The following is a 115,343-nucleotide window of genomic DNA, read 5'->3' on the forward strand; positions in this document are numbered from 1 at the left end:
AACCAACAGTAAAGTCTCTGCGGATCAACTGTTAAACCTTTCCATTCATAGTCTGCCGCTAGAAGAGCAAGCGATGTTTAAAACCATCATGCTGATTCCTATCGGTGCTCTGATTGTTGTGTTCCTACGTGTCATCATCGGCCTGAAAACGTCTGGTACGTTCATGCCTGTACTGATTGCAGTAGCCTTTGTACAAACACAATTGGTAACGGGTATTGTCGGCTTCCTACTTATCGTAGGTACAGGTCTTATTATTCGAAGTTACTTATCCAAGCTCAACTTGCTACTGGTCGCCAGGATATCCGCCGTTATCATTACGGTAATCATGATTATCTCTGTGTTTACTGTAGTGGCGTTTAAAGTCGGTCTGACTGAAGGTCTATCGATTACGTTCTTCCCAATGATTATCCTATCTTGGACTATCGAACGTATGTCTATCCTTTGGGAAGAAGAAGGGGCGAAAGAGGTAGTGCTACAAGGTGGTGGTTCTCTATTTACCGCTGTTCTTGTTTACTTAGGCATGACTAACCCGTTCATCCAGCATTTAACGTTTAACTTTATTGGTTTACAGCTTGTTATTCTAGCGACCATCTTGCTACTAGGTAACTACACAGGCTACCGTCTAACCGAGCTTCGTCGCTTTAAACCGCTAGCGGAGGACTAAGTTATGTTTGATCAATTTACTTCACCGTTTAAGTTGAAAGACAAAGGCATAATGGGAATGAACAAGCGTAACCATAGCTATATTGGTCGCTACAATGATCGTTCCAAGTATCCACTCGTTGATGACAAGCTTAAGACTAAGATTATTGCTGAACAAGCTGGTGCAACCGTACCAACACTGATTGGCGTTATTGGTCACCAAGCTGAAGTAAAAACAATCCACAAGATGGTTAAAGAGTGGCCGGGGTTTGTAATCAAGCCCGCTCAAGGTAGTGGTGGTAAAGGTATCCTTGTTGTTATTTCTCACAAGGATGGTGTTTATACCAAGCCATCGGGTTCGACTATCAATGAAGAAGACGTAGAGCGTCACATCAGTAACGCTCTCGCGGGTCTTTTCTCACTGGGTGGTAAGAACGACGTAGCCGTGGTTGAAAACCTCATCAAGTTTGACGAGTGTTTTGATGGCTTCAGTTATGAAGGTGTGCCAGATGTACGAATTATCGTATTCAAAGGCTACCCTGTGATGGCGATGATGCGTCTTTCTACTTCAGCTTCTGACGGCAAGGCAAACTTGCACCAAGGCGCTGTGGGTGTGGGTATCTGTATTGCTACGGGTAAAGCCGTTCGTGCGGTTCAATTTGACCACCCTGTGACTCACCACCCGGACACGGACAAAGAGTTGGCACAACTTCAAGTACCGCATTGGGAAAAGCTGCTTACGCTAGCATCAAGCGCGTGGGAAATGACAGGCCTTGGTTACATGGGCACTGACATGGTTTTAGACCAAGAAGAAGGCCCAATGGTACTAGAGCTAAACGCTCGTCCAGGATTAGCAATACAGATTGCAAACGGCGCAGGTTTATTGCCTCGCTTGCATCATATTGAAAACCTAGGCACGCCAGCTGAATATCCAAAACCTTCCGAGCGCGTGGCATACGCCGCAAAGCAATTTGGTGTTCACGGTAACGAACTCGCTTCCAACTAAGCGACTAACTCGGCCATTTGACACCGAGTCTAGCTCAATAAATAAAGCCGCATAACTCTGAGAGTTACGCGGCTTTTTAATGCCTATCGTTAATTAACTTAACGCTCGGAACTAAGCTTCTGTTGTTTCTGCTTCAGACTCACGAATTGGGTCAATGCGGACTGCCGCCACCTTAAACTCTGGGATCTTAGCGTGCGGATCGGTTGCAGTCGTAGTTAAGCGGTTAACTGGAGATTCGACAAAATGGAATGGAATAAATACCACACCCTTTTGCATTCGCTTAGTGACAAATGCCGCGATTTCAATTTCTCCACGACGGGTTGATACTTTGAGCATCTGGCCATTCGAGATCCCTAACGCTTCGGCATCATGAACACTCACCATCGCACGTGGTCCTGCCAAGTTATCAAGCCCTTTGGTTTTACGTGTCATGGTTCCTGTGTGGAACTGTTCTAGGATGCGACCTGTCGTTAATACTAGCGGGTATTCCGCATCAGGAAGTTCTGCTGCGTATCTAAACGGAATCGCTTCCATTTGACCACGCCCGCGAGTGAATTGAGTCTGGTGCATGATGCGTGTACCGTCAGGGTTATTCTTATTACTTGGCCATTGGACGCCGTTCACCGTAATATTCTCCCAACGTAAACCACCATACTGCGGCGTTACACGTGCTATCTCATTGGTGATATCAGCAACGGTTTTATAATCCCAACCGCCGCCCATTGCATTGGCTAGCATTTGAATAATCACCCAATCTTCTTTCGCGTCACCGGGCGGATTAACAGCAGGATTAATACGTTGTACTCGGCGCTCTGTATTGGTGAAGTGGCCAGACTTTTCAGCAAACGAACAAGACGGCAGAACCACATCGGCATACTGAGCGGTTTCGGTTAAGAAAATATCTTGAACCACTAGGAAATCTAACGCTTCAAGGCCTTCAATCACATGCGCTTGATTTGGGTCACTCAACACTGGGTTCTCACCCATGACATACAGACCGCGAACATCTCGATGGCACGCTCCATCAATAATTTCGGTGAGCGTTAACCCCGCTTCCGCTGGTAAATCAGCAACACCCCACTCCATCGCAAATTTTTGACGAACTATCGGGTTATACACTTTCTGATAACCTGGAAGGTTGTTCGGCAATGCCCCCATATCACACGCGCCCTGAACATTGGATTGACCACGTAATGGGTTGATACCACCGCCTTCGATACCAATGTTGCCACACAAGAGTTGTAGATTAGCGATTGAACGTACGTTGTCGTGACCAGTAGTGTGTTGCGTAATACCCATCGAATAATACACTGCGGTGCGTTCTGCAGTACCAATCAAGCGAGCCATCGCGAAGATATCTTCCGCTTTCACGCCAGTCACCAATTCGACTTTATCAAGTGAGTAGCTTGGTGACATGACTTCCTGCAATAAGGTATCAAAGCCGTCAACACGATCATCAATATAATCTTGATCGTACCAACCGTGTTTGATGATCTGCTGCATCACACCATTAATCAGCATCACATCGGTGCCCGGTCGGTGCGCTAAATAAAGCTCAGCGTGGTCAGCAATATCGATTCGTTTTGGATCAGCAACGATCAATCGTGCTCCACCATGCCTCACCGCTTGCTTGATGTGCGAGCCAATAATTGGGTGTGCTGAAGTAGTGTCTGAACCGATAATAAAGATCACATCTGAGTGCTTGATACTTGGAATATCATTGGTCATTGCACCGCTGCCCAGCGAAGCCTCTAAACCGGTAACAGTCGAAGCATGACAAAGACGAGCACAGTGATCGACGTTATTGGTACCTAGTTCGCGACGTATGAATTTTTGGAAGGCATAGTTGTCTTCATTGGTGGTTTTCGCCGACGAGAAGCCCGCTAAAGCATTACTACCGAAACCCTGTTTAATCGCGGTAAATTTATCAGCAATGAGTTTAATCGCTTCTTCCCAACTTGCAGGTTGCAACCAGCCATCTTTACGAATTAATGGTGTGGTTAAACGCGCATCACTGCCCACAAAATCGAAACCGAATCGCCCCTTAACACACAACATGCCTTCATTAACCGGAGAGTCACCGCCTTCGATATAACGGATTCTGTTTTTCTGTTCATCGATATGCATGGTTAGCTTACAGCCCACACCACAATAGGTGCAGATGGTATCGACTTTCTTGAGTAGGCCTGTGTCTCCCTGCTTTCTATCACGAGCATCCACCATTGCACCGGTTGGACACGCCTGAATACACGATCCACATTGAACGCAGTTTGAGTCGCCCATTAAGGTCTTGTCTGCCCCAAAATTAGGACGACATTCAGGTCTTGATGCAGGCTTGCCATCAGATTGATTCATGAAGCTTAAAACACCATGAACATTCTGTTCACGGCACGCTTGGATACACTGCCCGCAACTGATGCAGCGGTTGGCATCAAAGATAATAAATTCTGAACTGTCATCAACTGCAAATTTTTGTCTTGTTAAACCGACCTTCGCTTCTTCTACGCGTATCGCCTGCCAGTTCTCATTCGAAGCCACATCGATTTTGTACTCTGGATGTGTTTGCGTTGCTTTGTATTCGGTCGAGTAGTCTCGTAGGTCGCAATCGGTATTGGCTTGGCAACCACATTCTAGGCATCTTGCTGCTTCCGCAATTGCATCAGCATTATCAAATCCAGTTTCTACTTCGTCGAAGCTTTGTTCACGCTGCTCGGGTGTTAGCTCTGGCATGATCTTACGCGCCATACGCTGTATGGATTTGTATTGCTCAGGATCCACTGCTTTGAGCTGCTTGTGCTTTCTTGAGTTAAACGGTTTAGCCGGAATGTTATCCATGTCGCCATGGAAGAAGCGATCGATCGCCTGTGCAGCAATGCGCCCATCCCCCACCGCTTCCACTGCGGTTGCAGGGCCGCGTCGGAAATCACCAATACTAAAGATATTGCCAGTACCTGTATGCATGGTTTGCGGATCGGCATCAGCGGTATTCCAACGAGTAAGAGGAATATCAATCGCTTCATTGTCCATAAAGCTCAGATCCGGCTTTTGCGACACGGCAGCAATAACCGTATCAAACGCTTCAACAAAGAATTCGCCTGTTGGTTTAGGGCTGCGACGACCTGAAGCATCAGCCGGACCCAAAGCCATACGCTCTAATCGTATTTCTGATACATGACCATTTTCATCGGCTATGTTTTCTGCCGGGTTGGTTAAGAAATGGAACTTCACACCTTCATGCTCAGCTTCTTCGATTTCGTAATCTTCTGCTGGCATCTCATCTCGAGTACGACGATAAATCAGCGTGGTATCCGCACCATCACGAACTGCGGTTCGAGCACAGTCAATCGCGGTATTCCCGCCACCGATCACTGCAACCTTTTTACCAGTGACATACTGTTGGTCGGTCACGTAATCTTTCAGGTAATCGACGCCTAGATAACAACCGCCAAGCTCGCTGCCCGGATAATTCATTTCAACTGCTTGCGATGCACCAACCGCTAAGCAAACCGCATCAAAATCGTTACTCAAATCAGACAGTGTAAAATCAACACCGAGTTTTTTATCACACTCTACCGACATCCCATTACGACACATCAGTTCGATTTCTTTATCTAGAATCGACTTAGGTAAGCGATATTCAGGGATACCGTAACGCAGCCAACCTCCCGCTTTGGGCATCGACTCATAAACACTCACATCGTAGCCTTCGTTAGATAGGTAGTAACCCGCCGTAAGACCACCGGGACCACTACCAACAATCGCAATACTCTTGCCTTTAATTGGTTTCTTAGTTGGCATGTAGCTCTCTTGAGCGGCTAAATCTGCGTCGGCAGCGTGTCGTTTGAGTTGGCGAATCGCGATGGATTCATCGACCAAGTTGCGACGACATTCAGTTTCACAGAAAGCAGGACATACTCGACCAATCGACAGGGGCATTGGCAGTGTCTTTTTGATGACCTCTATCGCTTTGATGTGATCATTTTGAGCAATATGATGCAGGTAAGATTGGATATCGACCCCAGCAGGACACGCTGTTTGGCATGGCGCTTCACAATCGGCGTAATGATCGGTCATGATGCGGTTCAACGCTTCTTGCCGATGAGTTGTTAACTGTTTTGACTGGGTGGTAATATTCAGCCCATTAGACACTTCAAGCTCACAAGAACGAGTGACACCAACGCCATCAACTTCAACAACACACAAGTCACACGGTACTTTATCCGCTGTTTTGTTCAAACCACATAAAGATGGGATCTCTAAACCACATGTTTTTGCCGCCTCAAGAACGGTTTGTCCTTGCTCGACGATTCGATATTTCCCATCAATAACGATTTGAATCATACCTAAGTCCTACCTTTACCTTTCGCACACGCGAGTTATCAATAATTAAAATTTAAGTAATACAATATTATTAATATTATTAAATCTATGTCATTACCATACATTATTTGTGGTTTTGTGCGTGTGACCTCAAACAAGTTCCATTGATAATAACCATAAGGTATGAGTGGTCTTATCAGTATCGACGAGAGGACTAGGCGGAAGGTACTCAGTTGTAGAAATTAAATTCAAGGTACAAAAAAGCCCCTAATGATTAGGGGCTTTGAACAAATATCATTGAGTCGCTTTCGAGCTTATAGCTAAGCTATCAAGCTTATTGCTCAGCTTCTTCGATAAGCTCTTGAACTGGAGATGCTGGTTTGTTTTGAGCAAAACCACGTAGGCCAACAACGTGTACGTGTTCGTGGTCTTTGAAGACCTTACGAACCAGTTTGTAAGTCGTACCTTTCTCTGGGCTAATGTTCTCTGGCGCAGCAATCAGAAGCTGCATACCTAAGCGGTCACACAGTTCAAACAGCGTAGATATTGACTTAGAATCCAGACGTGCTGCTTCATCAAGGAACAACAAACGACATGGAACGATGTCTTTACTGCGAAGTCGACGAGATTCCTCTTCCCAGCTCTGAATAACCATCAATAGGATTGACTGACCCGTACCGATCGCCTCACCCGTAGACAATGCACCCGATTCCGCTTGTAACCAACCGTCTGAACCACGGTTAACTTCAACACTTAGCTCTAGGTAGTTACGGTAATCCAGTAGCTCTTCACCCAGAACTTGCGGAGAACGTTGACCCATATCGATATGTGGGTTCACTCGTTGGAATAACTTCGCCATCGCTTCTGAGAAGGTAAAGCGCGTTGATTCAAACAAGTCTTTGTGTTGCTCTTGTTGAGTCGCTAGCCCTGATAGCAAGATCTCGTGGCTTTCACGGATCTTAACGTTCAGACGTACGCCTTTAACCTGACCAAAGTAAATGTTAGACAAACCTTGGTTCAGCATTCGAATACGGTTCTGCTCGCGCTGAATCGTTTTCTTGATGATGCTTGCTACGGACTCAGAGCTGATTGCCAGGCGATTTTCACGCTGCGTCAATTCTTCTGTTAGTCGAGCTAGCTCAACTTCCATCTCTTCGATTGCTTCAACCGGATCATCCGTGTGAATAATGTCTTGGCGAATACGCTCACGAAGGTGTTGGTAAACCGCAATGTAGAACAGAACTTTACGCTCTGGATGTGCATTGTCTTCAGATAGACGCAGCGAATCACGCAGGTCATCATTGTCGGCTACCGCCAGACGTAGCGCACCCAGTGATTTATCCGACATAGAGCGAAGCTCGCCCGCCGTTAGATAAGCCAGTTCACGTTTGTGTAGACGACGTTCAACGTCATTCTCACGAGCTAAGCGAAGTACTGAACACCAGCCTGCTTTTGCTGCAACAACGAAGGTACGAAGCTCTGTGTAGTCTTTCTGAACTTTCTTAAGACGCTTAGCCAAGGCTTTCATCTCAAGTTCAGTTGACGTAATCGTACGCTCGTATTCGCTCTTACGGCTGCGAGATGTGTGCAAACGCTCTTGAAGCTCGTCACGACGACGTACAGCACGCTCTTCAGCGCCTTCATCAGCATTGACACCAAACTCTTGTAGCTCTTGCTTGAACTCTTGAACCGTTTCTTGCTTCGCTTGATGTGAGCTCTTCAGTGCTGCCAATACTTGGTTGTATTGGTTCATCTGTTCGCGAGCTTGCTTGAAGCCATCACGGCCTTTAGTTCGAGCTTGTTCAGCTTGAACCAATTTCGCTTTTAATTGCTCGCTCAGTTCGCTGCTCTTGTTTAGAAGATCAACAGAATCCGCATAGGCAAAGTAGTGACGACGTTCAATCAAGTCAGACAGAGCAAACACTTTACCTTTCAGGCTTTGTAGAGCTTGGTCAGCTTGTTGGTATTGTGCTTCTAGTGTCTCGAACTGTTCAGGGTCTGCGTCTAGTGCAGAAACGATCTGCTCTAACGAAGCAAGTGCTTTGCCATGGTTGTTCAAGTACGACTTAGCTTCGCTCAAGCGCTCTAGTTGCGCTTCTAATTCAGCGAGGCGTTCAGCCAATGTTTCGTCTTCTAAAATACGAACCATTGGTGCTAATTTGTCTAGCGCACCCAACGCTTGTTTACTCTGTTGTAGCTGACTACGTTGCTGTTGCTCTTTAGAATTTAATTCAGCCAAAGAAAGTACAATCTGGTTACGCTTGTCACGAATAGACACTAGTGCCTGTTCAGGGTCAGCGTTAAATGCAACGTGTAGGTACTTAGCAACAAAGCTATTGAATGCTTGGTATAGGCGATTCAGCTTTTGTGCATCAAACGCCGCTTTCGCGTGGTTTTCCACAACAACATCACGCTCTTCACGCAATTTCTCTAATCGTTGTTCACGAGCCGCACGGCCAAACAGAGGAATCTCAGGGAAACGAGAGTAACGCATTTGGCGATCGTTCAGCTGAACACACACCGCGCCCTCTAACTCATCAGCATTGAATGAGCTGTCATCAAATGCATCGACATCGCCTTCAAGGATGTAAAGGTCATCTGGACAATCATCAAGATCCACCAGCTTATCTTTAATACCATCAAGATCTGACACAACAATCGCATGACGAGCCGGGCCGTACATCGCACTGAAATACGGTGCATCACCAATGGTAATGTCATCGTAAATCTCAGAAAGCAGCACGCCACCAAGCGTATCAGCTAAACCTTTCAAACGAGGATCGTTAGAACCACCCGGAGATGCTAAGCGTTCAATCTCTTGCTCAAGTTGCGCACGACGAGTCGCTAATTGATCTTTCGCTACCGCTTGAGATTTTTCGTCTTCAAGCACTTGCTGCATTTGAGTCATTACTGCTTGGCTATCTTCTAGCTCAGCTTCTGTTTGATCTCTTAGTGCTTCAAGTGCGTCGTTCGCCGTGATCCACGCTGGAGCAATAGACTCAAGTTTTTGAATCTCTTGGTCGTGGTTTTGTTGCACACGACGTTGCTCACTCTTCGCTTCACGCAGCTCTTCTTGAGCGTACTCAAGAGACTCGATCTGCATTGCATGGCGTTCACGTTCTTCATCGAAAACCGCTTCGTCAGTCAGTGAGGTGTTGTGTTGCTTTTGGTATTCAGTCGCAAGCTCTTTTGCTTGACGCTGCTGCGCCACATCACGAGCCATGTCACGGTGCTGAGCACGCCACTGCTGTTCGTTTTCAACAACGTGTTTTGCGTTACGGCCTTTTTCTAACGCTTGCTTAGCACTGTTAGATGCTTCTTTACGTTCAACGTCACCAACGATGCTTTTAATAAGAGCGAACGCTTTGTCGAACTGCGCAGACGCAGCAGAAGACATGTCTAGTTTGTGCTTAGTCGACAGTAACGTTTGAGTGCTTGATTCTTCTTGTGCTTTTAGCTCAGAAACCAGAGTTAATGCGCTTTCTGCAGTAATAGACTCATCACCAAGTAGCTGCTTAGTTTTCTCTAATGCTTGAACCGCTTGCTGGTATTGAAGTGCACGAGTCTGCTGAACATCCAACGCTTGTTGGTAGTCAGCAAGCTGAGTTTTCAGGCTATCCACTTCTTCTTCAGTAATGGTTGCCTGCTCTTCAGCAAGAAATACTCGCTCTTGAGCTTCTTCAACTACCATCATCTGTTCTTCTAGACGCTCATTAAGATCTTCTAAATCTTCACTGTAGCGAGCAATTTTCTCTTGCTGACGAAGTGCAGTTTGAACCAATTGAAGATGATCCGAAGCCGCTTGATAATCTTGCTCTAGTGCCGATTCTTGATCGACCAGCAGCTCAAGCTCTTCTTGAACGCGGTTCAACAAGTTGTTTTGATTAAGCAAGGTTTCACGTGAACCAAACAGTTCACCACGGAATTTCATAGTTTGATCAAGCTTGTTGCGACGATCGTTGGCATGGCGCATGTAATCTGCTGCCACGTAGTTCGTAGATTCTGTGATCAAGTGTTTGAACAAGTCACGATCCGACTGAGTCGTTTTGATCGCTTCAAGTGTCATGCGGTTTTCGCGAAGTGCAGATTCCATGTCTTGGAATGCTTTCTTCACACCACCATTTTGTGGCAGAAGGTAATCACGCAGTGAACGCGTAATTGCACTAGAAATACCACCGTAAAGTGATGCTTCAATTAAGCGGTAGAACTTAGAACGGTCGCTGCTGTTACGCAATTTCTTCGGTACTACACCGTATTCAAACATCTGTGAGTGGTAATCAACAATCGAAGAAAACGCTTTAAAGTGCGCGCCTTCGTATTGTGCAACCGCCGCTTTTACGTCGTTCAGCTGGCATACGCGAGCATGGCTGTCTGAAACGTTCTGAATCAAAACATCGGTTGGTTTCACATGGCTTGGGAGGCCTTGGATAACAAACGGTTTGATGTCTACTTTCTTATCACGACCCGCTACTTGCTGCAGTTTTACTGCGAACAATAGACGCTGATTACGAGAGTTCACCACATCTAGCGCGGCATAACATGCGCCCGGCTGAAGCTTACCGTAAAGGCCTTTATCACGAGATGACTGTGAACTGCCCGCTTCCGTTGTGTTACGGAAATGCAAAAGGCTTTGGTCAGGAATTAATGCCGTGATGAATGCCGCCATTGTGGTCGACTTACCTGCACCGTTACCGCCAGAAAGCGTTGTAACCAACCCATCAATATCAAAAGTACGCGCAAAAAAGCCGTTCCAGTTGATCATGGTTAATGATTGATACTTACCTCTTTCAATCATGCTTCACCTTCTACTTTTGTTTGCTCGCCATCGTTTGACTCAAGGTCAAAGCCGGCTTGATCGTTAAAAATGTCTTGTTGACCGTTTTCATCTAAGTCTAGTTCTGATGCGGCTTCTACCTGCTCTTCATTTAGCAAGCTGCCTTGGTTTGGCTCTTGTGTATGAACCACGGCTTCACCATCACGAATAAGACGTAATTGCGCTTCTTTCATGTCGTCGCCAACACGAACGTCAGCGCCAAAGCGGAATACCGCTTCGCTGATACGGAACTTGCCGGTTTCACCAATCGCAATCAGCATGCCGATACGGCGTAAACGACGCAAAGAAGTACGTACTTTTTCAAAGAGCTTTTCTTTGTCTAAGTCAGAACCAGATGCGCGGTTCGTTGCTAGCTTCATGAGCTTTTTCTCATCCGCTAACGACATCAATTCATCAAACAATTCTTGATTGGTGAAGATACCTTCATGAGCAAGACGTTCTGGGCTTAGGTATAAGAAACACAACACCTTACCAACCAGCATGTCTAGCTCAGACAACACACTACGGCCAATCAGAGATGTAGAACGCGGACGCAGGTAGAAGAAACCCTCCGGCGCTTTTACCAGTTCCGTATTGTAGCGTTGGTAAAAATGCTGAAGTTCCACTTCGAAATCAGAAAGCAACGCGTGGTTGTCTAGATCTTCTGTTGAAACATGTTTACCTGAACGCAGCATGCTATCTAGCGCGGGGAACAACGGGTTCGCTATCGCTTTTACCAGTTTCTCTGGCATGTAATCATCAGTACTTGTTAATGACATTTGCTTGTACCTTTGCACCGAAATCGTTGATTGCCTGCCAATCTGGCTGAATAGCCTGATAGTCAGACTCTGAGTAACCTAAGCGCACGGCTTGGTCGACAACAATTCTGGCTAAATCAAAATGGTGTGTGCGAGGGTGTGCTGCGAGGTAATCTCGTAGCACAAGGCCAAGGTCAATTGGCGCGCCTTGCTGTTTGTGAGCTTTTAACATCTCTGCAATTCGTTCTGAAAGCAGATCATTCACTTGCTCAAATTCTTCGTACTCAACGTCGATTGGCGCTTGTCCCATCACTTCATCATCACGAAGCACGAGCGCTTCATCACGAAGATCGGTCAGCTTCTCAGCATCGGCGTAAGTCAATAACCAAGGCGCATCAAAGTAGTCTGTGACTGACTGACGCAAGCGTTGGCTAAAGGCACGGTTTTTATCCATATCGATCGCGGTACGGATAAATTTGTGAACGTGGCGGTCGTAGCCGATCCACAAGTCGATAGCTTGCTGACCCCAACTGATGATTCGGTCAAGCTTCATTTGCAAACCGAACAGGGTTTCGCCAACGAACTCGAGCTCATCGTCACCGTAAACAATTTCTTGAATATCGAGGATCTGTGTTTGCAGTTCATCACCCGCCGCTTGCAAGGTATCTTGCAATTCTTTTAGCGTCGCAGAAGTTTCTGATAGCAAAGCTTCACAGTTATTAATCGCTTCTCGCCAGTCCTTATTTAAAAGGTCGGCAATTTGCTGCTTAACGGTTTGTTGCTGCTCATCCATAACACGTTGGTTAAGATCAATCTGATCGAAAATTTCACCAACTGAATATTTGAGCACGCCGTAAACGTTCTTTTTCCAATGCCCCGGAGTTCCGCCCTTCTGCGCAGCTTCAATGGCTTTTGCCATCTCATCGGCAACCATAGAAAGCTGAATAGACAGTTTTAATTTAGAGAACTGACGGTGACGTAAGTAATAATCAGAGATACCAACGGCCAACGGTGATAAGCGGTATATGCTCGCACCATCGGTGATTTCACTGGTAAAGCGGCTGATCAACTTCTGTTTAACTAGCTCATTGATGGCATTGTTGGCACGAAACGCAGACGCTTCGCCAGTATCTTCAAACAGTCGAGTGACAATGGTAAATGCATCGTGCAGTTCACCTTCGCCCAACTCTTCATCGAACCTTTCATTGCTTAGTACTGCGATAGCAATCAAAAATGCTAAGCGCTCTGGCGGCAAGTTTAATGAAAAGTCATGCTGCTTGACCCAGCCTACCAACTCATCAATTGGCTGCTCTTCGGCAGTTTGAGTCATTTCACTCATTGTGGTTCCTGTTACTGTTCTTCGTCATATCGAACGTATTAGATATGACGCCTATTTCTTTATGACGCGGGCTTGTTACGATTGCATAGCGCATGTTGTGGCTTCTTTTACCACATTCACCGCTATTATTGCGCAGGTTTTTGAGCCCAAACGTGAATATAACGGCCTAGCGACAGATATGGCTCTTGGCGACATAGCTGTTTTTCTAGTTCCAACACATCTTCAAATTGGTAATCACCCATGTACTCCATATTACCTATGTAGTCACTGAAAGAGCGAATGCCTGATTTACCACAGATTTCTAGACCGGCGTCTTCTATCCATTGATAAACCTCTTCTGGCTTCAAGCCTTTTTGTGGTTGCAGCTTAAACCGTTTTCGATGTGGCATCCCATTCAATACATGAGGAATGTTGCCACAAATCACATTTTTCAGGACTAATCCATGGTGGTTGTAAAACATTATCGAGGCAACACCACCGGGTTTAACTTGTTCCAGTAATAAATCAAGCGCCTCTTTAGGATCTGCGAGCCATTCCATTACGGCATGAAACATCACAAAATCAACTTGGCCTTCAAGGTGCTCTGCTACTTTTTGGACCGGAGAATGAATAAACCGATACTGCTCTAGCAACCCCGCTTCACTGATACTTTCTTCTGCTAGCTTCAGCATTTCAGAAGAGAGGTCACAAAGAGAAACGTTATGCCCAAGCGACGCAATTTTTTGCGACATCTGCGCAAGGCCGCCTCCAGCATCAAGCACATGCAGCGGCGAAGCTGATTGCTCAAATTTGCTCAAAGCTTGTTCTAAATCTTCCCATACGATGATCTGACGGATCTCTCCTTTGTCAGAGCCGTAAATATTTTTTGCAAATTTGTGGGCAATATCGTCGAAATTACGGTCTTCAGTCACGGCTACTTGAGTTATTATGTCCTATCGTGCCTGCTATTCTGTCACAGGAATTTCAGGAATAAAGAGGCGATGTCTCTTTTTACTACTAAGTGATGTTTTTTCGGACTATTCGGATATGTTTGAGCTGAAAAAAGTAGTGTCTTCGTTACTGATGCCACTGCCAGCAATGTTAATTCTCGCTTTTCTGGGTTTAGCCCTAGTGATGTTTACTACCAAAAGGAAGACGGGTTGCCTAATCACCCTTTCAGCCCTATGTGGTATTTTCCTAATCGCTTTCCAGCCAGTTTCTAGTCAACTTTTAATGCCAATGGAAAGGCAACACACCGCTTTTTTACCTGTCGATGAAACCGTCGATTACGTGATGGTTCTCGGAAGTGGTCACGTCGTAGACGACCAAATCCCACCAACATCAGAGCTTAGTCGCACCGGTCTAATGCGTTTAAGTGAAGGGATTCGTATTCTACGCCTTTACCCTGGTGCAAAACTCATTTTGTCTGGCTATGGCGCAGGCACTGAGGTGAGCAATGCTAGAATGATGGCCAAAGTTGCGTTGGCTCTAGGTGTCGCAAAGCCCGATATCATTCTGCTTGAAACAGCGAAAGACACATGGGAAGAAGCCCGACAAGCCGCTGCGTTCGTTAAAAATAAAAGAATGGTACTGGTAACTTCCGCTAGCCATATGACTCGCGCATTGAATGAATTCCATGCAGCTGGCATGAAGCCATTACCAGCCCCAACCAATTACCTTGCACAAGAAGGGATTGTTGAACCTTGGAATAAGTACATGCCTAAAGCTCTTTACCTTGAGCAAACTGAGCGTTACTGGCACGAAACAATGGGGTTGATGTGGCAAAGCCTGCGTGATTGGCTTGATACAAGCAATGACACCGTTGAAGAACCCATTGTTGTTCCTGAAACATCTCGCTTAGTTGAAGATGACGGTGGTATTTCTGCGGCTCAGCCTCAATAAACTCAACCGAATCAGTAAACTGAATTTTATCAGTAGACATAGTCTTACCTGTAGAAATAGTCTTATCTGTAGACTCGGCCAGATAGGCAAGACTGATTAACCAAGTAATTTGCAGGTTTCCAGTTCATAAACAATAAAAGCTAAGCAATAAAAAAGCCGAGACATCAATGATGTCTCGGCTTTTTACGTTTAAATATCGTTGTTGATTGGTCATTCCCGAAGGAAATCAATCACCAGCGAACATGTAACCTTCACCGTGAACCGTTACAAAAATTTGTGGATTCTTAGGGTCAAACTCCATCTTCGCACGCATACGACGGATTAACACGTCGATAGTTCGATCGTTTGGAGCATCCACTCGGTGACTGATCATATTCAGAATGCGTTCACGACTTAATACCTGGTTAGGATAAGAAGAGAGCGCAACCAACAGTTCATATTCAGCTTTAGTCAGTTTAACCGGTTCGCCGTTTTTGCTTAGCGCACGACGAGGGATATCAAACGTCCACTCACCAAAACGAACCACAGATTCGTCTTCAGTCTCTTCAACCTTACCTGCTGCTGTTTTACGAGCGGCAGAAATGCGCCAAAGTAGGTTTTTAACTCGAACCAATAACTCGCGAAGTTCGAAGGGTTTAGTAACGTAATCATCAGCGCCCATTTCAAGGCCAACGATTTTGTCGATGCTATCCGTGCGTCCAGTAACTAAAATAATTCCAATGTCTGATTGACTGCGTAATTCGCGAGTTAGCATCAATCCATCTTCGCCTGGTAAGTTGATGTCCAGCATAATGAGGTCAACGTTGTTTTCTTCTAACACGTTTCTCATTTGAGCGCCGCTTTCTGCTTCGCTTACTGTGTAACCTTCGTTCTGGAAGTATCCGACCAGTTTACTGCGGGTTACCACATCATCTTCTACGACTAATACGTGATAGCTCATCTACACCACTTTTCTTATTTAATAGTTTCAGTGACTATTCTATTCATAACTCGTAACAATTCTAGTGGTACACAAGATAAAAGCCAGAAACATGGATCTTTTTTGATACAAGACAATCTTAAACCTTGCTATTTATCGTCCATCGCAATTCAATATAGGCATTACTACTAACGAGTAACTTTGCGTTTCGCAAATAACCTTGTTATTCAGCCTTGGTGTGCTTATGCACTAGTGACTTCAAGACGCATATAAGTAACACCACAAGACTAAATCAGGATCTAAGAAATGAAAGATACGAAAGCGTTCAACGAGCAAAGAGCAGAAATATACTGGTGGCTATCAAGCTTATTCGCTAAAGAGATCACTCAAGAAGAACTCGATCACTACCACTCTGTTGAAATTCGTTCTTTCCTAACTGGTTTAGGCGAAAATGAAACACTAAAGCCGGCGATCGATAGCCTAGTGGATGCGCTAAACCGCCTACAAACGCGTGAAGATGCTCAACTAGAATTGTCTGCAGACTTCTGTGACTTATTCTTAAAAACAGATAAGCATGGCGCACTTCCTTACGCTTCTATGTATATCGGTGAGACTGGCCTTTTGAATGATAAGCAAGCAAAAGATATGGAAGAGATCATGGCTAAGCACAACTTAGTGGTGAACCAAGATCTAAAAGAACCAGCTGACCACATCGCTATCGCACTCGACTTCCTTGGCAACTTGATCATCCGTTCTAATGAAACGGAATTTGAAGAAGAGCTAGAAAAATCGTTCATTGTTCAACAGCAATTTATCGAGCAACAACTTCTTACTTGGGTACCAAAGTTCAACGTTAAATGTCATGACGTTGACGAATTCGGTTTCTACGCTTCAGTCTCATCTCTGCTACTTGCATTCTGCAAATTGGACACCCAATACCTCGCTGGTGAATAAGCTTATTGGATGACTCGTTAGATAAATTCAGAAGAATGTGACAATTCACCCGGATTTCCGGGTGAATTTTATTGCGAGTAATTTCTAGTCAGTCTAAAATTGTGACCGCAAACGATAAAATATGAAACATTCACGAAATGCTATGCTTATTATAGTTTTGAGCATTTCGGTGTTAAGACAAGCCGCTCAATAGCGGTTTTTTGTTTTTTAGCACTTTAGTACCCAAAGAGCCCTACAAATTTAAGCTCTTAGTTAGGTAGCTTAACGGCTACTTCATTCCGTACTTTGGGAAAGTAGCTTCTAATAGGATAAAACCATGGCCACTATAAAAGATGTCGCTCGCTTAGCAGGCGTATCAACAACAACCGTTTCTCACGTAATCAACAAAACTCGCTTTGTTGCAGAAGCGACGCAAGAAAAAGTAAATAAAGCCGTAGACGAACTGAACTATGCACCAAGTGCCGTTGCTCGTAGTTTGAAGTGCAATACAACCCGCACTATCGGCATGCTAGTTACTCAATCAACTAACCTATTCTTCTCTGAAGTTATCGATGGTGTTGAAAGCTACTGCTACCGTCAAGGTTACACTTTGATCCTGTGTAATACGGGCGGTATCTATGAGAAGCAACGTGACTACATTCGAATGCTTGCAGAGAAACGTGTAGATGGCATCTTAGTTATGTGTTCTGACCTAACTGAAGAACTGAGAGGCATGTTAGACCGTCACGCTGACATCCCTAAAGTGATTATGGATTGGGGCCCTGAGAGTTCTCAAGCAGATAAGATCATCGACAACTCTGAGGAAGGTGGTTACCTAGCGACCAAATACCTCATTGATCACGGTCACTCCAAGATTGCTTGTTTAAGTGGCCACTTAGACAAAGCGGCATGTGTTGAACGCATCGCGGGTTACAAACGCGCACTCAACGAAGCTAAGATTGCTGCCGATGATAACATGATCATTGAAGGTAACTTCGAGTGTGATACGGCGGTTCTTGCGGCAGAGAAAATCATTAAGATGGTAGATCGCCCAACGGCCGTATTCTGTTTTAACGACACGATGGCACTCGGCCTAATGAGCAGACTGCAAGAGAAAGGAATTCGTATCCCTGAAGATATTTCAGTGATCGGCTATGACAACATCGAGTTGGCTGAATACTTCTCTCCGCCGTTAACAACGGTTCACCAACCCAAACGTCGTGTTGGTAAGAACGCTTTCGAAATTTTGTTAGAACGCATTAAAGATAAAGACCATGAAAAGCGTGTGTTCGAAATGCATCCTGAAATTGTTGAGCGAAGCACAGTTAAAACGTTAAATTAATTGATAAATTCAGTTTAATATAATTAAGCGCACCTTTAGGTGCGCTTTTTTTATCAACAACATGAATGAACCTGGTATCATACTGGAAAGATCATTAATTGAAGCAATATCACATTTTGAAATAACAAGTGTGAGCCTCATTCAACAAAAACTTTATTCTATTCAATCAGTCACGCACAGGGCAAATCACTTGAAAGAGTGAGACGCAAAGCTTCCGGCCTAAACCACTCGTTGGTATGGTAGCGGGGTTACCGATGGCAAAATGCAGTAACTACTAATAATTTAGTAATTTACGGCTAATTGACAATTTAATTGCAACATTTTGCTAATCTCTCGGACCTGCTTATTTGGTGGCGTAGTTCAAATACACCGAGATAAATAACATGGATAAACCGATACTAAAGGATTCAATGAAATTATTTGAATCCCTAGGAAAAATAAAATCACGCTCGATGTTTGGTGGCTTCGGTCTTTTTGCTGATGACACTATGTTTGCTCTGGTTGTAAATGACCAGTTGCACATACGAGCAGACAAATGCACAACGAAACAGTTCGAACAACAAGGGTTTCAACCGTACGTCTACAAAAAACGTGGTTTCCCTGTCGTTACTAAATATTTCGCTTTACCTGAAGGCCTGTGGCAAGACCAAGAGAAAATCTTGCAGCTTGCAACGACGTCTCTGGGTTTTGCTAAAGAAGAAAAAGCTGAGCAATCTTCAGCTAAGCCTACTCGACTCAAAGATCTGCCCAACCTTCGACTCGCCACTGAGCGTATGTTGAAAAAAGCAGGGATCGATTCCGTAGAACGTTTATATGAATCTGGCTCTGTAAACGCATTTAACGCCATCAAAGAATCACATGCGTCTTCTGTCAGTATTGAACTACTTTGGGCGTTAGAAGGCGCGATCAATGGCACACATTGGTCTGTTATACCGCAGCAGCGTCGTGAAGAGCTTATCAATCGCGTCAATTAACATTGTCAGTGCAAATTATCTATATAACTAAGCCGCATTTACTGCGGCTTTTTTTATATCTGCTGAAAGTTAATCTATGCTTTGCCTGTCTATCTATACTAATGGTATACATTGAAAATTTAGAGGAAGTATCAATGAGTAAGAAAATGATATTGGGTATTGTGTTGGTCGTAACCATCGTCTTGTTAGGCGTCAATTTCGGCCAATACCTAACGCTTGAAAATGCCAAGGCCCAACAAGCCGTTTTAAATGACTACATTGATAGCAACTTCATTGCTGCCGCTGCTATCTATTTTGTCGCGTATGTAATGATTACTGCTTTCTCCATTCCTGGTGCTGCTGTTGTGACCCTGTTAGGAGCTGCGCTATTTGGTTTCTGGAATAGTTTGCTGCTGGTCTCTTTCGCCAGTGCCATTGGTGCAACCCTCGCATTTCTAAGTAGCCGCTACCTTTTACGTGACTGGATCCAAACCAAATTTGGTGACAAATTAGCAACGATTAACAAGGGCGTTGAAAAAGACGGAGCATTTTACTTGTTTTCTCTGCGTCTGATTCCTGTATTCCCATTTTTTCTTATCAATCTGTTGATGGGTCTAACACCGATGTCCGTGAGTCGTTACTACATTACGAGTCAAATAGGAATGTTACCGGGTACTGCTGTTTTCTTGAATGCTGGTACTCAACTCGCGGAAATTGATTCACTTTCGGGTATCGTGTCCCCTTCAGTACTTTTGTCATTTGCCTTACTGGGTGTATTCCCAATCATTGCAAAATGGTTGATGAATAAATTTCGCTCAGCACCTGTGGCTGAATAACGTCTATCACTGAATAACGTATACTTATAATAGCTAAATAACGCATATAGCCAGATAAGGTTCTATCTCAATGAAAATCTTCAGTGCATCGAATCCGACAGAAGCCCACATCATCTGTGGATTGCTAGAAAGTGTGAATATTGCGTGTGAAGTTCGTGGTGAAGGGTTATTCGGTTTGAAAGGGGAAATCCCATTTACCGAAGAAACTGACCCTTACGTATGGTTATATGAGCCAGAATTGGCGAGCAAAGCCCGGACAGTTGTTAATGACTACCAGAAACAGCAAGATTCGATCATTTATGAAGAGTGGCGTTGCGGAGAATGTCATGAAGTCAACGAAGCACAATTCGGTTCTTGTTGGCAGTGCGGTGCTGCTTCACCTGAATAGCAGGTTTTGAAAGGTAAAGTGGCTCCAACGGCCTTATATAACAACTCGGTCAGATACCTCCTCCAAATAAAAACGGGAAGCTAAAATTAGCTTCCCGTTTTTGTTTCAATTCTATTCGAGCATCTGTTCTGCTAAAGAATCACTGAATTTGCTTTTGTATAAAAGCGATAGATCGTTGATTGAATTCTTCAGGGTTTTCTACGTTACACACATGCCCACAATTGGCAATTTCTACCAACTCACTCGACTTATGCGCTTCAACCATTTCTTTTACTGGCTTGATGAACATGTAGTCGCGCTCGCCCATCAAATACAAAGTTGGAATCGGCAATTCTCGGTCTTTGAAGTACTTCATCAATGGGTTCACATCAGCCGTAAGGATAAACCAGCGTTTAAACTCTTTTTGGCACAGCTTTTTGGCTTCGCGGATAAACAGGTGACGTGATTCTTTTTGGCTTTTTTGTGGCATCACAACGTAAGCAAAAAGGCTGTATAACCACATATAAGGAATGATGTGCTTACTCAAGTTACCCAACTTGATTAAGACTTGAGAGCGAGTGTTGAGTTTGGTCACGGCACCACCTAGCACCATTGAACGTACTCGGCCAGCCGCTAGCTCTGCGACATTACGGACAATAATCGTGCCCAAAGACATGCCTACAAAGTGTGCAGAACGGATTTTCAGATGGTCTAACACCTTAAGAATATCGAGCGTTACCGCTTTGAACGTATAACGATTCGAAATCAGCTCTTTGAGGATGTTGTCTGATTTACCATGCCCTCTCAAATCAATGAGAAGCAAGTTGAAGTGCTGTTTATACGCTTTGATCTGCTTAAACCAAATGGAGGAACTGCCTCCTGCGCCATGCACAAATACAACCCACTCATCGCTCGTAGGGTGAGTAAATGTTTTATGAAATAGTAAACTCTCAGACATACCTATCGCTTTAATTATTGGAATGGAGCTCTGCCTCATCACAAGGCGATGGCTAAGGATATCACGCAATCAAGAAATTTAAGTGATAATAGTGTCAAACCTAACATTAGTCATGTGAATACCTACCCCACCTTTTCTACCTGACTAAAATGAGTTTGCAAGTTTTCTCTTCCTAAACGTGATGTGATCTGACCAGAAAACAAAAAGGCACTCTACTATCAGAGCGCCTTCTACTATTAAGTTCAGTTGTTATACATCAGCTTATTTTACAGCTAATTCAGTACGTTAAAATGCATAATGGTACATCGTAAGATATTCTTTTGCCGCATCTTCCCAACTAAAATCTTGTTGCATCGCGTAAAGTTGAACACGCTTAATTTCAGCGGAATTTTGTGCATAAAGTAGTAATGAACGATGCAATACTGCCAGTAACGCTTGCGGTGTTGGCTCTTCAAAAGCAAAGCCGGTCGCTATCTCGGGATCCTGATCGTAATCATTCACACTGTCTTTTAAACCGCCCACAGAGCGAACAATCGGTAACGTACCGTAAGCCATGCTGTAGATTTGGTTTAAGCCACAAGGTTCGAACTCCGAAGGCATCAAGAAGAAATCAGAACCCGCTTCAACTAAGTGCGCAAGCTCATTATTATACGCTTCTACAAACGAGAACTTATCTGAGTGAAGTGCCGACAGCTCTTTCAGCTGACTCGCTAAAACTGGATCACCAGTACCGACAATCACGATCTGAAGATCGTTTTTCAAAAACTGTTCGATGATAGGCAGTAAGTAATGAACACCTTTCTGATTAGTCAAACGACAAACCATGCCATAAACCGCACAATCGGTGACGGGGAGGCCAACATCTTGCTGCAGTTTTTGCTTACAAGCTGACTTCCCACGAACCATGCTGTGCTTTGTCGCTTTGAATTTACGAGGGAGGAAAGCATCCGTTTCCGGGTTCCAAGCTCCGTAATCACAACCATTCAAAATGCCAAAAAGATCCGCGGATCTGTACTGGAATTCTGCTGCCATACCATGACTGCCTAATTCCGTTTTCAACTCCTCGGCATACGTTGGACTGACTGCGTTCACCTTATCAGCACACATCACGCCGGCTCTCAGCATTGTGACATGCGTGTCACTCACTGAAGCTTCAGGCACATTGTAGCTATGCATTTCTGGTAGAAATTGCAGTTCATCGTATGCGAACACACCTTTGAAAACTGCGTTGTGAATTGAGATAACACTGCGCGTATTTTCAAAGAAATCATGTTGTTGATAACGTGATTTAAGCAAAAAAGGAACAAAGCCTGTATGCCAGTCATTTGCATGAATGATATCAGGTTGGAAGCCAAGCTTAGGAAGCATATCAAGGCAGGCTGCACTGAAGAACGAGAAACGCTCTCCGTTATCTGCGTAAGCTTGATTATTTTCTGCGTACATTTCTGGACGGTCGAAATATTTGGCACATTCGATACCAAAAACTTGAACACCTTCTACACTCAGTTTTTTGACTTGGTAAGCGGTATGAGGCCAATGATCGAGCTCGGTCGATAAAATGACTTCGGCTGCATCAATGTTTGGAATGTTTCTATACGCGGGGATAGTCACTCGAACGTCCTGTTCGAGTGTTTGTAACGCTTTCGGCAGTGCCTTGGCTACATCAGCCAAGCCACCACTTTTAATCAAGCCTTCAACTTCAGACGCTACAAAAAGTACCGAGAGAGTTTTAGTAACCAACTCGCGCTCCTTTAGAAATTACAACTACACCATCGTCAGATACGTGGTAATGCTTTTTGTCTTCTGTCAGGTTTACACCAATTTGAGTGCCCGGTGCGATGTCTGCATCTTTATCAATGATAACGCGACGAAGTATACAACCCTCGCCCACCTTCACATCACCTAATAAAATACTCTCACTAATATCACACGCTGATGCGATATTACTGCGGAAGCCTAATACACTCTTTTCAATACGCGAACCACGTACGTAACTACCGCTACACACAAGGCTATCAATGATCTGAATTCGACCATTAGCCGAGTCAGTAAACGTCGCTGGTGGTAGTGGCGGATAGTAAGTGTGTAGAGGCCATTTACGGTTGTATAGCGAGAATGGTGCATCTTTCTTAAGAAGGTCCATATGTGCTTGCCAGTACGCATCAATCGTACCTACATCGCGCCAGTAAACTTCTTCTTTCTCACCAGTAATACGGTTGGTGCTGAAATCATAAACAAACACATCACCGCGTGGGAACATGTTTGGAATAATGTCTTTCCCGAAGTCATGTGAAGATTCAGGTTTATCTGCATCTTCCGTTAGTTCAGCAAAAAGTTCTTTCGCTTCGAATACGTAGTTGCCCATTGAAACGAGCGCTGACTCTGGGTCTCCCGGAATCGACTTAGGATTTGCAGGTTTCTCTTCAAAGCCAATCATACGGCCTTCAGCATCCACCTCGATAACACCGAACTCTGATGCTTCAGCAAGCGGCATACGCAGTGCAGAAACGGTTAACGCTGCTTTCTTTTCTTTATGGAAATCAAGCATTTGTTTGATGTCCATTTTATAGATATGGTCAGAACCAAAAATACAGACTTGATCAGGTTCTTCCAGCTCCATAAAGCCCATATTTTGGTAGATAGCATCGGCTGTGCCTTCATACCAACGCTTTCCTTTACGCATTTGCGCAGGAATTGGGTCGATAAAACGATCTGTGATGCCACTGATATTCCAACCTTTTTTCATGTGGTGGAACAGAGATTGTGACTTAAATTGTGTTAATACGTAGATCTTCATAAGATCAGCATTAACGAAGTTGTTCAAAGCGAAATCAATTAAGCGGTAACTACCACCGAAAGGAACCGAGGGTTTGCTGCGAGATTCAGTCAAAGGTCTTAAGCGAGAGCCTTCACCACCAGCAAGAATCATTCCCAATACACCAGCCATTTTATTCTCCATATATCTATAGCTTGTCGATGTCAGTACTCGTAGAGGTGTCTTCCTCTGGGGGATGAGCACTAACACTTATTTCGGTACTTAACGAATATTCATTCACATACAGTGACAATATCCTAAGCCAAACGTTGTTATGCGTGCACTATTCTTTGCACTTGGTTTTATATACGTTATCGACTTTTCGGTCGATTTCAATTTTTAATACGCCATTCTGTGCTATGTAAGCTGATTGCTTTCCTAAGACTTAAAGCAGCTCACACTACACCGTGCGGGCGAAACATTACATTAACACCCGTCACACATCAGGTATACAACTAAACACTGATCTTTGAGTTACAATATTTGAATTAAGTTACATTCTCGTTAAAGTTGCATAAGAAGATATAATTAATCATCTCCATTTATTTTACCCTGTGAATTTAATAAATTCTCGCAATCAATACACCAAATCAACCAGTTGCATAATTAGTCGTATTTTGGTCAAAAAAAAACAGCCTAATGGCTGTTTTTTTTTCAAATAACGTTCAGTTACTTCTCTTTAGGCTTTTTACGTTTATCCGTAATTTCCCACTTACCATCGATGTACAACGCAGTCCAACCAGATGGTTTACCATCCGCTTCAGTACGAACGTAGTTCTCTTTTGTCTTACGACTAAAACGAACGACTGTCGGCTTGCCATCAGGATCAGCAACTGGTGCTGATGTCAGGTATTGGAATTTAGGTGAAATACGGTCTTTAAAACGCACCAGCTCTTCCACTAATGGCGCACGTGTTTCACGTGATTTAGGAAAGTTGCTCGCTGCCATAAATAGACCAGAAGCACCGTCACGAAGTACGAAGTACGCATCTGAGTTTTCACATGGAAGTTCAGGGAAATGCACTGGGTCTTCTTTAGGTGGCGCTACTTCGCCATTTCTCAGAATCTTACGAGTGTTCTTGCAATCTTCACTCGTACAGTCCATGTATTTACCGAAACGACCATTCTTCAGAACCATGTCAGAACCACATTTGTCACACTCAACAAGTGGACCATCGTAGCCTTTGACTTTGAATTCACCGTGTTCAACCACATAACCTTCACAGTTAGGGTTGTTACCACACACGTGCATCTTACGCTTATCATCAATCAGATAAGCATCCATTGCCGTTTCACAAATAGGACAACGCTTTTTCGCTCGAAGTGCTGCTGTTTCAACGTCTTCTTCAAGAACGTTGATAATACCTTCTTCATCACCAAGGTTGATTGTTGTCTTACAACGCTCTTTTGGTGGAAGTGCATAACCAGAACAACCTAGGAATACGCCTGTCGAAGCTGTACGAATACCCATTTTACGGCTACAAGTTGGACACTCAATATCGGTTTCTACGATATGATTTGGCTTCATGCCACCAGCGTCTTCGTCTAGATCCGCTTTTTCCAAATCGCCAGTAAAGTCTTCGAAGAAGTTATCTAGCACGCCTTTCCAGCTTGCTTCGCCTTCTGCAATTTGGTCTAACTTCTGCTCCATACGAGCAGTAAAGTCATAGTTCATTAGATCATTGAAACTGCCATCTAGACGGTCAGTAACAATTTCACCCATCTTCTCAGCATAGAAACGGCGCTGTTCAACCTTTACATAACCGCGATCTTGAATCGTCGAGATGATTGATGCGTAAGTTGAAGGACGACCAATACCGCGCTTCTCAAGCTCTTTAACCAGCGCAGCTTCAGTGAAACGTGCTGGTGGCTTAGTGAAGTGCTGTTTAGGGTCGAGTGCGATTAAGTCTAGCTTTTCACCAACCTGTACAGCAGGAAGAATAGTATCTTCATTTTTGCCCATTGGACGTTGAACGCGAGTCCAACCGTCAAACTTAAGAATACGGCCTTTCGCTTTTAGCGTGTACTCATCCGCTTTAACGCTTACTGTCGTTGAATCGTATTGCGCAGGTGTCATTTGACAAGCAACGAATTGATTCCAAATCAGTGAATATAGCTTGTGTGCGTCTGCGTCTACGCCGTTTAAGTCTTCCGACTTAACATCTACACTTGAAGGACGAATCGCTTCGTGGGCCTCTTGAGCGCCCTCCTTGCTGCCGTATACAAGTGCTTTAGGTGGAAGATATTGCTCGCCGTACTCAGAACCAATGTATTCACGAGCGGCTTCAACAGCTTCTGAACTCAAGTTGGTTGAGTCAGTACGCATATAAGTGATGTAACCCGCTTCATACAAACGTTGAGCCAACATCATGGTTTTCTTCACGCCGTAACCAAGACGCGTACTCGCCGCTTGTTGCAGCGTAGACGTGATGTAAGGGGCAGACGGCTTACTCTTAGTTGGGCGGTCTTCACGTTTACATACTTCGTATTGAGCTTTTTCTAAAACGCTAACTGCAGCTTGTGTTTGCGCTTCATTATCAGGTTTAAACGCAACATCGTCTTTCTGAGCAACTTGCAGTCTGAAATCTGTTTTCTCTGCTGTTTTGGTATCAGCATGCACATCCCAGAACTCTTCGGGGATAAAAGCGTTGATCTCGCGCTCGCGCTCAACCAGTAGTTTTACAGCGACTGATTGAACACGGCCAGCGGATAGGCCTCGTGCTACTTTCTTCCAAAGCAGTGGCGACACCATAAAGCCAACAACACGGTCCATAAAACGTCGTGCTTGTTGTGCGTTTACGCCATCAATGTTTAGCTCACCTGGAGTTTCAAAAGCTTGTTGGATAGCATTTTTGGTAATTTCGTTAAAAACCACTCGCTTGTATCGCGTTTCATCACCACCGATGATCTCACGAAGGTGCCATGCGATAGCTTCTCCTTCGCGATCCAAATCGGTTGCGAGATAAACATGGTCTGCGTTCTCAGCCAGTTTTTGCAATTCAGCAACGACTTTTTCTTTACCAGGTAAAATTTGGTAGTTCGCTTCCCACTCTTGATATGGGTTGATACCCATCTTTTTAATGAGAGCTTTGCGATCTTTTTCTTTCTTGATACGAGCTTTATCTTCTGGGCTCATACCCTTGGTTGAAACTGCAGCAGCCTTTTGACCAGTACTTTGACCCGCCGTTGGTAAATCACGTACGTGACCTACACTCGACTTAACGACAAAGTCTTTGCCAAGATATTTATTGATAGTTTTAGCCTTGGCTGGCGACTCCACTATAACGAGCGATTTACCCATATTGACTCTAACGTCCTTAATCACGATGCTTCAGCACCAACAATTTAGCTTGTGGGCTTTTACGCATGATATTCTAAATTCATTGCTTCTTTTTTTACTATTGTGCGAGATTACTAGAAGATCAACCGCTTTTTTCAAAATTGGATCTGATCGCTCGACAATTCGACGACTCATAGAGAAAAGGGGCACAATATAAAGAAGCTATAAAGTACTCACTAAGAATACTTGCAAGAGCCTATTCATCAGGCATTACGTCTAAACGGGCTCATACTAAGCTTGTCCGCGAATCTAACGCGAGCCCCATTCAATTATTTTTGCCGTAAATCACAAAATAAATTGTGGATGTTTAAAAAGACTCTCTTAATCGGTTGTGAAATCATTGAATTTCTAGTTCGACACCATAAACTCAACGTTATATTCAGTTATCAGAGATAAACTCATGACAAAGAAAGTAATAGCAGAATTTGATTTACTGCTTATCGCAAACCAAATTATCCAATCACATGATGACTACATTGAAGGCATGCGCGCAAACAGCGTAGTAGAAAAAGACGATGTCCTCATCTTCAAAGGTGAATACTTCTTAGACAGCAATGGAATGCCGACAGAGAATACAACCGCAGTATTTAACATGTTTAAATACTTAGCGCACCATCTTTCAAAAGAATTTACGCTTCAACAATAACGAAAAAGCTTGCCATTTAGGCAAGCTTTTTTACTTCCTGGACCGTTATATGCTTAGCATTTTTATTGACTCAGCATTTTCAGCTTGTCGAAGTAGTCAGGGAAAGTCTTTGAAGTACAACCTGGATCATTAATTGTCACAGGTGTATCACTCAACGCCACCAACGAGAAACACATCGCCATACGGTGATCATCATAGGTATCGATCGCCGCATGTGTCAGTTGAGCAACAGGGTTAACGATGATGTAATCTTCACCCTCTTCGACCTCTGCGCCAACTTTACGAAGCTCTGTCGCCATCGCCGCTAAGCGATCGGTCTCTTTCACACGCCAGTTGTAAACATTACGAATTGCCGTTGTACCTTTAGCAAACAAAGCTGTCGTTGCGATGGTCATCGCTGCATCTGGGATATGGTTATAGTCCATATCAATGCCTTTCAGCTCACCACAACGAGAGATAACGTAGTCGTCACCCCATTCAATTTCAGCACCCATTTTTTCAAGCGCATCAGCGAATTGGATATCACCTTGGATACTGTTTTTACCAATACCCGTTACTTTAATCTCACCGCCTTTAATCGCTGCGGCTGCAAGGAAGTATGACGCAGATGATGCATCACCCTCAACCAAGAAATCACCCGGTGCTGAGTAAGATTGCCCAGTCGGAATTACGAACTCTTGGTAATCATTGTTGATCACATCCACACCAAATTGTTTCATAATGTGTAGCGTGATATCGATGTAAGGTTTAGAAACCAATTCACCCTCAATTTTAATTGTTACCTCACCTTCAGCTAAAGGCGCAGCCATCAAAAATGCCGTCAAAAATTGGCTAGAGATAGAACCATCGATTGAAACCGTACCGCTTTTAAGGCCAGTACCCGTGATCTTCAATGGTGGGTAATTTTCGTTTTCTAGGTATTCAACGTCGGCGCCGGCTTCTTGCAGTGCAGTCACTAAGTGACCGATTGGTCGCTCTTTCATGCGAGGCTCGCCAGTCAGAACATATTCACCACGCCCCAAACAAAGTGCAGCAGCCAGCGGGCGCATCGCCGTACCCGCATTGCCTAAGAAAAGCTCTAGGGCTTTGTCACTTGAGAATGCACCACCCACACCCGTCACTTCACAGACGGTTTTATCTGCAGACAGCTGATAATCAACGCCTAATTGCGTCAAAGCATTCAGCATATGGCGAATATCATCACTGTCTAGTAAGTTTGTTAGGCGCGTGGTTCCAGTTGAAAGTGCTGCCAAAAGAAGCGCACGGTTGGAAACACTTTTTGAGCCAGGTAAGTTAACTTCCCCGCTCACTTTTTGAATTGGTTGTAACGTAAGGCTTTCCATTAAATCTTATAGTCCTTGTACCACCCGAAGTCACTGGCGCGTATTTATTTTCGGGTGATGAATAATTCTTCGTACTTGCAGACTAACGAACTTTTCCAATGAACTCCAGAGCTAATCCCCTCGATAAAGGCGATTAATTAGCCAACTAAACACATTTACATACTAGTACACTAGATCAACTCGAACGCCATCTGAAAAATAGAGAATTCGCACATCATCACCTTGGTTAAACAACATCGAGTTATCGACGTCTTGAATGATGTTAACCAACTTATCATCTTTAGTTTTGACCAATAACTCGACGAGCTTATATTCCACTTTGTATTGTGTGTTACCTCGATTGCGAGCAATCCCGGCGCCCGCCACTGCACCGACGGCCGTTGCGACTTCTTTGCCGGTACCGCCACCAAATTGATTACCTATCAAGCCACCAATAGCCGCACCTAACAAGGTTTCCCAACCATTCGCTTTCGACTCTACGATCTCTTGTTGGGTAATGTATCTGACCGTGTCAATCTCACCATAAACGACCTCATTAACCGGTCGAGCTTGGTTTCTGTTGTAAGCTGCATTTGCCAACATGGGCAAAACAAGTAAAATCCAAAGCAACTTTTTCATGGTAAAACTCCTAAAGACCTCTTGGTCAGTGATTAATCTGTAACGCGGTACTTATGACTATATACCTAACCGAACTTGATACTACTAGTATAGAGTTTCCTTCGCCTTTCGACGCGCTTGATGAACCTAACGGCCTGCTCGCCTTCGGTGGTGATTTGTCACCCATGCGAATTTTAAACGCTTATAGCCAAGGTATATTTCCATGGTACGGCCCAGGGGAGCCTATACTTTGGTGGAGCCCAGCACCACGAGCGGTATTTAATCCTAAGACATTCGAACCGTCAAAAAGTCTTAAAAAGTTTCAAAGAAAGCATAATTACCGTGTCAGCATCAACCAAGCGACAGACAAAGTGATTGGCTACTGCTCCTCGCTAAGACCCGAAGAAGAAACTTGGCTAAACGGTGACATGCAGTCAGCGTACCGCGAACTTTCTTCATTAGGCTTCTGCCACTCCGTTGAGGTTTGGCAAGGCGACGAGCTTATCGGCGGACTTTACGGTTTACAAAGAGGCCAAGTCTTTTGTGGTGAATCGATGTTTAGTCTGAAGACCAATGCCTCTAAAATTGCACTTTGGTACTTTTGTGAACACTTTACACGATTCGGAGGAAAGCTCATCGATTGCCAAGTCATGAACCCTCATTTGGAATCCTTGGGCGCTATCGAAGTAGAAAGAGATGAGTTCCTTAGTGCTTTGAAAATACTTAAAGAAAATCAACTTAGCGATGGATGTTTTAAATCACAATGGCTAGAGGGAACGCCTTCATGAGTTCAGATTTACAACAAATCAGAATTGGATTGACCGATAACCATGCTTGCAGCTACCTGCCACATCTTCAAGAAAGAGTGGCAGTCACGCTTGATGAACACATGCATACTTCAGATAATTATGAAGTTCTGCTCGCCAACGGATTTCGCCGCAGTGGAGCGACCATTTATAAGCCACATTGCGATAATTGCTCTGCGTGCCAAGCTATTCGCCTCTCGATTCCCGAGGTCAAGTTTTCCAAAAGCCAACGACGAATCCTCAACAAAGCCAAATCACTACGTTGGGAATTGAAAGACGAGATGGATGACAACTGGTTTGACTTATATAGTCGCTATATAACCGCTCGTCACCGTTCCGGAACCATGTATCCCCCAAAAAAAGAAGAGTTTCTACAATTCTCTAAAAATGAATGGCTTGCCACAAAGTTCATGCACATCTATGATGATAGCCAGTTAGTCGGCATCGCCGTCACTGATGTGATGTCTCACTGCACAAGCGCATTTTATACCTTCTTCGATCCTGATATCGACATCTCTATGGGAACACTAGGTGTTCTGTTTCAAATCCAGCACGCCCAGAAAGAACAGAAACAGTGGTTATATTTGGGTTATCAAATCGATGAATGTCCTGCGATGAACTATAAAGTACGATTTCAACGTCATCAAAGGCTAGTAAATCAGCGGTGGCAAGGGTAGAATACGCGACAACTTTACATATTTTGATTTTAACGGCACAATCAAGCCGTTGAAAACCGCCAAATTTCGAAAGAGGATTAGATGGCTAAAGAAGACGTAATCGAGATGCAAGGCACGGTCCTTGATACTCTACCAAACACGATGTTCCGTGTTGAGCTTGAAAACGGTCACGTAGTGACAGCACACATCTCTGGTAAAATGCGTAAAAACTACATCCGTATTCTTACTGGTGATAAAGTAACTGTTGAGATGACTCCATACGACCTTTCTAAAGGCCGCATCGTCTTCCGTGCTCGTTAATTTTTAATTACCGAATACGATAAGAAGCGGAGCTTGATGCTCCGTTTTTTATCGACCAAACAAAGACTAAAGAAACACCTGGTTAGCTCTCCAAGAGCCCCAACAACACCTTCAGTCTCTCGTAACATTCCCCTGCAATACACTTCCTAATAACTGTATCACCAATAACAGTGTCACCAATCGCTGTTTGTATATGCGTAGGTTAGCCAGCATAAACGGTTTATGGTCAAACAGTGCCACAACCCAATCCACAGCTTTCTCTTTGTTTCAGCTACTCTATAACTAAAAAAAACGCACAACCGAAGTCATGCGTTTATTATCGTGATTAGCTGTACCGCGCTCTCAATAAGCAGTCAGCAACAGCTTAAGCTATTAAGAAATAAGCTTAATGCATAACCTCTTCTTTAGCACCAACATAGATGAAATCTAGATCGTCTTTAATCAGGGATACTTTAACCGTCCCGCCGTCAACCAAACTACCAAACAGTAATTCATTAGCAAGAGGCTTTTTAAGCTTCTCTTGAATCACTCGTCCCATAGGACGCGCACCCATAGTCTTGTCATAACCTCTTTCAGCTAACCAATGACGAGCATCCTCAGAAACTTCTAAAGACACGCCACGAGCGTCCAGTTGAACCTGAAGCTCAACAATGAACTTGTCGACAACTTGGTTAATCACACTTGGATCAAGGCTGTTGAACCAAATGACATTATCAAGACGGTTACGGAACTCAGGTGTAAATACCTTTTTGATTTCACCCATCGCGTCTGGCGCATGATCTTGCTGGATCAAACCGATCGATTTCTTCTCAGTTTCAGCAACACCAGCATTGGTCGTCATCACAAGGATCACGTTACGGAAATCCGCTTTACGACCGTTGTTGTCAGTTAGCGTGCCGTTGTCCATCACCTGTAGTAACAAGTTAAAGATATCTGGGTGAGCCTTCTCTATCTCATCAAGTAACACAACAGAGTGTGGATTCTTGATTACAGCATCAGTGAGCAGACCACCTTGGTCATAACCAACATAACCAGGAGGAGCACCGATCAAACGGCTCACAGAGTGACGCTCACCGTACTCAGACATGTCAAAGCGCAACAGTTCAATACCCATCAACTTAGACAGCTGTACAGTCACCTCGGTTTTACCTACACCAGTAGGACCAGCGAATAGGAATGAACCAACAGGTTTATTGTCTGCACCCAATCCTGCACGAGTCAGCTTAATCGCTTCGCTCAATACATCGATCGCTGGGTCTTGTCCGAATACCAACATTTTCATGCGGTCATCCAGTTTCTGTAACGTATCTTTGTCTGAAGATGATACTGACTTCTCAGGAATACGAGCCATTTTCGCAACCATTGACTCAATATCAGCCACGCTTACCGTTTTCTTACGACGGCTTGCTGGTGCCAAACGACTACGAGCGCCGGCTTCATCAATCACGTCAATTGCCTTATCTGGAAGGTGACGTTCATTAATGTATTTAGCTGACAGCTCCACAGCGGCACGCAACGCTTTGTTGGTGTAACGCACTTCGTGGTGAGCTTCGTATTTTGGCTTCAAACCGATCAGAATCTTGGTTGTGTCATCTAACGATGGTTCAATAATATCAATTTTCTGGAAGCGACGAGCTAAAGCACGCTCCTTCTCAAAAATGCTGCTGTACTCTTGGTATGTCGTTGAGCCGATGCAACGTAATTTACCGCTGCTTAGTAATGGCTTAATTAAGTTTGCCGCATCAACCTGACCACCCGATGCTGCACCTGCACCAATAATGGTGTGGATCTCATCAATGAATAGGATTGCGTCTTCTTCTTTCTCTAGTTGCTTAAGAATCGCTTTAAAACGTTTCTCAAAGTCACCACGATATTTAGTCCCAGCTAGAAGTGAACCAATATCTAAAGAATAAATCACACTACTCTGAATGATTTCAGGCACTTGACCTTCAACAATACGCCAAGCAAGACCTTCAGCGATTGCGGTCTTACCCACACCCGCTTCACCCACTAACAAAGGGTTGTTTTTACGACGACGACATAGAACTTGAACCGTACGCTCGAGCTCTTTATCACGCCCGATAAGCGGGTCAATATTACCTTGTTTCGCTACTTCGTTAAGGTTAGTTGCAAAATTTTCTAGACGATCTTCAGAGTTAGCTTCTTCTGCATTCTCTGCACCACCAAATGAATCAGACGGTGATGAACTATCACCTTCGTTACTGGCTTTGGTAATGCCATGAGAAATAAAGTTAACGATATCTAAGCGGCTAATGTCGTTTTTCTTGAGTAAATATGCCGCATGAGATTCTTGCTCACTGAAAATAGCCACAAGTACATTTGCACCTGTAACTTCGCTACGACCTGAAGACTGAACATGAAAAACAGCACGTTGAAGTACTCGTTGGAAGCTCAACGTAGGCTGAGTCTCACGAGTCTCGTCACTTTCTGGGATAAGTGGGGTTGTTTGATCGATAAAAATATCGAGCTCATTGCGAAGAGCATCGAGATCAGCCTGACAAGCTTGGAGCGCTTCCTTGGCCGCATCATTTTCTAATAATGCTAGTAGGAGGTGTTCGACAGTCATGAATTCATGTCGCTTGTCTCGCGCACGAGCAAATGCACCATTTAAACTCGTCTCTAATTCTTTATTTAGCATAAGTACCTCCTAAGGGAACAACAGTGTTGTTCGAGCAATTTATACTTGCTCCATTGTACATAGTAGCGGATGCTCATTTTCCTTTGAGTACATCTTTACTTGCGCTACCTTTGTTTCCGCTATTTCAGCACTGTATGTGCCGCATATAGCTTTACCTTCATAATGAACCTTGAGCATCACTTCCGTTGCTTGTTCGATATCTAGTGAGAAGAATCGCTCTAGGATCTCGATTACAAAGTCCATAGGCGTGTAGTCATCGTTATTCAATACAACGTTATACATCGCCGGTGGCTTTACTTTTGTCTCTTCTTTCTCCAGTAAATCTGAGCCTGGAGATGCCCATTCAAAGTTTCTGCTCATATCGCTTTGCTAAGAGTTATTTTTCGGAAGTCGTGAGTGTTACGTCATTCAAATTTACCACATTCACGCATTACGGTGTACTAAGAAACTGCACCGAGAAACAGTACCAAAAAATATTCCTCTATACTGAGCCTAATCCACCATTTCCATCGCTGCAAATAAAAGATCTCTATTAACAGGATTAACATATGTGATTGATTAAAAAGACACCATAACTATTGATGCTAACGATAAGATTACCGCTAAGTTACTATTTAGTTAATAGTTTGCAGTTAATCTCGAATGTGATTTGTTATTAAAATTGATCACTTTTATACCAATTTACTATTGACTGCGCTCAATCATTAGCTACATTGGAGCTAAAAGGTTTTTCTGATACAACTTTATAACAAGATTCGAAATCGAGTAATACGCGTTAAGAGTGACCAATAAGGAATAATTACGCAGGGTAGCGTTAATTTCCGTAAGCAATGTATGAGATTCAAGCTATCAGCTGAAATTCTTTAGTTGGTAGGAATGATATCAATCGCACTTACAACAATTGATATAACAACGTTAGTAACAAAATGCATGAGGGATGTATAGCATGGCTACAGGTACAGTAAAATGGTTTAACAATGCCAAAGGGTTTGGCTTTATTTGTCCAGAAGGTGAAGACGGCGATATTTTCGCGCACTACTCCACAATACAGATGGAAGGTTATCGAACCTTAAAGGCAGGTCAGCAGGTCGACTATGAAGTAGAAAGTGGACCTAAAGGCTCGCACGCTAGCTCTGTTGTTCCTGTAGAAGGCAGCGCCGCTAAATAGGCGATGGCCAAATCATGTTGACCTCCATCAGTCCTAATTAACGGCTGACAGGTAAGCAGAATATTGAAACCGCTCATTTGATACCTCTAATACAGGATTAAATGAGCGGTTTTTCGATCTAGAAGCTATAACGTTGCTCACAGTACAATTCGCTCGAGCGATGTTTGCCCCTAGGTCTAGGTCTAGGTCTAGGTCTAGGTCTAGGTCTAGGTCTAGGTCTAGGAAAGCATTATGAATAAACAAAAAAGACGCTTTAACGTTATCGTTAAAGCGTCTTTCGTTTTGTCTTGGTCTACGATCTAACTGTCAGACCAAGCAACTCGTTAGTAAATCATGACCATAATTTGCTAACGGTGAGTCTAATCACTATGCGCCAATGAATGCGTTCAGTGTTGAACTTGGACGCATTAGTGATGAAACCAATGCATCATCAAGTAGGTAATAACCACCTAAATCGCCTGCTGGACCTTGAGCGTTGTTTAGCTCAGCAACGATAGCTTCTTCACTTTCAGCCAATTGACTTGCCACACCTGCAAACTCAGCAGCAAGGTCAGCGTCAACCGTTTGCTCAGCAAGCGCTTTAGCCCAGTATGCTGCTAGGTAGTAATGGCTACCACGGTTATCAAGCTCACCTACTCGACGTGAAGGAGATTTGTTTTTATCTAGGAACTCGCCCGTTGCTTTATCAAGCGCGTCAGCTAGAACTTGTGCCTTAGCATTGCCAGTGACTACGCTTAGGTGCTCTAGAGATGCCGCTAATGCCAAGAATTCACCTAAAGAATCCCAACGCAGGTGGTTCTCTTTCTCTACTTGTTGCACGTGTTTAGGAGCAGAACCGCCAGCACCGGTTTCAAACAGACCGCCACCGTTCATTAGTGGAACAATCGATAGCATTTTAGCTGACGTACCAAGCTCTAGAATTGGGAATAAATCCGTTAGGTAGTCACGTAATACGTTACCTGTAACAGAAATAGTATCTAGACCTTCTTTGATACGAACCAATGAATATTGAGTTGCTTCAAGTGGAGCAAGGATCTTAATTTCAAGACCATTAGTATCGTATTCAGGAAGGTAAGCTTCTACTTTCTCAATAAGCTGAGCGTCATGTGCGCGAGACGCGTCTAGCCAAAATATCGCAGGAACACCCGATGCACGAGCACGAGTAACCGCTAGCTTAACCCAATCTTGAATTGGTGCATCTTTAACCTGACACATACGGAAGATATCACCTTCCTCTACGTCTTGCTCAAGAAGCACTGAACCTGAAGCGTCTACAACTTGAACCTGACCAGCAGCTTCAAGGATGAAAGTCTTATCGTGAGAACCGTACTCTTCCGCTTTTTGAGCCATTAGACCAACGTTTGGTACACTGCCCATCGTTGTAGGGTCGAAAGCACCGTTCTCTTTACAGAAATCAATAACCGCTTGGTAGATGCTCGCGTAGCTACGATCTGGAATCATTGCTTTCGTATCTTTTTGCTTACCTTCTGGATCCCACATTTGACCTGAAGAACGTAACATTGCAGGCATCGATGCATCAACAATGATGTCACTTGGAACGTGTAGGTTAGTAATGCCACGGTCTGAGTCAACCATCGCTAGTGGAGGCTGAGTTTCGTATACTGCTTGTAGGTCAGCTTCGATTGCCTGTTTCTGATCTTGAGGAAGTGCAGCGATTTTTGCGTATACATCGCCGATGCCGTTATTTACATCAACACCTAACTCGTTGAACAGCTGACCGTGCTTAGCGAATACGTCTTTGTAGTAAACCTTAACCGCATGACCAAAAATCACTGGGTCAGACACTTTCATCATCGTCGCTTTCATGTGAAGAGAAAGCAGTACGCCTTGCTCTTTAGCCGATGCGATTTCTTTCTCAAAGAACGCAACCAAAGCAGCTTTGTTCATCACTGACGCATCAATGATCTCTTTATCTTGTAGTGCAAAAGCTGGCTTCAGTGTTTTCTTCGCGCCATCTTTGCCAACAAATTCGATGCTCACTTCTGTGGCACCTTCAATCGTTACTGACTTTTCACTACCGAAGAAGTCTTTGTCATCCATACTTGAAACGTGCGACTTAGAATCTGCAGACCATGCACCCATTGAATGTGGGTTCTTCTTCGCATAGTTCTTAACAGAAAGTGGTGCACGGCGATCCGAGTTACCTTCACGTAGCACAGGGTTTACTGCGCTACCTTTGATTTTATCGTAAGTTGCTTTAACGGCTTTCTCTTCGTCGGTGTTTGCTTCTTCTGGGTAATTAGGAAGTGCGTAACCTTTTGACTGTAGCTCTTTGATCGTTACTTGAAGCTGAGGTACAGATGCCGAGATGTTTGGAAGCTTGATAATGTTCGCTTCTGGTGTCTTAGCCAATTCACCTAGTTCTGCTAATGCATCACCAATACGTTGCTCTTCGTTCAAATAGTCAGGGAAGTTGGCAATAATACGCCCTGCAAGTGAAATGTCGCGAGTATCAACGTTAATACCAGAAGAAGCTGTAAAAGATTGAATGATTGGCAGCAGAGAGTAAGTTGCTAGCGCCGGAGCTTCATCTGTAATGGTATAGATGATCGTTGGTTTTTCAGTAGGCATGAAATTTCCCTATAGTTCTTACAAGCTCATTTAAAGTAGTGAGCATGTTATAAATTGACCAGTAAGCCACTCAAAGAGTGAAAACTGCTTACTCGATAGTCGTACTCTATCTTATTTTTCATGCAATCTTGATGACAGCATGAACCAAATCCGTGGGTACTTTGTTTTAATAAAAGAGCCAGTTATAATAAAACACGAAGGTATAATTAAACAAATCAGGCTTAAGAGTCCATCAACTTGTTCTATTTTGTGTCTTTTAGGCGCGCAAATGATAGCTCAATTCTGTTTCAGTGAAAACTTTTCAGCACACTTCGTTTACATTTTTGCAAGGTAGTTAACATGTCTACTCGCTCACACAGCGTATCTCGTTCAGACAAACCAGCTCGTGCTGGTGCAACATTAAAACAAAGCGGTAATAGACAAAACCGAAGCAGTGATAAAAATAACACGGGTAGTTCGCATAAAAAATCGCACTCGAGTAAGCACCGATATAAAAGCAAACCTACCAACGTGAAACCTAAGGTGGCAATCGAAGATCGTAAAGTCATTTTGTTCAACAAGCCTTTCGATACTCTCAGCCAGTTCACTGATGGCGAAGGCAGGAAAACACTCGCCGACTTTATTCCGGTTAAAGATGTTTACGCGGCGGGTCGACTTGACCGCGACAGTGAAGGATTAATGGTCTTGACCAATGATGGCATCTTCCAAGCTAAGTTAACTCAACCAAACTCAAAATCACCAAAGACTTACTGGGTGCAGGTTGAAGGCGCACCTTCTGAGGAAGATTTAGATAAATTGAGAAAAGGCGTGGAGCTAAAAGACGGCATGACACTGCCTGCTCAGGTTGAGGTGATGTCTGAACCTGTTGTGTGGGAAAGAACCCCTCCAGTGCGTTTCAGAGCCGCAATACCGACAACATGGTTAGCGATTACTATCATTGAAGGGCGTAACCGTCAGGTGAGACGAATGACAGCAAATATCGGCTTCCCTACCCTGCGACTTATTCGCTATTCAATGGGCAACATGAACGTAGGTCAGCTTCAGCCTGGTGAGTGGAAAGAGATTTAAAATACACCATTTTAATCAAATGACTGGCCGCTCACATAGCGGTCTTTTTTTATATGCATTGATAAATTTAAGGCACAAAAAAGCCAGTCATAAGACTGGCTTTTACAGCGTTACTTAACTAAGAGTTAGACTATTAGAAGTAGTAGTAAGCAGCTGCGAATACGAATGTCTCTTCATCAGAGCTATCAGTACGAACACCATCAAAAACGTCTAGTTCTTGTTTGATATCGATACCCATGTCTAGACGGTCGCTGTGCGTGTACATAACAGCAACGTTCATGTAGCTGTAGTCTTTATCAGCTGTGTTGTTTTCTTCAGTTGTGTTTGCGCCGTAACCAGCAGCAACCGTTACTTGCTCAGAAGCATCGAATGCGCCAGATAGGTAGTAACCAGTATTTTTCTTATCAGTTGTGTCAGCACCAGATTTGTTGCCTTCATCAATCCAAGAGTTGAAACCTAGTTTTACTGTATCGCCAACTTTAACGTTACCAGAAACTGAAGTTACTGTGTAGTCGGCTTCATCGCGGTCTTCGTAACCAGCGTAGATGTTAAAGATTTCGTGTTCGAAACCAACGTAACCGTTCACACCTTTGTCAGCAGCAGCGTGGCTTTCGTCTGTTTCAAAGTAAGAAACACCGTAAGCGAAACCAGAAGTAGCACCTTGGAACTTAACTACGTTGAAAGCATCAGATGCATCGCCAGCAGAAGCACCAAACTCGTAAGTCATATCACCAGCGCCATCAACTTTATCTAGAGCTGTGTCATTTTCCCAACCGAAAGATGCTACACCAAAACCAGTGTCAAAACCTAACCATGCTTTATCTACGTCTGTATTTGGACCAGACTCGATCGCACCGTAAGTTTCTTTAACTTTAGCGAAATCATTAGTGTCAGAGATGTAGTTAACCATTAGGTCAGTTTCAAAGTAACCAACCCAACGGTTGTTTTTGAAGCTTACCGATAGAGTTAAAGCTGTAGCCCAATCATCGTAGATTGCACCAGAGTAAGAATCGTAGTAACCACCGACACCCCATGCACCAGACACTGAGAATTGGTCTTTATGCATGTCGTCAAACTCAAACATTGGCTTAGAGTTTTGAGAACTTGTTTCAACTGCGAATGCAGAAGTTGATACCGCTGCGATAGCTAGCGCTAATAGAGTCTTTTTCATAATAAATCCACTGCCTTTTCTAAGAATGGGAGATCCTTGCCCGGTTCCCTTTTATTTTTTATGACTGGTCATTACCACTCTTTGTTGGTTAATCACCGTCATTAAATTTCGAGGTCTAGATTGCAAAAGATTATCCTGCGTGTCAAATAAACTAAAAACACATCTAAAAAAAACATAAACCAATTACAATCAATAACTTACATTTTTTTTCATTGTTTTACGAGTAACTTATCCTTGGTTTTATCAGGAAATATAATAATCTAAAAAAAGAATATAACAGAATTTAAAACCACTAGACACCGAATCTAGACAACAAATCAGAACTTAACACCTGCAAGTCAGTCTTTTTTAATATTTATATTTCACAACATAAATAAAATCGTTAAGTTCCTGATGGTTCAGTTTTTTTTTGTGAACAAGATCTACCTTTGATTCAAAAGCAAGCTATTTCGCCGCAAATGTACCGACTAGTGATATGTGCTACTATCCTCGCTCCGTTATGTAGGTCACAGTATGCTAACTACTAAAATTCAAAAATCCATTCGCACCAGTTATCAAAACCTCCAAGATCAGTTGGACAACTTTGTACCTCGACGTGCTCAAAATTACCTAGTTGCAGAAATAGCTAAGACACTTTGTGGTCAATACCACAAAAGTAATCGTATGATTGTTGCCGAGGCGGGAACAGGAATCGGGAAATCACTCGCCTATCTCATGGCAACGATTCCTGTCGCTGTGCTAAATAATCGAAAAATCATCATTTCGACAGCTACGGTTGCCCTACAAGAACAACTCGTCAATAAAGATCTCCCTCTATATAGAAGGCTTACTGATAGAGAGTTTTCTTTTATATTAGCGAAAGGTAGACAACGTTATTGTTGCTCCGAGAAGTTAGCCGCTGCTTGTGGGCTTGATGGTGGACAAATTGATGGCGGACAAATGGCAATGTTCGAATCTAAGCCAAAAAAGAAAGATATCGAACAACTCCAAACCATGTACCGCAGCCTAACCCAAGGCAAATGGGACGGTGATCGCGACTCCTGGCCAAAACCTGTCGACAATATGATCTGGCAGATGATCGTCAGTGATAAACACAGCTGTAACAACAGTATGCCGACTCATAGAGACTGCCCTTTCCAAAAAGCACGTTCAGAGCTTGATAAAGCAGACGTGATTATCGCCAATCACAGTTTAGTGATGGCAGATGCTGACCTAGGAGGCGGTGTGATACTGCCCGAACCAGAAAACAGCATCTATATATTTGACGAGGCTCACCACTTACCACACGTAGCCAGAGATCACTCCTCTGCGGCCGCAAGTTTAAAAGGAGCTGCATCGTGGTTGGAGCGTTTGAATCAATCCATCACTAAGCTTTCAGGCCTCGCCGACGAAAAGCGTGTTCATCGATTTAGAAATGAACTGCAAGACTCTGTACAACAGCTGATTCCTACTCTTACTCAAATGAGCAAACAGTTTGATGCTAGCCACTTTGAAGACGGCTTGTATCGCTTCGAGCATGGCGACTTACCTGATTGGCTAGAGAATGAATCTAAAGATCTCAAGCAACTCACACAAAAGGCGAGCCAAGCCGTTGCGAAGATTGCAGACCTGATTGCAGAACGAGTTAAAGACGGAGAGCTTTCAGCAAAACTGGCAGAGCCTGCGCTTGCAGAAATTGGCTTCTATATACAAAGGACAGAAAACCTTGCTCAGGTTTGGCGCTTAATGGCTGAACCTAAGAGAGAGAAAGGAGCGCCTTTAGCGCGTTGGCTTGAACTGAATAAAGAAAGTGAAGGCGATTTCGTTGTGAATGTTTCGCCACTAGAGGTGGGTTGGCAACTGGACCAACAGATCTGGAGTCGTTGTGTTGGTGCAGTACTCGTCTCTGCGACAATGAGAGCACTCAACTCCTTCAACTTTTTCTGCCATCAAGCTGGTATCAGTCAAAAAGCCGAAGACGGTGTACAATTTCTTGCTTTGGCATCGCCGTTTGATTATCAGAACCAAGCTGAGCTGGTTGTTCCTGCAATGAAGTACGAACCACAAGCACCTCAGTTTACTGAATATCTTATTGAAATATTGCCTAAGGTAATAGAAGACAACAAAGCCAATCTCGTTTTATTCTCTTCTTACTGGCAAATGAATAAAGTTGCAGAAGCTTTGGCAACAGATTTCGTTAAAAAGTCGTGGGCATTGCAGGTTCAAGGTGATACTTCACGAACCGAAATCCTAAAAAAACATAAAAAGCTGATAGACCAAGGTAAAACCAGCGTCCTTTTTGGAACGGGTAGCTTTTCTGAAGGTCTTGATCTACCTGGCGAGCTACTTGAAAACCTCGTTATTACCAAGATTCCTTTTGGTGTTCCTACCTCTCCTGTAGAGCGAGCACATTCAGAATATATTGAATCACGCGGCGGTAATCCTTTTATGCAGATTACTGTTCCAGAAGCGAGTAAAAAGCTTATTCAATCTGTGGGTAGATTGCTGCGTAAAGAACGAGATTCTGGTAGAGTCACGATCCTTGATAGACGCATAGTCACGAAGCGATACGGGAAATCCCTACTCGATTCGCTACCGCCTTTTAAAAGAACAATAAAATACTAATTTTACTGCCCTCAAGGTAGTTATGGGCCTGTCATCGCTAGGCCCTTGCATTCACAACCCAACATGACTAATCCATTGATTATTCATGTGGCTGCCCTAACAGCCGATAACGAGAACACTAGCTATTTATGGAAATGATTGAGCCAACCATGTTGGTCATACTTGCCTTGGTTGCATTTGCAGCAGGCTTTATCGATGCTGTCGCCGGTGGCGGAGGGATGTTAACCGTCCCAGCTTTGCTATCGCTTGGTTTACCGCCACATATTGCACTCGGAACTAATAAGCTGGCCGCAACGTTTGCCTCATCAACTGCAGCTTTTACTTACTATCGTAAGAAACTGTTCAAACCTGAATGTTGGACCAATGCATTCATATCGACATTAATAGGTGCAACAATCGGCACCCTGACTGTTGATGCCATTAGTACAGAGTGGTTAGAGAAGGTATTGCCATTAGTTATTCTTGCCGCTGCTGTCTATACCATTTTTCATAAAACTCCGGATGTGAGCCATAATGTGTCTCCTAAACCGTGTCCGGTACTTAAAAGAAAACAAAAGTACCAAGGATTCATTCTTGGCTTTTATGATGGTGTTGCAGGCCCAGGTACTGGCGCGTTTTGGACGGTGAGTTCTATGGCGCTTTATCGCTTAAATATCTTACTGGCTTCTGGTTTGTCTAAAGCGATGAACTTCACTAGCAACTTCACCTCTTTGGTGACCTTTGCGATTCTCGGTCATATTGATTGGGTTCTAGGTTTAACCATGGGGCTTTGTTTGATGGCTGGTGCATTTGTTGGAGCACATTCTGCTATTCGCTTTGGTGCTACATTTATACGACCTGTCTTTGTGACTGTTGTGAGTGTCCTTGCGATTAAACTGGCTTACGAAGCGTGGTTTGTAAATTTATAGCCACCAGCCAATGGGAAGCGAAATGAACCATTTTTCAAATCTTAAAAGTGTACTGGATACCTTAATTGGGCACAGTTCTCAGGTCGACAAAGCCCGAGGTGCTTATCATCAAGCCTTGTTTGACCGAACCTTATTTAAGTGCAGCTCTTCTATTTTACTGCCCTACGCACTTGAGACTCAAACAACGTACAACACCATTATTCGTGAACAAGCGACAAATCAACTGACCGCATCTCGGGCCAACTACCTGACGGAAAAGCTGACTAACCAGATAGCTGCAATCCAAAGGGAGCTCGCTAACCATGATTTACGCTTAGACCGAAAAAGTAAGTCAGGCAAAAATCTCAACGACCTATACAACGAACTCGCTCAGCACCAAGATTGGCAAAAACGACTGGTCGATTTAGTACGAGTACGAAAGTTAGCGTTTGATTCTGCGCCCCGCCACAGTAAGAAAAAAGCGGACGAGGCTTGGCAATTAGCAAAAGAACGATTAGAACGCTGTGAAGACTCAATGAAAAATATTGAGAGACTGATTAACTTAGAGAACCCTAAGCGAAATGAACACTGATAACACATCATCACCACTGGATAATGCGCCAGAAGAAGTTAAGTTAGCTGTCGACCTGATCTATCTGCTCGAAAGCAACGAAATCGACCCAAAAGTGGCGTTAGAAGCAATTAAGATTGTCCAACAAGATTTACAAGCCAAACTAGCATCTAGCATCTAGCATCTAGCATCTAGCATCTAGCATCTAGCATAAAAACATACAGGATTCACATGTACCAACTTAGCTTTTCTATGCCCGAGTTTCTTGAAAACTACTGGCATAAAAAACCAACCATCTTAAAAGGTGGCTTCCAAAACTTCGTCGACCCAATTTCGCCGGAAGAACTTGCTGGTTTATCGATGGAAGAAGAAGTGGATTCTCGCTTTGTCTCTAACCTCGACAACCAATGGACTGCAGAACATGGTCCATTCTCCGAAGAGAAATTTGGCGAGCTAACTGAAACACATTGGCAATTGATCGTTCAAGCAGCGAACCACTGGCACCAAGGTGCAAATCAGCTGACAGAAGCGTTCCAAGCTTTACCAAACTGGTTATTCGACGACCTAATGATCTGCTACTCAGCACCAGAAGGTGGCGTTGGCCCCCATATTGATCAATACGATGTATTCATCATTCAAGGTCAAGGTAAACGTCAGTGGAAGGTTGGCGCGAAAGATGTTGGCCAATACAAAGAGACAGTCCAAGCTTCTGCACTTCGTCAAATAGAAGGTTTTGAACCGATCATTGATGAAACCTTAGAGCCGGGCGATATCCTTTATATCCCACCGGGTTTCCCGCATGAAGGCAACACGTTAGAGCCGTCAATGAGCTACTCTATTGGCTATCGCTCCCCTAAAGAACAAGAGCTAATCAGCAACTTCGCCGATTTTGTACTTGCTCATGATATGGGTGACGTTCATCTTCACGATCCAGAATTCAAAACGCAAGATGGTTACGGCAAGATTCGTTCATCGGATTTAAGCAATCTCACTGACATGTTGAAATCTGCACTAGAGCAACCTGAAACCATCAGCGAATTCATGGGATGCTTACTAAGTCAATCACGCCACCAGCTTGATATCGTCGCTCCTGAGCCATTATGGACAGAAGAAGAGATCGCTCAGCACTTAGAGTCAGAAGGCGAGATCTGTCGAGTATCGGGCTTAAAAGCGCTCTACCATGAGAATGAAGGCAACACGGCTTACATCAATGGTGAAGTGGTCAAGGTTGAAGAAGCGGATTCATCGCTACTAAACGTACTGTGTGATGACTCGGTGATTAACTCAGCAACCACTTTGACTCCTTCAGGTGTCACTGTCGTGACTGAATTGGTAAACAAAGGTTACTGGTTTATCGAAGACTAACTTGGTTAATTGATTTTGATGAATATCACCGAGCCCTAGAACCTAATAGCCTTAGAAAAACAAAAAAGGGACAAATGAAATCTTCATTTGTCCCTTTTTCTATTCAACAGTCAACTAAGCTTAAATAGCTAAACCGTGAACAACTAGACCTTCAACTACTAGACCTTGAATTGATTCACCAATTTCTGTTGCTGTTGAGATAGTTGCTCGATTTCGCTGCCCACTTGCTCAGAAGCTGCAGCTTGTTCCAAAATTTTCGCACTTAAGTCGCGAATGTTAACCACACTTTGATTCACTTCACCGGAAACCGATTGCTGCTCTTCTGCTGCTCTCACGATCTGGCTATTCATATCGCTGATCTCTTCAATTGAAGTGAAAATCGAACCAAGATCTTCAACTGCATTTTGAACATGTAACGCAGTATCGTTGGCTAAGATATTACCTTCTTGTATCGCTTCGACAACATCTTGAGTTCCAGCATGAACCTTGTCGATCACCGCTCTGATTTCACCAACCGATGATTGCGTACGACTTGCTAAGTTTCTTACCTCATCAGCTACAACAGCAAAACCTCGCCCTTGCTCACCCGCCCTCGCCGCTTCAATCGCTGCATTCAATGCTAGTAAGTTAGTTTGCTCAGAGATCCCTTCAATAACACTTAAGATTTCGGTGATGTTACCGTTATTTTTAGCTAACTCTTCAACAATAGGAACAGCACTCGACATACGCTCCACCAGCTTTCTCATTTCTCCAGCTGAGAGTTCGATGACTTGTTGCCCTTGTCGAGCAGAACGGTTCGCCTCACAAGCAGCATCAACTGCAACTTCTGCATTTTGTACCACTAAGCCAGCAGTCTGAGTCATCTCTTCTGCAGCTGTTGCCACTAGATCGACTTCTTTAAATTGAGATTCACTGCTTTCACGTGTACTCGATGCTGATGCCTTAGCTTGGCTTGTCGTACTCGCTACTTGCTCAGTGGTTTGAATCACTTCTTTAATCGTGTGCTGAAGCTTGTCTAAGAACAGGTTAAACCCTTGTGATAACTGACCAATTTCGTCTTGAGATTTCACTTCCAAACGCTGAGTCAAATCACCTTCACCAGAAGCGATATCATTGAGCCTTTCGACTACCTGTCGGATAGGCTTAACAATAGACAATGAAGAAAACGCGATAATAGCTAAACCAAAAAGAATAAAGATGACGCCTGCAATCACTTCCGTTTGGATGCCTTCGCTTACTTTAGTACTAATGATTGAATCCAATCGGTTAGCATCGGCAACCACACTCTCACGCGGGATCTCAAACAACACGCCCCAAGTTTGGTTCGCCGCGGTAACAGGAGCAAATGCGAGTAACCACTCACCATTCTCACTCCATTGAGTCGTCACTTCACCACCGAAAATAAAGTCAGTCATTAAATCACTGTTGGTATTGTCACTTTGAAAGACCGAGCCGACTGCAATACTTGAGTCATCTGAAGCAATAACCGAACCGTCTAGGCTGACAACATAAACGGCACCAGCGCCATCAAATAAGCTTTGATCTGATTGCGTTACCACACTGGTCAAGCCATCTAGCCTTAGGTCAATACCTAAGAAGCCAATAGCAACGTCATCAACTAAGATAGGTACTGAAATTGAAGAGGTAAGTAATGCAGTACCACCGCTGTTCACGACTCGTGGAGTACTTATACACGTTTGCCCTGAAGACAAAGGACAATAAAAGCGTTCGCTATTGCTATCATCGCTCAAGATAGGTTCTGACAGAACGTTCGCTAGAACATTTTCGCCGTTATCCGCCACCTTCCAATAAGGAGCAAAACGACCTTTTTCATTAGATCCAACATAGTCCGCATCGACATAATTCGCATCTTCACCATCAAGTAAATCAGGTTGGAAAACTAAATATGCACCTTGAATAGAATCAAAGTTCAAAACTGAGCGACGAACCATTTCATCTAACGCAGTACGAAGCTCTTCACTTGGGGTAAAGTTTTCATCCGCATTGTTCTTTAGAAACTGAGCACTGGCTGCTAACATTTCTGCGCGGTAAACCGCTTCGTCTACATAGCGTTGGGTTTCTTGAGCATTAAGCTGAGAAACAGACGCCAGCAACTGCTGAGTTTTATTGATAACTGATTCTGAGCTTTGAGATTTGATGACTTGTTGGTTACTGGTCGCGTTATAGATTGAAAAACCAATAAGAGACAGTGAAGTAATGATTAGACAGCAGCCTGCAAGCAGGGTGATTTTCCACTGTACCGATAGTGAGCGCATTTAATATCCTTATTTAAGCCAAAAGACTTCCATAACCGTAACTACCACATTGAGATGAATTGAAGAGCACAATGTAAATAAGTTTGACGAATAGCTTAGCGGATAATTACAGCACAAATTGCTTACATATAAAACGAAAGTTTACATAAATGTTAATAGGCCGTGTCTTTTGCCTTTTTTCTGTGATTTCAACTAAATGTATTCACGCCATCATGGGCCATGTAACTATTGAACTAACACTTTAGGCATAACCATAGCATCGAAATTTCTAGGAAAAACATTCCCCCTTTTGATCTTTGAGAACACAGTAACTTCGGATTAGTTTTAATAATCCAAACTATAGATTTTTATCTTGATCAACTTCACACTTTTTGATTGCTAACTCGGCATTCAAGATCTAATATCTCGCGCCTAGATTCCCTGAACACTTTATTCATTTGGCTCTCCTCAAAGGAGCGCTAAGGCTTTTTACGTCTTTATTTTTTGGAGAGATACGCAAATGTCCGCCTCGTTTCCATTAGCGAAACTTACCTTTTTAATCGCTATTCTGACTGCTGTAGGTCAAATGACTCAAACGATGTACGTGCCTTCTATCGGTCATATGTCAGGTGAGTTCTTGGTTTCGGCGTCTTCACTCCAAGCTGTGATGGCGTGTTACTTGATCCCTTATGGTCTGTCGCAATTTGTCTACGGTCCACTTTCTGATCGCCTAGGTCGTAAACCGATCATCGTGATTGGTTTGATCATCTACATCATCGGCACTCTGGTGGCATTGTTCGCTCACGAGTATGAATGGTTCTTAGCGGGTAGCTTTATCCAAGGTTTGGGTATCGGTTGTGGCGGTGCGATGTCTCGTACATTGACTCGCGACTGTTTTGAAGGCGCAGAACTGCACCGTGCAAACAGCTTAATTAGCATGTGTGTGATTTTCTCACCATTGATGGCTCCTGTATTGGGTGGTTACCTAACAGAAGCTTTCGGCTGGCGTTCTAGCTACTTGTTCCTTGCGCTGTTTGGTATCGCCGTTGTGATTACCATGATGACGAGCATGATGGAAACACTGCCGAAAGAACGACGCAAACATGAATCAGTTGCCAACAGCTACAAATTCGTTCTGTCTGACAAACGTTTCCAAGGTTTCTTATTGGTATTAGTCGCAACCTTTGCTGGTGTAGCCGTATTTGAAGCAGCGGCAGGTGTGTTGCTTGGCGGCGTACTTGGCTTACCTGCAACCACAGTAAGCTTGTTGTTTGTCTTACCCATTCCAGGTTACTTAATCGGTGCAGGCCTATCTAGTTACATCGCACAACGTCGCAGTGAGCGCCGTGTACTGAATGTTGGTCTAGTTGCTATCTTGGTAGGCTCAACAGTGGTATTGATACCGGGTCTATTCGGTCAAACAACAGCATTAACTTTGATTGGCGGTGCAACGATTTACTTCTTAGGCGCTGGTATCTTATTTCCAGCAGCAACAACGGGAGCGCTTTCGCCATTCCCATTCCACGCAGGTACAGGGGGCGCGATCCTCGGTGGTATGCAAAATCTAGGTGCTGGCATCGCAACACTATTGGCATCGTTCTTCCCTGCTCAAGACCAACTGCCACTCGGTTGCTTGATGATTGCAATGTCATTCATCGCCATGCTTGGTTTACGTTGGGTTAATCGTAAACCTGACCATTCAAACGAAATGCCACTGGCTATCTAAAGTAAAACTCGAACCCAGCCCAAACAACGAAGAGGGACATACTGAAAAGCGTGTCCCTTTTTTGTTTCGCATTTATTCCTTCCACTCTCACGTATCAGCAATTTCATTTAACATTACTTTGATTTTTTGAAAACAATAACAGACACTTACGCTGAAAGTGCATATCCAGAATCCAATTATAAATAACATCACTGGAAGAAACCTAACCAACAAAGGATGCTGGCATTAAAACGAGTAAGGTGCACACTAAGGATATACAGATGCGTATCGCTTTAACCACATTAGCCGTATCAATAGCGCTTGTCGCCGGATGCAGCAATCAAGGAATAACAACCATGAACCACTACTCTCCATCGCAACTTGTCGCCCAGCAAGCACAAGCTCCTGTTGCTAAGAAAGTCCCTCATGCAATGACGATTCATGGCGATACCCGAATCGACGATTACTACTGGATGCGCGATGATGAACGCCAAGACCCAGAGATCTTGAAACAACTTGAGCAAGAGAATCAGTACGCAGATACGGTGCTTAAACATACAGAAGCGGCACAAAAACAATTATTTGAAGAGATCAAAGGGCGAATCGCAAAAGACGACAATTCAGTACCGGTTCGCAAAGGCAGCTACTTCTATTCGAATGAAGTCACAGGTGACAACGAATACCCCGTTCACTTACGTGCAAAAGACTTTGCAGGCGCAGACAAGCAAATCATTTTAGACGTTAACGCACTGGCAAAAGAACATGAATTCTTCAGTATTGGTGGCTTGACGATCAGTCCAAACGAAAACTTGTTGGCCTATGGCGAAGATACGCTTAGCCGCCGAATCTACACCATCAAGATTAAAGACCTCACGACAGGTGAATATCTGAAAGATGAAATTGAAGGTGCCTCGAGTGCAATTGCATGGCAAAACGACAACCAAGCCTTCTACTACATCAAGAAAGATCCACAAACATTGCTGGGTTACCAAGTTTTACGACATGTATTGGGCACATCTCAGACAAGCGATGAGCTAATCTACGAAGAAACCGACAGCGCTTACTACACCTCTTTGAGTAAAAGCAAAGATGGTGAACAGGTCTACATTTGGCACTCGAGCACTGAAACCAGTGGTGTTTCGATCATTGATGCCAACAACCCAAACGCGAAAGCAGAACCTTTCTACCCACGAGAGGCAGGCATCGAGTACAGCATCGCTAAGCTAGATGATTGGTATTACATCGACACCAACTACCAAGCCGTCAACTTCCGTTTAATGAAAGTAAACACGGCAGACATGCATGACCGTTCAAAATGGGTCGACGTCATCCCAGCAGACGACGACACTCAACTTGTCGATTTCGAACTGTTTGATGACCATCTTGTTTACGAGCAACGTGCGAATGGCTTGTCTACCGTGAAAGTTCGCCAACTATCAACAGGCAACGAGTTCCCACTTGAATTTAACGACACCGCATTTGCCGCTTACCTAACGAGTAACTATGAATTAGATAACTCAAAAGTTCGTGTCTATTACAGCAGCTTAACTACGCCAGGTACTTACTATGATTTCGATCTAAGTACAGGTGAATCTGAGCTAATGAAGCAGACACCCGTATTAGGTGATTTCGAAGCGGATAACTACCAATCAGAGCGAATCATGGTAACGGCTCGCGATGGTCAACAAGTTCCTGTGTCTTTGGTTTATCGTAAAGATCTATTCAAGAAAGACGGTACCAACCCTATCTACCAATACGGCTACGGCTCTTACGGCCACACAATCGAACCAACCTTTGGATCGGCCCGCCTCAGCTTACTTGATCGCGGATTCGTTTATGCTATCGCACATATCCGTGGTTCAGAAATGCTTGGTCGCCCTTGGTATGAGGATGGCAAGAAACTGACCAAACAAAACACGTTCAACGACTTTATTGATGTAACCAAAGGGCTTGTTGAAGAAGGTTACGGCGCTAAAGATAAAGTATTTGCGGTAGGCGGGTCTGCTGGCGGTCTATTGATGGGCGCAATCATCAACCAAGCACCAGAACTTTACCGTGGTATTGGTGCACATGTTCCGTTTGTAGACGTGGTGACGACTATGCTTGATGAATCGATTCCTCTCACCACAAACGAGTATGACGAATGGGGCAACCCCAACGATAAAACCTACTACGATTACATGCTAGGTTACTCACCATATGACAATGTGAAAATTCAAAGCTACCCGAACATGTTAGTAACAACAGGCCTGCATGACTCACAAGTACAGTACTTTGAACCAATGAAGTGGGTGGCGAAACTGCGTGAAATGAAAACAGACAATAATGTGTTGTTGTTCAAAACCGATATGGAAGCTGGTCACGGCGGGGCTTCTGGTCGCTTCAAAAGATTGAAAGAAGACGCACTTGAATACGCGTTCTTTTTAGACTTACTAAAAACTCAGTAGACTCAGCGTAACTGTAGGTATTCACACAATTTAACGTCGCCATTTAGTCTTTATAAAGTGGCGACAGAAATTATTAAGCATGGTTAAATACCATTAACCATGAAATCCACCAAATCAACAAACCCTTGATAAACAAGCAAGCACAAGGGTTTACGAGAGGTATAAAAACAAATGAAAGTCATTAGCTTCAATATCAATGGCCTTAGAGCCCGCCTTCACCAACTGCAAGCTATTATCGATAAGCACCAACCCGACGTGATTGGTCTGCAAGAGATAAAAGTGCACGATGAAGCCTTCCCATTAGCCGATGTTGAAGCAATGGGTTACAAGGTTTACTTCCACGGCCAAAAAGCGCACTACGGTGTGGCTATGCTTTGTAAGCAAGAGCCAACTTCGGTACAGAAAGGCTTTCCTACAGACAATGAAGACCATCAAAAGCGCATGATCATGGCGACGTTTGAAGATGAAAATGGTGAGAAGGTCACTGTGCTAAATGGTTACTTCCCTCAAGGCGACAACATTAAGCATGAAACCAAATACCCGTACAAGCGTGAGTTCTACAAAGACTTAATGACGTACCTGAACGATTACCACAACAAAGATGAACAAGTGATCGTAATGGGCGACATTAATATCAGCCCTACCGATATTGATATCGGTATTGGTGAACCTAATGCGAAACGTTGGTTGAAAACAGGTAAGTGTTCTTTCCAACCAGAAGAGCGCGAATGGTTGAAAACACTGATGGATTGGGGTTTTGTGGACAGCTTCCGTTTACTACACCCTGAAGTGAACGATCAATACTCGTGGTTTGATTACCGCTCAAAAGGCTTCGTGGACAACCGCGGCCTGCGCATTGATGTGGTACTTGCGACTCAAAAGCTTGCTGACAAATGTACTGAAGCCGGTATCGACTACGAACTGCGTGGCATCGAAAAACCGTCAGATCACGCTCCGATTTGGTCGACGTTTGAGTAACGAGTAAATTAGTTATTATCAATTAGAAACGGCGCTATAGAAGCGCCGTTTTTTTAACTATGATTTGTAACGTGTGATTAGCTAAGTGGTCTTAAGTAAGCTAAGAAACGTTTCTCTGCGAATTTGAAAATCGCAATGATGATAAACGTTAACCCCATGTAGAACAGGCCTGCTGTTAGGAACGATTCAAATGGTGCGTAATAACGTGAGTTAACCAAACGGGCAGCACCCGTTAGATCCATAATGGTTACGATACCTGCTACCGCTGAGCCATGAAGCATAAAGATAACCTCATTACTGTAAGCCGGTAATGCTCGACGTAAAGCACTTGGAAGAATGATGCGGCGGTATGTCTTGGGTGTGCTCATACCGTACGCTTTTGCTGCTTCAACTTCGCCTTTCGGTAAGCCGTTGATAGCGCCACGAATGATTTCTGCTGTGTATGCCGATGTGTTAAGAATGAATGCCACCAAAGCACAAAACCATGCATTCTCCCATAGTGTATCTTTTACCGGGAAGAACTGATCCATTCCGTAGTAAATCAGGTACAACTGCACCAATAATGGCGTACCACGGAAGAAATAGATGAACGACCAAGCAGGAGCGTTAATCAGCATATTTGGGCTGTTACGAGCGATAGCTAATGGTATTGCTACACATAAGCCAATGATCAAAGCGACGCAAACCATCCAAGCCGTTGTCCATAACCCACTAAGGTAAATCGGCAGGCTTTCAATTATCAATGAAAAGTCCATAACTACCTCGCGTGGATACTGAATTTACGTTCAACCAGCTTAAGCAAGCCCGTCGAAACACTGGTGAAGAATAGGAAAATAAGAGCCACTGTCATATAAAAGGTAAATGGCATTTTGGTTGAACCAGCAGCCAATGCACTAACACGTACCATGTCTTCTAGGCCGATAATCGAAACCAACGCGGTAGTCTTAAGTAGAACCAACCAGTTGTTACCAAAACCCGGCAGTGCGTGACGAATCATTTGAGGTAATAAAATACGGCGGAACGCTAAAACGGGCCCCATGCCGTAGGCCTTTGCGGCTTCCATCTCACCGCTGTCGACAGCCATGATTGCACCACGGAAAGTTTCAGCCATGTAAGCACCAAAGATGAAGCCAATGGTTAAGACACCAGCAATAAATGGACTGACATCAATATAATCTGGTAAGTAAGCGGTCCACTCGTGGTTAGGATCACTTGATGTGAACCACTCATTGAGCCACTCATTGATGGAATACAAACTGTTGTTTAAAAGGATTTGTCCACCAAAGAAAATCAACATCATCAATACGAGATCGGGGATGCCTCGAATGACGGTTGTGTAGAGGGTTGCAATTGCACGAGCCCAGCGATAAGGCGCAAGTTTTGCTAAGGCACCTAGCATACCAAGAACCATAGCTAAAATTAGCGACAGCAAGGCAACTTCGATTGTAAGCACCGCCCCTTTCAGGATCGAAGCTTCATATCCTTGTAAATCAAACATAATGAATTCCAACAGAACTGCGAAAAAGTTGGTAAGACAGGGAGAGGAGAACCTCTCCCTTAAGAATTGACGCTAGATATTACTGACCGTATACGTCGTAGTTGAAGTATTTAGCCGCGATATCTTGGTAGATGCCTTTTTCACGTAGTGAAAGGATTGCCGCATCTAATTGCTTAGTCAGATCTTTGTCTTGCTTACGTAGAGCAATACCAAAACCATCGCCGAACCATTTAGGATCTGTTAATGATGGACCAACAAACTCGTAGTCTTCACCACCCGCTTTGTTTAGTACGCCTTCTTCTAGAGCAGATGCATCACCCAGTACAGCAGCAACGCGACCGTTAGCTAGATCAAGGTAAGCTTCATCGAATGAACCGTAACGAACGATTTCTACTGTGTCGCCGTAGTTATCTGTTAGGTACTTATCGTGAGTTGTTGCACGTTGAACGGCAATTTTTTGACCGCTTAGATCATCGAAGTTAAGGCCTGCACCTTTTTTAGCGATGAACTTGTTTGGGATAAGTGCGTATTTACCAGTGAAGTCGATCTTTTTCTTACGCTCTTCCGTGATAGACATTGCCGCGATGATCGCATCATATTTACGAGCAAGTAGAGAAGGAATAATGCCATCCCAATCTTGTGCAACGATCTTACACTGCACCTGCATTTCGGTACAAAGCGCGTTAGCCATATCAACATCGAAGCCTTTTAGTGAACCGTCAGCTTCTGTCCAGCTAAATGGAGGGTAAGCACCTTCAATACCGAAACGTACTGTTTTCCATTCTTTTGCTTGAGCTACGCCCGTTGCAGCAGTTGCAGCAAGTGCCGCGACTAATAACCACTTTTTCATATCCCTACTCCTGTGATTTAGGTTTTTATGTTTTGCTAATTTTAATATTGTGTTTGTTGTTACTTATTAACTTACTTGTTGTGTTTTATTGTTCATACCGTCGCCATTTTCCTTAGCGGCGGTATTTCAATTCTGATTAGTAAATCGATGAGACAAATTGTTGTAATCGCTCAGATTCAGGTTCAGTAAACAGTTTAGCTGGATCGCCCTGTTCTTCCACTAGACCTTGATGTAAGAACATCACATGGTTCGATACGTCACGAGCGAAAGCCATTTCATGTGTTACCACAAGCATGGTTCTGCCCTCTTCTGCTAGATCGCGCATTACACCAAGCACTTCGCCGACTAACTCAGGGTCTAATGCCGATGTTGGTTCATCAAACAGCATAACTTCAGGATCAACCGCTAGCGCTCGCGCAATAGCAGCACGCTGTTGTTGTCCGCCAGACAAGTGACCCGGGTAGTAATCTTTACGCTCATACAGACCGACTTTCTTCAGTAGTAACTCTGCATTTTCAATCGCTTGTGCTTTAGGTACACCTAAGACGTGAACAGGCGCTTCGATAACATTTTCGAGAACGGTCAGGTGAGACCACAGATTGAAACCCTGAAAAACCATCGCCAGGCGAGAACGGATTCGCTGTACTTGTTTTTCATTGGCAGGAACTGAAACACCTTGGCGGTTGTTTTTCATTTGAATTAATTCGCCATTAACCCAAATTTCGCCGGCGGTAGGTGTCTCTAAAAGGTTGATACATCTAAGGAAAGTACTTTTACCCGAACCAGAAGATCCGATAATCGAGACTACATCGCCTTTATGCGCAGAAAGTGAAATTCCCTTTAAAACTTCATTTTGACCAAACGTTTTGTGTAGATCCTTTATGTCCAGCGCTGGTACATCTTTCATGCGCTTTCTCTCCCAAGTTTGTGAAAATGCAAGGTACTCCGACCTTTTCATGCGATACAAACTAGCACCACACGGAATAACATGCAACAAATTATTAACCTAATAATTTGGAATAAATAGCGATTCACTCTGACTTATTATGCATAATGTAGCGTTTTCGCCTCAATGATATGAATACCGCTTATAAAAAAGCCCCAATTAACGGGGCTTATTTGTTTTAATTATGTTAATCACATCTATTCTTTATCGTTCTAATGATAAGAATTTAGTACTTTTACTCATAGCTTCTAATTCGATTAGAGTGCTTTCTTTCAAAATTAATCCATGAGCATCATACTTAGCATCTGTGAGTACAGTGTTGTAGAAGCCGTTTTGTACATATCGGAAATCAATATCTTCATTATTTTCCGAAAACCAGTAGTTTTGTTGTAAACCAAAGCTACCTAAATCTGACGAGTCGATAGCTTCAATGTTAGGAATAATGACTTGCTCGTTTGTAAACCCGTATACAGTGTGAAGCTGAGTTGCGGCACTTCCTAAGTTAGGCTTCAAGCTTACACGCTGAATACCCTTCTCTGTTGTATAAATAGAAATACTATTAGAAAGATCAACTATCAGAGCGTTAGCGGGGTTATTGCTTCTGTTTGATATCTCAGGATCTAAGTCAGCTAATGTCGTAACGTTAAACACGTCATCTTCGTTTACATCCAAATCCCAGGTATCGTCTAGTGGGATATTAAGTTCTGCGTTCCAATTTGTAGTTGGTGTACCACTTGTTCTAGCAAACCATTGCTCGCCAGTGCGTAGCGTATCCGTATGATAGTATTCATTAACAGTATTTGCCTGAGTCACCAGAATCTTATTGGTATCCTTATATGCAATGCCTATATCCAGATCACCATATGAAACTGTTGAACCGCGTATGATAGATTTTTGATTCCCCGTGTATGACAGCTCAATACTGCTGTTAGACCAGTCATCAAACCCATATTGGAATAAACTACCGTCTGCGCGATACTGAGTCGCTAGAGTAATGTCATTGCTTAATGCTTGGAATCCAGTACTCGTATTTATTTCAGGATTGTTTGACGTCTCTCGATCAATACTAGAAGTGAAAACATAAGGGAAAACAGCTGAGTCTCCTGACGTATCATCACCCGTGTTTATGTAACGGATATTGTTTTGTGTTACTTCAGATAAATTTGTACCAGTAATGCAAGATAACGAAGGAATTGGAGTCACAACGGTCATGAGCATCGTCGACATATTAGATGCATTAGCTTTTAGAAGTTTCTGAGAGAAAGATGTGACGTACAGATCGAATCCGACTTGTTCTTTGATACTAATAAAACCATTTTCTGGAATATCGTCAACGATAATCTTAACTTTACCGTTGCTTACTGTCTCTTCTGATTCAGCGACAACCTCACCGTTATCATCAATATAAACAATAGAAAGTAAACTATCCAAAGCATCTTCAATTGGCTTTGCCACCAACACTTCTGTAGTTACATTTTCAGTACCGCTATTATTAGTTACCGTTCTTTCTCTATCATAATATTGGCAACTTCCAGCAGTTGAAGCATCTACTTTATCTACTTTAACAAATTCAAGTTGAATACTTGTTTTGACAGGACCGCCACCACCGCCACCGCCGCTTCCGCCGCCACAACCAACCAGTAGTCCTGAGATCATTGCCGCTAGTGGCAACATTTGTGTCTTTTTCATCGATTTTCGTCCTGTTTGTGGCAACAGCTCGCCAAAATTAAATATCTATCAGCGATTAAGCAAAAAGTAAGCCAATCATTAAAAATGGAATTTACAAAGGATAAGAACTGTGACAAGACGATGAAAACGTCAGTTTGTGAAAACAAATTACACTTTTTATCAACGGTACGTTAATGAATCGCTGCTTTTTGTAGCTTTCTTTCACATACACTCATAAAGTGATCAAGATCAATCACCCTAAAGGGTAAGCTTGTTAGACTCCTCAATACAAAATAAGGCATTAAAAATGCCAAACATTTCTTTTAACTTAGCTGCATAAAGCACATCAAAACCGTGCAACATAATGTTAATAAGTTATAACTAAGAAATAACGCAATTACGCGAACTTATTTAATTCAATTTTAGAATTACTAACATAAAAATATGAGGAATCTATGTCAGACGTTGTGAATAATGCGAACTCTGAAGTAGAAGAGAAAAGCTATAAAGAGCTACACCGCCCTTCTTCGGAATTTGAGAGCCGCTCAGATTATCTAGATCACGAACTTCAAATCATGAAGCCTCGCCGCTTCGGTTTAAATCTTCCAGGCCGTGATTTCCGTTTTGAACTTGAAGACCTTGTTCCTGCACTTGCTGGTACCATCGGTATCATCGCGATGTACTCAGCAGTAATGATGTCTTGGGCTGATGGCCTAACTCAAGCTTGGGATCACGTAAACCTAGGTAAAGACTTCGCAATCGAAGTTGCTCGTGTAGAAATGCTGATTCCTGCACTGCTGTTCTGTATTCTTGCTTCTGGTTTCTTCAACCCTAAAGCAAACCTTGCCGGTAACCACGGCCCAATGATTCCTCTTATTGGTACCATCGCTCTCGCTGGTGCTCACCCTCTTGCATTGGCAATCCTTATCGGTGTCTTCGGTCTAATCCTAAGTTTCCTAAAAGGCGGCTCCAAGCTGGTTAACCTGACTTCCGAAGGTACCGCTGGCGGCTTGCTCATTTTCTTAGGCCTAACAGGCACCATGAGCCAAATTAACTCGATTCAAGAATGGGCGGTTGGTCTTCAATCTTCTACTGTTGAAGCGGGCAGCATGGGTTACGTTGGTTTGATCGTTCTTGCTATTACGATTGCTATCTACGCTTTCTTAGCAAAAGTGAACAAGCGTTGGTTGGCTATCCCAGTTTGTGCATTCACAGGCCTTGCTATTGCATTAGCACTAGGTGCTGGTTTCGATATCGTATTCGAAACTGAAATGGGCATTCCAAACCTAAACCCAGTTTACTGGTGGGGTTCTACTTCTGAAGGTTGGATGCTTGGCTTGCCAAACGTTGAACACTTCATTGCTTCTCTACCATTCGCAATTCTTGCTGTAGCAATGTGGTCGCCAGATTTCCTAGGTCACCGTATCTTCCAAGAACTGAACTACCCTAAACGTTCTGAAAAAGTTCTGATGGATGTTGATGACACAATGACTATGTGTTCAGTTCGTCAAATGGTGGGTACTGCAGTTGGTGGTGGTAACATCACATCTTCTTGGGGTACTTACATGATCCCAGCAGCAATCGCGAAACGTCCAATTCCTGGCGGCGCAATCTTGCTTGGTTCTCTGTGTATTATTGTTGCGATTCTTGGTTTCCCAATGGACGTAGCTGTATGGCCACCAGTGATGCGTGTTGCGCTGCTTGTAGGTGTATCTCTGCCTCTACTTGAAGCGGGTATGCAAATGGTTAAGGATTCAAAAGATTCTCAAGCAGCGGGTATCTGTATCTTCGGCTCAGCGGTTGTTAACCCAGTATTAGCATGGGCACTGACTATGCTTCTAGATAATAACGGTCTAATTGGTGATAAAGAGCGTGCGAAGCGTCTATCATTTGTAGACAAGATTGTTATCCCAGTTGGCGTTTTAGTTATCTGTTTAGTAGCAATGCTTGCAGTTGGTATGCTAGAAAGTCAATATGGCCTAAAAGCTTGGCTATAATGGTTCTAACTACACAAAAGTAGTATTGGGATTAAAAAAAAGTTTGGGTGGCAACCCCTGCCACCCATTTTTTTTCAACTTTTTTTGGCATTTATTGATTTAGTTTAAGGTTTACAGAAATTTTTTAGCGTAGTCTTGAATACATAGAGTAAAGACAACATATTAAAGGTAGTGACAATATATATAACCATATGATGCGAATATGCTCATATATATTGTTATTAATAAGAGTGTACTACCCTTACGAGGGGCGCTGGCTCAACAGTGTTAATGTACGTATTTTTTCTACTAAAAAGGTAGGTATGTCATGGCAGAGCAATTTGCTAAAGCTTGGGAAGATTTTGCTGCAGGTGAGTGGCAAAGCGAAGTAAACGTTCGTGATTTCATTCAAAAGAACTACACGCCGTATGAAGGCGACGAGTCTTTCCTAGTTTCTGAGGGTACTGAAGCAACTAACAAGCTTTGGTCTTCGGTAATGGAAGGTATCAAACAGGAAAACGCAACTAAGGCACCTGTAGATTTCGATACTTCTGTTATCTCTACCATTACTGCTCACGATGCAGGTTACATTGAGAAAGATCTTGAGACTATCGTTGGTCTACAAACTGAGAAGCCACTAAAACGTGCAATCATCCCTAACGGTGGTGTACGTATGGTTGAAGGTTCTTGTAAAGCATACGGTGAAACTCTTGACCCAATGGTTTCAAAAATCTACTCAGAATACCGCAAAACACACAATGCTGGCGTTTTCGATATCTACACTCCTGATATCCTAAAATGTCGTAAGTCTGGTGTTCTGACTGGTCTTCCTGATGCTTACGGCCGTGGTCGTATCATTGGTGACTACCGTCGTGTTGCACTATACGGTATCAACTTCCTAATGAAAGACAAAGCGGCTCAATTCGCATCTCTACAAGAGCGTTTCGAGAACGGCGAAGATCTTTCTGCAACAATGCAATTGCGTGAAGAGATCTCTGAGCAACATCGTGCTCTAGGTCAAATCAAGCAAATGGCTGAGAAATACGGTTTCGATATCTCTGAGCCAGCTCAAACTGCTCAAGAAGCTATCCAGTGGACTTACTTCGGCTACCTAGCTGCTGTTAAGTCTCAAAACGGTGCTGCAATGTCTCTAGGTCGTACTTCGACTTTCCTAGACATCTACCTAGAGCGTGATATCGCTGCTGGTAAAATTACAGAAGACCAAGCTCAAGAAATGATCGACCACTTCGTAATGAAGCTGCGTATGGTTCGCTTCCTACGTACTCCTGAGTACGATGAGCTATTCTCTGGCGACCCAATCTGGGCAACAGAGTCTATGGGTGGTATGGGCATCGACGGTCGTACGCTAGTAACGCGTTCGAACTTCCGTTTCCTTAACTCTCTATACACTATGGGTCCTTCTCCAGAGCCAAACATCACGGTTCTTTGGTCTGAGCAACTGCCTGACGGCTTCAAACGTTTCTGTGCGAAGGTATCTATCGATACTTCTTCTATCCAGTACGAAAATGATGACCTAATGCGTCCTGATCTTGGTTCTGATGATTACGCAATCGCTTGTTGTGTATCACCAATGATCGTTGGTAAGCAAATGCAGTTCTTCGGCGCTCGTGCTAACCTTGCAAAAACTATGCTTTACGCAATCAACGGCGGCGTTGATGAGAAGCTTAAGATGCAAGTTGGTCCAGTTGGCGACAAGATCACTGACGAAGTACTTAACTACGATGACGTAATGGGTCGCCTAGACACATTCATGGATTGGTTAGCTAAGCAATACGTGACAGCTCTAAACAGCATTCACTTCATGCACGACAAGTACAGCTACGAAGCGTCTCTAATGGCTCTTCATGACCGTGACGTTCGTCGTACTATGGCTTGTGGTATTGCTGGCCTGTCTGTTGCTGCTGACTCACTGTCTGCAATCAAATTCGCGACTGTTAAACCAATCCGCGACGAAGATGGCATCGCAACTGACTTCGAAATCGAAGGCGATTACCCTAAATACGGTAACAACGACTCTCGTGTAGATGACATTGCTTGTGAACTAGTTTCTACGTTCATGAACAAGATCCGTAAGCTTAAGACTTACCGTGATTCAATCCCTACACAGTCAGTTCTTACTATCACGTCTAACGTGGTATACGGTAAGAAGACAGGTAACACTCCAGACGGTCGTCGTGCTGGCGCTCCTTTCGCTCCTGGTGCTAACCCAATGCACGGTCGTGATGAGAAAGGCGCTGTAGCTTCACTAACGTCTGTAGGTAAACTACCGTTTGCTGATGCTCAAGATGGTATCTCTTACACTTTCTCTATCGTGCCAAACGCGCTAGGTAAAGAACAAGACAGCCAACGTGCTAACCTTGCAGGCCTAATGGATGGTTACTTCCACCACGAAGCTGGCATTGAAGGTGGTCAACACCTTAACGTTAACGTTCTTAACCGCGAAACTCTTGAAGACGCAGTTAAGCACCCTGAGAAATATCCTCAGCTAACGATTCGTGTTTCTGGTTACGCTGTACGCTTCAACTCTCTAACTACAGAGCAGCAAGCTGACGTAATCGCACGTACATTTACTGAGTCTCTATAAGCTCACGCTAAATAGACGGTAAATACTATTAGCCTCGCCAATGTGCGGGGCTTTTTTATATCTGCTGTAAATCGCACAGAACTCACCTACCTCCCAAAATGTTAGGTTGAGCAAGAAAGCACCCAATCATTCACTTTTTTTCCACAAATTCACTTAAATTACGGTAATATCTCAGTTCATAATTTAAGAGTAACTGCTCCATGAAATACCTGCGTTGTTTACCCCTGATTCTTCTCTCTTTCTCATCTTTAGCCTCTGAGCGTTCTACGCTGACTTTTGCTTTAGATAACGATGGTATTTTTGGTGTCGACCAAGACTATACCAACGGCTTATTTCTGGGTTACACATCATCAAGTATTACGCCATATAATTGGGTAAAACCATTGAGTCTTTCCTACTGGGGCGCAAGCTCTCTAGACAAGTGGGAAATCACCATTGGCCATAAGATGTATACGCCTTCTGACATTGAGTTAGAAACACCATCGGCTAATGATCGCCCATACGCAGGTTACCTACACACAGAATTCAACTACATCAGCTTAAACCCACAGCAAGCCCAACGTTTTAACATTACATTTGGCACCACGGGCGAGCGCGCACTTTCAGAAGACGCTCAAAAGCTGGTTCACTCGATCACTAAATCTGATGAGCCTATGGGCTGGGAATATCAAGTTGATGATGAGTGGGCGGGGAGCGTTGGTTACTTAAGTCATTTCAACCTAATGCGTAATCAAGCACTAGCAAATACAGACTACGAGATCTCTAACGTTTCAGAGATCAATGTGGGTAACTTTAGAAGTGATATCTCGACTGGCTTTATGTTCCGTTGGGGCACTGACTTGGGCGGCAACTTTGGTGCAGCCAACATCACCACGGAAAACCCTTTCAAACCGGGCATGATCGGCGCATCAAACAGCGGTTGGTTTACCTATGCTGGCCTTGAGGGTCGTTACCGATTCAACGATCTGACTATCGAAGGCGATCGTTCTGAAATCGAAGATAATTGGCCGAATCCAGAACAATACGATGTCACTTTAGAAAATATTCAGGCTACTGCTGTGCTTGGTGTGGCTTGGTATAACCAATACGTTGGTGCCTCTTTTGCACTAACAGCAAAAACACCGGATTACGAAGAAGCAAAAGAGTCAGTGTACACCACTGGTGGTATCACCATGTTTGCATTCTTCTAGCCACCAGTAAGGGCTTTCGTCCTTTACTTTTCAAGTTTAATAAAGGCAATCATCTTCACAGGTGATTGCCTTTATTTTTAAAGGTCTCGTTACCATTTGACCCTATTTTATGTACCGTTTTTGTAATAAAATAAACGGTATAAATTCCTCTACGAGAATAGCTCATGTCTACAACTGGTCGCATTCACTCATTCGAATCTTGTGGTACTGTCGATGGCCCTGGTATCCGCTTCATTGTGTTTCTTCAAGGCTGCTTAATGCGTTGTATGTACTGCCATAACCGCGATACATGGGATCTTCATGACGGAAAGGAAGTAACGGTCGAAGAGATCATCAACGAAGCAAAATCATACCGTCATTTCATGAAGGCATCGGGCGGTGGTATCACCTGTTCTGGTGGTGAAGCGATGCTACAACCTGAGTTTGTTCGTGACTTTTTCCAAGCGGCGCAAGCTGAAGGCATTCACACTTGTCTTGATACTAATGGCTACATTCGTAAGCACACTGAAGTGGTCGATGAAGTACTAGAAGCCTCTGATCTAGTGATGTTGGATCTTAAACATATGCGAGATGAGATACACCACGATTTCATTGGCGTATCAAACAGACGTACTCTGGATTTTGCACGCTACCTGCACAAAATCGGTAAGAAGACGTGGATTCGTTACGTGATAGTTCCTGGCTACACGGATACGCCTGAAGATGCTCATCTTCTTGGTGAATTCATTAAAGACATGGATAACATCGAGAAAATAGAACTGCTTCCATACCACAAGCTTGGTGCTCATAAATGGGAAGCGCTTGGTTATGACTACCCTCTTGAAGGTACAAATCCGCCAAGCAAAGAGAAAATGGACGAGATTGTTGCTGTTCTAAACCAGTACCATTCAAACGTAAAGTACTAATACTGCTAAAGTTCGAATAAAGACGGTGCTCAACCTCTATTTAAACGCCTCAATTTCGATTGGGGCGTTTTGTTTTATGATTATACCAATCGTAGTAAATAACTGGTCATCCTAGCTGGTTAAAACGCTCAATAACTGCGTTAGAAATTTTGATTGTAGAATAACCACTTATCGAAACTCTTTGTCGAATAGAGCTGCCTTGTTCTCAAGCCTTTTTCCTGCGCTATTTATGATCACTTATTTACTGTGATTGGTATTAAAATAATCCTTTCACTTTTCTTTACAACTTTTGTTTATCAATTCAAAAAATCATATTAAATCCGTGTTGAGATCATGTTTCCACTCGTAGGAATGCTGTTACTCTTACTGCAACAAAAGAATATAACATTTAGTTTTTTAGTGAGGCTCCTCCCATGGAAATGACCAATGCTCAGCGTCTAATTCTATCAAATCAATACTACCTAATGTCTCAAATGGATCCTGAGAACTCCGCTAAATACCAACGTCTACAAACGGTTGTAGAGCGTGGTTACGAACTTCAAATGCGTGAACTTAACAAAGAATTTGGCTGTTTGACTGAAGCCGAATGTCGCGAAGTTATCGACATCATGGAGATGTACCATGCCATGCAAGAGTCGAACAAAATGCTTGCAGAACAAGAACGTGCTGAAGTAGACCAACGTCGCCTACAGTTCCTAGGTTTTGATATCGCTTCTGAAGCTCAGAGCGTACATTACGTGCGTTTCCTTGTTGATTCTGAAGGTCTTTACCCTCAATTCGACAAAGCAGATCACCACTTCAATAGCCAAATGCCAATGCTAGAGAAGTACCGTCGCATGCTAACAACATGGCGCAACTGCCCTCGTCAGTACCACCTATGTGCGACAGAGCTATCTCAAATCTTTAGCGCTTAATACGTTAATAGATCAGCGATAACTTTTTAAAAAGTTTCAAGAAAAAGGGTTACTCATCATGAGTAACCCTTTTTTAATGTTCGCATACAAACAGAAACCGGGAATGATAAAGCGATATGGATATGACGTGAGCTTTATATACAGAAAACGCAATTAGTCATGAAGATAAGATATTAAACATTGAACCATTTTCAATTAATTTCTCTGATATCGCCCATTAACCAACGAACACAAACCTAGACTTTATAACCAATTAAGTCATTCATCTTTATTAATTCTACTTCGAAACATTTAATACAAATTAAAAACCATCGATCCATTTTGAACGGTGTTTTTTATTTTAAATAAGATAGCTAGAATGCTCCCCGAAATTTATTAACCAGAGCGATAAACAAAATGAGAAAATTCATCCTTGCATCACTAGCTATCATGTCTACTTCAGCTTTCGCAGCTAACGAAATGTACGTACTTGGCGGCGTTGGCATTAACGAAGACGACACAGGCGCACAATTCACTGTTGGTTCACAAGTTCTTGATACAAAATTTTATTTAGAATCAACCATGAATTACATCGATTCAGATATCAGCGATGTTACTTCAGACGTAAACGGCGACCTAACTAAGCACAAGGGCGATTACCAACACTTCAAAATGTCTCTAGCGCCAATGTATAAATATAGTTTCGATGAATCTTTTGCTATCTACGGTAAAGTTGGTCTTGCTTACTCAAACTTTAATTCTAAATCAACGATCACCGATAAAGATGGCTCAGTGAATAACAAGCATTCAAATAGTGAATGGGGGGCAACTTACGGCATCGGTGCTGAATTTAAGTCAGTGCAACCAATGTTTGGTAACTCGAAGTTTATGGCACGTGTTGGTTTTGATTGGTACGACTTCAGCTCAGGTGGTCTAAATCTAGGCAGTGACGGCACTCTAGGTCTACAGGCCGGTTTCACTTTCTAAGGTATGAAGTAGAAAGATTTTACACTAATTGAGCTGATCATCGTTATTGCTATTCTTGGTATCTTAGCGTTAACCGCTGCCCCAAGTTTTTAAACCACTGGGTGAAGAGTTTGGTAGTACGTTGATTTGTAGAAAAGTCACTGGTGGGAGCTAAATCTAGCCATGTCATGCCTTTCCTTGATTTGATTTGATTTGATTTGATTTGATTACTGTAATAATCGGTCGGTACTTCGCATAAATAAAAAGGGTTACTCATCATGAGTAACCCTTTGTTAATGTCCGCATTTAGAGAGAGAAACCAAAGCAACTAGAAGACGTAGGCAACACCGACGTTTGCGGCCATGTTGATGCCACTTTCAAGTATTGGGCTGTTCTCAATATCACCTTCAAGGTTGGTATAACGAACACCGCCAGTCACTCGGATATTTGGCGTCACATGCAAGTAACCACCTAAACCAATAAAGTACTGACCATCCCAGTCTGCATCGAACTCATTCAAATTAGTTCTCGACGCTTCTGCTGAACTCACCCCGTATAAGTGGTTATTCAAGCGCTCACTGTTATAAGCATAACCAATAGAGGGTGTAATCGCCCACCCATTGCGACGAATCGGTAAACGCCATGCAGCTTCCGCATAGATACCATTATGCCTAAACCCTAAGTCAGAGCCTGCTGTCGCTTCAAACATCCCGACCAAGGTGATCACTTGGTAGCTAATGCCACCTAATACTGATGCTTTACGCTCATCTAACTTTTGAATATCAACGTCATCAGAATCACCCGGCTTTAATGTCCTCGAATCATAAACCGCTCGAAACACGATATTCTGTGGTGAGCCCGCAGGAAGTAAGCGATAACCCGCACTGAATCCACGCATGAAAAAGTGCTCACCTTCATAACCAATCATAGGGATCACAGCACGGTTTGACGGTGTATCTTTATAGACAGCAGGAGAATAAGAAGCGGCAACGCCCAGTGACCACTGTGAGATTTTTGCATGTGTTGCTGTCGAAGCCAGTAACGCAACACTGATAGCCACTATTTTTAACCCATAATTCTTCACTACATCTACCTATTTATTGAGCAATTTTTGATCACGCCGCGCATTATATGGTACTTCATTCCAGCAAATCAATAGGGCTCGGTTATACATCTAATACACATAAATCCAGTGTGAGTATTATTAAGCGACCTAAAATCACAAAACAAACGGCTAGATCCCCTCGAATGTAAAATAATTGGATTCTACACGCCTCAAGTTGCCTATTGCGCTCGCTAGGTTTTTCACACGCAAAATTGTAAATAAATACATAATTGTTAAGCAAAATTGTGCAAGCGGGTCTAACCTTAAAATGTAGGGAGAGCCTATTTTTCAATCGCTCATCAGTTTTGACTGGTTAACAAGGGGAATGTGACTATGAGTATTTTTGACCACTATCAATCACGTTATGAAGCAGCCAAGGAAGAAGAGCTCACATTGCAAGAGTTCTTAGGGCTGTGTAAAGACGATAAAAGTGCTTACGCTAACGCTGCTGAGCGCTTACTACTGGCCATCGGCGAACCGGAGGTTATAGACACCGCTCAAGACCCCCATCTAAGTCGTATTTTCTCGAACCGTGTCATCTCACGCTACAGCGAATTTAAAGATTTCTACGGTATGGAAGATGCGATTGAACAGATTGTTTCTTACCTAAAACACGCTGCACAAGGCTTAGAAGAACGGAAGCAAATCCTTTACCTGCTTGGCCCTGTGGGCGGTGGTAAATCTTCCCTTGCTGAAAAACTCAAAGCACTGATGCAAAAGCTACCGATCTATGTGCTGTCTGCAGATGGTGAACGAAGCCCTGTGAATGATCACCCCTTCTGTCTATTCGACGTAAACGAAGATGGCGACCTTTTGAAACAAGAGTACGGAATAGAGAAACGTTACATACGCTCTATCATGTCTCCTTGGGCAGCGAAACGCCTCCATGATTTCGGTGGTGATATCTCTAGATTCAAAGTCATCAAACTACGCCCTTCGATTCTCGACCAAGTTGCGATCGCGAAGACAGAACCTGGTGATGAAAACAACCAAGATATCTCTTCACTTGTAGGTAAAGTCGATATTCGTAAACTTGAGCACTTTTCTCAAGATGACCCTGATGCCTACAGTTACTCTGGTGCACTGTGTAAAGCAAACCAAGGTGTGATGGAATTCGTAGAGATGTTCAAGGCGCCAATCAAAGTCTTGCACCCACTCCTAACGGCAACACAAGAAGGTAACTTCAACGGTACCGAAGGGCTTTCTGCACTGCCATTTGACGGTATGATTCTGGCTCACTCTAATGAATCTGAGTGGCAGACCTTCCGTAACAACAAAAACAACGAAGCCTTCCTCGACCGTGTGTACATTGTAAAAGTCCCTTACTGTCTGCGCGTCTCTGAAGAGGTTAAGATCTACCAGAAACTGCTTGAGCACAGTGAGCTGTCCAAAGCCCCTTGTTCACCGAGCACACTCGATCTGCTATCGCAATTCAGCATCCTATCGAGACTGAAAGAGCCTGAAAACTCTTCTCTGTTCTCAAAAATGCGTGTTTACGATGGTGAAACTCTAAAAGACACCGATCCAAAAGCGAAGAGCTACCAAGAATACCGAGATTATGCGGGTGTTGACGAAGGCATGTCTGGGCTATCAACGCGTTTCGCCTTTAAGATCCTGTCTCGTGTGTTTAACTTCGACCAAGCCGAAGTAGCCGCAAACCCAGTGCACCTGTTCTATGTGATTGAACAGCAAATCGAACGTGAGCAGTTCCCTCAAGAGACCGCTGAGAAGTACCTTGAGTTCTTGAAAGGATACTTAGTGCCACGCTACGTTGAGTTCATCGGTAAAGAGATTCAAACTGCTTACCTAGAGTCTTACTCTGAGTACGGTCAGAATATCTTCGACCGCTATGTCACCTACGCTGACTTCTGGATTCAAGACCAAGAGTACCGCGATCCAGAGACAGGCCAGCTATTTGACCGTGCTTCTCTGAATGGTGAACTAGAGAAAATCGAGAAAACGGCCGGTATCAGTAACCCTAAAGACTTCCGAAATGAGATTGTGAACTTTGTGCTTCGTGCCAAAGCCAACAATAACGGTCAAAACCCAGTTTGGACAAGCTACGAGAAACTGCGCACTGTGATTGAGAAGAAAATGTTCTCTAACACTGAAGAACTGCTTCCTGTTATTTCGTTCAATGCTAAGACCTCAACGGATGATCAGAAAAAACACGACGACTTCGTTGCTCGTATGATGGAAAAAGGCTACACCGAGAAACAAGTGAGACTGCTATCCGAGTGGTACCTAAGAGTTCGTAAATCCTCATAACCAAACCGTACTGAGCTGCTCAAGTGAGCAGCTCAGTACAAACCAATAACTTTATACCCTAGTAAACGAATAGCTCTAATAAACCAATAACTCTTAAAACCTATAAAAAGTAGGATCGCGACATCAGCTGAGAGGGAGTTCTTATGGCACAATTTATCGATCGGAGGCTCAATGGCAAGAATAAGAGTGCTGTGAATAGACAGCGTTTCTTACGACGCCATAAAGAGCAAATCAAAGAATCTGTGGCCGATGCAGTCAACCGACGCTCAATCACCAATACTGAAACCGGTGAAGACGTCACTATTCCCCATAAAGACATCAAAGAGCCAAGCTTTCACCAAGGTCAAGGCGGCGTAAGAGAACGCGTTCACCCAGGTAATGACCAGTTCATCACGGGCGATAAAATTGAACGTCCTAAAGGTGGTGGTCAAGGTGGTGGCGCAGGCCAGGGTGACGCAAGCCCTGATGGCGAAGGCCAAGATGAATTTACATTCCAAATTTCAAAAGATGAATATCTTGATATTCTCTTTGAAGATTTAGCTCTTCCTAATCTAGAGAAGAATCAGGTCAACAAAATCACCGAATGGAAGACACATCGCTCTGGTTATCAAAGCGCGGGGATTCCTTCCAACATCGCAATCGTGCGTTCACTGCAGCAATCTCTGGCTCGTAGAACCGCGATGACAGCAGGTAAAAAGCGCGAGCTTAACCTACTGATGGAGCAGCTTGACCAAGTTAAAATGACGGAACCAGCACAACCCTTTGAAGAAAGTCGTTTAAAAGAAGAGATTGCCGAGTTACGTAAAAAAATTGAAAGCGTGCCATTTATTGACACCTTCGACCTGCGTTTTAAAAACTACGAGAAGCGCCCTATTCCATCTAGCCAAGCCGTTATGTTCTGCCTAATGGATGTATCTGGCTCAATGGATCAAGCCACGAAAGACATTGCGAAGCGCTTTTATGTCCTTCTGTATCTGTTCCTAAATCGCACCTACGAAAACGTCGATGTTGTATTTATTCGTCACCATACTCAGGCTAAAGAAGTCGACGAACACGAGTTTTTCTATTCACAAGAAACCGGTGGCACCATCGTTTCCAGTGCACTGAAACTGATGAAGGAAATTGTCGCAGACCGCTATCCTGCAAATGAGTGGAACATCTATGCAGCACAAGCCTCTGATGGTGATAACTGGGCTGATGACTCTCCTCGTTGTAAAGAGCTATTAGTCAATACACTTCTGCCAACTTGCCAATATTACTCTTACATCGAAATAACACGCCGCTCTCATCAAACACTTTGGCACGAATACGAAAAACTCGAGAGTAGCTTTGACAACTTCGCCATGAAAAATATTAAAACGGTGGATGATATTTTTCCTGTGTTTAGAGAATTGTTCCAGAAAGAGACAGCGTAAGGGGGCTTGCCATGACAGCGAAATCAAACGTTGCAGAAAAAGACAAAGCGACACAGAAGAGAAACGACAAGATGCTGCCTGATGGTCCAGATTGGACATTCAACCTATTGGAACAATATCACGTAGAAATTAAGCGTGTGGCGCAGCATTACCGTTTAGATACTTACCAGAACCAAATTGAAGTGATTACTTCTGAGCAGATGATGGATGCTTACTCGAGCATCGGTATGCCGATCAATTACAATCACTGGTCATTTGGCAAAAAATTCATTCAAACAGAGCAAAACTACAAGCATGGTCAGATGGGATTGGCGTACGAAATCGTGATCAATTCAGATCCTTGTATCGCATATCTGATGGAAGAGAACACGGTCACGATGCAGGCGCTCGTAATGGCTCATGCTTGTTACGGCCATAACTCTTTCTTTAAGGGCAACTACCTATTCCAAACCTGGACCGATGCCAGTTCCATCATCGACTACCTATTATTCGCTAAAAAATACATTACCGATTGTGAAGAAAAATACGGTGTTGCCGAAGTCGAACAACTTCTCGATTCTTGTCATGCCCTCATGAATTACGGCGTAGACAGATACAAACGCCCTGAGAAGATTTCCATAGCTGAAGAGACAGCAAGGCAAGAAGAACGTGAAGCGTATCTGCAATCTCAAGTCAATGAGCTGTGGAGAACTGTGCCTAAAAATCAAGACAAGGAAAAAGAGACCAAAATCCGCTTTCCTAGCGAACCTCAAGAAAACATTCTCTACTTTATCGAAAAGAACGCACCACTACTTGAACCTTGGCAGCGTGAGTGTGTTCGCATTGTTCGCAAGGTGAGCCAATACTTCTACCCTCAAAAGCAAACTCAAGTAATGAACGAAGGCTGGGCAACCTTCTGGCACTACACCATTCTTAACCACCTTTACGACGAAGGTTTGGTGAGTGACAAGTTCATCTTAGAATTCCTACACAGCCACACCAGCGTGGTCGCACAGCCCGCCTACAACAGCCCTTATTTCAGCGGGATAAACCCTTATGCGCTTGGCTTTGCGATGTTTAGAGACATCCGACGCATCTGTGAAGAACCAACCGATGAAGACAAAGAGTGGTTCCCTGAGTTAGCCGGAAGTGATTGGTTAGAAGCGGTGCACTTTGCCATGCACAATTTCAAAGATGAAAGCTTCATCAGCCAATACCTTTCACCAAAGATCATTCGAGACTTTAAACTATTTTCTGTGCTCGACGACGACCGCAAAAACACCATTGAGATAAGTGCTATTCACGATGACCCAGGCTATCGCTTGATTCGTGAAAAGCTTGCGGCGCAATACAACCTAAGTAACCTTGAGCCGAATATTCAGGTGTTTAACGTCGATGTTCGTGGTGATCGCTCGATGACACTGCAATATGTGCCTCACGGTCGTATACCGCTTGATAAAGGCTACGACGAAGTGATGAAACATCTCTATCGCTTATGGGGCTTTGATGTGATTTTGGAAGAGCTCAAAGATACGGGTCATAGAGAGATTCTGACGACTTGTCCAAAACGTAATGATTATGGAGCCAAGATTTAATATCAATCACAGTAAGTAAGTGCTTGGTATAAAACTCCGCTCCCCCTACAACATAGTGGTCACCCGCTCGGAAGTGGAGCAATAAAAAAGCGCATAAGTCTGATGACTTATGCGCTTTCTTTTTAAGGCTCAAACGTCTTCAATAGACGCAAGGCACTAAACCTAGATACTAGAGCTAGATACTAGAGCTAAAGCTAAAGCTAAAGCTAAAGCTAAATAAGCTTAAACAATCGGCTTTTGGCCGCGTTCAATCAGCTTCATCAGCACGCTGTCTGCAGATTTACCTGCCACGCCCGCTAGTTTGTCTGACAGCTTTTTCTTCTGTACGTAGTGAATCGCTAGAACCGTTTTGTCCTTACATGCCGCTACGACTAAATCATCAGAAGTGCTGATCTCATCCACCAGCCCAAGCTCATGTGCTTGTGTACCAAACCAGTGTTCACCCGTTGCTACTTTTTCAAGATCGAGTGCTGGACGATGGTCACGGATGAAGTCTTTGAATAGGCCATGTGTCTCTTCGAGCTCTTCTTTAAACTTCTCGCGTGCTTTATCGCTGTTCTCGCCAAACATAGTAAGTGTGCGCTTGTACTCACCCGCCGTTAGCTGTTCGAACTCAATATCATGCTTTTTAAGCAGTTTATTGAAGTTTGGCAGTTGAGCAATAACACCAATAGAGCCAACAATAGCAAAAGGTGCAGATACAATTTTGTCTGCGATACATGCCATCATGTAACCACCACTCGCGGCTACTTTGTCTACCGAGATAGTCAGAGGCAGGCCTGCTGCTTTGATACGATCGAGTTGAGAAGACGCCAAACCATAGCCGTGAACCATGCCACCGCCAGACTCAAGCTTAAGCAATACTTCATCACCTTCACGAGCCACAGCCAACACCGCCGTTACCTCTTCACGTAGCGAAGCCACTTCTTTCGCATCAATGCTGCCATTAAAATCGAGAACGAATAGGTGTGGTTCACGCTTGCTATCAAGCTCACCCTCTTTCGCTGCTTTTTTAACTTCTTTGCCACGTGATTTTACTTTTTCTTTTTCCGCTTTCTTTTCTGCTTTATCACGGGCTTTGATGAAAGCATCATCGTGTAGATGGTGCTCTAATTGTTCAATCGTCTGTTTATGGTGCTCAGATAGGTTCGTGATTTCCAGCTCACCTTTAATCGCGCTTGATTTTCCACCCACCGATTTAGCAATCACTAAAATTGCAATGATGGCGATTACAACGGTCGCAATCTTGGCTAAAAACAAGCCGTAGTCCAACAAAAATTCCAATGTCATATCCCCTAATGTATGAATTAGTGTATTGTAACCATCTTGTCACGATTACCAAGAATTTCTCATCATTCCTGCGTTTATCTGTGTGATTAAACACCAATGGAATGACGAACATAATAAAAGAAAGAAGGATAAGCACAGTGGATTACCCAATCTCTACAGATGCCCTCAAAGATAAAGTAATTTTGGTTACAGGTGCCGGTGCTGGCATTGGTCGCCAAGCCGCACTAAGCTTCGCTCAACATGGTGCAACTGTCATTCTGTTAGGCCGCAATGTTAAAAACCTTGAATTCATTTACGATGAAATCGAAAGTGCTGGTTACCCTCAGGCTGCGATCATTCCGCTAGACCTCAAAGGAGCAACAAAGCAGAACTACATTGATATGGCTGAAACCATTGAATCACAGTTCGGTCGTTTAGACGGCCTACTGCATAACGCAGGTGTGCTTGGCACGTTAAGTCCATTTGATCAAATCGATGAAGAGACGTTTGATGGCGTTATGCAAATCAACGTTAAAGCTGAATTTCTAATGACTCAAGCATTACTGCCTGTCATTAAAAAAGCTGAAGCCGGTCGTATCGTATTCACCTCTTCTACAGTTGGTCACTCTGGCCGTGCGTTCTGGGGCACTTACGCGATTTCTAAGTTTGCGACTGAAGGCATGATGCAAATCCTAGCGGACGAGCTTGAAGACACCAACATCCGTGTAAACGCGATCAACCCTGGCGGCACTCAAACTCGCATGCGTGCAAAAGCGTACCCAGGTGAAGATGCGAACAAGCTGAAAACTCCACTCGACATCATCCCGCTGTATCTACACTTAATGAACCCAAGTGTGACAGACATTAATGGCCAATGTATCGATGCTCAACCTAAGTAACTGATATCATTAATCAATAGTAAAAAGTCGCTTCCATAGCGGCTTTTTTTGTATCTAAATCAATCAACTAACACTTACTTCCGCTAATTTTCATCATTTCTCTTTGCATCTTTTTCATTGTTAAATATACTGTATAAATATACAGGTATTTAATTATGCATGAACTAATAAAAAACTTACAAGACCGCCAGCTAATCTGGACAGGGTTACAATCAACAACGCAAGGAAGTACTACTTCAACAGGCTATTCTCAATTGGATAAACAGCTTGATGGTGGCTTTCCGACGCATGGTGTTATTGAGGTTGAATCGCAACAAGGGATCGGCGAACTTCGCCTGCTTACACCCTATTTAGCTCAACAAAACTCACAAAAATTGGCCATCTTCATTAACCCACCGGGGAAGATCTGTGCCGAGTTTTTTAGCAGCCAAGGTATTGAACTAGAGAACATCCTCATTATCCAACCTCAGCGCGATCTCGATGCATTATGGGCAGCAGAGCAGTGCCTTAAAAGCGGCGCCTGTCACTCGGTATTGCTATGGGGAGCCGATCTAGAAATACACCAAACCAAGCGTCTGCAAGCAGCAAGCGAAACCGGTAAGTGTCTGCAATTTCACTTTAAAGCCACCAGCCATAATCAGTTATCTCTACCCGTTTCTCTAAGCATGAAGCTATCTTCTCACGCCCAAGGGTTAAAGGTTGAGGTCACAAAAAGGAAAGGCAGTTGGTCGTATGGCAGCTTTACTCTAGACATGAGCCAAAATTGGCCGTTACTCACTGAAAAAATCACCCTTCAAGACAGTTCACATAGTGCTTTATCAAATAACACCGTGCTGGCTTTTCCTATTGCGAAACAAGGCTAGCGTATGTTGTGGCTTTATCTGCACTTTCCATCTCTGCAGTTGGATACCTTGTTTAATTCTGAGCTATCAAACTCCGAGAAAGTTCACTCTAATGAAGAGTCACACGAGCAACCTATTATCATCGTGGATGAAAAAGATCACCGTGTGCTGCAAGCTAACCAAGCTGCGCTGCAATCGGGAATTTCACTTGGTATGGGGCTAGGGTCTGCGGCGGCGCTGTGTCATAACTTACACGTCCACCCTTACAGTATTGAGCTAGAAAAAAGTAAGCTCAAAGAGATCGCTCAATGGGCGTATTTGGTCACTTCTGACATGGCTTTACTACCACCGAATGGTTTGTTGATTAAAGCATCTAATATGCTGTCACTTTACGATGGGCTAGATAACTACTGGCATGAGCTCAAAAGCCACTTAGAAACGCTCAATATCCAGTTCAGCTTCGCGACGGGTTACTCGCCACTTTCTGCGGTCCTTTTGGGCAAGCAATCCATCAACCAAGTCACTAATAATGTTGAGCAAATGAAAGCATGGGTTAATCAACAAGCATTGAGTTCTAGCGAGCTGCCAACTAAGCAAGTGGAACGTCTGAACCGTGTAGGCATTAACTTAGTGGATGACCTATTGAAACTGCCTTTGCAAGAGGTCGCACGTCGCTTTGATATCGATTTGGTGAACTATGTGGGTCGCCTTAACGGACAGTTCAAGCACCCGATTGATTTCTACCATCCACCGGAGAATTTTCAGCAATATCTCGAGCTATTGTTTGATATTGAAAACATCCTGTTTATCGAAAAGCCGTTACTGAAATTATTAAATCAACTCGAGTGTTTTTTGAAGCTACGCGACCGAGTTGCTTTCGAGTTAACGCTGACTTTGCATCTGAGAGATAAAGACGACCACCCTGTCTCTTTCTATTCAGCACAAGGCGATTACCTTGCTGCAAAGTGGGCGAACCTGACTCATCTAACCTTAGAATCACTGAAGATCACGGCACCGGTTCAGGGGCTGACCCTTTCCGTAATTCGTCATGGAGAACCACAAATGGCCTACCGTGATCTTTTTGATGGCAATACAGGAACACTTGCCGCATTAGATTTGCTCTCATTACTGCAAGCTAAGTTAGGGCAAGCCTGCATTCAAACACCGAAAATACAGCACGACCCAAGGCCAGAAAAAGCCAATCAGTACTCGCTTCCAACACTGAGTAAGTCTGTGGCAAAGAGGCAAACACCCCCAGAGTTCGAGCAACAAACCACTGCTTTCAATATCAACCAACAGCGACTCAGGCCCAGTATTTTATTGCCAGAGCCCGAAGCCCTAACCGAAAATGTCACCTTATCCCAAGGCCCTGAGCGCATTGTTTCTGGCTGGTGGGATGGCGAGAAAATCATTCGTGACTACTTTATTGCTCACAGCGAAAACGGTCGGTGGCTATGGATCTTTAGAACGCCAGATAAACAGTGGTTTTTGCACGGCTTATTTAGCTAGCTTGTAGGAAAGTAAGTCAGTCAGAAAGCTAGTCTGTAAGAAACTTCGTTAGCTCGTCCGTTCCACTTACTCAATTTCAACATCCCTTTTCAATCATGTTCACTCGCAATGGTTAAGTGATATTACGTTATGTCTCAGCAATACTCAGAGCTATTTTGCCAAAGTAATTACTCCTTCCTTGAGGGAGCCTCACACGCAGAAGAGCTTGTTTTACAGGCCGACTTCTTACGTTACAAAGCACTCGCTGTCACTGATGAGTGCTCAGTGGCGGGCGTCGTTAAGGTTCACTCTGCAATCAAGCAACATAAACTGTCGCTCAAGCAAATTGTCGGGAGTATGTTTTGGTTAAATGAAGAGTGCCAAGTAGTGTTGTTATGTCCGAATAGAACGGCCTATGCAGAGCTGTGTCGTATTATTACCAATGCTAGACGTCGTAGCACCAAGGGACATTATCAGCTCTCTGAGTGGGATATCATGTCGGCTAAGCACTGCTTTATTCTTTGGCTTCCTCAACAGAAAAATGAAGACGCGCACTGGGGGCAATGGCTATCCCAACATCATTCAGGTCGGCTGTGGATCGGCTTACAACGACACCTAAAACAAACCGACCAGCAGTACACAGATTACTGCGTTGAGCTGTCACAACATCATCACCTGCCGATAACGGCTTGCGGCGGTGTATTGATGCACAATGCTAACCGCTTACCCTTGCAGCACTCACTCACTGCGATCAAGTACCAAAAACCCATTACTGAAGTGGGCAGTCACTTACTGGCCAATGCCGAACGCTGTTTACGCAGCATCAATAAGCTCTCACGTATTTTCAAAGCGGAATGGCTAGAAGAGAGCAACCGAATCTCAGAACTGTGCGAATTTGAGTTAAACAGTTTGCGCTACGAATATCCCAGTGAACTGATTCCTCAAGGTGAAACACCCATGAGTTATCTGCGCATGTTGGTCGAAAAGGGAAAACGGGCTCGCTTCCCACAAGGTGTGCCTAGCAACATTCAACAAATCATAGATAAAGAACTCGGATTGATTGATGATCTCGACTACCCTTTCTTCTTTCTCACCATTCATGACATCGTCATGTTTGCCAAAAGCCAAGGCATTCTTTACCAAGGTCGAGGTTCTGCGGCCAATTCCGTGGTCTGTTACTGTCTAGAAATCACCTCTGTCGATCCAAGACAGATCTCAGTGCTGTTTGAACGTTTCATCAGTAAAGAGCGCGATGAGCCGCCCGATATTGATGTCGATTTTGAGCACGAACGCCGTGAAGAAGTCATCCAATACATCTATCAAAAGTACGGTAGAGAACGCGCTGCGCTTGCCGCAACTGTGATTTCATATCGCTTCAAAAGTGCAGTAAGAGATGTCGGTAAAGCGTTAGGACTACAAGAAACCCAACTTGATTACTTCATCAAGAACACCAACCGCAGAGACAAAAGCTTAGGTTGGCAGGCTCAGCTCACTCAATTGGGGCTACAACCCGACTCTTTAAAAGGTCAGCAGTTTATCCATTTGGTCAATGAAATTATCGGTTTTCCACGTCACTTATCTCAACACGTCGGTGGCTTTGTGATCTCTTCTGGGCCTTTGTATGAACTGGTTCCTGTCGAGAATGCCGCAATGCACGAACGAACCATAATTCAATGGGATAAGGATGATCTAGAAACCTTGGGACTGCTTAAAGTCGATGTGCTTGCTCTGGGTATGCTCTCTGCGATTCGTAAATGTTTCGACCTAATCAAACGCATTCATGGTCGCTCGCTAACGATCGCAGAGATCACCCGCCTCAAAGACGATCCTCAGGTTTACGGCATGATTCAACGGGCAGACACGGTCGGTATCTTCCAAATTGAGTCACGAGCGCAAATGAGCATGCTACCAAGGCTTAAACCGAGGACTTATTACGACTTGGTGATTCAAATCGCTATCGTACGCCCAGGGCCTATTCAAGGCGATATGGTGCATCCGTTTCTAAAACGCCGAGATGGTATTGAGCCAATCAGCTATCCATCTAAAGATGTGGAATCGGTACTGTCGCGCACCTTGGGTGTACCTATCTTTCAAGAGCAAGTGATTAAACTCGCGATGGTCGCTGCAGGGTTCACAGGTGGTGAAGCGGATCAGCTCAGACGCGCGATGGCCGCTTGGAAAAAAAATGGCAACGTCTTTAAGTTTAAAAACAAGCTTATCGAGGGCATGCAAAAACGTGGCTATGAGACAGAATTTGCCGAACAGATCTTTAAACAGATATGCGGCTTTGGCGAGTACGGCTTTCCTGAAAGCCACTCGGCTTCATTTGCAGTATTAGCGTATTGCTCAGCTTGGTTGAAATGTTACTACCCAGAATGTTTCTACGCATCTTTACTGAATAGTCAGCCTATGGGTTTTTATAGCCCCTCACAGTTGGTACAAGACGCACAACGGCACAATGTGGAGGTTCTTCCAGTATGTGTGAACGCCTCACAAGACAACCACATAGTCGTTGAACATCAGAATGGTTTAGCGATTCGCTTAGGGCTGCGACAAATCAAAGGATTCAGCGAACATGGGATTCAAAGCGTGCTCGCCAATCGTCCACAATCCGGTTATCGCCACCCTAGCCAGGTGAAACAGTTATCGATGAATAAGAAAGATATCGAGCTACTGGCATCGGCCAATGCGCTACATAACGTCTCGGGAGACCGCTTCCAGACTCGCTGGGCAATGATGGACTCAGCCTCTGATCTACCTTTGTTTAACCAAGTCGATGACTATGCAGAAGATGATAATGGCGAGCTCTCATTGCATCAACCCAGTGAGATGCAAGATCTACTCGAAGATTTCACCAGTGTCGGAATTTCATTGAACAAACACCCAATCACTGTGCTCGAAGAAGCCAATCGATTAGGTCGATTCACACACATGAAGGACTTAATACAACAGAGACACAAATCCATGGTCACCGTTGTCGGATTGGTCACTGGTAAGCAATCACCCGGCACCGCAGCTGGGGTCACCTTTGTCACATTGGAAGATAACACAGGCAATATTAATGTTGTGGTCTGGGGAGCCACCGCGCGCGCCCAACAACAAGCTTACCTCACAGCCAAGGCTTTAAAGGTACAAGGGATATTAGAAAAAGAAGGGGAAGTCGTGCATGTAATAGCGGGTAAGCTCATCGATATTACCGAGGAGATTGTTGGCTTGAACACCAAGTCTCGGGATTTTCATTAGCGATGTACCAACTGTTTTTCTATCGTTCATTGACTAAGAAACGATAGACGGAGAAACGAAAAAGGGAAGCATCAGCTTCCCTTCAATTCAATTTGTTGAGTTATGACTCAACTTCAGCTTCCGTACGTCTTTTCTTAAATTCCCTATACAGTAATAAGCTCAAAGTCATTACGACCTTAGAAGTCAACCATATCATTAAGAGGAACTACCTTAGATTGTGTGTGAAAAGTTACGCTAGTAGTTGAGCATATTTCGTTAAGAAAAATATGCTGCATGAATATTAGCAAACGTTTTCCATAAGATCACTCAAAATAACCGTACAGCAGTCTTAATTATAAAATCTGACGCATTCGCTCTTGAGTCACTTCAACCAGAAGGTCCGGTTGGAACTTAGAAATAAAGCGATTACACCCTACTTTCTCAACCATAGCTTCATTAAAACTTCCACTTAATGAAGTATTTAGCGTGATGAACAGGTCATGCATTCTTGGATCCGTACGCACTTCATGTGTCAGTTTATAGCCGTCCATTTCAGGCATTTCGGCATCAGTGATCATCAACAATATTTCTTGATTGATGTCTTTGCCTTCATCACACCAGCCCTTAAGTAAGGTCAGAGCTTCTAAACCATCACAACATTCAATAATGTTCAAGCCCAGTTGCGATAAGGTACCTTTGATCTGGTTACGCGCGGTTGAAGAGTCATCAACGATAAGTACATTACGTCCAACCATTTCATTGGCAAGTTGCTCATCTAATACACCGTCAGAAATCGAAACATCATAATCGATAATTTCAGCGAGTACCTTTTCAACATCAATAATCTCAACAATCTTGTGCTGCTCTTCTTCTTGAATATGCGTGATAGCCGTCAGGTAATTGGCACGACCCGTTGTCTTTGGCGGCGGCTGAATTTCAGTCCACGTCGTATTCACGATATTACGCACTTGTCCAACCAAGAAACCTTGCACAGTTCGGTTGTATTCCGTGATGATCAAGTTATTTTCTTGAGTCTCATCTCGTGACGGTGGGAAGCCAATCGCGCTGCGCAAATCGATAACAGGCACCGATTCACCACGTAGAGACGCAACACCCGTAATATGATGGTGAGAGCCCGGCAAGCGAGTGAGTACTGGCACTTTTAGGACTTCTTTCACTTTAAATACGTTAATCGCAAAAAGTTGACGACTGTTTAAGCTGAATAACAAGAGCTCCAGACGGTTTTCACCGACCAGTTTGGTTCTCTGATCAACCGAATTTAAAACGCCAGACATACAACACCTTAGTGACAAATAATAACTGTGGCTACAATAGCCTACTTCAATAGGTTAAAGCAAAGCGCCAATGCACAGAATGCTTAAACTAAGTACAACAAATGATGTTATACAAAGCTTAAGTACATGGAAAGATTTCGGGTGAGGCTAAAAGACGAGTATAAGGCGTTAACCTTCAACAACTTTCATCAACAGTTGGCCATCATATAAGGCTTGTTTAACAAGCGCAGCACCAGGCATGGTTGCTTGTTTATAGAATCGAGATTCCACCAGCTCTAAATCTTGATGGTAAACCGATAAACTCTGCTCTTCGATACACTTTTGAATCGCAGGGTACAACACGCTTTTAGCCTGATTGATAACACCACCCACCAAGATTTTCTCAGGGTTGAAAAGGTTAATAACAATCGCTATCGCAGCACCTAAGTAACGACCTAGCTGTTCAATAACTTCAACAGCCAATGGGTCGCCATCAGCAGCGGCAGCACAGATCTGTTCAATAGTGACATCTTCAAACACAGTTAATGACGATGCTTCACCATTAGCCAGTCGCTCTTTCACTTGATCACGGATCGCCTGAGAACTCGCGACTGTTTCTAAGCAGCCTCGGTTACCACAATGACAAAGTTTGCCCTGCTTATCGATCTGGATATGCCCAAGTTCACCGATATTACCGTGGCGACCTTGCAACACTCGTCCGTCAAGGATGATCCCAGCACCGACACCATGGTGAATCGAGATAAGAACTGAATTATCGTTGTCTTGTGAGTGACCAAACAGCTTCTCTGCTAATGCCCAAGCTCGGGTATCATTGGCAATAAAGACAGGCAGACCTGTTTCTTTGTAAATCTCAGGACCCAACGCTAAATTTTTAACGTTGTAGTGCGGCATCTGCAACACAATACCTTGCTCAGAATTCACAAGACCCGGTAGCGTAACCGCAATGCTTGTTACCCTATCGAGTTGCTCAGCATAGGTTTGGAAAAATTCATCAATTTCATGTAGAAGACGCGCAAGCACATCATCTTGGTCACGTTCATGAATATCAATCTTGGTATCGATAAGCACGTCGCCGCCCAATTCATGAAGCGCGATCGTCAAGTATCCGCGACCAAGACGCATCGACAGAAACTGCCAACCTTCGTTATTGGTTTGCAGACCGACAGCAGGACGCCCACGAGTCGTGGCTTCTTGAACCGTCGTTTCGTGAATAAGGTGAGCTTCAATGAGTTCACGGGTAATTTTAGTAATACTCGCCGGAGCCAACTCACTTTGCTTGGACAGATCGATACGAGAAATAGGACCTTTAAGGTCAATTAGTTTATATACACGACCAGCATTGACCTGTTTGATATGATCAATATGGCCCGGTTGAGCCATGTACATTTTACGCTCCAGAAATCATCAACGAGTTAATTTTTTTACTTTGCGAAGTAATTGTGAAGTCACTTGGTATATCGCCGTGACCAGTATCACGTATATACATGAATCTTTGTGTATCGAGTCAAATAGTTCGAGGAAAATTAACACCAAAATCGATAAATTGAGACTTAATTTTCAGAATAAAACATCGTTATTGAGCCCTGAATTCAATAATTAGAGACAAATAATGAAATATCTCCCTAGCTCCCAATAAATAATCAATTAATGCATATACTTAATTCAGTCTTTTAAAAGATTACTTGGCCTCACTCTAGGAGTATTCATGACAGCCGAATTAAGAAAAACGAAAATCGTCACAACGCTAGGCCCTTCTACTGATAAAGGTAACGTGCTTGAAGAGATCATCAAAGCCGGTGCCAATGTCGTCCGCATGAACTTCTCTCACGGCACCAGCGACGACCATATACAACGCGCAGAAAACGTCAGAGCAATTGCAAAAAGACTTGGCACTCAAATCGCTATTCTCGGTGACTTACAAGGCCCCAAGATTCGAGTATCGACATTCAAAGATGGTAAAATCCAACTTGCTGTGGGTGACAAATTCACTCTCGACAGTAGCCTAGGTTTAGGTGCAGGCAACCAACAAGCGGTCGGTCTTGATTATAAAGAATTACCTAACGACGTTTCAGCTAACGACATCCTGTTACTCGACGATGGTCGTGTTCAGCTGAAAGTGACCGAAGTGGAAGGCTGTCGCGTTCATACCGAAGTCATCATTGGCGGTCCACTGTCAAATAACAAAGGCATCAATAAAAAAGGCGGTGGCCTTTCCGCAGAAGCGCTGACAGAAAAAGATAAGCGCGACATCGTCACCGCAGCCCAAATCAAAGTGGATTACCTAGCCGTATCTTTCCCACGTAATGGTGAAGACATGCACTACGCTCGTCAGCTTGCACGAGAAGCGGGCTTAGAAGCTCACCTTGTAGCAAAAGTAGAGCGAGCAGAGACGGTAGCCACTGTTGAGAACATGGATGACATCATAATGGCCTCAGATGTGGTCATGGTGGCTCGTGGTGACCTCGGAGTAGAGATTGGCGACCCTGAATTGGTCGGAGTACAAAAACAGCTTATACGCCGTGCTAGAGCGCTTAACAGAACCGTCATCACCGCAACTCAGATGATGGAATCAATGATCTCAGCACCAATGCCAACCCGTGCCGAAGTGATGGACGTTGCCAATGCGGTACTTGATGGAACAGATGCGGTCATGCTTTCAGGTGAAACCGCTGCCGGTGATTATCCGGTTGAAACCGTAAAATCGATGGCAGAAGTCTGTATTGGCGCAGAGAAAATGGCGGGCATTAATAACCAATCTAATTACCGTATTGACCGTACTTTTGTCACCGCTGAAGAAACCGTGTCGATGGCAACCATCTATTCTGCAAACCATATGGAAGGCATTAAGGGCGTAGTCACTCTCACCGAGTCAGGCCGTACTGCACTGATGATGTCTCGTCTAAGTGCTGATATGCCTATCTACGCGCTGTCTCGTAACGAAGGAACACTTAATCGCTGCACCTTATACCGCGGTGTGACACCTATCTACTTCGAGACAGAAGCCGAGGATAGCTTTGACATTGCCCTATCTACGCTCACTTGCCTAAAAGAGAAAGAGCATCTTAAGTTTGGCGATCTCGTGATCGTCACTCAAGGCGACATTATGGACGTGGCAGGATCAACCAACTGTATGAGAATCTTGCCTGTCACTTAATCAGTTAGTGTTTGATTAGGTCAGTTCGTTGATCAGCGACCCAGCCAAGATCAAAAAAGGGTTATTGAACTAAGTTCAGTAACCCTTTTTCACTTCAGAACCTTGTTAGCTCATTGCGTACTAACTTTCAAATTCGAGTATTACTTATCAATTTCGAATATTACTTAGCAATTTCGAATATTATTTATCAACAGCGCAAGTCGCCAACTGTGGCATATGTGAGCTGCGAGCGTTTTCCGTTGAAGTATAGGTTTCTACAAATCGGTAACCCGCCTCTAAACCTAAGTCGTAATCGTACAACAAATCTTCCTTGTCACTCATCAAAGAGCTCGACTTAAGCGGTTTGCTGGGTGCAATTTGAACAACAAACGCATCGTCCGGTGGAGAGTTCAAAAAGTTCTGAGTTAATGAGTAGGTCTGATAATGAACCATCAACATGTCAGCTAAGCCAGAATCAAACTTATCGCCAATCAAATGACTTAAACGATAAATATCATCAGCACCAAATAGCCATCGTCCACCATTGAGCAGGTCAAGGTGCCCTCTATCGCGCTTTTGCTCCTTTGAACGGAGAATTTGCTGCTGAAAGAATGACGTCCAATCGGTTTTCCATTGTTCTACTTTTTGTTGCCAATGATCTTGCACACTATCAAACGACTCACGGAACCATTCCAACTCCTCAGCCGATATAGGCTTAGGTGCTTTCATTAAGGCATGTTTACCTTGAATCTCCTTGGATAGCTCGGCTCCCTCTTCCAATACAGGCTCAGTACGTATCACGACTATCGATCGAGCTTGCCTACGCCATGCTTCTTGCACAGGAATAGACGCAGACACGCCACCGTCAACATAAGCACTGTCACCAATGAAGATTTCATCATTGTACAGACGAGGGATGGCACAGGTCGCAATCATCACTTTGTACCAGTCTTCTCCCATCAGAGGAAAATAATGGTCTCGTAAATCTTTAGAATCCGTTACTGCCGCAGAGAAATGGCGATCACCTAAGGTTTGTCGTCCCAAATCAAGATCAAGCTTGTATGGGTAAGCCATGATCTGCTCTAAGGCCCACTCTAAACCTAAGTTCTGTCGCTTTCGTATATAAGAGAAAAGATTGAAGAATTCTGGAGCCGTCGTTAAATCAAGAACGAAAGAACGACCTAGCCCTTTATCACGGCACAGATAGGCACACAAATTAAGCGCACCCGCTGAGGTGCCAAAGAATTCGTCGAAAGGGTCAAAATTAGAAAGAAGAAATGCGTCCAGCACACCAGCCGTAAAAATACTTCGCTGTCCGCCGCCTTGGGCAACCAGTGCTGTTTTTCCAGCAATAAACTTAGCGTAGTAATCTAAGTCTATTGCCGAATCAATATTGGTTATAATCCCACTATTCATTATTCCCTGAGTATAGAAACTCAGCCTCGCAATAGATGGTATTAGCTACCAATCGCAATAAAGCCAAATGAAAGGATGATGGTGTAGATTACTACTGTTATTTGTAGCGCATTTTTCAGATTATGGTCCATAAACACCTCAGGCTTATTATTAATTTGTCGAGTCTCTATTTAAGTATTATCAGGTGTGTGAAGTATCTTCAAGAATCGTCGAAATTAGTCGCACAATATTGATGTAACCATCACAATTAGTAAGTGTATGGATAAGGATATACTCATGAATAACAAAGCAAATATGATTGCGCTTGTTGCGCTCATTTCCGCTTCAAACTTGTATGCAGCACCGGAAATTATTATCACTCCGATGATTGGTTATACAGGTGGTGGTAGCGTCGAAGACCAGGATGGTAATACTTATGATATGGAAGGTTCAGAAAACTTCACCTTCGCCATTGAAACTCCGCTTGAGAAAGGTCGTATCGGCTTTTTCTATTCCAATCAGAGCTCTGAGTTAGAAACGCTCAATCTAAGCTCCTCAATTCAATACCTGCACTTTCAAAGCAGTATCTACTACCCTGCATCCTCTGCGTTGTCAGGATATCTAGGGTTAGGTCTTGGTGCTTCTTACGTTGATGTAGATTGGGCGAAAGATAAATATGGGTTCTCAACTTCTATCTTTGGTGGCTTAGAGTACAAATTCAGTAACCGCTTAGCGTTAAATACACAATTACGTTGGCTAGGTACTGTGGTCGACAACGACACCTCTGGTGTTTGTAACGTACCGAGCAATGGCCAAGACTGTATCATCCGCTTTGATACTGACTGGATGAACCAATTCCAAGCCAATGTCGGATTGAGTTTTACCTTCTAAGTTGAGTCCCCATATTGGATCAATCAGTCTTTAGACTAGAAGTATTCTAAGGAAATGAAAAAACCAGCTTGATGCTGGCTTTTTCATTATAAAAACGGTTTTCAGTTCAACTTAGAACTTGTAGGTCACACCTAGTGCGCCGCCTACTTGTAACTCAACACCTTTGTACATGTCGAGCTCAGGGTGAACTTGTGCGTAAGCATTCCAACCTTCATAGAAATTCACTTTCACGCCTAACGGCAAACGCAAACCAAAGTCGTCATTCCATTCAGCCCAAGCACCAGCACCCACATACCAGCTCAACGGAGCTTCAGTCTCGAATTGACCACGCTTAAAAATATAGTCAAATGCAGCGCCGTCATTGCCAATCGTAGCACGGTATTTCTGATCAAATTCCACAACGACACTCAGGTCTTGGTCGATGGCGAGTCCAACTTCCAAAGCTGGGGCTTCAGAAGCGTGAGCAAACGAGGCTCCGCTGCAGCACATAAGGCCGATCAAGTAACGATGTTTCATAATATTCTCAGACTGTGTTTAAAAAAGGGAGTTTACTGGAATCTCAGCGAAAGGTGTCATCGCTAGGTAAAAGATAAAAGACACGAAAAATTTGGGAACGACCATCAATTGATCGAGTTGAGCGGTAACTCTCTGAGTTGATGGGGATTAAACGCAGAAAGGTCTTTCATAGAGCAGAAAACAAAAAAGGAGGCCTTTCGGCCTCCTTTCAATTTATTGAATCAGTGAATTAACCGTTGTTACGAATCCACTCATCCATGTCTGTCTTAAGGTTGTCAGACTTAGTACCGAAGATAGCTTGTACGCCACCAGCAACTACAACAACACCTGCAGCACCTAGTTTCTTCAGTTTGTCTTGGTCAACAGCTTCTGTATCAGCAACGGCTACACGTAGACGAGTAATACAAGCGTCAAGACCAGTGATGTTCGCTTTGCCACCGAATGCAGCAACTAACTCACCAGCAAGCTCAGTACCAGTTGCAACGATGTCGTCTTCTGACTCGTCTTCGCGACCTGGAGTTTTAAGGTCAAGTGCTTTAATCACAGTGCGGAATACAATGTAGTAAATTGCAGCGTAACCAATACCACATACAACCATTAGTCCCATCTTAGACGCGTTGCCAGATAGAACTAGGAAGTCGATTAGACCGTGTGAGAAAGATGTACCGTGTACAAAACCTAGAGTGTTCGCAAGAACGTATGCAGAACCAGCTAGTAGAGCGTGGATTGCGTACAGTACTGGAGCAACGAATAGGAATGAGAATTCGATTGGTTCAGTGATACCCGTTAGGAATGAAGTCAACGCAGCAGAAGCCATGATGCCCATTACTTTAGCGCGGTTTTCAGGCTTAGCTGAGTGTGCAATTGCGATTGCAGCAGCAGGTAGACCGAACATCTTGAACATGTAACCACCAGCTAGCTGACCGAAGCCATTGCCCGCTGCACGAGATGCGTCATCAGCAACTAGGTAACAAGTAAGAACACCGTTTTGAGTTTCGCCAGCAGCGTTTACACAAGTACCAGCTTCAAAGAAGAAAGGTACGTTCCAAACGTGGTGAAGACCAAATGGAATTAGAGAACGCTCAACGATACCGTAGATACCAAACGCCACTTGTGGGTTTTGGTGAGCAGCCCAATCAGAGAACGCAGAGATAGCGCCGCCAACTGGTGGCCATACTACAGATAGTAGGATTGCTAGACCAATCGCAGAGAAACCTGTGATGATTGGCACGGCACGCTTACCAGCGAAGAAGCCTAGGTACTCTGGTAGTTGAATACGGAAGAAACGGTTGAATGCCCAAGCAGCAACACCACCGACTAGGATACCACCTAGTACACCAGTATCGATTTTATCAACGCCCATTACACCAGCCATTACGCCAAGTGTAGCAGTCATGATGCCGTAACCAACGATAGCAGCTAGACCAGCTACACCGTCGTTATTAGTAAAGCCAAGTGCTACACCTACTGCGAACAGTAGTGCCATTTGACCGAATACTGAACCACCCGCTTGTTCCATTAAGTTTGAAACAATTTCTGGAATGAAAGGAAGGTCTGCTGCACCGACACCTAGCAAAATACCCGCAACTGGTAAAACTGATACTGGTAGCATCAGAGACTTACCAACTTTCTGCAGGTTAGCAAAAAGGTTCTTAAACATGTTTATGCTCCTGATAAAGATAAAATAATTATATGGGTTCTAACGGCACACCCCCGTAGCCTATATGTTAGCACCCAGTGAAAATGTAACCATGTATTGCATTATATTTTCTGCCGCTAAATATATATTGATGCGGAACTAACTTTCTAGTCACTTACGAAATTTAGTTTCAAAACACGTCTTGGATCACATGTCAAATCTAGAAATGCAATGCTTTACAAGACATTAAATCATTGAAATATAAATACATTTTTTGATGGGTGTATTATTTTACTGGGTAAATAAAATAGGAGCTAATGTTATTTTTAGTAACAAAATTACAAATGATGTAAATAGTGCTCTCAAGTTCAACATAATTAGTAAACATTAAAAAAAAACGTACTTTTGGTGATCAAAAACACAAAAAGGGAGCTTTCGCTCCCTTTTATTTGTTTAGTTAGTTTTTTATCGCAAAAAAAGTTTTCGGTAATTTTTGGTTGTTTGTTCAGCAACCTCTTTCATTGACAGCCCTTTCAACTGCGCGATATAAGCCGCTACTTCGACTACATATGCAGGCTGATTCTGTTTACCTCGATATGGAATTGGAGCCAAGTATGGCGAATCCGTCTCGATCAGCAACCTATCTAGCGGTAGGTTTTTCACAACATCTTTAAGTTCTGTGGCTTGTTTAAAGGTCACAATACCTGAGATCGAGATATAAAAACCTAACTCCATTGCCGCTTCGGCGAACGCTTGATCTTCAGTAAAGCAATGAATCACACCGCCGCACTTCTCTGCTCCACCATCGCGTAAAATAGCTAACGTATCTTCACGCGCGTTACGCGTGTGGATGATCAAAGGTTTATTAAGCTCAACAGCCAACTCAACGTGCTGCTTAAACCTAAGCTGTTGTAGTTCTGCCGTCTCTGGCTGGTAGTGATAATCTAAGCCTGTCTCACCTATCGCCACAACCTTTGGATTGCTCGCATACTCACGCATTCTTTCTAGACAGAAATCGCTCTCTACATCGAGAGGGTGAACGCCACAAGAAGCTTTAACGTTATCGAACGGCGAGATCATCTCAAGCATATTTTCAAACGAGTCTAATGTCACACCGACAGAAAGCAGTTGGTCTACGTTTGCTGCCTTCGCCTTATTAACCACGTCTTCTACACTGGTGTGTAAATCTTGGTAATCCAGTTTGTCTAAATGACAGTGGGAATCTACGAACATGTTTCCTCGCAAGTGGCAATCAGCCAGTTCATTATGAGTAGCTCCGTATTGAGCCCGGGGTGTTGCTTTAACTGCTCAATCAATATCAACAGTTTATTCGATGCTGCGTAAGCACTTTGATAAGACATTACCTCAACCAAAGCTTTCGCACTCGGAGTCATCGCCTGATTCGCCAAAGCAAAATGCAGCTTTTGCACGTCAGACAGTAAGTGCCATAGCCAGCCTAGTTGAACCAAAGGGTCTTTACTAAGCTCTGTGGAAAACTTCAGCATGTCAGGTTGAGTGCCTTTGATTACATTGACAAAGCCATCGAGCACTTTTGTTGAGGCTTCAACACCGCCTTGCTCAAACATGGCTTTCGCTTTCAAAGGCGCGTTGTCATTGAGCGCTAGAATATACTGCGGAACCGCTTTACCTACTTCCCCATCTAGCCAAGTCGATCCAGTATCCAACTGTGGGCTAACCACATTGAATTGCTGACAGCGGCTAATAATAGTCGGCATTAAGCGATTACTGTTACGAGTAGAAAGAATGAAGATGCACTTACTTGATGGCTCTTCTAGAGTTTTCAGCAATGCGTTCGACGCCGATTCGTTCATCGCCTCGGCAGGGTTAAGCAAGATAACGCGCAAACCACCTAACTGGGACGATTGTTGAGCCCAGCGGTTACTCGCACGTACTTGGTCAACGGTAATCGATTTACCTTCTTTCTCAGGTTCAATCACATGGAAATCCGGATGACTCCCCGATTTCATCAATTCACAACTGTGGCAAAATCCACACGACTCGCTTTCGTAATTAGTACACATCAATGCATCGGTAAGTTGGCTAATCAGCGCATCAACGCCGAGCCCTTCCGGTGCATTAACAATCACAGAGTTAGGAAAACGCTCTGCATCGAGACTTTTTTTCCACTCACTCCATACCGGTGTGAGCCAAGAATACACTTCAGCCATGACTACCTACTGTTTATTGAGCCAAGCACTGAGCGCGACTTTAATATCAGCGGCTACTTGCTCAATTTCTTGCTGTGCATTAATCACGAGTACAGAATCGTCTTGCCCTGCGATTTCTAGATAGCGCTCACGCGTTCGGTCAAAAAAGGAGATATCCATCTTTTCAATTCTATCAAGCTCACCACGGCCTCTGGCACGCTCTAGTCCTACTCTAGGGTCTAGGTCCAAATATAGCGTTAGATCTGGCTTAAAGCCGCCTAGCGTGGTTGCTTTCAGTGATTCCATAGTCGTGCGTGCGATCTGACGACCACCACCTTGATAAGCCTGAGATGACATATCATGGCGATCACCCAACACCCATTGACCGCTGTCTAATGCGGGCTTGATGACGTTCTCGACTAATTGAACACGTGCCGCGTACATCAGCAATAGTTCCGTCATATCTTGAAGCTTCTCACCTTCGTGCTCTTCTTTAACCAATGAACGCATCTTTTCAGCTAAGACAGTGCCACCCGGCTCACGAGTATTGACGATATCTTCAACACCCGATGCTTTTAATGTCTCAACGATGGCATTGATTGCTGTACTTTTGCCAGCACCTTCAAGGCCTTCAACTACGATAAATTTCGACTGATTCATAATTATTTCTTTATTTGTTTTTTCTTAATTGCTTTAAGTAAGCTCGTACTGCACGGTTATGCTCAGTCAAACTCTTTGAAAATACGTGACCGCCCGTTCCACTCGCAACAAAATACAGGTAGTTGCTCTTTTCTGGATTCAGCGCAGCATTGATAGACGCTTTACCCGCCATTGCAATCGGCGTCGGTGGTAAACCACTCATTGTATAAGTGTTGTATGGCGTTGGAGTACGTAAGTCTTTCTTACGTATATTGCCTTTGTAACTGTCGCCCATGCCGTAGATAACCGTTGGGTCAGTTTGCAGACGCATACGCTTGTTCAAGCGATTAACGAACACAGAAGATACACGTTCACGCTCTGACGCTACTGCAGTCTCCTTCTCAATGATAGACGCAAGAATTAGCGCTTCATAAGGCGATTTAAGAGGCAGTTTATCGGCTCTATTTTCCCACTCATCATTGACCACGTTCATCAGATCTCGGTGGGCACGTTTCAACAAATCTAAATCCGTTGTGCCATAGGTGTAGTGGTATGTTTCCGCTAAGAAAAGGCCTTCTAGCTTTTCATTTTCAATACCAAGCTTTTGTGCGATCTCTTTTTCAGAGACATCATTCAACGTCTGCTGAATGAATTCGTTGTCTTTTAGCTGCACAAGCCACTCGTCAAAACGACTGCCTTCTACAAAGGTAATGGTAAATTGGTGCTCTTTCCCTTCGACAAGCACTTGTAGCGCCTGCTCTAGGGTTAAACCGGGTTCAAGCAGGAATGTACCCGCTTTTACGTCTACAAGCTCAGGATGTAACTTACGGATTAATTTCTCGTAAGGAGAAGCCTCAAAAAGCCCCTCGTTAATCAACTGTGCTAGAACACGGTTAAAGCTGCTACCTGAAGCAACGGTAACCACCTGCGGTTTTTCTAATTGAATAACTTGTTTCAGGTTATCTTGCGCTTGGTTGTAAACATAAAAACCAGCAGCAGCGGCTGCAATTAGGCACAAGATAATAAAAATAAATAACTTTTTGATCACGAGTTTAGTTGTCCTTGAAGGCTACGAGTAACGGTTCCAATGTTGAATTGGGTATCACTAATACGGGTAACTGGGGCAACCCCTAAGATGGAGTTGGTCATGAAAATCTCATCAGCTTGCATGAGTTGAGATAAGCAGTAGTCACTAATTGTAACGGAAAGTTCAGCTTGATTCAGCGCGGTTAACACTTGCTTACGCATAACCCCCGCCACACCACTTTGCGTGAGTTGAGGTGTATATATCATCTGACCTTTTCGCCAAAATAGATTGGCCATGGTGGTTTCAATCACATTGCCCGAGATATCAAGAACTACACCATCAGCTTCATCGGCCTGATCCATTTCATCTTTCATCAAGATTTGCTCAAGACGATTATTGTGCTTATGGCCTGCGAGCAATGGGCTCAAACCTAGTGCTTGTTGGCAGATACCGAGTTCTACACCAGAATCTTGCCACGCTGAATAATGACTAGGGAAATCAAATGTACTGATGGTTATCGTTGGCTTGGCGATATTCTTGGTACTGTAGCCACGACCGCCGGCCCCACGGCTAACGTGTAGCTTTATCCCAGCTTTTTGATTATGAGGCTTGTTTGTATCATGGAGGATCTTTGTACCATAAAGGCTCTTTGTTCCATGAAGATCGTCATCTTGGATATGTTGAAGTGCATTATCGATCCAAAGGCTAACAACATCCCAATCAAGTGTTGGAATACGTAACGCTTTAAGGCATTCGTCGACACGACATTGATGATCATAAAAATGCTGAACCTGACCCTCTTGGACAAGCATGGTGGTAAAGCAACCATCCCCGTACTGAAACGAACGATCCAAGATATCGACAGTTTGCTGGCTTTTTCCATCAACCCAAAACATGTTTTTCCCCATAAAAAGAAACGGCTCAATGCTAAAGCATCAAGCCGTTTAAAAACAAGTCTAATTATGACTATCTACGAATGTTTACACCTATAATAAGATGATTAAATCTTTTTGAAGATCAAACAGCCGTTTGTACCACCGAAACCGAATGAGTTACATGCAGCATATTCCATACCGCTAACTTTACGCGCAGTGTGGGGTACTAAGTCAATATCTAAGCCTTCTTCGGGATCATCTAAATTGATTGTTGGTGGAACAATTTGATCAATTAGAGACATCGCTGTGATAATCGCTTCAGCAGAACCTGCAGCACCTAGAAGGTGGCCTGTCATTGATTTCGTAGAAGAAACCAAGACTTGCTTGCTGCCTGCTTCGCCAAGAGCACGCTTGATGCCCTTAACTTCCGCTACGTCACCTGCAGGAGTCGAAGTACCGTGCGCATTAACATAACCGATTTGTTCACCAGTAATGCCAGCATCACGCATAGCCGCTTCCATTGCTAGTGCACCGCCAGAGCCATCTTCACTTGGAGATGTCATGTGGTAAGCGTCACCCGACATACCGAAGCCAACTAGCTCACAGTAAATCTTAGCGCCACGAGCTTTAGCATGTTCATACTCTTCAAGAACCATCATGCCTGCACCGTCACCAAGAACGAAGCCGTCACGGCCTTTGTCCCATGGACGAGAAGCTTTTTGAGGCTCATCGTTACGAGTAGACAGTGCTTTAGCCGCACCAAAACCGCCCATACCTAGTGGTGTAGATGCTTTTTCAGCACCACCCGCTAGCATTGCGTCAGCATCGCCGTATGCAATCATACGAGCCGCGTGGCCAATGTTATGTAGGCCAGTCGTACATGCTGTAGAGATCGCGATGTTTGGACCGCGTAGGCCACGCATGATAGACATGTGACCCGCAATCATATTCACGATCGTCGACGGTACGAAGAACGGGCTGATTTTACGAGGGCCTTTTTCAGTTAGAGCCTTGTGACCGGCTTCGATCAAACCAAGACCACCAATACCAGAACCGATAGCAACGCCTACACGAGGAGCGTTTTCTTCAGTAATAGTTAGGGCTGAATCATCTAAAGCTTGAATACCTGCTGCGACGCCGTACTGGATGAACAAGTCCATCTTACGAGCATCTTTTTTAGTCATATACTCTTCGCAGTTAAAGTCTTTAACTAGACCTGCAAAACGAGTTGAGAAATTGGTTGCATCAAAATGATCGATATTAACGATACCACTTTGACCAGCTAGCAGGGCTTTCCAAGAAGATTCTACAGTGTTGCCTACCGGCGACAACATACCCATGCCAGTGACAACTACACGACGCTTGGACACGATATTACACTCCGGGGATTGAGGTGATTTAAGATGAGGATAGATGAGTTAGATAAAACACAGGCGGTCAAGGTGACCGCCTGGGAGAGATTATTACTGAGCGCTAGTTACGTAATCGATAGCAGCTTGAACAGTAGTAATTTTCTCAGCTTCGTCATCTGGGATTTCAGTGTCGAATTCTTCTTCTAGAGCCATTACTAGCTCAACTGTGTCTAGAGAATCTGCACCTAGGTCATCAACGAAAGAAGCTTCGTTTTTAACTTCAGCTTCGTCTACACCTAGCTGTTCAACAATGATTTTCTTTACGCGTTCTTCGAGGTTGCTCATTTTTTCTTTTCCTTTACAGAGTTCGCTTTATGCGATGTTTTCCGTAGTTTATTCAATCTATTGAAAGTTGCAAGGTCAACTTTTCTGGTCAAACCACAATTTTCACGATTTTAACCGAAATTACGTATGATCTTGACTTAAATCATGCACAAATGTTGCACATAATTTACACCATGTACATACCGCCATTGACGTGAAGTGTTTCACCTGTGATATAAGCTGCCGCAGGTGACGCCAAAAATACCACAGCTTCAGCGATTTCGCGAGGGTCACCTAGTCGACCTGCTGGTACATTCGCCAAAGTTGCTGCACGTTGGTCATCATTTAGCGCTTTAGTCATGTCTGTTTCGATGAAACCTGGCGCTACAGTGTTCACTGTAATACCACGAGACGCAACTTCACGAGCCATTGATTTAGTGAAACCAATCACACCAGCTTTTGCTGCTGCGTAGTTAGCTTGACCAGCGTTACCCATAGTACCTACTACAGAACCAACGTTTACGATACGGCCTTGACGCTTCTTCATCATGCCACGCAATACAGCTTTAGACATGCGGAAGATAGGCGTTAGGTTAGTATCAATGATGTCATTCCATTCATCGTCTTTCATACGCATGAGAAGGTTATCACGAGTGATACCTGCGTTGTTAACCAGAATGTCAATCGCACCGAATTCATCGTTGATGGTTTTCAGTGTAGCAGCAATTGAGTCAACATCAGTGACATTAAGAGCAAGACCTTTACCGTTCTCACCAAGGTACTCGCTGATTGCAGCAGCGCCGCCTTCAGACGTAGCAGTACCGATAACTTTAGCACCACGCTCAACTAAAAGCTCAGCGATTGCACGACCGATGCCACGGCTTGCGCCTGTAACTAGTGCAACTTTGCCTTCTAAATTCATCATAACTTCTCTATTAATTGGTTATTTACTTAGCAGCGTCTAATGATGCAGTGTCATTAACTGCAGCAGCTGTCATAGTTTTAACAATACGTTTTGTTAGACCAGTAAGAACCTTACCTGGGCCTAATTCTAGTAGCTTTTCAACGCCTTGCTCATTCATCGCTTGTACACCTTCAGTCCAACGAACTGGGCTGTATAGCTGACGAACAAGTGCACTTTTGATTTTTGCAGGGTCTGTTTCAGCAATAACATCGACGTTATTGATAACAGGCAGTGCTGGTGCGTTGAACTCTAGAGCTTCTAGAGCAACCGCTAGCTTGTCTGCTGCAGGCTTCATAAGGGCACAGTGAGACGGCACAGATACAGGTAAAGGAAGAGCACGTTTAGCGCCTGCTTGTTTACACAGTGCACCAGCACGCTCTACTGCTGCTTTGTTACCCGCGATAACAACTTGGCCTGGTGAATTGAAGTTAACTGGAGACACAACTTCGTCTTGTGCCGCTTCTTCACACGCTTTAGCAATCGCTTCATCATCTAGACCGATGATTGCGTACATTGCACCAACGCCCGCAGGAACAGCTTCTTGCATCAGTTGACCACGTAGCTCAACCAGCTTGATCGCTTCTTTAAAGTCGATAACACCCGCACACACGAGTGCAGAGTATTCGCCTAGGCTGTGGCCTGCTAGGTTTGCAGGTTGCTCTAGACCAAGCTCTTGCCATACACGCCAGATTGCAACAGACGCAGCGAGTAGAGCTGGTTGAGTACGGAAAGTTTCATTTAGATTTTCTACTGGACCATCTTGAACCAATGCCCATAGATCGTAACCAAGTGCTTCTGAAGCTTCAGCAAATGTCTTTTTAACAACATCATACTGTTCGCCTAGGTCAGCAAGCATACCGATAGCTTGAGAGCCTTGGCCTGGGAATACGATAGCAAATTTGCTCATTGTAATTTTCCTTTAAGCAAAGCAAAAAATTGAATAAGGCACATAAGTTATGTGCCTTGTTTGTTGATTATCGCTTGGAGTTAGAATTTAACTAACGCAGAACCCCAAGTGAAGCCGCCGCCAAATGCTTCGAGTAGAAGCGTTTGACCACGTTTAATTCGCCCGTCGCGAACAGCCTCATCAAGGGCCGTTGGTACGGTTGCTGCCGACGTATTGCCGTGCTTATCAAGAGTAATCACAACTTGATCAAGCGACATCGTCAGCTTTTTAGCGGTTGCCGAGATAATACGGTAGTTCGCTTGGTGTGGAACTAACCAATCAAGCTCTGACTTATCCATATTGTTCGCCGCTAATGTGTCTTTAACTAGCTTAGAAAGCTGAGTTACCGCCACTTTAAATACTTCGTTGCCCGCCATGTGCAGCCATTTGTCTGCATCACCGCCACGCTCTGGAACTTCTAGGCTTAGAAGCTCACCATATTTACCATCAGAGTAAATGTGAGTAGACAAAATACCTGGCTCTTCGCTTGCGCCTACAACCACCGCGCCTGCAGCATCACCAAATAAGATGATAGTAGAGCGGTCAGTCGGATCACAGGTTTTTGACAGTGCATCCGCACCGATTACCAAAACGTTTTTACACATACCAGTCTTGATATGTTGATCAGCAACAGACAGTGCATAGACAAAGCCAGAACACGCCGCAGCTAAATCAAACGCAGGGCAGCCTTTGATACCAAGCTTACCTTGTACCTGACATGCCGAAGACGGGAATGTATGGCTACTGCTGGTTGTCGCAACGATGATTAAATCAATATCTTCTTTGTCGATACCTGCCATCTCAATGGCATTCTCAGCAGCGTAAAACGCCATATCCGCAACGGTTTCGTTTTCCGCTGAAATACGACGCTCTTTAATACCTGTTCTAGCAACGATCCACTCATCGCTAGTCTCTACCATTTTCTCTAAGTCTGCGTTAGTACGCACCTGAGATGGCAAGTAGCTGCCAGTACCTAAAATTTTGCTATACATGAAGACTAATAATGCCTCTCGAGTAAAACCGCTTCCAAACGATCGCTAATGCGGCTGGGGACTTGTCGTTTGACCTCGTGTACTGCTTCACCAATCGCGTTGACGACTGCAGACACATCAGCACTTCCATGACTTTTAATGACAATGCCGCGCAATCCTAACAAACTTGCGCCGTTATACTGGTCGGGGTTCAAGGTTTTTAATTCAGTAAATAGCTCAGAAAACAACATTCTGGCGATCCAACCCTTTATTGTTGAAGCCATCATGCGCGTTTTTAGCTTATCAATAAAGAGCTGAGCCGTACCTTCGCACGTTTTTAAGCAGACATTGCCCACAAAACCATCACATACGACGACATCAGCAGCATCTTGAAGTAATTGATTACCTTCAATATAGCCTATGAAGTTCACAGACTGAGTATTAGACAACATTTCCGCGCATCGTTTCACAAGGTCATTGCCTTTGATTTCTTCGGCACCGATATTCAAGATAGCGATACGTGGAGCGCGACCTAAATGTTGTTCCGCTAATGCACTGCCCATTACAGCAAACTGAAACAGTGAATCTGCGTCACTAGAAACGTTCGCTCCTAAATCAAGCATCCATGTACGATTGCCAGAAGCAGTAGGCAAAGCTGAAACCAATGCAGGCCTATCAATACCGGGAAGGAGTTTGAGTCTGAAACGAGATAACGCCATCAGTGCGCCAGTGTTACCACCACTCACACAAGCATCAGCCTGTGATTCGGCAACCAAATCGATAGCAGCACGCATAGAACTACCCTGACTATTACGTAAGGCTAGTGAAGGTTTTTCAGAATTGGAAATGACTCGATCACAATGCTGGATACTCAAACGAGAATCAGGCATTCGACCTAATGAAGATAATTGAGATGTGATCGCATTTCGATCACCTATGAGAATGACTTTTAGCTCTGGGAAATACGACAGTGCCTGCACGGCGGCAGGCACTGTTACACGAGGACCGAAGTCCCCGCCCATTGCATCAAGCGCAACGGTTAGATTTTGCAAAGGTCAACCTTACTTGTTGATAACCTTTTTGCCGCGGTAGAAACCTTCGGCAGTCACGTTGTGACGTAGGTGAGTTTCACCTGAAGTTGCGTCTACAGAAAGTGCAGCTGTAGTTAGCGCATCGTGTGAACGACGCATGCCACGCATTGAACGTGATTTCTTGCTCTTTTGTACGGCCATTGACCCTACTCCTATGTAAATTCTTAAAGATACTTACTAATAAGTTACTTCTTTAAGTTTTTTAAAACATCAAATGGATTCGGCTTTTTATCTTCCTCAATTTCTTCAGGAAGTTCACCAAACACCAAGTTATTTGAGTTAACGCTACATTTCGCATCGTCGTGCATTGCTATTTGTGGCAATCCAAGGATGAACTCGTCTTCAACTAATTGAATCAGGTCTAACTCACCGTACTCGTTCAGATCTACCAAATCGTACTCTTCCGGTGCTTCCTCTTCACTTTTCTCGCTGTAAACAGGAGTATAAGTAAATTGGACATCGCACTCATGTGCGAAAACCTCATTACAACGTTGACACTCTAAATCGACTTCGACGTTAGCTTTACCAGAGATAACGACTAATCGTTGTTCATCAAGCCCAAATGACATTGAGACTTGCGCGTCACGTTTTACGCCTTCAGTTGTTTCGGTTAAACGCTTTAAAAGACTGACTTGAATGATACCATCCATATCGAGTCGTTTTTGAGCCGTTCTTGCCGGATCAACTGTACGCGGTATTTTTTCCTTTTGCATAGGGCGCGAATCTTATCTTCCAAATCGTGTTTAGTCAAAGGAAATGGCAAAAAAAATGTACTTTCCTACCTTTCCTGTTCAGAGCATTATGAATAGCAGGATAAGTTACGTTATCCTGAACTAAATGCTTACACGAATTGTAAATTAAAATGAGAAATTACCAACTAGTTTTAGCTTCTACATCTCCATTTAGGCAAGAGATCCTCAAAAAACTACAGTTAGACTTTGTCACAGCGAAGCCTGACTGCGATGAAACACCACTTCCAGAAGAGACACCTCAACAGTTAGTGATGCGTCTTGCCGAGACAAAAGCCAAGTCTTGTACTATCGAACAACCAAGCCTAGTGATTGGTTCCGATCAAGTGTGTGTGATTGATGGAGAAATCATTGGTAAACCACACTCTCGTGAAAAAGCGATTGAGCAGCTATCTCGCCAAAGCGGCAAAATCATCACTTTCTATACTGGGGTAACCGTATGGAACAGCGAAACCAATAAAGCCGACACTCGCTTAGATACCTTCATCGTGCATTTCCGTGATTTAACACAGCAGCAAATCATTTCTTATGTTGAGAAAGAACAGCCTTATTACTGCGCGGGCAGTTTTATGTGTGAAGGGTTAGGTATCGCGCTATTTAAACAGATGGAAGGTAAGGACCCGAATACCTTGATCGGTCTACCTCTGATCGATCTGGTTGATATGTTAGAAGCGCAAGGAATGAGCGTACTATAACGGATACCCTCTCTTTGTTAGAGATTCCCTACTCCTTCCTTCGTCAGTCTAGGGAAGGACGAAGATAGCTACATTATCCAATCAGCTCATGATGTAGAACCTGACTTTAAAAAGTCGTCATCCTCAAGAGCGAGGAACGAGCGAGTTGGGGATCTTCTACAACAGATGAAAACAAAAAAGGTTGACGAATTTCGTCAACCTTTTTTGTTAATAGATAAGTAAGGCTAGAAACAGCTAACCCTTTCGTATCTCGTATCTCGTATCTTCTTAAAGCTTACGTAGACCAGTGAGTGCTCTCTCTAGCGTTTTTTCCATTGGAGCCGAGATATCTATCTTCTCTTCGCTACCTGGGTGGGTAAACTTAATGTTGGCGGCATGTAAGAACAAACGATTCAATCCTACTTTACCCGTGTAAGCATCAAAACGACGATCACCGTAACGGTCATCCCAAGCAATTGGGTGGCCAGTATACTGAGCATGTACGCGAATTTGGTGCGTACGGCCGGTAATTGGGCTTGCCTGAACTAACGTCGCATCTTGGAATTTTTCCAAAACCTTAAAACGAGTTTCAGAAGCCTTACCATTCGGGTTAACACGAACAATACTATTCACTTCGTTCTTCAGCAGCGGAGCATTAACAACCTTACAGCTGTTCTTCCACTCACCCATCACCAAAGCAAAATAGTACTTCTGTACGGTTTTCTCACGGAACTGTGCTTGAAGGTGTCTTAGCGCAGAACGTTTCTTCGCGATAAGTAGAATACCTGACGTATCTCTATCAATACGATGCACAAGTTCAAGAAAACGCGCATCGGGACGAAGTGCTCTTAACGCTTCAATTGCGCCGAACTTAAGTCCACTACCACCATGAACCGCAGTTCCTGATGGTTTATTCAGAATTAGCATGTGATCATCTTCATAAATGATGCACTGTTCTAATTCAGAAACCTTATTGAGTTTCGTGCTTGGCACGTTCTCTTCTGTTTTCTCTTCAATAGTGACTGGCGGGATACGAACTAAATCACCTGCTTTTAGTTTGTATTCAGCCTTGATGCGTTTTTTGTTTACGCGGACTTCGCCTTTACGCACGATTCGGTAAATCATGCTTTTCGGGATGTTTTTTAATTGGTTGCGTAAGAAGTTATCAATACGCTGACCAGCCATATCTTCGTCAATGTCGACAAATTGGACTTGGGTTCTAATTTCGCTCATTGGGCCATTGTATCACTGTCACTTTTGATAATTGAGATTTTCTTAACCCTATTCTGAACTTATTTATCTATAATCCCTGCCGATCTATCCCTAAAAGGTCATTGAAGTTCTATATTTCTTTGATTCTTCGAACAAAAAAGCACCAAGCTTCCTGCAAATTAAAATATCAATTGATAAATTATTTATAGACAGTGAGTTAGAGCTATCAAAACCCAAACAAAAACTGTTTTTTTTACCGCATTACGACAAAGCAGATTGCTGTGTTTACCGACCACTGCTATAGTTCACAGCTGCTATCAATGGATTGACTAATATTTAAACAGCTAACCATTCATAAGCAAGTAAATGAGTAGATGACTCAGATTAGACAGTGCTGCAATCGGCGTAAGACACGGTCAACTGAGTTCCTTATCGCTCTACTCACGTACACTCATGTTGAGTATTCACCGCCACATCGCGGATCATAGGCTAACTCCCTATGATGACTGACGTGCCCCAGAGCATCCCTACTCCAGCCGGGAGGCTGCACCGATAAAGCCATGGGATCTGGCACCATGAGAAACGAATAAAGCGATAAGACCAATGATGAAAATAAGAAAAGACAATGAGAATTTCTAAATGAAAAGAATGTTAATTAACGCAACTCAAAAAGAAGAGTTGCGTGTCGCTTTGGTTGATGGCCAGCGACTGTTCGATCTAGATATCGAAAGTCCAGGTCACGAGTCAAAGAAAGCGAATATCTACAAAGGACGTATTACCCGTATTGAACCAAGCCTAGAAGCGGCATTTGTTGATTACGGCGCAGAACGTCACGGTTTCCTCCCTCTTAAAGAAATTGCCCGCGAATACTTCCCTGAAGGTTATACATACCAAGGCCGTCCTAGCATTAAAGAAGTGCTAAGAGAAGGACAAGAAGTAATCGTGCAAGTTGAGAAAGAAGAACGTGGTAGCAAAGGCGCTGCACTGACAACTTTCATCTCTTTGGCTGGTAGTTACTTAGTTCTTATGCCTAATAACCCTCGTGCTGGCGGTATTTCTCGTCGTATCGAAGGTGATGAACGCACTCAACTGAAAGCAGCATTAAGCACTCTTGAGCTTCCTCAAGGCATGGGCTTAATCGTGCGTACAGCAGGTGTTGGCAAAAGTGCAGAAGAGCTAGAGTGGGACTTGAACGTTCTATTGAATCACTGGGGCGCTATTAAGCAAGCTTCTGATTCAAATGCAGCTCCTTTCCTTATTCACCAAGAAAGTAACGTTATCGTTCGTGCGATTCGTGACTATCTACGTCGTGATATTGGCGAGATTCTAATCGACAGCAATACTATTTTTGAACGTGCACAAGCGCACATTCAATTAATACGCCCAGATTTCATGAATCGCGTTAAGAAATACGATGGTGAAGTGCCACTATTTAGCCATTACCAGATTGAAAGCCAGATCGAATCAGCTTTCCAACGTGAAGTTCGTCTTCCGTCTGGTGGTTCTATCGTGATCGACCCAACAGAAGCTCTAACTTCTATCGATATCAACTCTGCTCGTGCAACAAAGGGCAGCGATATTGAAGAAACAGCGCTAAACACTAACCTAGAAGCAGCCGATGAAATTGCACGTCAATTACGTCTACGTGACCTAGGTGGTCTTGTTGTTATCGACTTCATCGATATGACTCCGGTTCGCCACCAACGCGAAGTTGAAAGCCGTCTACGTGATGCCGTTCGTTTAGATCGTGCACGTGTTCAGATTGGTCGTATTTCTCGCTTTGGTCTTCTAGAGATGTCTCGTCAACGTTTGAGTCCATCACTAGCAGAAGCAAGCCACCACATTTGTCCTCGTTGTACAGGTACTGGTGTTGTTCGTGATAACGAATCTCTAGCACTTTCTGTTCTACGTTTGATTGAAGAAGAAGCTCTGAAAGACAACACAGCACAAGTACTTGCTGTTGTGCCTGTTCCAATCGCCTCTTACCTTCTGAACGAAAAACGTCGCTCAGTAAACCACATCGAGAAGAACCAAGAAGTTAAGATCACTGTTGTTCCTAACTCTGACATGGAAACACCACACTTTGAGGTTATCCGTGTTCGTGAAGGTGAAGAGTTCGATCTACTCTCTTACTTGCTGCCTACCAAGCTAGAAGCTTTAAAAGAAGCAGAAAGCAAAGAACCAGTAGAACAGACTATTCGTCCTAAGAAGATCGAAGAGCCTGCTCTGAAAGGTTTCGCGGCTCCAGCTCAATCAGCACCTACTCCTGCTCCAGCACCTAAAGCTGTTGAAGAGAAGAAAGTTGAACCAGCTGCAACGCAAGAACCTAGCCTAATTGGTCGTTTCTTCAAAGCTATCGGTAGCTTCTTATTTGGCTCTTCAACTCAAGAAGAGAAGAAAGAAGAAGAGAAGCAAGAAGAAAAACCTAAGAACAATCGCAACAACGGTAACCGTCAACGCCGTGATCGTAACGACAACCGCCGTCGTAACCAACGTGGTGACCGTGGCGAACAACGTAACGAGCGTGGTGACCGTAGCGAACAACGTAATGAACGTGGTGACAATCGCAACGAAAACCGCGACAACAAACGCCGTCGTAAACCTGTACGTGATGAGAAACCTGAAGAGCAAAAAGAAGCAGCTCCACAGCAAACTCGTCAGCCTCGTAAGCCTAAGCAAGATCGTCGCAATAAGCCACGTGATGAGCAGAAGCAACAGGAAGAGCAAGTACCATCTAAATTAGCAGAAGAAGGTCTACAGCTAGCGGCAGAAGCTCAAGCTGATAAACCAGAAGCGCCAAAGGCGAAGCCTGAAGCAAAAGCTGTGAAAATTAAAGAGCGTCGTCAACGTCGTAAGCTGAACAAACTGGTTCGAGTTAAAGACCAGCAAGCTCAAGCAGAAGCTGACAACAATGCCGATAACGCTTCAAAAGAGCAAAAGGCACAAACAGCAAATCACGAACAAGCTGTGGCTCAAGAGCAAAAAGTTGTGGAACAAGTAGAAGCAACTCAAGTAAATGCTGAGCAAACAGAACAGGAAGAGCCGAAGCAACGTCGTAACCGTCGTTCTCCACGTCACCTACGTGCAAGTGGTCAACGTCGTCGTCGCGGTCGTGATCGTCGCCCTAACCCATTCCGCCTACGTAAAGGTGGTGTAGCTTCTCCTGAGATGGCTATGGGTAAAGTGATGCCTCGCTTCATTCCAAAACCTCACCACAATCAGACAAAACCTGAAGTGGCGGAAATGGACGTTGCTGTTGAAGCTCAAGTTGCTACTGAAACTCAAGTTGCGGCTCAAGCTCCAGAGCAAAATACAGCTCAAGAGAATGCACCTCAAAGCAACGTAGTGATGGCTGGCGGTTTTGCGTGTCCTGAATTAGCTATGGGTAAAGTAATCATCTCTCGTGAAGACGCAGTTGTTGCTGAAGAAACGCGCTCTGAAGCTCCTGTAGTCGTTGAAGAAGAACCAGTGGTCGTTGAAACTGAGAAAGTTGAAGCTCCAGTGATTGTAGAAGCGACGAAAGTCGAAGCGGCTGTTGCAGTAGAAGAGACAACACCAGTTGTTGAAGCTGAAGCACCTAAAGCTGAAAGTGCAAAAGTTGAAGAAGCGCCTGTTGTAAAAGCAGAAGCTCCTCAAGCTGCACCAAAAGCAACGGTTGCTAAGAAGCAAGCAGGCTCACCAATGACTAAAGCTCCTGGTCCACAAGAGATCAAAGAGATTGAAGTTGTTGCAGCTCCGTTCCGCAATGAGCGTTTTGTACCGAAAGGTGCAGGTAGTCAGGCAGCGTCGAACCAAGCTGGCGCAGGTATGACTAAGCCAAACTACTAGCGATTACTGATAGATAATCACAAGTAAATAGAATCAAAGGCTGCTTATTAAAGCAGCCTTTTTCATATCTACTAATCGAATAAAAATTAACAGATATATTACTCAAAGTTAGGTTCAACCTTGAACTTAGTCACATTTTTGGGTAGCATTCGCGCACTTATCTTTTCGACACTTCGCTATTGCCGCTCTTTTCCATCACTGTTTGGCTACGCAATACACTCGTGTCGGTAAATCCATTTTTAGCATAGCTGAGCAAACATGTTCGAATTCCCACAATTTTCAAAGCACTCTGTAAAGAATGACGTGCTTTCAGGTCTTACAGTAGCCCTAGCTCTGGTACCTGAAGCCGTAGCATTCGCCTTTGTTGCTGGCGTTGACCCAATGGTTGGTCTTTACGCAGCATTCATCGTAGGTTTAATCACTTCCGTCTTCGGTGGTCGTCCAGGTATGATTTCTGGTGCAACTGGCGCAATGGCTGTTGTAATGGTGAGCCTAGTGGCAACCCATGGCGTTCAATACTTATTCGCAGCCGTTATGCTGGCTGGCCTTCTGCAAATTGCAGCGGGTGTATTCAAGTTAGGTAAATTTATCCGTATCGTTCCACACCCAGTAATGATTGGTTTCGTGAACGGTTTGGCAATTGTGATCTTCCTAGCTCAGCTTGGTCAATTTAAAGCGCCAGACGTAACGGGTGCATTAACTTGGTTACCAAGCGGCCAAATGACACTGATGTTAGGCCTAGTCGCACTCACTATGGGGATCATCCACTTCCTACCTAAACTCACTACAGCAGTACCTTCTTCATTGGTAGCTATTGTAACGGTAACGGCTTTGGTTGTAGGCCTTGATCTTGAAACTCGTACTGTTGTTGACTTCCTACGTACTATGTCTGGCGACGAAGCCGCTACGCTAGCGGGCTCTCTACCAACGTTCTCTATTCCTGCAGTTCCATTTTCTTTCGAGACACTTCAGATCATCCTGCCATACGCAATTATCCTTGCAGCTATCGGCCTGATCGAGTCTCTACTGACACTAACGGTACTAGACGAGATGACAAACACTCGTGGCCAATCTAACCGTGAATGTGTTGGTCAAGGTATGGCTAACGTAACGTGTTCTGTATTCGGTGCGATGGGTGGTTGTGCGATGATCGGTCAATCGATGATCAACGTAAACTCAGGCGGTCGTGGTCGTCTTTCAGGTATCGTAGCGGCAGTCGCACTACTGATGTTCATCCTGTTTGGTTCTGCACTGATTGAAATGATTCCTCTAGCAGCACTTGTGGGCGTAATGTTCATGGTTGTTATCGGTACGTTTGAATGGGCAACCTTCAAGCTTGCGCGTCGCGTTCCTAAGCAAGATTTCTTCGTTATCGTTCTGGTTACCGTGGTAACAGTACTAACGGACCTTGCGGTCGCTGTTGGTGTGGGTGTTGTTGCTTCGGCACTAATGTTCGCATGGCAACATGCTAAACACATCTACGCAGACAAATCAGTTAACGCTGAAGGCTCTAAAGAGTACAAAGTTAACGGCCCAATCTTCTTTGGTTCAACCGCTAACTTCCTTGAGTTGTTTGACGCATACAACGATCCACAAGATGTTATCGTTGATTTCGCCAACTCACGCGTAACAGACCACTCTGCAATTGAAGCGATCGACACGATTGCTGACCGTTACGCTGCACTAGGTAAAACACTTCACCTTCGCCACCTAAGCCAAGACTGTGTTGCTATGCTGCACAAAGCCGGTAGCTTAGTTGAAGCGAACGTTGCAGAAGACCCAATCTACAAAGTAATGTCTAAGTAAGCTTAGTCATGGCTTAAAGCTAGATTTAGAAAGGCCGACATTCGATGTCGGCCTTTTTTATATCGATGAACCTTGATACTTTATCGCCCAACCAAGAACACAGCTTCTACGCTACATTGAACGCAGTATCGCTTCGCTAGACTCTTCGATTAAATCCAACACCAACTCAAAGCCATTTCCCTCACCATAATAAGGATCCGGTATCTCTTGATATTGTGACTCTCCAAAGCTCAAGAATAGAGCAAGTTTGTATTGAAGGTGGGCTGGGCACTGATTCGTTAAATCATCTAAATTCGCCCTATCTGCCGCGAGGATCAGGTCAAATTCTTCGAAGTCATTATCAACCACTTTACGAGAAGTAATCCCCTTAAAGCTGTAACCTCGCTTCTCTCCTGCAGATTTGGAACGCGAGTCTGGCGGGTTGCCTTGATGAAAACCAATCGTCCCTGCAGAGTCGACCACAACGTCAATATCCATCTGTTGAGCTTTCTTTCTAAGCACCGCTTCACCTGTTGGCGAACGACAAATATTCCCCATGCAAACAACGAGTATCTTTTTCATCCGTAATCACCTGTTCTTCCGATGGTTTTTGCTATCGTTAAGTTAGGCTATGATAGGCGCAATCACAACTTAAAAGGATTTGTTATGTCGACCGAAGACAACAAAGAACAACGCCATAAAGCAAGACAACAGAAAGTAAAAGAACAAGTTGATGCACGAGTGGCTGCAGCACAAGAAGTGAAAGGCCTGTTATTGGTTATCACTGGTAACGGTAAAGGAAAATCAACATCCGGTTTTGGTACCATTACACGTGCCGTTGGTCATGGTAAGAAATGTGCCGTTGCACAATTTGTCAAAGGGACTTGGGATAACGGCGAAAAGAACGTTCTTCAAAAGCTGGATGTGGAATTCCAAGTTATGGGAACCGGCTTCACTTGGGAAACCCAAGACAAAACAAAAGATATTGAAGCCGCACAACGTATCTGGAAAGAATGTCAGCGCATGCTAGCCGATGAGTCGATTGACGTAATTCTGTTTGATGAGCTGACTTATATGGTGAGCTATGGCTATATCGAGCTGGATGAAGTGGTAGAGGCTCTCAACAACCGTCCGAAAATGCAATCTGTGATCATTACCGGTCGTGGTGCGCACCGTACTCTTACAGAGATGGCGGATACGGTATCTGAAGTTCGTAACGTGAAACACGCTTTCGAATCAGGTGTGAAAGCGCTTCAAGGCGTTGACTGGTAATCGCATTCAACTAGAGATCCCCCACTCGGTCATTCTTCCCTCTAGAGGATGACGACCCTTCAGTGTTACTCCCCTTAATAAAGGACGAGCACCGATCGTCATTCCCTAGAACGAGGAACGAGTCTCATAGGGAATCTCTTTGCTTACTAAGCCCGGATAATAATCAGCATCCAAAAAAAAGCGCTATTCCTACAGTAGGAATGGCGCTTCTTTTATATGCGAGTTAGGCAAAGATTAGTTAAAGAAACCTTTCAACAAACCGTCAACCGCTTCTTTGGTCTTCTCGTCTTTGATCTTATCCGTTAGCTTATTCACGCCACGGTCGATCTCTTTTTGTGCTTTTTGCTTCAACACATCATCAAAAACAAGCGCAAATTTCGGGTCAGCCCATTGGCCTGTTACCTTAATTGGGATGGTCACATCTTTCAGGTCATCAATGTTCTTACCGCCCTGACCTTCAAGCGAACCAACAATCGATGTACGTACAAGGAAGTCGACCGTTTCATTAATGAAGTTTGCTTTACCTTGACCTGTCACGCGTAGCAGTGGTGACTGTGCCGATAAATCGTTCGTTGAAACCCAACCTTTGTCGATCTTCAGTGTCGCTTTCATTGCACTGAAGTCCGTTTTTTGAGCTTCATTTGTGCTTTCAACTTTTTCGCCTTTGATCTTAGCGTAGTTTTCTCGAATCAGTTGAGCAACGTTGATGCCATTAACAGCACCATCTTCAAAGTTAATCACGATAGTACCGACTAGGTTCTTCTTGATTCCTGTTGGCGTCAGGCTCTTACCTTTAACGTTAACATCAATATTACCCGTGCCTTCCAGCATGTCGTTGTTCGCTACATCAACCAGTAACGGTTGAACCTTCACACCTCTAATTTTCTTCTTAGCAGTGTAAGTCGCTGGTGTTTTACGAGCGTCTAGCTTAGCGGTCGCAGAAATAGAACCTTGGTAAAGATTCGATGTGAATGAGGTTAGCTCTGCGATACCACGGTTAACCGAAAATGCCGTTTTAACATTCTGCATCTTCGCGTTATTCGCCTTGAACTTATCAATAGTGATGTCACCTTTCACGTCTAACGTTTTCAGAGCCGACAGATCAGGTTCCACTTCTTTAGCAGGAGCTGAACTACCAGAGTTTGACGTTGAGCCACCAGCAGAACCAGAAGGAGCTGTGCTCGCTGTTTCTGTTGTATTGCCTAAGCCTAAGAACTCGTCCAAATCGATATTCGGGCTATGAAGTGAGAAACGAACCTTTGGTATTTCAGATAGGGTTACGTCTGCTTTACCGTCTAAAGCAATAGCGTTAGCTTGTAACTTCTCTAACACAAAGCTCAGGTGGCTCTTATTAAGATCGAAGCTTAAATCAGACAGCATATCCACTTTCATTGGAGACTGAGGAAGCGTGTCGCCTTTGAATGTTGAGTCTAACGTTAATTTGTTCAGCGTTACTTTTGAAATCGCGCTATCAACCGTAAGTTCACCGCCACCTTTAAGATCAAGGTCAAGGCCAGCCGCATTACCGATTACAGCGTAAGTCAGTTGGTTTACCTTATCGAACTCAAACGTATTCAAACCAATCTTTGCTGACTCAATCGACGTTGCTGGATCATTAAACTTAGCGTTTAGGTCAATATTACGCAGTGCGTAACTTGCGAAGCCTTCCGCTAATTTGAATTCAGCACTGCCGTTTGCAGAGAACTTCTGTTGATTGTTTTCACCAGAAGCCGCAAACGTCGCGGTTGTCCATGTATCAACGGCAAACTCAGAAAGGTTCAAAGACACATCGTATAGCTTAGTGAATGAACCAGCTTGTTTGTCGTCCATCTCAAACAATGCATTTGAAACAGTGACGCCTGCAAGGTTGATCGTCCAACCAGATGCGTCTGTAGCACTTTGCTCTTGAGGCGCAGGTGTTGATTCAGAACTTGCGTCAGCTGCAGGCTCAGACTCTTGAGGAGCAGATGCTTGCGTTAGCGCGTCGATATTCTTACGACCATCTTTAAGCGTTTCTAAATAGAATTCTGCACCATCTAGAGTAATGTTGCCAATCTCTAGTTGGTTGCTAAATAGCGGGGTAACCGAAACATCAACGCCAACGGTATCAACCTTAAACAGGTTTGGTTGGGTGAATCCTTCAGGGTTACGTAATTCAGTTTGACCAAGTTCGAAGCCAATAGATGGGAAGAATTGCCAGCTGATATCGCCCTCGATCACGAGCTCTAGGCCTGTGTGTTTTTGGGCTTGTTCGACAATTAATGGCTTAAATTGGTTAGGGTTCACTAACAGCACTAGTGCCAGAATTGCTGCAACGACAACAAACACTGGTACAGCTATGAAAATGAGTAGTTTCTTCATCCGCATATTCCTTGCTTAGATTCCAAAAGAAAGTGGCACTATAAAAGTGCCACTGATTCGGTAAAAAATAAAGCTAAGTGAGTCACTTAGGCAAATTTTTATTCGATTAAGACTTCAACAACTTCGCAATGTGCGCTTTTAGCACGTCAATCGCAATACGGTTTTTACCACCACGAGGAACGATGATGTCTGCATGTTGTTTTGAAGGCTCGATAAACTGCATGAACATTGGACGTACTGTTTCTTGATATTGCTTAAGTACCGTGTCCATTGTACGACCACGTTCTTCTACATCACGCTTAACACGACGTAGTAGACAGATGTCTAACGGTGTATCCATAAACACGCTTGCGTGCATTAGTTTACGAAGACGCGGGTCTGTTAGAAGCAGAATACCTTCTAAAATGATCACTTTCTTAGGTGTAAGTGTAGTCGTTTCAGAAGTACGTGTGTGTTCTGTGTAGCTGTATTCAGGAACTTCTACCGCATTGCCACTCATTAGCTGCTGTAGGTGTTCACATAATAGATCATGATCCAGTGCATTTGGGTGATCGTAGTTAGTTTTAACACGCTCTTCCATACTCAAGTGGCTTTGGTCGCTGTAGTAGCAATCTTCCGTGATAACACCAATTTGATGGTCGCCTACTTTCTCGCGCAACTCATTATAAATTGTACTAGCAATCAGACTTTTTCCTGATGCTGAAGCGCCAGCGATACCTACGATGACACATTGATTATTATCAGACATTAATTTTGCACCCGATATGGTTTGGTGGTGGGAAGAGATAAACCGCCTGATTATAGGGGCTAAACAACATAGATTCTAGTCGCCATTCTTGCTAATTGCAGTCAAATTGATGTTATCTATACATTAAATGAATACAATCGTTTGCTTTCGAATAACTGGCGTACAACTATTTGCACAAACCCAACGGCTCTTTAGCCAAATACAAAAGGTATTTATCTCACCCAAACATTATTTATACGACCTAAAGACTTATCTACTCTAATCAACCATAGAAAAGTTGATCGCTTCCGGTCTCGCTTTTCCCGTCCAGAACATTTTCGCAGCCACATTTTCAGCCAATTCTAGGTAAAGACGAGTGTGTTCGCTGTCCGGGCGACGTATAACCGTTGGGCAACCCGCGTCGATGTCTTCTCGTACATCAATATGCAGTGGGATTTGCGCCAAAATATCGAGGAAGAACTCTTCCGACATGGCTTCTGCACCACCAGCACCGAAGATATGCTCTTTTTCGCCACAGTGACTACAAATATGGTAGCTCATGTTTTCCACTAAGCCTGCAACTGGCACGCTCACTTTATCGAACATCGCTACACCTTTACGTGCATCGGCTAAAGCCAAGTCTTGAGGAGTCGTCACGACTACCGCGCCCGTTACTGGGATCTGCTGTGAAAGCGTTAGCTGAATATCACCTGTGCCCGGTGGCATGTCGATAACAAGATAATCCAACTCTGGCCATACGGTTTCGTTAACAAGCTGACCTAAAGCCTTCGCTGCCATTGGGCCACGCCAGATTGCAGCATCATCTTTCGACACAAGATAGCCAATAGAATGAGTAAAAATGCCATGCGCCTCGATTGGCATCATCCATTTGTTGTTCTGTACTTCTGGCTTTGCATCCAGTTGACCGAGCATCATAGGCACAGATGGACCATAGATATCCGCATCCAACAAGCCCACTTTTGAACCTGACTTAGATAACGCAAGCGCAAGGTTTACCGAAGTTGTCGATTTGCCCACCCCACCCTTTGCCGACGTCACGGCGATAATGTTCTTAACGCCTTTCAATGGTGTTGCGACTGTAGTTTCTAGCGCAGACGGCTTCACTTTTACTTCAAACTGAAAAGTGCTGACAAGCTGTTGTTCAATCTGGGAGTGGATCCACTGTTCCAGTTCAACCGCGAGCTGATTAGCTGCAAAAGGCAAGGTAATGACAAATGACCCACGAGGATCAACCGATACAATATTTTGGTGTAGCGCCCACTCTGGGATGAGGATTGGTGACTCGAACTCATTCAACCATGAACAGAAATCTTGCTTAGAAGTAAAGTTACGCATTGGGGCTCCTTTTTTTATTTATGCTATCACCCACGAGATGAAGACTGAACCCCTAAAAAACTAGGGGAATCCTTTGTCTGATACCTTGGCGTATCACACGTTATAAAGTAGTATTACCTCTCAAAATTTATACCTATCAAAAAAGCGAATTATTAAGTATGGCAACTGATCCAAGACAACTTTTGGTAACTTGTGCGCTTCCGTACGCTAACGGCTCTATTCACCTTGGCCATATGCTTGAGCATATCCAAGCTGATATCTGGGTTCGATACCAGCGTCTACGTGGCAACACTGTAAACTTCATCTGTGCTGACGATGCTCACGGCACGCCAATTATGCTTAAAGCTCAACAGATGGGTATCACGCCAGAAGAGATGATCGCTGCTGTTAGTGAAGAGCACCAAAAAGACTTCGCTGGCTTTGATATCAGCTTTGATAACTACCACAGCACACATAGCGAAGAGAACCGTGAACTGGCTTCTCACATCTATCTAGAACTTAAAAAGAACGGCTTCATTTCTAGCCGTACTATTTCTCAGCTTTTCGACCCTGAGAAAGAGATGTTCCTACCAGACCGCTTCGTAAAAGGTACTTGCCCTAAGTGTAAGTCAGAAGACCAGTATGGTGATAACTGTGATAACTGTGGTGAGACATATAGCCCAACTGAGCTAATTAACCCTAAATCAGCGGTTTCTGGCGCAACTCCAGTAATGAAAGATTCTGAGCACTTCTTCTTCGACCTACCTCAGTTCGAAAGCATGCTTAAAGAGTGGACTCGTTCTGGCTCTCTACAGAATGAAACTGCAAACAAAATGCAGGAATGGTTCGAGTCTGGTCTGCAACAGTGGGATATCTCACGTGATGCACCTTACTTCGGCTTCGAAATCCCAGGCGAGAAAAACAAATTCTTCTACGTATGGCTAGACGCTCCTGTTGGCTACATGGCTTCTTTCAAGAACCTATGTGACAAGCGTGACGATCTAAACTTCGACGAGTACTGGAAGAAAGATAGCACAACTGAGCTTTACCACTTCATTGGTAAAGACATTGTGTACTTCCACTCTCTATTCTGGCCTGCAATGCTAGAAGGTTCTGGTTTCCGCAAGCCAAACAACGTATTCGTACACGGCTACGTAACCGTGAACGGCGCTAAGATGTCTAAGTCGAAAGGGACATTCATCAAAGCAAGCACGTACCTAAACCACCTAGATCCTGAGTGTCTACGTTACTACTACGCTGCTAAGCTAAACAGCCGTATCGATGATTTAGACCTTAACCTTGAAGACTTCACTCAACGTGTAAACGCTGACGTCGTAAACAAGATTGTTAACCTAGCGTCTCGTAACGCTGGCTTCATCACGAAACGTTTTGAAGGCAAACTTGCTGCTGAATTTGCAGAACCTGAGCTATACAACGAATTCGTTACTGCTGCTGAGCGTATCGGTCAGCTATACGAAACTCGTGAGTTCAGCCGCGCTATCCGTGAAATTACTGCACTAGCAGATAAAGCTAAC

General features: G+C 43.9%; 90 protein-coding genes, 1 pseudogene and 1 riboswitch (2 of these 92 running past the window's edge). Of the genes and pseudogenes, 43 read left to right on the forward strand and 48 right to left on the reverse strand.

The window, feature by feature from the left end:
• Both NX845_RS10650 and NX845_RS10655 read left to right on the forward strand, forming a co-directional pair.
• On the forward strand, positions 1–664 hold the 3' end of the coding sequence (locus NX845_RS10650; protein ID WP_004736464.1) for an inactive transglutaminase family protein. Its footprint begins 842 nt before the window's first position; only the last 664 of its 1,506 coding nucleotides appear in the window; its start codon lies off the left edge, out of view; the stop codon is at positions 662–664.
• Positions 665–667: 3 nt separating this feature from the next.
• The gene (locus tag NX845_RS10655) at positions 668–1,648 is read left to right on the forward strand and encodes an alpha-L-glutamate ligase-like protein (protein ID WP_065681583.1); all 981 of its coding nucleotides are present in this window, start codon (positions 668–670) and stop codon (positions 1,646–1,648) included.
• 111 nt (positions 1,649–1,759) lie between these two features.
• On the opposite strand, the gene fdhF is transcribed toward NX845_RS10655, so the two are convergent.
• From fdhF to cmoM, 5 genes are all read right to left on the reverse strand, one after another.
• Positions 1,760–5,989, reverse strand: a complete 4,230-nt coding sequence (gene fdhF / locus NX845_RS10660) for a formate dehydrogenase subunit alpha (RefSeq protein ID WP_065681584.1) — start codon at positions 5,987–5,989, stop codon at positions 1,760–1,762.
• Between the two features lie 313 nt (positions 5,990–6,302).
• Positions 6,303–10,763: a chromosome partition protein MukB gene (gene mukB, locus NX845_RS10665; protein ID WP_260256806.1), complete on the reverse strand. Its 4,461-nt coding sequence runs from the start codon at positions 10,761–10,763 to the stop codon at positions 6,303–6,305.
• The gene (mukE, locus tag NX845_RS10670; protein ID WP_260256807.1) at positions 10,760–11,560 is read right to left on the reverse strand and encodes a chromosome partition protein MukE; all 801 of its coding nucleotides are present in this window, start codon (positions 11,558–11,560) and stop codon (positions 10,760–10,762) included. The genes mukB and mukE overlap by 4 nt, the downstream gene beginning before the upstream one ends.
• Positions 11,541–12,878 (reverse strand): chromosome partition protein MukF, encoded by a 1,338-nt coding sequence (mukF, locus tag NX845_RS10675; protein ID WP_065681587.1) that lies wholly within the window; start codon positions 12,876–12,878, stop codon positions 11,541–11,543. The genes mukE and mukF overlap by 20 nt, the downstream gene beginning before the upstream one ends.
• 125 nt (positions 12,879–13,003) lie before the next feature.
• Positions 13,004–13,789, reverse strand: a complete 786-nt coding sequence (cmoM, locus tag NX845_RS10680) for a tRNA uridine 5-oxyacetic acid(34) methyltransferase CmoM (protein ID WP_017085860.1) — start codon at positions 13,787–13,789, stop codon at positions 13,004–13,006.
• A 115-nt stretch (positions 13,790–13,904) separates the two neighbouring features.
• On the opposite strand from cmoM, the gene elyC reads away from it, so the two are divergent.
• Complete coding sequence (elyC, locus tag NX845_RS10685) at positions 13,905–14,759, forward strand: envelope biogenesis factor ElyC (RefSeq protein WP_029222038.1); 855 nt, start codon at positions 13,905–13,907, stop codon at positions 14,757–14,759.
• A gap of 226 nt (positions 14,760–14,985) precedes the next feature.
• Here elyC and torR read toward each other — a convergent pair whose 3' ends face one another.
• Positions 14,986–15,699, reverse strand: a complete 714-nt coding sequence (torR, locus tag NX845_RS10690; RefSeq protein ID WP_004736453.1) for a two-component system response regulator TorR — start codon at positions 15,697–15,699, stop codon at positions 14,986–14,988.
• Positions 15,700–15,984: 285 nt separating this feature from the next.
• On the opposite strand from torR, the gene torD reads away from it, so the two are divergent.
• From torD to NX845_RS10715, 5 genes are all read left to right on the forward strand, one after another.
• Positions 15,985–16,632 carry a molecular chaperone TorD gene (torD, locus tag NX845_RS10695; RefSeq protein ID WP_260256808.1) on the forward strand — a complete coding sequence of 216 codons (648 nt, stop codon included), beginning with the start codon at positions 15,985–15,987 and terminating at the stop codon, positions 16,630–16,632.
• A gap of 316 nt (positions 16,633–16,948) precedes the next feature.
• Positions 16,949–17,953 (forward strand): HTH-type transcriptional repressor PurR, encoded by a 1,005-nt coding sequence (purR, locus tag NX845_RS10700; protein ID WP_017078168.1) that lies wholly within the window; start codon positions 16,949–16,951, stop codon positions 17,951–17,953.
• A 170-nt stretch (positions 17,954–18,123) separates the two neighbouring features.
• Positions 18,124–18,209, forward strand: a riboswitch (cyclic di-GMP riboswitch).
• Positions 18,210–18,336: 127 nt separating this feature from the next.
• On the forward strand, positions 18,337–18,927 hold the full coding sequence (locus NX845_RS10705) for a TfoX/Sxy family DNA transformation protein (protein ID WP_004736448.1): 591 nt from the start codon (positions 18,337–18,339) through the stop codon (positions 18,925–18,927).
• 134 nt (positions 18,928–19,061) lie between these two features.
• On the forward strand, positions 19,062–19,742 hold the full coding sequence (locus NX845_RS10710; protein ID WP_004736447.1) for a TVP38/TMEM64 family protein: 681 nt from the start codon (positions 19,062–19,064) through the stop codon (positions 19,740–19,742).
• Between the two features lie 70 nt (positions 19,743–19,812).
• Positions 19,813–20,130, forward strand: coding sequence for a DUF2007 domain-containing protein (locus NX845_RS10715; protein WP_260256810.1), 318 nt, complete (start codon positions 19,813–19,815; stop codon positions 20,128–20,130).
• Positions 20,131–20,269: 139 nt separating this feature from the next.
• Here NX845_RS10715 and NX845_RS10720 read toward each other — a convergent pair whose 3' ends face one another.
• The 4 genes from NX845_RS10720 to topA form a co-directional block, all read right to left on the reverse strand.
• Positions 20,270–21,067: an alpha/beta fold hydrolase gene (locus NX845_RS10720; RefSeq protein ID WP_004736445.1), complete on the reverse strand. Its 798-nt coding sequence runs from the start codon at positions 21,065–21,067 to the stop codon at positions 20,270–20,272.
• A gap of 285 nt (positions 21,068–21,352) precedes the next feature.
• The gene (glgA, locus tag NX845_RS10725; RefSeq protein ID WP_260256811.1) at positions 21,353–22,807 is read right to left on the reverse strand and encodes a glycogen synthase GlgA; all 1,455 of its coding nucleotides are present in this window, start codon (positions 22,805–22,807) and stop codon (positions 21,353–21,355) included.
• Positions 22,797–24,026 (reverse strand): glucose-1-phosphate adenylyltransferase, encoded by a 1,230-nt coding sequence (gene glgC, locus NX845_RS10730; protein ID WP_076648142.1) that lies wholly within the window; start codon positions 24,024–24,026, stop codon positions 22,797–22,799. Before glgC ends, glgA begins: the two co-directional genes overlap by 11 nt.
• Before the next feature lie 525 nt (positions 24,027–24,551).
• Positions 24,552–27,182, reverse strand: a complete 2,631-nt coding sequence (gene topA, locus NX845_RS10735) for a type I DNA topoisomerase (protein ID WP_260256812.1) — start codon at positions 27,180–27,182, stop codon at positions 24,552–24,554.
• 439 nt (positions 27,183–27,621) lie between these two features.
• Here topA and NX845_RS10740 point away from each other — a divergent pair, with 439 nt between their 5' ends.
• Positions 27,622–27,867, forward strand: a complete 246-nt coding sequence (locus NX845_RS10740; protein ID WP_004736440.1) for a YciN family protein — start codon at positions 27,622–27,624, stop codon at positions 27,865–27,867.
• 62 nt (positions 27,868–27,929) lie between these two features.
• Here NX845_RS10740 and aroA read toward each other — a convergent pair whose 3' ends face one another.
• Together aroA and NX845_RS10750 are read right to left on the reverse strand one after the other, a co-directional pair.
• Entirely contained in the window at positions 27,930–29,210 is a 1,281-nt protein-coding gene (gene aroA / locus NX845_RS10745; protein ID WP_017078162.1) for a 3-phosphoshikimate 1-carboxyvinyltransferase, read from the reverse strand.
• A gap of 162 nt (positions 29,211–29,372) precedes the next feature.
• On the reverse strand, positions 29,373–29,828 hold the full coding sequence (locus NX845_RS10750) for a glycine zipper 2TM domain-containing protein (protein WP_260256813.1): 456 nt from the start codon (positions 29,826–29,828) through the stop codon (positions 29,373–29,375).
• Positions 29,829–29,881: 53 nt separating this feature from the next.
• Here NX845_RS10750 and aat point away from each other — a divergent pair, with 53 nt between their 5' ends.
• The 3 genes from aat (at position 29,882) to infA (ending at position 31,590) form a co-directional block, all read left to right on the forward strand.
• Positions 29,882–30,595, forward strand: a complete 714-nt coding sequence (aat, locus tag NX845_RS10755) for a leucyl/phenylalanyl-tRNA--protein transferase (protein WP_017078161.1) — start codon at positions 29,882–29,884, stop codon at positions 30,593–30,595.
• Positions 30,592–31,290 (forward strand): arginyltransferase, encoded by a 699-nt coding sequence (locus NX845_RS10760; RefSeq protein ID WP_004736551.1) that lies wholly within the window; start codon positions 30,592–30,594, stop codon positions 31,288–31,290. The genes aat and NX845_RS10760 overlap by 4 nt, the downstream gene beginning before the upstream one ends.
• Before the next feature lie 81 nt (positions 31,291–31,371).
• A complete protein-coding gene (gene infA, locus NX845_RS10765; protein WP_001040192.1) occupies positions 31,372–31,590 on the forward strand; it encodes a translation initiation factor IF-1 in 219 nt (72 codons plus the stop codon).
• Positions 31,591–31,975: 385 nt separating this feature from the next.
• Here the strand turns inward: infA and clpA are convergent, their stop codons facing one another.
• Together clpA and clpS are read right to left on the reverse strand one after the other, a co-directional pair.
• Positions 31,976–34,249, reverse strand: coding sequence for an ATP-dependent Clp protease ATP-binding subunit ClpA (gene clpA, locus NX845_RS10770; RefSeq protein ID WP_004736550.1), 2,274 nt, complete (start codon positions 34,247–34,249; stop codon positions 31,976–31,978).
• A gap of 39 nt (positions 34,250–34,288) precedes the next feature.
• Positions 34,289–34,609, reverse strand: coding sequence for an ATP-dependent Clp protease adapter ClpS (gene clpS / locus NX845_RS10775; protein WP_004736549.1), 321 nt, complete (start codon positions 34,607–34,609; stop codon positions 34,289–34,291).
• A gap of 586 nt (positions 34,610–35,195) precedes the next feature.
• Here clpS and cspD point away from each other — a divergent pair.
• Positions 35,196–35,417 (forward strand): cold shock domain-containing protein CspD, encoded by a 222-nt coding sequence (cspD, locus tag NX845_RS10780; RefSeq protein WP_004736548.1) that lies wholly within the window; start codon positions 35,196–35,198, stop codon positions 35,415–35,417.
• Between the two features lie 366 nt (positions 35,418–35,783).
• Here the strand turns inward: cspD and NX845_RS10785 are convergent, their stop codons facing one another.
• Positions 35,784–38,009: an NADP-dependent isocitrate dehydrogenase gene (locus NX845_RS10785; RefSeq protein WP_065681592.1), complete on the reverse strand. Its 2,226-nt coding sequence runs from the start codon at positions 38,007–38,009 to the stop codon at positions 35,784–35,786.
• A 339-nt stretch (positions 38,010–38,348) separates the two neighbouring features.
• Here NX845_RS10785 and NX845_RS10790 point away from each other — a divergent pair, with 339 nt between their 5' ends.
• Positions 38,349–39,077 (forward strand): pseudouridine synthase, encoded by a 729-nt coding sequence (locus tag NX845_RS10790; RefSeq protein WP_016768423.1) that lies wholly within the window; start codon positions 38,349–38,351, stop codon positions 39,075–39,077.
• A 133-nt stretch (positions 39,078–39,210) separates the two neighbouring features.
• On the opposite strand, the gene NX845_RS10795 is transcribed toward NX845_RS10790, so the two are convergent.
• Positions 39,211–40,248 carry a porin gene (locus tag NX845_RS10795; protein WP_065681593.1) on the reverse strand — a complete coding sequence of 346 codons (1,038 nt, stop codon included), beginning with the start codon at positions 40,246–40,248 and terminating at the stop codon, positions 39,211–39,213.
• 513 nt (positions 40,249–40,761) lie between these two features.
• Here NX845_RS10795 and dinG point away from each other — a divergent pair.
• The 5 genes from dinG to NX845_RS10820 all read left to right on the forward strand — a co-directional run bounded on the left by dinG (position 40,762) and on the right by NX845_RS10820 (position 45,675).
• Positions 40,762–42,852, forward strand: coding sequence for an ATP-dependent DNA helicase DinG (dinG, locus tag NX845_RS10800; RefSeq protein WP_065681594.1), 2,091 nt, complete (start codon positions 40,762–40,764; stop codon positions 42,850–42,852).
• A gap of 128 nt (positions 42,853–42,980) precedes the next feature.
• Complete coding sequence (locus NX845_RS10805; protein WP_004736543.1) at positions 42,981–43,760, forward strand: TSUP family transporter; 780 nt, start codon at positions 42,981–42,983, stop codon at positions 43,758–43,760.
• Between the two features lie 22 nt (positions 43,761–43,782).
• Positions 43,783–44,331, forward strand: coding sequence for a primosomal replication protein (locus NX845_RS10810; protein WP_029405213.1), 549 nt, complete (start codon positions 43,783–43,785; stop codon positions 44,329–44,331).
• Entirely contained in the window at positions 44,321–44,491 is a 171-nt protein-coding gene (gene rsmS, locus NX845_RS10815) for a pleiotropic regulatory protein RsmS (RefSeq protein ID WP_004736541.1), read from the forward strand. The genes NX845_RS10810 and rsmS overlap by 11 nt, the downstream gene beginning before the upstream one ends.
• Before the next feature lie 50 nt (positions 44,492–44,541).
• Positions 44,542–45,675 (forward strand): cupin domain-containing protein, encoded by a 1,134-nt coding sequence (locus NX845_RS10820; protein WP_108123845.1) that lies wholly within the window; start codon positions 44,542–44,544, stop codon positions 45,673–45,675.
• Positions 45,676–45,833: 158 nt separating this feature from the next.
• On the opposite strand, the gene NX845_RS10825 is transcribed toward NX845_RS10820, so the two are convergent.
• Positions 45,834–47,951, reverse strand: coding sequence for a methyl-accepting chemotaxis protein (locus NX845_RS10825; RefSeq protein ID WP_017078152.1), 2,118 nt, complete (start codon positions 47,949–47,951; stop codon positions 45,834–45,836).
• A 499-nt stretch (positions 47,952–48,450) separates the two neighbouring features.
• Here NX845_RS10825 and emrD point away from each other — a divergent pair, with 499 nt between their 5' ends.
• The 3 genes from emrD to xthA all read left to right on the forward strand — a co-directional run bounded on the left by emrD (position 48,451) and on the right by xthA (position 53,060).
• Positions 48,451–49,656, forward strand: a complete 1,206-nt coding sequence (gene emrD / locus NX845_RS10830; RefSeq protein WP_029222513.1) for a multidrug efflux MFS transporter EmrD — start codon at positions 48,451–48,453, stop codon at positions 49,654–49,656.
• Positions 49,657–49,991: 335 nt separating this feature from the next.
• Complete coding sequence (locus NX845_RS10835; RefSeq protein WP_065681596.1) at positions 49,992–52,082, forward strand: S9 family peptidase; 2,091 nt, start codon at positions 49,992–49,994, stop codon at positions 52,080–52,082.
• A gap of 171 nt (positions 52,083–52,253) precedes the next feature.
• Positions 52,254–53,060 (forward strand): exodeoxyribonuclease III, encoded by an 807-nt coding sequence (xthA, locus tag NX845_RS10840; RefSeq protein ID WP_065681597.1) that lies wholly within the window; start codon positions 52,254–52,256, stop codon positions 53,058–53,060.
• A gap of 77 nt (positions 53,061–53,137) precedes the next feature.
• On the opposite strand, the gene NX845_RS10845 is transcribed toward xthA, so the two are convergent.
• The 5 genes from NX845_RS10845 to NX845_RS10865 form a co-directional block, all read right to left on the reverse strand.
• A complete protein-coding gene (locus tag NX845_RS10845) occupies positions 53,138–53,815 on the reverse strand; it encodes an ABC transporter permease (protein ID WP_004736535.1) in 678 nt (225 codons plus the stop codon).
• A gap of 2 nt (positions 53,816–53,817) precedes the next feature.
• Positions 53,818–54,558: an ABC transporter permease gene (locus NX845_RS10850; protein ID WP_004736534.1), complete on the reverse strand. Its 741-nt coding sequence runs from the start codon at positions 54,556–54,558 to the stop codon at positions 53,818–53,820.
• A gap of 79 nt (positions 54,559–54,637) precedes the next feature.
• A complete protein-coding gene (locus NX845_RS10855) occupies positions 54,638–55,408 on the reverse strand; it encodes an ABC transporter substrate-binding protein (protein WP_017078148.1) in 771 nt (256 codons plus the stop codon).
• A gap of 136 nt (positions 55,409–55,544) precedes the next feature.
• A complete protein-coding gene (locus NX845_RS10860) occupies positions 55,545–56,315 on the reverse strand; it encodes an ABC transporter ATP-binding protein (RefSeq protein WP_065681598.1) in 771 nt (256 codons plus the stop codon).
• Positions 56,316–56,558: 243 nt separating this feature from the next.
• Positions 56,559–58,043, reverse strand: a complete 1,485-nt coding sequence (locus NX845_RS10865) for a hypothetical protein (RefSeq protein ID WP_065681599.1) — start codon at positions 58,041–58,043, stop codon at positions 56,559–56,561.
• 434 nt (positions 58,044–58,477) lie between these two features.
• Between NX845_RS10865 and NX845_RS10870 the strand changes: the two genes are divergently transcribed.
• From NX845_RS10870 to NX845_RS10900, 7 genes and pseudogenes are all read left to right on the forward strand, one after another.
• A complete protein-coding gene (locus NX845_RS10870) occupies positions 58,478–60,019 on the forward strand; it encodes a DUF3360 family protein (protein ID WP_004736531.1) in 1,542 nt (513 codons plus the stop codon).
• A gap of 307 nt (positions 60,020–60,326) precedes the next feature.
• Positions 60,327–62,603, forward strand: a complete 2,277-nt coding sequence (gene pflB / locus NX845_RS10875; protein ID WP_017089544.1) for a formate C-acetyltransferase — start codon at positions 60,327–60,329, stop codon at positions 62,601–62,603.
• 200 nt (positions 62,604–62,803) lie between these two features.
• On the forward strand, positions 62,804–63,793 hold the full coding sequence (locus tag NX845_RS10880) for a lipid A deacylase LpxR family protein (RefSeq protein WP_260256814.1): 990 nt from the start codon (positions 62,804–62,806) through the stop codon (positions 63,791–63,793).
• A gap of 164 nt (positions 63,794–63,957) precedes the next feature.
• A complete protein-coding gene (pflA, locus tag NX845_RS10885; protein ID WP_054542036.1) occupies positions 63,958–64,698 on the forward strand; it encodes a pyruvate formate lyase 1-activating protein in 741 nt (246 codons plus the stop codon).
• A gap of 413 nt (positions 64,699–65,111) precedes the next feature.
• On the forward strand, positions 65,112–65,612 hold the full coding sequence (locus NX845_RS10890) for a YfbU family protein (protein ID WP_004736527.1): 501 nt from the start codon (positions 65,112–65,114) through the stop codon (positions 65,610–65,612).
• A gap of 396 nt (positions 65,613–66,008) precedes the next feature.
• Entirely contained in the window at positions 66,009–66,578 is a 570-nt protein-coding gene (locus NX845_RS10895; RefSeq protein WP_102575562.1) for an outer membrane beta-barrel protein, read from the forward strand.
• A gap of 21 nt (positions 66,579–66,599) precedes the next feature.
• A pseudogene (locus tag NX845_RS10900) lies at positions 66,600–66,671 on the forward strand (prepilin-type N-terminal cleavage/methylation domain-containing protein); the annotation flags it as partial.
• A 214-nt stretch (positions 66,672–66,885) separates the two neighbouring features.
• Here NX845_RS10900 and NX845_RS10905 read toward each other — a convergent pair.
• Positions 66,886–67,641 carry a MipA/OmpV family protein gene (locus NX845_RS10905; RefSeq protein WP_108214076.1) on the reverse strand — a complete coding sequence of 252 codons (756 nt, stop codon included), beginning with the start codon at positions 67,639–67,641 and terminating at the stop codon, positions 66,886–66,888.
• Between the two features lie 354 nt (positions 67,642–67,995).
• Here NX845_RS10905 and NX845_RS10910 point away from each other — a divergent pair, with 354 nt between their 5' ends.
• The 3 genes from NX845_RS10910 (at position 67,996) to NX845_RS10920 (ending at position 72,919) form a co-directional block, all read left to right on the forward strand.
• Positions 67,996–69,930 carry a PrkA family serine protein kinase gene (locus NX845_RS10910; RefSeq protein WP_004736581.1) on the forward strand — a complete coding sequence of 645 codons (1,935 nt, stop codon included), beginning with the start codon at positions 67,996–67,998 and terminating at the stop codon, positions 69,928–69,930.
• 143 nt (positions 69,931–70,073) lie between these two features.
• Entirely contained in the window at positions 70,074–71,345 is a 1,272-nt protein-coding gene (locus NX845_RS10915; RefSeq protein WP_017078142.1) for a YeaH/YhbH family protein, read from the forward strand.
• Positions 71,346–71,356: 11 nt separating this feature from the next.
• Positions 71,357–72,919 carry a SpoVR family protein gene (locus NX845_RS10920; protein WP_004736579.1) on the forward strand — a complete coding sequence of 521 codons (1,563 nt, stop codon included), beginning with the start codon at positions 71,357–71,359 and terminating at the stop codon, positions 72,917–72,919.
• A 222-nt stretch (positions 72,920–73,141) separates the two neighbouring features.
• On the opposite strand, the gene sohB is transcribed toward NX845_RS10920, so the two are convergent.
• The gene (sohB, locus tag NX845_RS10925) at positions 73,142–74,203 is read right to left on the reverse strand and encodes a protease SohB (RefSeq protein ID WP_009849001.1); all 1,062 of its coding nucleotides are present in this window, start codon (positions 74,201–74,203) and stop codon (positions 73,142–73,144) included.
• A 143-nt stretch (positions 74,204–74,346) separates the two neighbouring features.
• Here sohB and NX845_RS10930 point away from each other — a divergent pair, with 143 nt between their 5' ends.
• From NX845_RS10930 to NX845_RS10945, 4 genes are all read left to right on the forward strand, one after another.
• Entirely contained in the window at positions 74,347–75,087 is a 741-nt protein-coding gene (locus NX845_RS10930) for a YciK family oxidoreductase (protein WP_004736577.1), read from the forward strand.
• Between the two features lie 155 nt (positions 75,088–75,242).
• The gene (gene imuA / locus NX845_RS10935; RefSeq protein ID WP_260256815.1) at positions 75,243–75,950 is read left to right on the forward strand and encodes a translesion DNA synthesis-associated protein ImuA; all 708 of its coding nucleotides are present in this window, start codon (positions 75,243–75,245) and stop codon (positions 75,948–75,950) included.
• A gap of 3 nt (positions 75,951–75,953) precedes the next feature.
• Positions 75,954–77,438, forward strand: coding sequence for a DNA polymerase Y family protein (locus tag NX845_RS10940; protein WP_260256816.1), 1,485 nt, complete (start codon positions 75,954–75,956; stop codon positions 77,436–77,438).
• Between the two features lie 129 nt (positions 77,439–77,567).
• A complete protein-coding gene (locus NX845_RS10945) occupies positions 77,568–80,660 on the forward strand; it encodes an error-prone DNA polymerase (RefSeq protein ID WP_260256817.1) in 3,093 nt (1,030 codons plus the stop codon).
• A 332-nt stretch (positions 80,661–80,992) separates the two neighbouring features.
• Here the strand turns inward: NX845_RS10945 and NX845_RS10950 are convergent, their stop codons facing one another.
• Positions 80,993–81,934 carry a chemotaxis protein CheV gene (locus NX845_RS10950; RefSeq protein ID WP_004736572.1) on the reverse strand — a complete coding sequence of 314 codons (942 nt, stop codon included), beginning with the start codon at positions 81,932–81,934 and terminating at the stop codon, positions 80,993–80,995.
• A gap of 168 nt (positions 81,935–82,102) precedes the next feature.
• A complete protein-coding gene (locus NX845_RS10955) occupies positions 82,103–83,320 on the reverse strand; it encodes an ROK family protein (protein WP_017084008.1) in 1,218 nt (405 codons plus the stop codon).
• 319 nt (positions 83,321–83,639) lie between these two features.
• Here NX845_RS10955 and pyk point away from each other — a divergent pair, with 319 nt between their 5' ends.
• A complete protein-coding gene (gene pyk, locus NX845_RS10960; protein WP_065681605.1) occupies positions 83,640–85,088 on the forward strand; it encodes a pyruvate kinase in 1,449 nt (482 codons plus the stop codon).
• 180 nt (positions 85,089–85,268) lie between these two features.
• On the opposite strand, the gene NX845_RS10965 is transcribed toward pyk, so the two are convergent.
• Both NX845_RS10965 and NX845_RS10970 read right to left on the reverse strand, forming a co-directional pair.
• Positions 85,269–86,483, reverse strand: coding sequence for a patatin family protein (locus tag NX845_RS10965; protein ID WP_065681606.1), 1,215 nt, complete (start codon positions 86,481–86,483; stop codon positions 85,269–85,271).
• Between the two features lie 41 nt (positions 86,484–86,524).
• Positions 86,525–86,614 (reverse strand): YnhF family membrane protein, encoded by a 90-nt coding sequence (locus NX845_RS10970; RefSeq protein ID WP_099165371.1) that lies wholly within the window; start codon positions 86,612–86,614, stop codon positions 86,525–86,527.
• A 145-nt stretch (positions 86,615–86,759) separates the two neighbouring features.
• On the opposite strand from NX845_RS10970, the gene NX845_RS10975 reads away from it, so the two are divergent.
• Complete coding sequence (locus NX845_RS10975) at positions 86,760–87,353, forward strand: hypothetical protein (protein WP_029404968.1); 594 nt, start codon at positions 86,760–86,762, stop codon at positions 87,351–87,353.
• 111 nt (positions 87,354–87,464) lie between these two features.
• Here the strand turns inward: NX845_RS10975 and NX845_RS10980 are convergent, their stop codons facing one another.
• From NX845_RS10980 to yceD, 15 genes are all read right to left on the reverse strand, one after another.
• The gene (locus tag NX845_RS10980; RefSeq protein ID WP_054547259.1) at positions 87,465–87,869 is read right to left on the reverse strand and encodes a hypothetical protein; all 405 of its coding nucleotides are present in this window, start codon (positions 87,867–87,869) and stop codon (positions 87,465–87,467) included.
• Between the two features lie 229 nt (positions 87,870–88,098).
• The gene (gene ptsG / locus NX845_RS10985) at positions 88,099–89,529 is read right to left on the reverse strand and encodes a PTS glucose transporter subunit IIBC (protein WP_004736562.1); all 1,431 of its coding nucleotides are present in this window, start codon (positions 89,527–89,529) and stop codon (positions 88,099–88,101) included.
• 444 nt (positions 89,530–89,973) lie between these two features.
• Positions 89,974–90,741 (reverse strand): TatD family hydrolase, encoded by a 768-nt coding sequence (locus NX845_RS10990; protein WP_017093784.1) that lies wholly within the window; start codon positions 90,739–90,741, stop codon positions 89,974–89,976.
• Positions 90,732–91,697, reverse strand: coding sequence for a DNA polymerase III subunit delta' (locus NX845_RS10995; RefSeq protein ID WP_017078130.1), 966 nt, complete (start codon positions 91,695–91,697; stop codon positions 90,732–90,734). Before NX845_RS10995 ends, NX845_RS10990 begins: the two co-directional genes overlap by 10 nt.
• Before the next feature lie 6 nt (positions 91,698–91,703).
• A complete protein-coding gene (gene tmk, locus NX845_RS11000) occupies positions 91,704–92,336 on the reverse strand; it encodes a dTMP kinase (protein ID WP_017078129.1) in 633 nt (210 codons plus the stop codon).
• Between the two features lie 10 nt (positions 92,337–92,346).
• On the reverse strand, positions 92,347–93,363 hold the full coding sequence (gene mltG / locus NX845_RS11005) for an endolytic transglycosylase MltG (RefSeq protein ID WP_012603571.1): 1,017 nt from the start codon (positions 93,361–93,363) through the stop codon (positions 92,347–92,349).
• Positions 93,360–94,238, reverse strand: a complete 879-nt coding sequence (gene pabC / locus NX845_RS11010; protein ID WP_065681607.1) for an aminodeoxychorismate lyase — start codon at positions 94,236–94,238, stop codon at positions 93,360–93,362. The genes mltG and pabC overlap by 4 nt, the downstream gene beginning before the upstream one ends.
• 104 nt (positions 94,239–94,342) lie before the next feature.
• Complete coding sequence (gene fabF / locus NX845_RS11015; protein WP_004736554.1) at positions 94,343–95,587, reverse strand: beta-ketoacyl-ACP synthase II; 1,245 nt, start codon at positions 95,585–95,587, stop codon at positions 94,343–94,345.
• A 93-nt stretch (positions 95,588–95,680) separates the two neighbouring features.
• Complete coding sequence (gene acpP / locus NX845_RS11020; RefSeq protein ID WP_012603569.1) at positions 95,681–95,914, reverse strand: acyl carrier protein; 234 nt, start codon at positions 95,912–95,914, stop codon at positions 95,681–95,683.
• Positions 95,915–96,080: 166 nt separating this feature from the next.
• Positions 96,081–96,815, reverse strand: a complete 735-nt coding sequence (fabG, locus tag NX845_RS11025; RefSeq protein ID WP_010437280.1) for a 3-oxoacyl-ACP reductase FabG — start codon at positions 96,813–96,815, stop codon at positions 96,081–96,083.
• A gap of 25 nt (positions 96,816–96,840) precedes the next feature.
• Positions 96,841–97,764 carry an ACP S-malonyltransferase gene (gene fabD / locus NX845_RS11030; RefSeq protein WP_065681608.1) on the reverse strand — a complete coding sequence of 308 codons (924 nt, stop codon included), beginning with the start codon at positions 97,762–97,764 and terminating at the stop codon, positions 96,841–96,843.
• An 80-nt stretch (positions 97,765–97,844) separates the two neighbouring features.
• Positions 97,845–98,795 carry a beta-ketoacyl-ACP synthase III gene (locus NX845_RS11035; protein ID WP_010437276.1) on the reverse strand — a complete coding sequence of 317 codons (951 nt, stop codon included), beginning with the start codon at positions 98,793–98,795 and terminating at the stop codon, positions 97,845–97,847.
• 5 nt (positions 98,796–98,800) lie between these two features.
• Positions 98,801–99,826, reverse strand: a complete 1,026-nt coding sequence (plsX, locus tag NX845_RS11040) for a phosphate acyltransferase PlsX (RefSeq protein ID WP_017107285.1) — start codon at positions 99,824–99,826, stop codon at positions 98,801–98,803.
• 9 nt (positions 99,827–99,835) lie between these two features.
• Positions 99,836–100,006: a 50S ribosomal protein L32 gene (gene rpmF, locus NX845_RS11045; protein WP_004737376.1), complete on the reverse strand. Its 171-nt coding sequence runs from the start codon at positions 100,004–100,006 to the stop codon at positions 99,836–99,838.
• Positions 100,007–100,050: 44 nt separating this feature from the next.
• Complete coding sequence (gene yceD / locus NX845_RS11050; protein WP_004733994.1) at positions 100,051–100,578, reverse strand: 23S rRNA accumulation protein YceD; 528 nt, start codon at positions 100,576–100,578, stop codon at positions 100,051–100,053.
• 149 nt (positions 100,579–100,727) lie between these two features.
• Between yceD and NX845_RS11055 the strand changes: the two genes are divergently transcribed.
• Complete coding sequence (locus tag NX845_RS11055; protein WP_065681609.1) at positions 100,728–101,309, forward strand: nucleoside triphosphate pyrophosphatase; 582 nt, start codon at positions 100,728–100,730, stop codon at positions 101,307–101,309.
• A 267-nt stretch (positions 101,310–101,576) separates the two neighbouring features.
• On the opposite strand, the gene rluC is transcribed toward NX845_RS11055, so the two are convergent.
• On the reverse strand, positions 101,577–102,521 hold the full coding sequence (gene rluC, locus NX845_RS11060) for a 23S rRNA pseudouridine(955/2504/2580) synthase RluC (protein ID WP_065681288.1): 945 nt from the start codon (positions 102,519–102,521) through the stop codon (positions 101,577–101,579).
• A gap of 618 nt (positions 102,522–103,139) precedes the next feature.
• On the opposite strand from rluC, the gene rne reads away from it, so the two are divergent.
• Entirely contained in the window at positions 103,140–106,328 is a 3,189-nt protein-coding gene (gene rne / locus NX845_RS11065; protein ID WP_215514769.1) for a ribonuclease E, read from the forward strand.
• A gap of 258 nt (positions 106,329–106,586) precedes the next feature.
• Positions 106,587–108,134 (forward strand): SulP family inorganic anion transporter, encoded by a 1,548-nt coding sequence (locus NX845_RS11070; RefSeq protein ID WP_004733998.1) that lies wholly within the window; start codon positions 106,587–106,589, stop codon positions 108,132–108,134.
• A gap of 111 nt (positions 108,135–108,245) precedes the next feature.
• On the opposite strand, the gene NX845_RS11075 is transcribed toward NX845_RS11070, so the two are convergent.
• Positions 108,246–108,695 (reverse strand): low molecular weight protein-tyrosine-phosphatase, encoded by a 450-nt coding sequence (locus NX845_RS11075; RefSeq protein WP_102497468.1) that lies wholly within the window; start codon positions 108,693–108,695, stop codon positions 108,246–108,248.
• A gap of 84 nt (positions 108,696–108,779) precedes the next feature.
• Between NX845_RS11075 and cobO the strand changes: the two genes are divergently transcribed.
• Positions 108,780–109,385, forward strand: coding sequence for a cob(I)yrinic acid a,c-diamide adenosyltransferase (gene cobO / locus NX845_RS11080; RefSeq protein ID WP_029224603.1), 606 nt, complete (start codon positions 108,780–108,782; stop codon positions 109,383–109,385).
• Positions 109,386–109,619: 234 nt separating this feature from the next.
• Here the strand turns inward: cobO and NX845_RS11085 are convergent, their stop codons facing one another.
• The 3 genes from NX845_RS11085 to apbC all read right to left on the reverse strand — a co-directional run bounded on the left by NX845_RS11085 (position 109,620) and on the right by apbC (position 113,829).
• Entirely contained in the window at positions 109,620–111,746 is a 2,127-nt protein-coding gene (locus tag NX845_RS11085; protein ID WP_260256818.1) for an AsmA family protein, read from the reverse strand.
• Between the two features lie 106 nt (positions 111,747–111,852).
• A complete protein-coding gene (gene udk / locus NX845_RS11090; protein ID WP_004734002.1) occupies positions 111,853–112,494 on the reverse strand; it encodes a uridine kinase in 642 nt (213 codons plus the stop codon).
• 258 nt (positions 112,495–112,752) lie between these two features.
• Positions 112,753–113,829: an iron-sulfur cluster carrier protein ApbC gene (gene apbC / locus NX845_RS11095; RefSeq protein ID WP_065681293.1), complete on the reverse strand. Its 1,077-nt coding sequence runs from the start codon at positions 113,827–113,829 to the stop codon at positions 112,753–112,755.
• A 158-nt stretch (positions 113,830–113,987) separates the two neighbouring features.
• Here apbC and metG point away from each other — a divergent pair, with 158 nt between their 5' ends.
• Positions 113,988–115,343: the 5' portion of a methionine--tRNA ligase gene (gene metG, locus NX845_RS11100; RefSeq protein WP_260256819.1), read on the forward strand. Its footprint extends 705 nt past the window's final position; only the first 1,356 of its 2,061 coding nucleotides appear in the window; the start codon lies at positions 113,988–113,990; its stop codon lies beyond the right edge, outside the window.

Source organism: Vibrio sp. NC2, assembly GCF_025195005.1.
Lineage (GTDB): Bacteria > Pseudomonadota > Gammaproteobacteria > Enterobacterales > Vibrionaceae > Vibrio > Vibrio splendidus.

Bases quoted from the DNA above. Each gene is read 5' to 3' on its own strand.
- NX845_RS10655 (WP_065681583.1), top strand. From the start codon at position 668: ATGTTTGATCAATTTACTTCACCGTTTAAGTTGAAAGACAAAGGCATA.
- fdhF (WP_065681584.1), bottom strand. From the start codon at position 5,989: ATGATTCAAATCGTTATTGATGGGAAATATCGAATCGTCGAGCAAGGA.
- mukB (WP_260256806.1), bottom strand. From the start codon at position 10,763: ATGATTGAAAGAGGTAAGTATCAATCATTAACCATGATCAACTGGAAC.
- mukE (WP_260256807.1), bottom strand. From the start codon at position 11,560: ATGTCATTAACAAGTACTGATGATTACATGCCAGAGAAACTGGTAAAA.
- mukF (WP_065681587.1), bottom strand. From the start codon at position 12,878: ATGAGTGAAATGACTCAAACTGCCGAAGAGCAGCCAATTGATGAGTTG.
- elyC (WP_029222038.1), top strand. From the start codon at position 13,905: ATGTTTGAGCTGAAAAAAGTAGTGTCTTCGTTACTGATGCCACTGCCA.
- torR (WP_004736453.1), bottom strand. From the start codon at position 15,699: ATGAGCTATCACGTATTAGTCGTAGAAGATGATGTGGTAACCCGCAGT.
- torD (WP_260256808.1), top strand. From the start codon at position 15,985: ATGAAAGATACGAAAGCGTTCAACGAGCAAAGAGCAGAAATATACTGG.
- purR (WP_017078168.1), top strand. From the start codon at position 16,949: ATGGCCACTATAAAAGATGTCGCTCGCTTAGCAGGCGTATCAACAACA.
- NX845_RS10705 (WP_004736448.1), top strand. From the start codon at position 18,337: ATGGATAAACCGATACTAAAGGATTCAATGAAATTATTTGAATCCCTA.
- NX845_RS10710 (WP_004736447.1), top strand. From the start codon at position 19,062: ATGAGTAAGAAAATGATATTGGGTATTGTGTTGGTCGTAACCATCGTC.
- NX845_RS10715 (WP_260256810.1), top strand. From the start codon at position 19,813: ATGAAAATCTTCAGTGCATCGAATCCGACAGAAGCCCACATCATCTGT.
- NX845_RS10720 (WP_004736445.1), bottom strand. From the start codon at position 21,067: ATGTCTGAGAGTTTACTATTTCATAAAACATTTACTCACCCTACGAGC.
- glgC (WP_076648142.1), bottom strand. From the start codon at position 24,026: ATGGAGAATAAAATGGCTGGTGTATTGGGAATGATTCTTGCTGGTGGT.
- topA (WP_260256812.1), bottom strand. From the start codon at position 27,182: ATGGGTAAATCGCTCGTTATAGTGGAGTCGCCAGCCAAGGCTAAAACT.
- NX845_RS10740 (WP_004736440.1), top strand. From the start codon at position 27,622: ATGACAAAGAAAGTAATAGCAGAATTTGATTTACTGCTTATCGCAAAC.
- aroA (WP_017078162.1), bottom strand. From the start codon at position 29,210: ATGGAAAGCCTTACGTTACAACCAATTCAAAAAGTGAGCGGGGAAGTT.
- NX845_RS10750 (WP_260256813.1), bottom strand. From the start codon at position 29,828: ATGAAAAAGTTGCTTTGGATTTTACTTGTTTTGCCCATGTTGGCAAAT.
- aat (WP_017078161.1), top strand. From the start codon at position 29,882: ATGACTATATACCTAACCGAACTTGATACTACTAGTATAGAGTTTCCT.
- NX845_RS10760 (WP_004736551.1), top strand. From the start codon at position 30,592: ATGAGTTCAGATTTACAACAAATCAGAATTGGATTGACCGATAACCAT.
- infA (WP_001040192.1), top strand. From the start codon at position 31,372: ATGGCTAAAGAAGACGTAATCGAGATGCAAGGCACGGTCCTTGATACT.
- clpA (WP_004736550.1), bottom strand. From the start codon at position 34,249: ATGCTAAATAAAGAATTAGAGACGAGTTTAAATGGTGCATTTGCTCGT.
- clpS (WP_004736549.1), bottom strand. From the start codon at position 34,609: ATGAGCAGAAACTTTGAATGGGCATCTCCAGGCTCAGATTTACTGGAG.
- cspD (WP_004736548.1), top strand. From the start codon at position 35,196: ATGGCTACAGGTACAGTAAAATGGTTTAACAATGCCAAAGGGTTTGGC.
- NX845_RS10785 (WP_065681592.1), bottom strand. From the start codon at position 38,009: ATGCCTACTGAAAAACCAACGATCATCTATACCATTACAGATGAAGCT.
- NX845_RS10790 (WP_016768423.1), top strand. From the start codon at position 38,349: ATGTCTACTCGCTCACACAGCGTATCTCGTTCAGACAAACCAGCTCGT.
- NX845_RS10795 (WP_065681593.1), bottom strand. From the start codon at position 40,248: ATGAAAAAGACTCTATTAGCGCTAGCTATCGCAGCGGTATCAACTTCT.
- dinG (WP_065681594.1), top strand. From the start codon at position 40,762: ATGCTAACTACTAAAATTCAAAAATCCATTCGCACCAGTTATCAAAAC.
- NX845_RS10805 (WP_004736543.1), top strand. From the start codon at position 42,981: ATGGAAATGATTGAGCCAACCATGTTGGTCATACTTGCCTTGGTTGCA.
- NX845_RS10810 (WP_029405213.1), top strand. From the start codon at position 43,783: ATGAACCATTTTTCAAATCTTAAAAGTGTACTGGATACCTTAATTGGG.
- rsmS (WP_004736541.1), top strand. From the start codon at position 44,321: ATGAACACTGATAACACATCATCACCACTGGATAATGCGCCAGAAGAA.
- NX845_RS10820 (WP_108123845.1), top strand. From the start codon at position 44,542: ATGTACCAACTTAGCTTTTCTATGCCCGAGTTTCTTGAAAACTACTGG.
- NX845_RS10825 (WP_017078152.1), bottom strand. From the start codon at position 47,951: ATGCGCTCACTATCGGTACAGTGGAAAATCACCCTGCTTGCAGGCTGC.
- emrD (WP_029222513.1), top strand. From the start codon at position 48,451: ATGTCCGCCTCGTTTCCATTAGCGAAACTTACCTTTTTAATCGCTATT.
- NX845_RS10835 (WP_065681596.1), top strand. From the start codon at position 49,992: ATGAACCACTACTCTCCATCGCAACTTGTCGCCCAGCAAGCACAAGCT.
- xthA (WP_065681597.1), top strand. From the start codon at position 52,254: ATGAAAGTCATTAGCTTCAATATCAATGGCCTTAGAGCCCGCCTTCAC.
- NX845_RS10845 (WP_004736535.1), bottom strand. From the start codon at position 53,815: ATGGACTTTTCATTGATAATTGAAAGCCTGCCGATTTACCTTAGTGGG.
- NX845_RS10850 (WP_004736534.1), bottom strand. From the start codon at position 54,558: ATGTTTGATTTACAAGGATATGAAGCTTCGATCCTGAAAGGGGCGGTG.
- NX845_RS10855 (WP_017078148.1), bottom strand. From the start codon at position 55,408: ATGAAAAAGTGGTTATTAGTCGCGGCACTTGCTGCAACTGCTGCAACG.
- NX845_RS10860 (WP_065681598.1), bottom strand. From the start codon at position 56,315: ATGAAAGATGTACCAGCGCTGGACATAAAGGATCTACACAAAACGTTT.
- NX845_RS10865 (WP_065681599.1), bottom strand. From the start codon at position 58,043: ATGAAAAAGACACAAATGTTGCCACTAGCGGCAATGATCTCAGGACTA.
- NX845_RS10870 (WP_004736531.1), top strand. From the start codon at position 58,478: ATGTCAGACGTTGTGAATAATGCGAACTCTGAAGTAGAAGAGAAAAGC.
- pflB (WP_017089544.1), top strand. From the start codon at position 60,327: ATGGCAGAGCAATTTGCTAAAGCTTGGGAAGATTTTGCTGCAGGTGAG.
- NX845_RS10880 (WP_260256814.1), top strand. From the start codon at position 62,804: ATGAAATACCTGCGTTGTTTACCCCTGATTCTTCTCTCTTTCTCATCT.
- pflA (WP_054542036.1), top strand. From the start codon at position 63,958: ATGTCTACAACTGGTCGCATTCACTCATTCGAATCTTGTGGTACTGTC.
- NX845_RS10890 (WP_004736527.1), top strand. From the start codon at position 65,112: ATGGAAATGACCAATGCTCAGCGTCTAATTCTATCAAATCAATACTAC.
- NX845_RS10895 (WP_102575562.1), top strand. From the start codon at position 66,009: ATGAGAAAATTCATCCTTGCATCACTAGCTATCATGTCTACTTCAGCT.
- NX845_RS10910 (WP_004736581.1), top strand. From the start codon at position 67,996: ATGAGTATTTTTGACCACTATCAATCACGTTATGAAGCAGCCAAGGAA.
- NX845_RS10915 (WP_017078142.1), top strand. From the start codon at position 70,074: ATGGCACAATTTATCGATCGGAGGCTCAATGGCAAGAATAAGAGTGCT.
- NX845_RS10920 (WP_004736579.1), top strand. From the start codon at position 71,357: ATGACAGCGAAATCAAACGTTGCAGAAAAAGACAAAGCGACACAGAAG.
- imuA (WP_260256815.1), top strand. From the start codon at position 75,243: ATGCATGAACTAATAAAAAACTTACAAGACCGCCAGCTAATCTGGACA.
- NX845_RS10940 (WP_260256816.1), top strand. From the start codon at position 75,954: ATGTTGTGGCTTTATCTGCACTTTCCATCTCTGCAGTTGGATACCTTG.
- NX845_RS10945 (WP_260256817.1), top strand. From the start codon at position 77,568: ATGTCTCAGCAATACTCAGAGCTATTTTGCCAAAGTAATTACTCCTTC.
- NX845_RS10950 (WP_004736572.1), bottom strand. From the start codon at position 81,934: ATGTCTGGCGTTTTAAATTCGGTTGATCAGAGAACCAAACTGGTCGGT.
- NX845_RS10955 (WP_017084008.1), bottom strand. From the start codon at position 83,320: ATGTACATGGCTCAACCGGGCCATATTGATCATATCAAACAGGTCAAT.
- pyk (WP_065681605.1), top strand. From the start codon at position 83,640: ATGACAGCCGAATTAAGAAAAACGAAAATCGTCACAACGCTAGGCCCT.
- NX845_RS10965 (WP_065681606.1), bottom strand. From the start codon at position 86,483: ATGAATAGTGGGATTATAACCAATATTGATTCGGCAATAGACTTAGAT.
- NX845_RS10970 (WP_099165371.1), bottom strand. From the start codon at position 86,614: ATGGACCATAATCTGAAAAATGCGCTACAAATAACAGTAGTAATCTAC.
- NX845_RS10975 (WP_029404968.1), top strand. From the start codon at position 86,760: ATGAATAACAAAGCAAATATGATTGCGCTTGTTGCGCTCATTTCCGCT.
- NX845_RS10980 (WP_054547259.1), bottom strand. From the start codon at position 87,869: ATGAAACATCGTTACTTGATCGGCCTTATGTGCTGCAGCGGAGCCTCG.
- ptsG (WP_004736562.1), bottom strand. From the start codon at position 89,529: ATGTTTAAGAACCTTTTTGCTAACCTGCAGAAAGTTGGTAAGTCTCTG.
- NX845_RS10990 (WP_017093784.1), bottom strand. From the start codon at position 90,741: ATGTTCGTAGATTCCCACTGTCATTTAGACAAACTGGATTACCAAGAT.
- NX845_RS10995 (WP_017078130.1), bottom strand. From the start codon at position 91,697: ATGGCTGAAGTGTATTCTTGGCTCACACCGGTATGGAGTGAGTGGAAA.
- tmk (WP_017078129.1), bottom strand. From the start codon at position 92,336: ATGAATCAGTCGAAATTTATCGTAGTTGAAGGCCTTGAAGGTGCTGGC.
- pabC (WP_065681607.1), bottom strand. From the start codon at position 94,238: ATGTTTTGGGTTGATGGAAAAAGCCAGCAAACTGTCGATATCTTGGAT.
- acpP (WP_012603569.1), bottom strand. From the start codon at position 95,914: ATGAGCAACCTCGAAGAACGCGTAAAGAAAATCATTGTTGAACAGCTA.
- fabG (WP_010437280.1), bottom strand. From the start codon at position 96,815: ATGAATTTAGAAGGCAAAGTTGCACTAGTTACAGGCGCAAGCCGTGGC.
- fabD (WP_065681608.1), bottom strand. From the start codon at position 97,764: ATGAGCAAATTTGCTATCGTATTCCCAGGCCAAGGCTCTCAAGCTATC.
- NX845_RS11035 (WP_010437276.1), bottom strand. From the start codon at position 98,795: ATGTATAGCAAAATTTTAGGTACTGGCAGCTACTTGCCATCTCAGGTG.
- rpmF (WP_004737376.1), bottom strand. From the start codon at position 100,006: ATGGCCGTACAAAAGAGCAAGAAATCACGTTCAATGCGTGGCATGCGT.
- yceD (WP_004733994.1), bottom strand. From the start codon at position 100,578: ATGCAAAAGGAAAAAATACCGCGTACAGTTGATCCGGCAAGAACGGCT.
- NX845_RS11055 (WP_065681609.1), top strand. From the start codon at position 100,728: ATGAGAAATTACCAACTAGTTTTAGCTTCTACATCTCCATTTAGGCAA.
- rluC (WP_065681288.1), bottom strand. From the start codon at position 102,521: ATGAGCGAAATTAGAACCCAAGTCCAATTTGTCGACATTGACGAAGAT.
- rne (WP_215514769.1), top strand. From the start codon at position 103,140: ATGAAAAGAATGTTAATTAACGCAACTCAAAAAGAAGAGTTGCGTGTC.
- NX845_RS11070 (WP_004733998.1), top strand. From the start codon at position 106,587: ATGTTCGAATTCCCACAATTTTCAAAGCACTCTGTAAAGAATGACGTG.
- NX845_RS11075 (WP_102497468.1), bottom strand. From the start codon at position 108,695: ATGAAAAAGATACTCGTTGTTTGCATGGGGAATATTTGTCGTTCGCCA.
- cobO (WP_029224603.1), top strand. From the start codon at position 108,780: ATGTCGACCGAAGACAACAAAGAACAACGCCATAAAGCAAGACAACAG.
- NX845_RS11085 (WP_260256818.1), bottom strand. From the start codon at position 111,746: ATGAAGAAACTACTCATTTTCATAGCTGTACCAGTGTTTGTTGTCGTT.
- udk (WP_004734002.1), bottom strand. From the start codon at position 112,494: ATGTCTGATAATAATCAATGTGTCATCGTAGGTATCGCTGGCGCTTCA.
- apbC (WP_065681293.1), bottom strand. From the start codon at position 113,829: ATGCGTAACTTTACTTCTAAGCAAGATTTCTGTTCATGGTTGAATGAG.